107 protein-coding genes, 2 tRNA genes and 1 pseudogene (1 of these 110 running past the window's edge) are annotated in these 113,477 nt (G+C 65.3%); 69 read left to right on the top strand and 41 right to left on the bottom strand.

Going from position 1 to position 113,477, the window contains the following annotated elements; all coding sequences use genetic code 11:
- The 4 genes in view from gltB to ACIA48_RS29410 are tightly spaced (at most 27 nt apart) and all read left to right on the top strand, a layout consistent with a single transcriptional unit that may run on beyond the window.
- Nucleotides 1-82: the final stretch of a glutamate synthase large subunit gene (gene gltB, locus ACIA48_RS29425; protein ID WP_396739719.1), read on the top strand. The gene continues 4,445 nt to the left of window position 1, outside the view; the window shows 82 of its 4,527 coding nt (coding positions 4,446-4,527); its start codon lies beyond the left edge, outside the window; its stop codon occupies nt 80-82.
- Entirely contained in the window at nt 75-1,583 is a 1,509-nt protein-coding gene (locus ACIA48_RS29420; protein WP_396739717.1) for a glutamate synthase subunit beta, read from the top strand. Before gltB ends, ACIA48_RS29420 begins: the two co-directional genes overlap by 8 nt.
- A 27-nt stretch (nt 1,584-1,610) precedes the next feature.
- A complete protein-coding gene (gene pyk, locus ACIA48_RS29415) occupies nt 1,611-3,029 on the top strand; it encodes a pyruvate kinase (RefSeq protein ID WP_396739716.1) in 1,419 nt (472 codons plus the stop codon).
- Nucleotides 3,030-3,043: 14 nt separating this feature from the next.
- Nucleotides 3,044-3,901 (top strand): acyl-CoA thioesterase domain-containing protein, encoded by an 858-nt coding sequence (locus ACIA48_RS29410; RefSeq protein ID WP_396739714.1) that lies wholly within the window; start codon nt 3,044-3,046, stop codon nt 3,899-3,901.
- Here ACIA48_RS29410 and ACIA48_RS29405 read toward each other — a convergent pair.
- From ACIA48_RS29405 to ACIA48_RS29380, 6 genes are all read right to left on the bottom strand, one after another.
- Entirely contained in the window at nt 3,898-4,452 is a 555-nt protein-coding gene (locus tag ACIA48_RS29405; protein ID WP_396739712.1) for a DUF4190 domain-containing protein, read from the bottom strand. The two genes, ACIA48_RS29410 and ACIA48_RS29405, sit on opposite strands and share 4 nt — an antisense overlap.
- An 11-nt stretch (nt 4,453-4,463) precedes the next feature.
- On the bottom strand, nt 4,464-5,954 hold the full coding sequence (locus ACIA48_RS29400) for an ATP-binding cassette domain-containing protein (RefSeq protein WP_396739711.1): 1,491 nt from the start codon (nt 5,952-5,954) through the stop codon (nt 4,464-4,466).
- The gene (gene cydD, locus ACIA48_RS29395) at nt 5,947-7,506 is read right to left on the bottom strand and encodes a thiol reductant ABC exporter subunit CydD (RefSeq protein WP_396739906.1); all 1,560 of its coding nucleotides are present in this window, start codon (nt 7,504-7,506) and stop codon (nt 5,947-5,949) included. The genes ACIA48_RS29400 and cydD overlap by 8 nt, the downstream gene beginning before the upstream one ends.
- Before the next feature lie 41 nt (nt 7,507-7,547).
- Nucleotides 7,548-8,597, bottom strand: a complete 1,050-nt coding sequence (cydB, locus tag ACIA48_RS29390) for a cytochrome d ubiquinol oxidase subunit II (protein WP_396739709.1) — start codon at nt 8,595-8,597, stop codon at nt 7,548-7,550.
- A 9-nt stretch (nt 8,598-8,606) separates the two neighbouring features.
- A complete protein-coding gene (locus tag ACIA48_RS29385) occupies nt 8,607-10,067 on the bottom strand; it encodes a cytochrome ubiquinol oxidase subunit I (RefSeq protein WP_396739707.1) in 1,461 nt (486 codons plus the stop codon).
- 62 nt (nt 10,068-10,129) lie between these two features.
- A complete protein-coding gene (locus ACIA48_RS29380) occupies nt 10,130-10,726 on the bottom strand; it encodes an HdeD family acid-resistance protein (RefSeq protein ID WP_396739705.1) in 597 nt (198 codons plus the stop codon).
- A gap of 187 nt (nt 10,727-10,913) precedes the next feature.
- Here ACIA48_RS29380 and ACIA48_RS29375 point away from each other — a divergent pair, with 187 nt between their 5' ends.
- Genes ACIA48_RS29375 through ACIA48_RS29345 form a run of 7 tightly spaced genes read left to right on the top strand, consistent with a single transcriptional unit; the run spans nt 10,914 to nt 17,671 of the window.
- Nucleotides 10,914-11,831 carry an ABC transporter substrate-binding protein gene (locus ACIA48_RS29375; protein WP_396739703.1) on the top strand — a complete coding sequence of 306 codons (918 nt, stop codon included), beginning with the start codon at nt 10,914-10,916 and terminating at the stop codon, nt 11,829-11,831.
- Between the two features lie 13 nt (nt 11,832-11,844).
- Nucleotides 11,845-12,783 carry an amino acid ABC transporter permease gene (locus ACIA48_RS29370; RefSeq protein WP_396739701.1) on the top strand — a complete coding sequence of 313 codons (939 nt, stop codon included), beginning with the start codon at nt 11,845-11,847 and terminating at the stop codon, nt 12,781-12,783.
- Nucleotides 12,784-12,788: 5 nt separating this feature from the next.
- Nucleotides 12,789-13,541, top strand: a complete 753-nt coding sequence (locus ACIA48_RS29365) for an amino acid ABC transporter ATP-binding protein (RefSeq protein ID WP_396739904.1) — start codon at nt 12,789-12,791, stop codon at nt 13,539-13,541.
- 5 nt (nt 13,542-13,546) lie between these two features.
- Entirely contained in the window at nt 13,547-14,674 is a 1,128-nt protein-coding gene (gene macS / locus ACIA48_RS29360) for a MacS family sensor histidine kinase (protein WP_396739699.1), read from the top strand.
- Nucleotides 14,647-15,303, top strand: coding sequence for a response regulator (locus tag ACIA48_RS29355; RefSeq protein ID WP_396739698.1), 657 nt, complete (start codon nt 14,647-14,649; stop codon nt 15,301-15,303). Before macS ends, ACIA48_RS29355 begins: the two co-directional genes overlap by 28 nt.
- Before the next feature lie 45 nt (nt 15,304-15,348).
- Entirely contained in the window at nt 15,349-17,127 is a 1,779-nt protein-coding gene (locus tag ACIA48_RS29350; protein WP_396739696.1) for a DUF2339 domain-containing protein, read from the top strand.
- Nucleotides 17,128-17,182: 55 nt separating this feature from the next.
- A complete protein-coding gene (locus tag ACIA48_RS29345) occupies nt 17,183-17,671 on the top strand; it encodes a Dps family protein (RefSeq protein ID WP_396739694.1) in 489 nt (162 codons plus the stop codon).
- Here the strand turns inward: ACIA48_RS29345 and ACIA48_RS29340 are convergent.
- Nucleotides 17,668-18,285 (bottom strand): TetR/AcrR family transcriptional regulator, encoded by a 618-nt coding sequence (locus ACIA48_RS29340; protein ID WP_396739692.1) that lies wholly within the window; start codon nt 18,283-18,285, stop codon nt 17,668-17,670. The genes ACIA48_RS29345 and ACIA48_RS29340 overlap by 4 nt on opposite strands.
- A gap of 29 nt (nt 18,286-18,314) precedes the next feature.
- On the opposite strand from ACIA48_RS29340, the gene ACIA48_RS29335 reads away from it, so the two are divergent.
- Nucleotides 18,315-19,127, top strand: coding sequence for an alpha/beta fold hydrolase (locus ACIA48_RS29335; protein ID WP_396739690.1), 813 nt, complete (start codon nt 18,315-18,317; stop codon nt 19,125-19,127).
- Here ACIA48_RS29335 and ACIA48_RS29330 read toward each other — a convergent pair.
- Nucleotides 19,124-20,410, bottom strand: coding sequence for an adenylate/guanylate cyclase domain-containing protein (locus ACIA48_RS29330; protein ID WP_396739902.1), 1,287 nt, complete (start codon nt 20,408-20,410; stop codon nt 19,124-19,126). The genes ACIA48_RS29335 and ACIA48_RS29330 overlap by 4 nt on opposite strands.
- Before the next feature lie 714 nt (nt 20,411-21,124).
- Here ACIA48_RS29330 and ACIA48_RS29325 point away from each other — a divergent pair.
- Entirely contained in the window at nt 21,125-21,349 is a 225-nt protein-coding gene (locus tag ACIA48_RS29325; RefSeq protein WP_396739688.1) for a hypothetical protein, read from the top strand.
- A 134-nt stretch (nt 21,350-21,483) separates the two neighbouring features.
- Here the strand turns inward: ACIA48_RS29325 and ACIA48_RS29320 are convergent, their stop codons facing one another.
- Together ACIA48_RS29320 and ACIA48_RS29315 are read right to left on the bottom strand one after the other, a co-directional pair.
- Nucleotides 21,484-21,984, bottom strand: a complete 501-nt coding sequence (locus tag ACIA48_RS29320; RefSeq protein WP_396739687.1) for a nitroreductase/quinone reductase family protein — start codon at nt 21,982-21,984, stop codon at nt 21,484-21,486.
- Between the two features lie 57 nt (nt 21,985-22,041).
- Nucleotides 22,042-22,118, bottom strand: a tRNA-Leu gene (locus ACIA48_RS29315).
- A gap of 88 nt (nt 22,119-22,206) precedes the next feature.
- Between ACIA48_RS29315 and ACIA48_RS29310 the strand changes: the two genes are divergently transcribed.
- The 6 genes from ACIA48_RS29310 (at nt 22,207) to ACIA48_RS29285 (ending at nt 28,123) form a co-directional block, all read left to right on the top strand.
- Nucleotides 22,207-22,839 (top strand): ANTAR domain-containing response regulator, encoded by a 633-nt coding sequence (locus tag ACIA48_RS29310; RefSeq protein ID WP_396739686.1) that lies wholly within the window; start codon nt 22,207-22,209, stop codon nt 22,837-22,839.
- A 199-nt stretch (nt 22,840-23,038) separates the two neighbouring features.
- A complete protein-coding gene (locus tag ACIA48_RS29305; protein WP_396739684.1) occupies nt 23,039-24,256 on the top strand; it encodes a branched-chain amino acid ABC transporter substrate-binding protein in 1,218 nt (405 codons plus the stop codon).
- Nucleotides 24,257-24,338: 82 nt separating this feature from the next.
- Nucleotides 24,339-25,385 (top strand): branched-chain amino acid ABC transporter permease, encoded by a 1,047-nt coding sequence (locus ACIA48_RS29300; RefSeq protein ID WP_396739682.1) that lies wholly within the window; start codon nt 24,339-24,341, stop codon nt 25,383-25,385.
- A complete protein-coding gene (locus ACIA48_RS29295; RefSeq protein ID WP_396739680.1) occupies nt 25,382-26,572 on the top strand; it encodes a branched-chain amino acid ABC transporter permease in 1,191 nt (396 codons plus the stop codon). The genes ACIA48_RS29300 and ACIA48_RS29295 overlap by 4 nt, the downstream gene beginning before the upstream one ends.
- Complete coding sequence (locus tag ACIA48_RS29290) at nt 26,569-27,396, top strand: ABC transporter ATP-binding protein (protein ID WP_396739679.1); 828 nt, start codon at nt 26,569-26,571, stop codon at nt 27,394-27,396. Before ACIA48_RS29295 ends, ACIA48_RS29290 begins: the two co-directional genes overlap by 4 nt.
- The gene (locus ACIA48_RS29285) at nt 27,380-28,123 is read left to right on the top strand and encodes an ABC transporter ATP-binding protein (protein ID WP_396739678.1); all 744 of its coding nucleotides are present in this window, start codon (nt 27,380-27,382) and stop codon (nt 28,121-28,123) included. Before ACIA48_RS29290 ends, ACIA48_RS29285 begins: the two co-directional genes overlap by 17 nt.
- A gap of 48 nt (nt 28,124-28,171) precedes the next feature.
- On the opposite strand, the gene ACIA48_RS29280 is transcribed toward ACIA48_RS29285, so the two are convergent.
- From ACIA48_RS29280 to ACIA48_RS29270, 3 genes are all read right to left on the bottom strand, one after another.
- On the bottom strand, nt 28,172-28,480 hold the full coding sequence (locus ACIA48_RS29280; RefSeq protein WP_396739676.1) for a hypothetical protein: 309 nt from the start codon (nt 28,478-28,480) through the stop codon (nt 28,172-28,174).
- Between the two features lie 115 nt (nt 28,481-28,595).
- The gene (locus ACIA48_RS29275) at nt 28,596-29,795 is read right to left on the bottom strand and encodes a lipid-transfer protein (protein ID WP_396739674.1); all 1,200 of its coding nucleotides are present in this window, start codon (nt 29,793-29,795) and stop codon (nt 28,596-28,598) included.
- Nucleotides 29,792-30,229, bottom strand: coding sequence for a Zn-ribbon domain-containing OB-fold protein (locus tag ACIA48_RS29270; RefSeq protein ID WP_396739672.1), 438 nt, complete (start codon nt 30,227-30,229; stop codon nt 29,792-29,794). The genes ACIA48_RS29275 and ACIA48_RS29270 overlap by 4 nt, the downstream gene beginning before the upstream one ends.
- Before the next feature lie 163 nt (nt 30,230-30,392).
- Between ACIA48_RS29270 and ACIA48_RS29265 the strand changes: the two genes are divergently transcribed.
- From ACIA48_RS29265 to polA, 3 genes are all read left to right on the top strand, one after another.
- The gene (locus ACIA48_RS29265; protein WP_396739670.1) at nt 30,393-30,770 is read left to right on the top strand and encodes a hypothetical protein; all 378 of its coding nucleotides are present in this window, start codon (nt 30,393-30,395) and stop codon (nt 30,768-30,770) included.
- Between the two features lie 15 nt (nt 30,771-30,785).
- The gene (locus tag ACIA48_RS29260) at nt 30,786-31,280 is read left to right on the top strand and encodes a hypothetical protein (RefSeq protein WP_396739669.1); all 495 of its coding nucleotides are present in this window, start codon (nt 30,786-30,788) and stop codon (nt 31,278-31,280) included.
- 95 nt (nt 31,281-31,375) lie between these two features.
- Nucleotides 31,376-34,036, top strand: a complete 2,661-nt coding sequence (gene polA, locus ACIA48_RS29255; protein ID WP_396739900.1) for a DNA polymerase I — start codon at nt 31,376-31,378, stop codon at nt 34,034-34,036.
- A 169-nt stretch (nt 34,037-34,205) separates the two neighbouring features.
- Here the strand turns inward: polA and ACIA48_RS29250 are convergent, their stop codons facing one another.
- Complete coding sequence (locus ACIA48_RS29250; protein ID WP_396739667.1) at nt 34,206-35,375, bottom strand: PrsW family intramembrane metalloprotease; 1,170 nt, start codon at nt 35,373-35,375, stop codon at nt 34,206-34,208.
- A gap of 191 nt (nt 35,376-35,566) precedes the next feature.
- On the opposite strand from ACIA48_RS29250, the gene rpsA reads away from it, so the two are divergent.
- The 3 genes from rpsA (at nt 35,567) to coaE (ending at nt 39,603) form a co-directional block, all read left to right on the top strand.
- Nucleotides 35,567-37,015 (top strand): 30S ribosomal protein S1, encoded by a 1,449-nt coding sequence (rpsA, locus tag ACIA48_RS29245; protein WP_396739666.1) that lies wholly within the window; start codon nt 35,567-35,569, stop codon nt 37,013-37,015.
- Between the two features lie 117 nt (nt 37,016-37,132).
- Nucleotides 37,133-38,371, top strand: a complete 1,239-nt coding sequence (gene aztD / locus ACIA48_RS29240; protein ID WP_396739664.1) for a zinc metallochaperone AztD — start codon at nt 37,133-37,135, stop codon at nt 38,369-38,371.
- Nucleotides 38,372-38,391: 20 nt separating this feature from the next.
- Nucleotides 38,392-39,603 (top strand): dephospho-CoA kinase, encoded by a 1,212-nt coding sequence (coaE, locus tag ACIA48_RS29235; RefSeq protein ID WP_396739662.1) that lies wholly within the window; start codon nt 38,392-38,394, stop codon nt 39,601-39,603.
- Between the two features lie 3 nt (nt 39,604-39,606).
- On the opposite strand, the gene ACIA48_RS29230 is transcribed toward coaE, so the two are convergent.
- The gene (locus ACIA48_RS29230; protein ID WP_396739660.1) at nt 39,607-40,182 is read right to left on the bottom strand and encodes a hypothetical protein; all 576 of its coding nucleotides are present in this window, start codon (nt 40,180-40,182) and stop codon (nt 39,607-39,609) included.
- Nucleotides 40,183-40,280: 98 nt separating this feature from the next.
- Entirely contained in the window at nt 40,281-40,790 is a 510-nt protein-coding gene (locus ACIA48_RS29225; protein ID WP_396739899.1) for a DUF402 domain-containing protein, read from the bottom strand.
- A 202-nt stretch (nt 40,791-40,992) separates the two neighbouring features.
- On the opposite strand from ACIA48_RS29225, the gene uvrB reads away from it, so the two are divergent.
- Both uvrB and ACIA48_RS29215 read left to right on the top strand, forming a co-directional pair.
- Entirely contained in the window at nt 40,993-43,143 is a 2,151-nt protein-coding gene (gene uvrB, locus ACIA48_RS29220; protein WP_396739658.1) for an excinuclease ABC subunit UvrB, read from the top strand.
- A 39-nt stretch (nt 43,144-43,182) separates the two neighbouring features.
- Nucleotides 43,183-44,577, top strand: a complete 1,395-nt coding sequence (locus ACIA48_RS29215) for an MFS transporter (RefSeq protein ID WP_396739656.1) — start codon at nt 43,183-43,185, stop codon at nt 44,575-44,577.
- Here ACIA48_RS29215 and ACIA48_RS29210 read toward each other — a convergent pair.
- Nucleotides 44,572-45,288 carry a 5'-methylthioadenosine/adenosylhomocysteine nucleosidase gene (locus ACIA48_RS29210; protein ID WP_396739654.1) on the bottom strand — a complete coding sequence of 239 codons (717 nt, stop codon included), beginning with the start codon at nt 45,286-45,288 and terminating at the stop codon, nt 44,572-44,574. The two genes, ACIA48_RS29215 and ACIA48_RS29210, sit on opposite strands and share 6 nt — an antisense overlap.
- Before the next feature lie 18 nt (nt 45,289-45,306).
- Nucleotides 45,307-46,038 (bottom strand): MgtC/SapB family protein, encoded by a 732-nt coding sequence (locus ACIA48_RS29205; RefSeq protein WP_396739652.1) that lies wholly within the window; start codon nt 46,036-46,038, stop codon nt 45,307-45,309.
- 114 nt (nt 46,039-46,152) lie between these two features.
- Here ACIA48_RS29205 and ACIA48_RS29200 point away from each other — a divergent pair.
- The 3 genes from ACIA48_RS29200 to ACIA48_RS29190 all read left to right on the top strand — a co-directional run bounded on the left by ACIA48_RS29200 (nt 46,153) and on the right by ACIA48_RS29190 (nt 47,163).
- Nucleotides 46,153-46,223, top strand: a tRNA-Cys gene (locus ACIA48_RS29200).
- Nucleotides 46,224-46,250: 27 nt separating this feature from the next.
- The gene (locus tag ACIA48_RS29195) at nt 46,251-46,682 is read left to right on the top strand and encodes an SRPBCC family protein (protein WP_396739650.1); all 432 of its coding nucleotides are present in this window, start codon (nt 46,251-46,253) and stop codon (nt 46,680-46,682) included.
- Nucleotides 46,683-46,911: 229 nt separating this feature from the next.
- Nucleotides 46,912-47,163 (top strand): hypothetical protein, encoded by a 252-nt coding sequence (locus tag ACIA48_RS29190; protein WP_396739898.1) that lies wholly within the window; start codon nt 46,912-46,914, stop codon nt 47,161-47,163.
- On the opposite strand, the gene ACIA48_RS29185 is transcribed toward ACIA48_RS29190, so the two are convergent.
- Together ACIA48_RS29185 and ACIA48_RS29180 are read right to left on the bottom strand one after the other, a co-directional pair.
- Nucleotides 47,160-47,978 (bottom strand): alpha/beta fold hydrolase, encoded by an 819-nt coding sequence (locus ACIA48_RS29185; protein ID WP_396739897.1) that lies wholly within the window; start codon nt 47,976-47,978, stop codon nt 47,160-47,162. The two genes, ACIA48_RS29190 and ACIA48_RS29185, sit on opposite strands and share 4 nt — an antisense overlap.
- Nucleotides 47,979-48,040: 62 nt before the next feature.
- The gene (locus tag ACIA48_RS29180) at nt 48,041-48,688 is read right to left on the bottom strand and encodes a UdgX family uracil-DNA binding protein (protein ID WP_396739648.1); all 648 of its coding nucleotides are present in this window, start codon (nt 48,686-48,688) and stop codon (nt 48,041-48,043) included.
- Between the two features lie 216 nt (nt 48,689-48,904).
- Between ACIA48_RS29180 and ACIA48_RS29175 the strand changes: the two genes are divergently transcribed.
- Nucleotides 48,905-49,351, top strand: coding sequence for a universal stress protein (locus ACIA48_RS29175; RefSeq protein ID WP_396739646.1), 447 nt, complete (start codon nt 48,905-48,907; stop codon nt 49,349-49,351).
- Here ACIA48_RS29175 and lnt read toward each other — a convergent pair.
- From lnt to ACIA48_RS29160, 3 genes and pseudogenes are all read right to left on the bottom strand, one after another.
- A pseudogene (gene lnt, locus ACIA48_RS29170) lies at nt 49,317-50,768 on the bottom strand (apolipoprotein N-acyltransferase); the annotation flags it as partial. The gene ACIA48_RS29175 and the pseudogene lnt sit on opposite strands and share 35 nt — an antisense overlap.
- Entirely contained in the window at nt 50,746-51,630 is an 885-nt protein-coding gene (locus tag ACIA48_RS29165) for a fructose bisphosphate aldolase (RefSeq protein ID WP_396739644.1), read from the bottom strand. The gene ACIA48_RS29165 and the pseudogene lnt, both read right to left, overlap by 23 nt.
- Before the next feature lie 98 nt (nt 51,631-51,728).
- Nucleotides 51,729-52,400, bottom strand: a complete 672-nt coding sequence (locus ACIA48_RS29160) for an MBL fold metallo-hydrolase (RefSeq protein ID WP_396739642.1) — start codon at nt 52,398-52,400, stop codon at nt 51,729-51,731.
- Between the two features lie 114 nt (nt 52,401-52,514).
- Here ACIA48_RS29160 and uvrA point away from each other — a divergent pair, with 114 nt between their 5' ends.
- Entirely contained in the window at nt 52,515-55,418 is a 2,904-nt protein-coding gene (gene uvrA / locus ACIA48_RS29155) for an excinuclease ABC subunit UvrA (RefSeq protein WP_396739640.1), read from the top strand.
- Nucleotides 55,419-55,585: 167 nt separating this feature from the next.
- On the opposite strand, the gene ACIA48_RS29150 is transcribed toward uvrA, so the two are convergent.
- The gene (locus ACIA48_RS29150) at nt 55,586-56,749 is read right to left on the bottom strand and encodes a winged helix DNA-binding domain-containing protein (protein WP_396739638.1); all 1,164 of its coding nucleotides are present in this window, start codon (nt 56,747-56,749) and stop codon (nt 55,586-55,588) included.
- Nucleotides 56,750-56,864: 115 nt separating this feature from the next.
- Between ACIA48_RS29150 and ACIA48_RS29145 the strand changes: the two genes are divergently transcribed.
- The 3 genes from ACIA48_RS29145 to ACIA48_RS29135 all read left to right on the top strand — a co-directional run bounded on the left by ACIA48_RS29145 (nt 56,865) and on the right by ACIA48_RS29135 (nt 60,258).
- Nucleotides 56,865-57,353: a lipoprotein LpqH gene (locus tag ACIA48_RS29145; protein WP_396739636.1), complete on the top strand. Its 489-nt coding sequence runs from the start codon at nt 56,865-56,867 to the stop codon at nt 57,351-57,353.
- Between the two features lie 62 nt (nt 57,354-57,415).
- Nucleotides 57,416-59,038: a hypothetical protein gene (locus ACIA48_RS29140; protein WP_396739634.1), complete on the top strand. Its 1,623-nt coding sequence runs from the start codon at nt 57,416-57,418 to the stop codon at nt 59,036-59,038.
- Nucleotides 59,035-60,258: a CHAT domain-containing protein gene (locus ACIA48_RS29135; protein ID WP_396739895.1), complete on the top strand. Its 1,224-nt coding sequence runs from the start codon at nt 59,035-59,037 to the stop codon at nt 60,256-60,258. The genes ACIA48_RS29140 and ACIA48_RS29135 overlap by 4 nt, the downstream gene beginning before the upstream one ends.
- On the opposite strand, the gene ACIA48_RS29130 is transcribed toward ACIA48_RS29135, so the two are convergent.
- Nucleotides 60,259-60,723, bottom strand: coding sequence for a hypothetical protein (locus ACIA48_RS29130; protein WP_396739632.1), 465 nt, complete (start codon nt 60,721-60,723; stop codon nt 60,259-60,261).
- 73 nt (nt 60,724-60,796) lie between these two features.
- Here ACIA48_RS29130 and ACIA48_RS29125 point away from each other — a divergent pair, with 73 nt between their 5' ends.
- Together ACIA48_RS29125 and ACIA48_RS29120 are read left to right on the top strand one after the other, a co-directional pair.
- Nucleotides 60,797-62,107, top strand: coding sequence for a hypothetical protein (locus ACIA48_RS29125; protein ID WP_396739630.1), 1,311 nt, complete (start codon nt 60,797-60,799; stop codon nt 62,105-62,107).
- Complete coding sequence (locus tag ACIA48_RS29120; RefSeq protein WP_396739628.1) at nt 62,104-63,192, top strand: hypothetical protein; 1,089 nt, start codon at nt 62,104-62,106, stop codon at nt 63,190-63,192. The genes ACIA48_RS29125 and ACIA48_RS29120 overlap by 4 nt, the downstream gene beginning before the upstream one ends.
- Here ACIA48_RS29120 and ACIA48_RS29115 read toward each other — a convergent pair.
- On the bottom strand, nt 63,186-63,521 hold the full coding sequence (locus ACIA48_RS29115) for a hypothetical protein (protein ID WP_396739626.1): 336 nt from the start codon (nt 63,519-63,521) through the stop codon (nt 63,186-63,188). The genes ACIA48_RS29120 and ACIA48_RS29115 overlap by 7 nt on opposite strands.
- A gap of 135 nt (nt 63,522-63,656) precedes the next feature.
- On the opposite strand from ACIA48_RS29115, the gene ACIA48_RS29110 reads away from it, so the two are divergent.
- Nucleotides 63,657-64,649: a hypothetical protein gene (locus ACIA48_RS29110; RefSeq protein WP_396739624.1), complete on the top strand. Its 993-nt coding sequence runs from the start codon at nt 63,657-63,659 to the stop codon at nt 64,647-64,649.
- Between the two features lie 12 nt (nt 64,650-64,661).
- Here ACIA48_RS29110 and ACIA48_RS29105 read toward each other — a convergent pair whose 3' ends face one another.
- Nucleotides 64,662-65,309 (bottom strand): GntR family transcriptional regulator, encoded by a 648-nt coding sequence (locus ACIA48_RS29105; RefSeq protein WP_396739622.1) that lies wholly within the window; start codon nt 65,307-65,309, stop codon nt 64,662-64,664.
- Between the two features lie 137 nt (nt 65,310-65,446).
- On the opposite strand from ACIA48_RS29105, the gene ACIA48_RS29100 reads away from it, so the two are divergent.
- From ACIA48_RS29100 to ACIA48_RS29060, 9 genes are read left to right on the top strand one after another with little or no spacing between them, the layout of a single operon-like run.
- Nucleotides 65,447-66,652: an MCE family protein gene (locus ACIA48_RS29100; protein ID WP_396739620.1), complete on the top strand. Its 1,206-nt coding sequence runs from the start codon at nt 65,447-65,449 to the stop codon at nt 66,650-66,652.
- Entirely contained in the window at nt 66,649-67,677 is a 1,029-nt protein-coding gene (locus ACIA48_RS29095; protein WP_396739618.1) for an MCE family protein, read from the top strand. The genes ACIA48_RS29100 and ACIA48_RS29095 overlap by 4 nt, the downstream gene beginning before the upstream one ends.
- A complete protein-coding gene (locus ACIA48_RS29090) occupies nt 67,674-68,768 on the top strand; it encodes an MCE family protein (RefSeq protein ID WP_396739616.1) in 1,095 nt (364 codons plus the stop codon). The genes ACIA48_RS29095 and ACIA48_RS29090 overlap by 4 nt, the downstream gene beginning before the upstream one ends.
- A complete protein-coding gene (locus tag ACIA48_RS29085; RefSeq protein WP_396739614.1) occupies nt 68,765-70,105 on the top strand; it encodes an MCE family protein in 1,341 nt (446 codons plus the stop codon). The genes ACIA48_RS29090 and ACIA48_RS29085 overlap by 4 nt, the downstream gene beginning before the upstream one ends.
- A gap of 32 nt (nt 70,106-70,137) precedes the next feature.
- Nucleotides 70,138-71,250, top strand: a complete 1,113-nt coding sequence (locus ACIA48_RS29080; protein ID WP_396739612.1) for an MCE family protein — start codon at nt 70,138-70,140, stop codon at nt 71,248-71,250.
- The gene (locus ACIA48_RS29075; RefSeq protein ID WP_396739610.1) at nt 71,250-72,731 is read left to right on the top strand and encodes an MCE family protein; all 1,482 of its coding nucleotides are present in this window, start codon (nt 71,250-71,252) and stop codon (nt 72,729-72,731) included. The genes ACIA48_RS29080 and ACIA48_RS29075 overlap by 1 nt, the downstream gene beginning before the upstream one ends.
- Before the next feature lie 23 nt (nt 72,732-72,754).
- Complete coding sequence (locus tag ACIA48_RS29070) at nt 72,755-73,207, top strand: hypothetical protein (RefSeq protein WP_396739893.1); 453 nt, start codon at nt 72,755-72,757, stop codon at nt 73,205-73,207.
- Between the two features lie 25 nt (nt 73,208-73,232).
- A complete protein-coding gene (locus ACIA48_RS29065) occupies nt 73,233-74,408 on the top strand; it encodes an NDMA-dependent alcohol dehydrogenase (RefSeq protein ID WP_396739608.1) in 1,176 nt (391 codons plus the stop codon).
- Between the two features lie 2 nt (nt 74,409-74,410).
- Nucleotides 74,411-75,277 (top strand): hypothetical protein, encoded by an 867-nt coding sequence (locus tag ACIA48_RS29060; protein WP_396739606.1) that lies wholly within the window; start codon nt 74,411-74,413, stop codon nt 75,275-75,277.
- A 9-nt stretch (nt 75,278-75,286) separates the two neighbouring features.
- Here ACIA48_RS29060 and ACIA48_RS29055 read toward each other — a convergent pair whose 3' ends face one another.
- Genes ACIA48_RS29055 through ACIA48_RS29045 form a run of 3 tightly spaced genes read right to left on the bottom strand, consistent with a single transcriptional unit; the run spans nt 75,287 to nt 80,422 of the window.
- On the bottom strand, nt 75,287-76,636 hold the full coding sequence (locus tag ACIA48_RS29055; protein WP_396739604.1) for an alpha/beta hydrolase: 1,350 nt from the start codon (nt 76,634-76,636) through the stop codon (nt 75,287-75,289).
- A 48-nt stretch (nt 76,637-76,684) separates the two neighbouring features.
- On the bottom strand, nt 76,685-80,014 hold the full coding sequence (lysX, locus tag ACIA48_RS29050; protein WP_396739602.1) for a bifunctional lysylphosphatidylglycerol synthetase/lysine--tRNA ligase LysX: 3,330 nt from the start codon (nt 80,012-80,014) through the stop codon (nt 76,685-76,687).
- Nucleotides 80,015-80,059: 45 nt separating this feature from the next.
- Nucleotides 80,060-80,422: a DUF1844 domain-containing protein gene (locus ACIA48_RS29045; protein WP_396739600.1), complete on the bottom strand. Its 363-nt coding sequence runs from the start codon at nt 80,420-80,422 to the stop codon at nt 80,060-80,062.
- Nucleotides 80,423-80,636: 214 nt separating this feature from the next.
- Here ACIA48_RS29045 and infC point away from each other — a divergent pair, with 214 nt between their 5' ends.
- From infC to ACIA48_RS29025, 4 genes are read left to right on the top strand one after another with little or no spacing between them, the layout of a single operon-like run.
- Nucleotides 80,637-81,242: a translation initiation factor IF-3 gene (gene infC, locus ACIA48_RS29040; RefSeq protein ID WP_163737240.1), complete on the top strand. Its 606-nt coding sequence runs from the start codon at nt 80,637-80,639 to the stop codon at nt 81,240-81,242.
- Between the two features lie 11 nt (nt 81,243-81,253).
- Nucleotides 81,254-81,448, top strand: coding sequence for a 50S ribosomal protein L35 (gene rpmI, locus ACIA48_RS29035; RefSeq protein WP_006246154.1), 195 nt, complete (start codon nt 81,254-81,256; stop codon nt 81,446-81,448).
- Nucleotides 81,449-81,501: 53 nt separating this feature from the next.
- On the top strand, nt 81,502-81,891 hold the full coding sequence (gene rplT, locus ACIA48_RS29030) for a 50S ribosomal protein L20 (protein WP_110318797.1): 390 nt from the start codon (nt 81,502-81,504) through the stop codon (nt 81,889-81,891).
- A 23-nt stretch (nt 81,892-81,914) separates the two neighbouring features.
- On the top strand, nt 81,915-82,658 hold the full coding sequence (locus tag ACIA48_RS29025) for a TrmH family RNA methyltransferase (protein WP_396739597.1): 744 nt from the start codon (nt 81,915-81,917) through the stop codon (nt 82,656-82,658).
- A 50-nt stretch (nt 82,659-82,708) separates the two neighbouring features.
- On the opposite strand, the gene ACIA48_RS29020 is transcribed toward ACIA48_RS29025, so the two are convergent.
- Nucleotides 82,709-83,488, bottom strand: a complete 780-nt coding sequence (locus ACIA48_RS29020) for an SDR family NAD(P)-dependent oxidoreductase (RefSeq protein WP_396739595.1) — start codon at nt 83,486-83,488, stop codon at nt 82,709-82,711.
- Between the two features lie 56 nt (nt 83,489-83,544).
- On the opposite strand from ACIA48_RS29020, the gene ACIA48_RS29015 reads away from it, so the two are divergent.
- A complete protein-coding gene (locus ACIA48_RS29015; protein WP_396739594.1) occupies nt 83,545-83,889 on the top strand; it encodes a hypothetical protein in 345 nt (114 codons plus the stop codon).
- Here the strand turns inward: ACIA48_RS29015 and ACIA48_RS29010 are convergent.
- A complete protein-coding gene (locus tag ACIA48_RS29010; protein WP_396739592.1) occupies nt 83,886-85,136 on the bottom strand; it encodes an acyl-CoA dehydrogenase family protein in 1,251 nt (416 codons plus the stop codon). The two genes, ACIA48_RS29015 and ACIA48_RS29010, sit on opposite strands and share 4 nt — an antisense overlap.
- 5 nt (nt 85,137-85,141) lie before the next feature.
- Nucleotides 85,142-86,185, bottom strand: a complete 1,044-nt coding sequence (locus ACIA48_RS29005) for an oxygenase MpaB family protein (RefSeq protein ID WP_396739590.1) — start codon at nt 86,183-86,185, stop codon at nt 85,142-85,144.
- A 202-nt stretch (nt 86,186-86,387) separates the two neighbouring features.
- Here ACIA48_RS29005 and ACIA48_RS29000 point away from each other — a divergent pair, with 202 nt between their 5' ends.
- The 3 genes from ACIA48_RS29000 to pheT are packed head-to-tail and all read left to right on the top strand — an operon-like array spanning nt 86,388 to nt 90,817.
- Entirely contained in the window at nt 86,388-87,260 is an 873-nt protein-coding gene (locus tag ACIA48_RS29000) for an adenylate/guanylate cyclase domain-containing protein (RefSeq protein ID WP_396739588.1), read from the top strand.
- 27 nt (nt 87,261-87,287) lie between these two features.
- A complete protein-coding gene (gene pheS, locus ACIA48_RS28995; RefSeq protein WP_396739587.1) occupies nt 87,288-88,331 on the top strand; it encodes a phenylalanine--tRNA ligase subunit alpha in 1,044 nt (347 codons plus the stop codon).
- Nucleotides 88,331-90,817 (top strand): phenylalanine--tRNA ligase subunit beta, encoded by a 2,487-nt coding sequence (gene pheT, locus ACIA48_RS28990; protein WP_396739585.1) that lies wholly within the window; start codon nt 88,331-88,333, stop codon nt 90,815-90,817. Before pheS ends, pheT begins: the two co-directional genes overlap by 1 nt.
- A gap of 3 nt (nt 90,818-90,820) precedes the next feature.
- Here pheT and ACIA48_RS28985 read toward each other — a convergent pair whose 3' ends face one another.
- Nucleotides 90,821-92,023 carry a cytochrome P450 gene (locus ACIA48_RS28985; RefSeq protein ID WP_396739583.1) on the bottom strand — a complete coding sequence of 401 codons (1,203 nt, stop codon included), beginning with the start codon at nt 92,021-92,023 and terminating at the stop codon, nt 90,821-90,823.
- 148 nt (nt 92,024-92,171) lie between these two features.
- Here ACIA48_RS28985 and ACIA48_RS28980 point away from each other — a divergent pair, with 148 nt between their 5' ends.
- Nucleotides 92,172-92,540 carry an STAS/SEC14 domain-containing protein gene (locus ACIA48_RS28980; protein WP_396739582.1) on the top strand — a complete coding sequence of 123 codons (369 nt, stop codon included), beginning with the start codon at nt 92,172-92,174 and terminating at the stop codon, nt 92,538-92,540.
- A gap of 3 nt (nt 92,541-92,543) precedes the next feature.
- Here ACIA48_RS28980 and ACIA48_RS28975 read toward each other — a convergent pair whose 3' ends face one another.
- Nucleotides 92,544-93,086 (bottom strand): DUF6512 family protein, encoded by a 543-nt coding sequence (locus ACIA48_RS28975; RefSeq protein WP_396739580.1) that lies wholly within the window; start codon nt 93,084-93,086, stop codon nt 92,544-92,546.
- Nucleotides 93,087-93,149: 63 nt separating this feature from the next.
- Between ACIA48_RS28975 and argC the strand changes: the two genes are divergently transcribed.
- Genes argC through argH form a run of 8 tightly spaced genes read left to right on the top strand, consistent with a single transcriptional unit; the run spans nt 93,150 to nt 101,468 of the window.
- The gene (gene argC, locus ACIA48_RS28970) at nt 93,150-94,184 is read left to right on the top strand and encodes an N-acetyl-gamma-glutamyl-phosphate reductase (RefSeq protein ID WP_396739578.1); all 1,035 of its coding nucleotides are present in this window, start codon (nt 93,150-93,152) and stop codon (nt 94,182-94,184) included.
- Nucleotides 94,181-95,398 (top strand): bifunctional glutamate N-acetyltransferase/amino-acid acetyltransferase ArgJ, encoded by a 1,218-nt coding sequence (argJ, locus tag ACIA48_RS28965; RefSeq protein ID WP_396739576.1) that lies wholly within the window; start codon nt 94,181-94,183, stop codon nt 95,396-95,398. Before argC ends, argJ begins: the two co-directional genes overlap by 4 nt.
- A complete protein-coding gene (gene argB, locus ACIA48_RS28960; protein ID WP_396739574.1) occupies nt 95,395-96,267 on the top strand; it encodes an acetylglutamate kinase in 873 nt (290 codons plus the stop codon). Before argJ ends, argB begins: the two co-directional genes overlap by 4 nt.
- A complete protein-coding gene (locus tag ACIA48_RS28955; RefSeq protein ID WP_396739572.1) occupies nt 96,264-97,439 on the top strand; it encodes an acetylornithine transaminase in 1,176 nt (391 codons plus the stop codon). The genes argB and ACIA48_RS28955 overlap by 4 nt, the downstream gene beginning before the upstream one ends.
- Nucleotides 97,436-98,359, top strand: coding sequence for an ornithine carbamoyltransferase (gene argF, locus ACIA48_RS28950; RefSeq protein ID WP_396739570.1), 924 nt, complete (start codon nt 97,436-97,438; stop codon nt 98,357-98,359). The genes ACIA48_RS28955 and argF overlap by 4 nt, the downstream gene beginning before the upstream one ends.
- On the top strand, nt 98,290-98,850 hold the full coding sequence (locus tag ACIA48_RS28945) for an arginine repressor (RefSeq protein ID WP_396739569.1): 561 nt from the start codon (nt 98,290-98,292) through the stop codon (nt 98,848-98,850). The genes argF and ACIA48_RS28945 overlap by 70 nt, the downstream gene beginning before the upstream one ends.
- The gene (locus ACIA48_RS28940) at nt 98,851-100,053 is read left to right on the top strand and encodes an argininosuccinate synthase (protein ID WP_396739567.1); all 1,203 of its coding nucleotides are present in this window, start codon (nt 98,851-98,853) and stop codon (nt 100,051-100,053) included.
- Between the two features lie 2 nt (nt 100,054-100,055).
- On the top strand, nt 100,056-101,468 hold the full coding sequence (gene argH / locus ACIA48_RS28935) for an argininosuccinate lyase (protein ID WP_396739565.1): 1,413 nt from the start codon (nt 100,056-100,058) through the stop codon (nt 101,466-101,468).
- Here argH and ACIA48_RS28930 read toward each other — a convergent pair.
- Nucleotides 101,465-102,250, bottom strand: coding sequence for an alpha/beta hydrolase (locus ACIA48_RS28930; RefSeq protein WP_396739563.1), 786 nt, complete (start codon nt 102,248-102,250; stop codon nt 101,465-101,467). The genes argH and ACIA48_RS28930 overlap by 4 nt on opposite strands.
- 62 nt (nt 102,251-102,312) lie before the next feature.
- Nucleotides 102,313-104,061 carry an ABC-F family ATP-binding cassette domain-containing protein gene (locus ACIA48_RS28925; protein WP_396739561.1) on the bottom strand — a complete coding sequence of 583 codons (1,749 nt, stop codon included), beginning with the start codon at nt 104,059-104,061 and terminating at the stop codon, nt 102,313-102,315.
- A 139-nt stretch (nt 104,062-104,200) separates the two neighbouring features.
- Between ACIA48_RS28925 and ACIA48_RS28920 the strand changes: the two genes are divergently transcribed.
- The 3 genes from ACIA48_RS28920 to ACIA48_RS28910 all read left to right on the top strand — a co-directional run bounded on the left by ACIA48_RS28920 (nt 104,201) and on the right by ACIA48_RS28910 (nt 108,069).
- Entirely contained in the window at nt 104,201-107,161 is a 2,961-nt protein-coding gene (locus ACIA48_RS28920; protein WP_396739559.1) for an acyl-CoA synthetase, read from the top strand.
- 102 nt (nt 107,162-107,263) lie between these two features.
- Nucleotides 107,264-107,848, top strand: a complete 585-nt coding sequence (locus ACIA48_RS28915; protein ID WP_396739558.1) for a hypothetical protein — start codon at nt 107,264-107,266, stop codon at nt 107,846-107,848.
- 8 nt (nt 107,849-107,856) lie between these two features.
- Nucleotides 107,857-108,069 carry a Trm112 family protein gene (locus ACIA48_RS28910; RefSeq protein WP_396739557.1) on the top strand — a complete coding sequence of 71 codons (213 nt, stop codon included), beginning with the start codon at nt 107,857-107,859 and terminating at the stop codon, nt 108,067-108,069.
- Here the strand turns inward: ACIA48_RS28910 and ACIA48_RS28905 are convergent.
- From ACIA48_RS28905 to ACIA48_RS28895, 3 genes are read right to left on the bottom strand one after another with little or no spacing between them, the layout of a single operon-like run.
- Complete coding sequence (locus ACIA48_RS28905) at nt 108,052-108,666, bottom strand: TetR family transcriptional regulator (RefSeq protein ID WP_396739556.1); 615 nt, start codon at nt 108,664-108,666, stop codon at nt 108,052-108,054. The two genes, ACIA48_RS28910 and ACIA48_RS28905, sit on opposite strands and share 18 nt — an antisense overlap.
- Before the next feature lie 5 nt (nt 108,667-108,671).
- Nucleotides 108,672-109,499 (bottom strand): ABC transporter permease, encoded by an 828-nt coding sequence (locus ACIA48_RS28900; RefSeq protein ID WP_396739554.1) that lies wholly within the window; start codon nt 109,497-109,499, stop codon nt 108,672-108,674.
- Nucleotides 109,442-110,197 carry an ABC transporter ATP-binding protein gene (locus ACIA48_RS28895; protein WP_396739552.1) on the bottom strand — a complete coding sequence of 252 codons (756 nt, stop codon included), beginning with the start codon at nt 110,195-110,197 and terminating at the stop codon, nt 109,442-109,444. The genes ACIA48_RS28900 and ACIA48_RS28895 overlap by 58 nt, the downstream gene beginning before the upstream one ends.
- Before the next feature lie 60 nt (nt 110,198-110,257).
- Here ACIA48_RS28895 and ACIA48_RS28890 point away from each other — a divergent pair, with 60 nt between their 5' ends.
- Nucleotides 110,258-110,869 (top strand): DNA-3-methyladenine glycosylase, encoded by a 612-nt coding sequence (locus ACIA48_RS28890; RefSeq protein ID WP_396739550.1) that lies wholly within the window; start codon nt 110,258-110,260, stop codon nt 110,867-110,869.
- An 11-nt stretch (nt 110,870-110,880) separates the two neighbouring features.
- Here the strand turns inward: ACIA48_RS28890 and ACIA48_RS28885 are convergent, their stop codons facing one another.
- On the bottom strand, nt 110,881-111,582 hold the full coding sequence (locus ACIA48_RS28885) for a class I SAM-dependent methyltransferase (RefSeq protein WP_396739549.1): 702 nt from the start codon (nt 111,580-111,582) through the stop codon (nt 110,881-110,883).
- A gap of 98 nt (nt 111,583-111,680) precedes the next feature.
- On the opposite strand from ACIA48_RS28885, the gene tyrS reads away from it, so the two are divergent.
- On the top strand, nt 111,681-112,967 hold the full coding sequence (gene tyrS / locus ACIA48_RS28880; protein WP_396739548.1) for a tyrosine--tRNA ligase: 1,287 nt from the start codon (nt 111,681-111,683) through the stop codon (nt 112,965-112,967).
- Nucleotides 112,968-113,477 lie beyond the last annotated feature (510 nt).

The raw sequence follows: 113,477 nt of genomic DNA, 5'->3' as shown, positions 1-113,477 counted from the left end.
GCGTGTGCTGGAGGCCACGTTGGTCGCCAAGCGCGAGGGCCGCGACGTCGACACCGCGATAATGGAGGCAAGCCGTGGCTGACCCGACCGGATTTCTCAAGGTTCCCAAAGTCGAAGCCACCAAGCGGGCGGTCGACGAACGCGTCGGCGACTGGCGTGAGGTCTACGAACAACAGGATCCGCACCAGCGTGCGGGCGAGGTCTCGCAGCAGGCCCGCCGATGTATGGACTGCGGGATCCCGTTCTGCCACTCCGGAAGTGCGGGCTGTCCGTTGGGCAATCTGATCCCGGAGTGGAACGATCTGGTGCGCCGCGGCCGCTGGGACGCGGCGAGCGACCGCTTGCACGCAACCAACAATTTCCCCGAGTTCACCGGCCGGTTGTGTCCGGCACCGTGCGAAGCCGCGTGTGTGCTTTCCATCGGAGAGGAGCAGACTGGCGGCAGCGTCACTATCAAGCGGATCGAGCAGACGATCGCCGATCAGGCCTGGATGGACGGAATCGTCGAACCCCAGCCCGCCGCCATCGCGACGGGTAGGCGGGTTGCCGTCGTTGGATCGGGTCCCGCGGGACTTGCTGCGGCACAACAGCTCACGCGGGCTGGCCACGACGTCACTGTGTACGAGCGCGACGACCGCATCGGCGGGCTGATGCGCTACGGGATCCCGGAATACAAGCTCGAGAAGGCGACGCTGAACCAGCGCCTGGCCCAGATGCGCGCCGAGGGAACACGATTCGTCACCGAATGTGAAGTGGGCGTGGACCTGCCCGTCGAACGGCTCAGGGCGCAGTACGACGCCGTCGTGCTCGCGGTCGGCGCGCTGCGGGCGCGGGACAGTGACGCAGTAGGCCGCAATCTCAACGGTGTGCACCTCGCGATGGACCATCTGGTGCCCGCGAACAAGGAGTGCGAGGGCGACGGCCCGAGTGCGATCTCCGCGCAGGGCAAGAACGTCGTGATCATCGGCGGCGGTGACACCGGTGCGGACTGTCTGGGCACCGCGCACAGGCAGGGCGCGAAGTCCGTCACACAACTGGACTACAACCCGGAACCGCCGGAGTCCCGCGACGACACCCGCTCGCCGTGGCCGATGTGGCCGGTCGTGCTGCGAACCCGCCTTTCGCCGGCGCACGCCGAAGGTGGTCACCGCCGCTACGAGGTGGCCGTCCAACGGTTCCTCGGCGACGACCAGGGGAACCTGCGCGCCATCGAGATCGCGGAGGTGAAGGTCGAACGGGACGCCGAGGGGCGTCGCGTGATCACGCCGGTCGGGGAGTCACTGGAACTGCCCTGTGAGTTGGCGCTGCTGGCGATCGGGTTCGACGGCGTCGAGCACATGCCGCTACTGGACGAACTGGGTCTCGAACTCAACCGTCGCGGCGCTTTATCGTGCGGATCGGACTGGCAGACCGACGCATCGGGGGTGTTTGTCTGTGGCGATGCTCACCGTGGCGCGTCGCTGATCGTCTGGGCCATCGCCGAGGGCCGCAGCGCCGCGCACGCCGTGGACAAATACCTGATGGGAGAGTCCGACCTGCCCGCACCGGTGATTCCGGGCGCGCTACCACTGGCCGTCGTCTGAATCGATTAACGACTATGCTCAGGACTCGTGAATAGACGCGGAAAGATCGTCTGCACCCTGGGTCCGGCCACCGCGACTGACGAGGCTGTCAGGGCACTGGTCGAGGCCGGAATGGACGTCGCGCGGCTCAATTTCAGCCACGGCGACTACTCCGATCACGAAGCCAACTACAAGCGCGTTCGCGCCGCATCCGACGCCACGGGACGTGCCGTCGGCATCCTCGCCGACCTGCAAGGTCCCAAGATCCGTCTTGGCCGGTTCGCCGATGGCCCCACATATTGGGCCGACGGTGAGACGGTGCGGATCACCGTCGACGACTGCGAGGGCACCCACGATCGGGTGTCGACGACCTATAAGCGGCTCGCGGAGGACGCGACGGAGGGCGACCGGGTGCTCGTCGACGACGGCAACGTCGGTCTCGTCGTCAACCACATCGAAGGCAATGACGTGGTGTGCACCGTCACCGAGGGTGGCGCGGTCAGCAACAACAAGGGCATGTCGCTGCCCGGCATGAACGTGTCGGCGCCCGCGATGTCGGAGAAGGACATCGAGGACCTCGAGTTCGCGTTGCAGATCGGCGTCGACCTGGTCGCACTGTCGTTCGTCCGCTCGCCGGCCGACATCGAACTCGTGCACGAGGTGATGGACCGCGTCGGCAGGCGGGTGCCCGTCATCGCCAAGCTCGAGAAGCCCGAAGCCATCGACAATCTCGAGGCTGTCGTGCTGGCCTTCGACGCGATCATGGTTGCCCGCGGCGATCTGGGCGTAGAGCTGCCGCTCGAAGAGGTGCCGCTGGTGCAGAAGCGGGCCATCCAAATGGCAAGGGAGAACGCCAAACCCGTCATCGTGGCTACCCAGATGCTGGAGTCGATGATCGACAACTCCCGGCCGACCCGCGCCGAGGCGTCCGACGTGGCGAACGCGGTACTCGACGGCGCGGACGCCGTGATGCTCTCCGGCGAGACGTCGGTGGGTAAGTATCCGCTGGAGGCCGTCAAGACGATGGCCAGGATCATCGCGGCGGTCGAGGAGAACTCGGTCGTGGTTCCGCCGCTGACTCACGTACCCCGCACCAAACGTGGTGTCATCTCGTATGCGGCGCGTGACATCGGCGAGCGGCTCGACGCCAAAGCGCTGGTGGCATACACGCAGTCCGGTGACACCGTCCGGCGGCTCGCGCGGCTGCACACGCCGCTGCCGCTGCTGGCCTTCACGTCGCTGCCCGAGGTCCGCAGTCAGCTCGCACTGAGTTGGGGCACCGAGACGTTCATCGTTCCGCACATCCAGACGACCGACGGAATGATCAAGCAGGTCGACAAGTCGCTGCTCGAACTCGGACGCTACAAGCGTGGCGATCTGGTGGTCATCATCGCGGGCGCTCCGCCGGGCACAGTAGGCTCCACCAATCTGATCCAGGTGCATCGGATCGGGGAGGACGACGTCTAGTTAGAGGGGGCTCAGTGTCGGCAGACTTGGATGAGCTGCTGGCGATACTGGACCTCCGCCAGACCGACGACGACACCTACGTCGGCTCGCACCCGAGCAAGAACCCGGTGCGCACCTTCGGCGGCCAGATGATGGCGCAGTCGCTGGTCGCAGCGACGCGCAGCCTCAAGTACGACCTACCGCCGAGCGCGCTGTCGGTGCACTTCATCGCCGGCGGTGATCCGGAGAGGGACCTAGAGTTCCACGTCGCGCGGCTGCGCGACGAGCGTCGCTTCGCCAACCGCAGAGTCGACGTCATGCAGGACGGCGTGTTGCTGACCAGCGCGATGGTGTCGTACTTGGCCGGTGGCCGCAGTCTGGAGCACGGCATCGAGCCGCCTGAGTTGCCGGAGCCGCTGTCGGTTCCACCGGTCGACGATCTGCTGCGCGGATACGAAGACGTCGTTCCGCATTTCGTCAACGCCTTGCGGCCGATCGACTGGCGCTACACCAACGACCCGACCTGGGTGATGCGCTCCAAGGGGGAGAAGCTCACCTTCAACCGGGTCTGGATGAAGGCCCAGGGACAGATGCCCGACGATCCCGCACTGCACGCCGCGGCGCTGGCGTACGCGTCGGACACCACGGTGCTGGACTCGATCATCACTACCCACGGTCTGTCCTGGGGGTTCGACCGCATTTTCGCCGTGACCACCAATCACTCGGTGTGGTTTCACCGCCCGGTGCGGTTCGACGAGTGGGTGTTGTACTCGACGACCTCGCCGGTCGCCGCCGATTCACGGGGCCTCGGCACCGGGCATTTCTTCGACCGGTCGGGTCAGTTGCTGGCGACCGTGGTGCAGGAGGGCATCGTCAAGCACTTCCCGCGCTAAGGCGTCGGAGTGGTGATGGTCATCGAGAACTCGTCCTCGAGGTTCTGGGTGAACTGATCCTGGCACTGCTGTTGGGCCGCCAGGTCGTTGCCGGCCCGGGAGAGGCAGTCGACGAGGTCGGTGCCGCCGACTTCGCCGAATCCCCATATGAACAGCCCGATTACGGCGATGGCCTCGATGATGCTGAGGAATCCGAGCACGATTCCGGCGATGGCGACGCCACCGTTGGTCGCCTGCCCGCGCTTGGCCTTGCCCCACCCGAGGAAACCGAGAATCACTGCGACAACGCCGAGTACGACGCCGCCGACGACCGTCAGCAGCGAGATGATGGCGGTCACCAACGCCGCGATCCCCAAACCGTTTTGGGGTGTGGACGGCGGCGGTCCGTACCCGCCGTACGGCGCCTGCTGTGGTGGCGGCGGATAACTTCCGGGATACACCCCGTACGACGGCGGCGGCCCAGCCGGCGGGGGCGGCGCCGCGGGCGGCGGCGCCGGTGGCGTATCGGGTGGCGGCGGGGGTGGCGTCTCGGGTTTGTCCGGCTCGCTCATGGTGTGTGAGGTTACTCGCAGGCTCGGAGGTTCACGGTCGGACACACAAAGTCGGCCGGCAGGTGATGGGTGGCGACGACGACGGTGCGCTTGGCCGGGAAGAGGCCGCCGGGCGTGAGGAGTTCGACGAGAAAGCGTTCGCCGTCGACGGCGTCGAGGTGTTCGGTCGGCTCGTCGAGCAGCACGGTAGGCACGGTCGAGATCAGCGCGCGGGCCAGCAGCAGTCTCCTGCGTTGTCCGGCCGACACGGCTGCGGCGCCGCCGACGAGGACGGTCGACAGCCCGTCGGGTAGCGCGTCGAGCCAGTCGCGCAGACCGACCCGATAGAGGACATCGCGCAGCTCGTCGTCGGCGGCGTCGCCCCGGGCGACGAGGAGGTTGTCGCGAACGGTCGTCGCGAACACGTGCGCGTCCTCGGCAAAGAACGCGCTCTCCGTTGGAGTTTCTTCGAGCAGCAGGCCCGCGAGGTTCATCAATAGCGTCGTCTTACCTGAGCCGCTCGCCCCGGTCACCGCGAGCCTGGAACCGGGTTCGAGGTCGATCGCCGGGACCGTGGGTCGACGCGCGTCATCGCTGGCCGGGTCGGTCAGCAAGCGGAGCCGCCGTGCGGCGACCTTCGAACGCGCCAGCTGGACACCGGCACCGGGCAGCGCTGTCGTCGCCTCAAAAGCGGACAGCGGCAACAGCATCAGTATCGCGAGGGTCGTCGGCGCGACGGTGGGCGCCAGCGCGATGCCGCATATGACGGCACCCAATACGCTGGCGCCGATTGCCGCGATCGGTGCCGCGGACGCGATTGCTGCAGGTGCCGCGGCCCGATCGATCGCGTGGCCCCAATCTCGTTGCTGCCGGTCGGCGTCGGCGAGTAGCTCGTCGAGGCGTCCGCTGACGCGAAGCTCAGGTGCATGTTCGAGCGCGATCATCGCAGCCGTATCGCGCTGTGAACGGTGTTGTGCGGCAAGCTGTTCAGCAGCCACCGCAGCCCGGGCGGCCAGCGCGGGTGCGACGACACCCGCGATCAGCAGGCACAACACCAGCACCAGGGCGGCCGCGGGAGAGATGACCGCGATGGCGACGGTGGCGGCGGTCCCGAGGACGACCGCCACCGAAATCGGGACCACCGCGCGCACGAGCACATCGGACAACTCGTCGACCGACGTGCCGATGTCACTGACCAACTGACCGGTGTGTCGCCGCATCACCGCGTCGGCAGGGCCGGCCGCGAGCCGCGCGTACAGCCGTTCCCGTACGTCGGCGGCGGCCCGAAGGGCGGTGTCGTGCGAGGCCAGCCGTTCGCAGTAGCCCAGCACGCCCCGCGAGATGCCGAGTGCGCGGACCGCGACGACCGCCACCGTCAGGTGTAGCACCGGGGGCATCTGCCAGGCCCTGGTGATCAGCCAGGCCGCGACACCGGCCAGGGCCAGCGCACTGCCGAGCGACAGCACTCCGAACAGGATGGCCAACAGCAGCCGGGGCAGGCGCGGGCGCAGCAGGTCAAACATCGACGAGGCTCCCGACGTGCAGGACGCGATCGCCGATGGCCAGCACCGGTGTCCGGTGGCCGACGACGATCACTGTCGCACCGGAGGCCGCGCGCGCGGTGATGGCATCCAGTACCCGGAGTTCGGTCGCGGCGTCGAGGTGAGCGGTCGGTTCGTCGAGAAGCAGGATGGGAGCAGACGATCCGAGTACGCGAGCCAGTCCGAGCCGCTGTCGCTGACCGAGCGAAAGGCCGACCCCGCCGCTGCCCAGCGTGGTGTCCAGGCCGTCGGGCAGCGCGACGAGGACCTCGTCAAAACATGCCGTACGACAGGCGGTCTCGATATCGTCGAGCGGCCCGAAGAGTTCCAGATTCTGCCGCACCGTGCCGGGAATGATGGCGGGACGATGCGCCAGCCAGGCGACCTGTGCCCACCACGCGGGCAGGTCCAGGTCGGCCACGTCGATGCCGCCGACGCGTATCCGGCCTGACGTCGGTTCGTTGAGACCCAGGATGGCCTGCAGCAGCGTGGTCTTGCCAGCCCCGTTGAGCCCGGCGATGACGGTCACTTGACCGGGCTCGACGGCGGCATCGAGTGCCGTGATGTCGATGCTGGCGCCTGTAGCCGTCACGTGGCGGGACCCGTTCTCGGGCGACCGCAGCACGTTTACCAGACGGAAGGTGTTGTCGGCGGCTGTCTTTCCGTCCTGTGCGGCGTGATACGCCGCGCCCACGCGGCGCAGTGGCCAGAACACCTCTGGCGCCAGCAGCAGTGCCGTGAGACCCGCGGTCAAGGTCATATCGCCGTAAACCAGCCGCAGGCCGACACTCACCGCGACGAGTGCGACGCCGAGTGTGGCCAGCAATTCAAGTACGAGGGAGGAAAGGAACGCCATGCGTAACGTCGCCATCGTCGAACGCCGATGAGCGGCACCCAGTTCGGCAATCCGCGTCGCGGAATCACCCACCCGGCGAAGGGCGCGCAGCGTTGGCAGGCCGGCTACCAGATCCAGCAGGCGCGACTGTAACGTGGCCATCGCCCGAAGCGCCGCGGCCGAGCGCTCGGAGGTGGTGAGGCCGATCAACACCATGAAGATCGGAATGAGCGGTAGCGCGATCGCGACGATAACCGCGGATCGCCAGTCGTAGAAAGCGATCACGGCGACGGTGGCAGGGGTCAGGATCACGGCGACGAGCAATGCCGGCAGGTACGCCGTGAAGTACAGCCGCACGCCGTCCAGACCGCGGGTGACGAGAATCGCGGCGTCGTCGCGACGCTGCGCGAGTTGCCGGGGCGGCAAGGACGTCGTCGCCGTCAACACCGAACGGCTGAGGTCGGCGATCACCTCGCTTGCCCCGCGCTGGGCGAGCCGACCTTGCTGCCAGGTGACAAGCGTCCGGAATGCCCACAGCAGCACCAGAATCGACAGTGGCGCCGCCAGCCGGCTGAGGCTGCGCGCCTCCGGGTCGGTGATCACCCGGGACACGATGTCGGCCAGCACCACTGCGGAGGCGATCGTGGCCCCGGCGATCAGCACGCCGCATGTGGCCGACGACACGAGGAAGCGGCGCATCGCTGTTGATGCGCGCCACAGGCGCGGGTCGACGGGGCCCTTCACGCGCGTTGCCGTGACAATCCAATCGAGGCCGGAATGCCATCGGCGGTGATCCTGCGACGGAAGACCCAGTACGTCCACCCCTGGTATCCGAGCACCAGCGGCAGCAGCGTCAGCGATGCCCACGACATGATTGCCAGCGTGTAGGGGGTCGACGAGCCGTTGTAGATCGTCACGTTCCAGTCGGGATTCAGCGTGGACGGCAACAGGTTCGGATACATGGAGCCGAACAGCAGCACCACGACGGAGGCGACGACCACCATCGTCGATGCGAAGGCCCAGCCTTCACGGCGGCGGGTCAGCATCAGCGCCACCGCCGTCAGCAGCGCGACCACGGCGATGCCCAACGGCAGCCACGTCCAGGTTCGTCCATGCGCCAGTTGCGTCCACAACCCGAACCCGCCTGCGAACACGATGGCGGGCAAGGACAACGCGCGGGCGAAGCGGAATGCGTCGTCGCGCACCGGCCCTGCGGTCTTCAGTGCCACGAACACCGCACCGTAGAACGCGAACAGTGACGCCGTCGCGAGACCGCCGAGAATCGTGTAGGCGTTGAGCACATCGCCGATGGCCAGATGCGCCTGGCCGTCGGCATCGATCGGCAGACCCCGCACCAGAATCGCGAATGCAACACCCCACAGGATGGCGGGCAGAAAGGATCCGGCCGCGATACCGGCGTCCGCCCACGAGCGCCAACGCGGATCGTCGATCTTGCCGCGCCATTCGATGCCGACGACCCGCACGATCATCCCGACCAGGATGGCCAGCAAGGGGAGATAGAGCGCGGAGAACATCGTGGCGTACCAGTTGGGGAACGCTGCGAACATGGCTGCGCCCGCGGTGATCAGCCAGACCTCATTGGCATCCCACACCGGGCCGATGGTGTTCAGCGCGGCACGCCTGCGTTGTTCCGGATCCGCGCCGCTGGCCTTACCTGCTCTTCCGAACGGCGCCATCAGCATGCCGACCCCGAAGTCGAATCCTTCGAGGAGAACGAAGCCTCCGAAAAGCACGGCGATGATGAAGAACCACATCTCTTGCAGGCCCATCACAACCTCCTAGTACGCAAAGGACAGGGGAGCGACGTCCTCGTCGTCCGGTGCGGGTGGCGGTACGGGCTCGGAGTCGTGCTCCAGCGGACCCTCGATCACATACCGGCGGATCAACCAGAACCAGATCACGCCGAGCACGCCGTACAGCAACGTGAACACGGTGAGTGAGAGCATTACCATGCCCGCCGCGTGGCCGGATACGCCTTCCTGCACGGTCATTCGCACCAACTGATCGCCCGTCGGATTAGGCACCACCACCCAGGGCTGCCTGCCCATCTCGGTGAAGATCCATCCCGCCGAGTTGGCCAGAAACGGCGTGGGCAGCGTGATCAAGGCGAACCAGCTGAACCATCGTTGGTCAGGTATGCGGCCGCGACGTGTCAACCACAGTGCGGCGAGCGCAAAGGCGACCGGCACGAGCAGGAGCCCGATCATGGCCCGGAACGCCCAGTAGGTCACGAACAGGTTCGGCCGGTAGTCGCCGGGGCCGAACTTCTGCTCGTAGGACCGCTGCAGATCGTTGACGCCCTGCAGGGTGACACCGCTGAACGTGGATTCCGCGAGGAAGGGCAGCACGTAGGGCACCTCGATGAGGTGCGTGACGCTATCGCAGTTGTTGTGGGTTCCGACCGTCAGGATCGAGAAGTCCGGGTCGGTTTCGGTGTGACACAACGATTCTGCCGACGCCATCTTCATGGGTTGCTGGACGAACATCAGCTTGCCCTGGAAGTCGCCGGTGAAGAACAAGCCGCCGGCAGCCACGAGCGCGACCAGGCTGCCTGCGATCGTCGCGGGGCGGTACATGGTGCGTGCCTCTTCGGTTTCTTCCGCACGCTTGTGGGAGCGCACCATGAGCCAGGCGCTCACCGCCGCGACGAAAACGGCCGCGGTGAGGAACGCTCCGGCTACCGCGTGCAGGAACGCCCAGATCGCCGTGTTGTTGGTCAGCAGTGCGCCGAAGTCGACGAGTTCTGCGCGTCCGGTCTCCGGATTGTATTTGGCGCCAACGGGATGCTGCATGAACGAGTTGGCCGCAATGATGAAGTAGGCCGACGCATTGACCGCGAACGCGACGATCCAGATGCACGCGAGGTGGACGAGACGCGGCAGTCGGGTCCAGCCGAAGATCCACAGCCCGATGAACGTCGATTCGAAGAAGAACGCGATCAGACCTTCGAACGCCAGCGGTGCGCCGAAGATGTCGCCGACGAAGCGGGAGTATTCACTCCAGTTCATCCCGAATTGGAATTCCTGCACTATGCCGGTGGCGACGCCGAGCGCGAAATTGATCAGGAACAGCTTGCCGAAGAACCGGGTCAGCCGGTACCACGCGGGGTTGCCGGTGACGACCCACGCCGTCTGCATGGCGGCGATGAGCGGAGCCAGTCCAATGGTGAGGGGGACGAGGATGAAGTGGTACACGGTGGTCGTTCCGAACTGCCACCGCGACACGTCGAGTGCGTCCATATGAACCTCTCCCGTGGCTGTTCCCCAAGCCTACGACAGAGCGTAGTAGAAATCAGTGTGCGTTAGCTCACCGGCGCTTCTGTCGTAGGTGTAGGCGCCGCGCCGCCAAGCCCCTTGGAGGCTTTGCGGATGGCGAACGCGGTGCCAATCTCGGCCGCGCCGAGGAAAATCAGGATGATGCCGGTGACCTGGGTGACGGCGACCAAACCCTCCATCGGCCACGCGAACATGATGATGCCGGCGATCAAGCCCAGCACGCCGACGAAGATTTCCCAGACGCGTCCGGGCAGGGTCGGGTCGGAGACTGCCGACATCAACGTCGCGACGCCGCGGAAGATGAAGCCGATGCCGATCCAGATGGCGAGCAACTCGATCGAGTTCGAGAAATTGATCAGGCAGAGCACGGCCAACACCAGAGCCGCCGCGCCGCCGATGAACAACAGGAGTCTGCCGCCGAGCGACGACTTGAGACTGAACGCCATGACAACTTGCGAGATGCCGGTGACAAGAAGATAGGCGGCGAAGAAAATGGCGGTGACGAAGATCGCCGCGGCGGGACGCCAGAGGACCAGCACGCCGAGGATGAGCACCAGGATTCCGGTGGCCAGTGCCGACTTCCAAAGGTGCGGCAACATGCTTGGTTGAGCAGGACTTTCCATGCGCGAAGTTTCCCACAACGGCAATACCAAAGCGCGAATATTCCCCTTTCCGTGTGCAAAACGTGTCATTCCAGCACTTCGGAATTCGTTGGCCGTTCGTGTTCCCCTGCCGCCTGCGTACGTCTCTACTACTGTTCCCCTACCGGCGCTTCCCGCTGGATCAACGAGGCAGAAAGTAGAGGGAACCGTGCTACGTGAATGTCAAGACCGCCGAGGGAAACTCCTGCGCATCGCAGGTGTGTTTGCTGCGACGGGCGCGCTGCTCCTCTCGGGGTGCGCGAGCGGTACCAATACGAGCGAAAATACGACCGGCAGCCCCACGGCCACGGCCGACAAGGTCGATGAGATCGCGAATACCGTGCCAGAGGCGATCAAAGAGTCCGGAAAGCTGATCGTCGGCGTCAACATTCCCTACGCGCCGAACGAATTCAAGGATCCCAGCGGCAAGATTGTCGGCTTCGACGTCGACCTGATGAATGCGATCGCGGGCACGCTGGGCCTGACGGCGGAGTACCGCGAATCCGACTTCGCCAAGATCATCCCGTCGATTCAGGGCGGCACGTACAACGTCGGCATGTCGTCCTTCACCGACACCAAGGAGCGCGAGCAATCGGTCGACTTCGTGACCTATTTCAGCGCGGGCATTCTCTGGGCCCAGCGGCCCGGATCGCCGATCGATCCAAACAACGCGTGCGGCAAGAAGGTTGCGGTGCAAGCTACTACGACCGAGGAGACCGAGGAGTTGCCCGCCAAGAGCAAGGCCTGCGTCGACGCGGGCAAGCCGCCCATCGAGATCGTGTCTTTCGATGGCCAGGACGCCGCGACGAACGCCGTGGTGTTAGGACAGGTGGACGCGATGTCCGCCGACTCGCCGGTGACGTCGTACGCGATCAAGCAGAGCAACGGCAAGCTAGAGGCCGCCGGCGAGATCTTCGACTCCGCGCCCTACGGCTGGCCGGTTCAGAAGGGTTCGCCGCTGGCGCAGTCCCTGCAGAAGGCGCTCGAGCATCTGATCGAGTCGGGTAAGTACGAGGAGATCGCGAAGAACTGGGGCGTTGAGAACGGGATGATCGACAAGCCGGTGATCAACGGCGCAATCAACTAGTGGGGCATTCGAAATGACTGATGTCGACACGTCGCCACCTGCCGCTCCGGCCGCCATCGATGCTGTCCCGCTGCGTCATCCGTGGCGGTGGGTGGCGGCGGTCGTCATCATCGTTCTCGTCGCACTGTTCCTCTACGGCGCGGCCACGAATCCCGCATATCGCTGGCACATATTCGCCAAGTACGTTTTCAACGAGCGGGTGCTGACGGTCGGCCTGGTCAACACCTTGCAGCTGACTGTCTATTCGATGGTGCTGGGAATCATCCTCGGGGTCGTCATCGCGGTGATGCGGCTGTCGGACAACCCGATCTTCAAAGCGGTGTCCTGGGTATATCTGTGGATCTTCCGCGGCACACCGATCTACGTGCAGCTCGTCTTCTGGGGCTTGATCCCGGTGATCTATCAGAAGATTCAGCTCGGTGTCCCGTTCGGGCCGACCTTCTTCGAGCTGAACGTGCAGGCGTTGTCGATTCCGTTCATGCTGGCGATTCTCGGTTTGGCGATCAACGAGGGCGCCTACATGGCCGAAATCATCCGCGCGGGAATCACTTCCGTGCCCGAAGGGCAATTCGAAGCTTCCACGGCGCTGGGCATGTCGTGGGGCATGGCGATGTGGCGGACAGTACTGCCGCAGGCCATGCGGGTGATCATTCCGCCGACCGGCAACCAGGTCATCAGCATGCTGAAAACCACGTCGCTGGTGACCGCCGTACCGTTCACCCTCGACCTGTACGGCATCACATCGCGCGAGATCGCGGCGCGCGAGTTCGAACCGGTGCCGCTGCTTCTGGTCGCCGCGTTCTGGTATCTGATCGCTACGAGCGTGCTGATGGTCGGGCAGTACTACCTGGAGCGGTACTTCGCCCGCGGCGCGTCGCGCAAGTTGACCACCAGACAACTCGAAGCGCTGGCCAAGGCGCAGGGAGTCGGCGACGTAGGAGCTGCCCCGTGACACCCATGGTCAAGGCCGAATCGGTCTGCAAAAGCTTTGGCGCGCTGGATGTTCTGAAGGGCATCACGCTCGAGATCGGCAAAGGCGAGGTGCTGTGCATGGTCGGCCCGTCGGGGTCGGGCAAGTCGACCTTCCTTCGTTGTATCAACCATCTCGAGCAGGTCAATGCCGGGCGACTGTACGTCGACGGTGAACTGATCGGCTACAAGGAACGCGGCGGGAAGCTGCACGAGATGTCGCCCCGCGACGCCGCCAAACAGCGCCGCGAGATCGGAATGGTGTTCCAGCACTTCAACCTTTTCCCGCACCGCACCGCGCTGGAGAACATCATCGAGGCGCCCATCCACGTCAAGGGCGTCAAGAAGGACGCCGCCGTGGCCAGGGCGAAAGACCTGCTGGACCAAGTCGGATTGTCGGCGAAGGCCGAGGCGTACCCGGCTCAGCTGTCGGGTGGTCAGCAGCAGCGGGTGGCGATTGCCCGCGCCTTGGCGATGAGCCCCAAGTTGATGTTGTTCGATGAGCCGACCTCAGCGCTGGATCCGGAATTGGTGGGCGAGGTCCTCGAGGTGATGAAAAAGCTTGCCGCCGAGGGCATGACGATGGTGGTGGTGACCCACGAGATGGGATTCGCCCGTGAGGTGGCGAATCACTTGGTGTTCATGGACGGCGGTGTGGTGGTGGAAAGCGGACCGCCGCGTGAGGTGCTGAGCAACCCGCAACACGAACGGACGAAGGCGTTCCTGTCAAAGGTGCTGTAGGGCCGATGACGGCGAGCCAACCGGATCCGGCCACGCCGCTGTGGCGGGCGGCTCAAGTGTTCCGTCTGCTGAGTTGCATCTACGCACTCGGCTTTCAGATCGCCGTCAATGGCGAACTCGAGCGTCCGGCAATTGGGTGGACGCTGTTCGCGGTGCTGCTCGCGTGGAGCGCATTGTGCGCGTTCGCCTATCTCCGCGGGTTCGGCAGACGCGCGACATGGGTGGCCGCGGAGATCGTCGTCGTCGTCACGCTGATCCTGACCACCGAGTTCATCGCCTCCGACCAGTGGGCGTTCGACAACCAGTCGTGGCCGACGACCTTGTGGGCGACGAACGCCACGATCTCGGCCGCCATCCTGTCCGGGCCGATCGCCGGCATGTTGGCCGGGGTGGCGGTGATGATCGCGAGCACCATTGTGAAGGGCTTCATCAACTACGACCTCGGCCGCAACGCAACGATCGTCATCGAACTCGCCGTCGGACTGGCGGTCGGCATGGCAGCACAGACCGCGCGGCGCGCGCACGCCGAACTCGAACAGGCGGCGCGACTGGCCGCCTCGCACCAGGAGCGGGAGAGGTTGTCGCGCCAGGTACACGACGGCGCCATCCAGGTGCTGGCGCTGGTGTCCCGGAGGGGCCGCGAAATCGGCGGAGCGACTGCCGAATTGGCGGAGTTGGCGGGGGAGCAGGAGCGCGCCCTGCGGCGGCTCGTCAGCTCGGCGGACACCGGCATCCCGGCGGGAGAGAAGACCGACGTTGGCGCGCTGTTGCGTGAACGGGCCTCGGACCTGGTGTCGGTGAGTGTGCCAGCCGACCCGGTGTTGCTAGATACGGCCACGGCGGGCGAGCTGTACGCAGCGGCCGTGAACGCGCTGGAAAACGTCGCGGCCCACGCCGGCGCGGAGGCGCGCGCCTACGTTTTGCTTGAGGACTTGGGTGACACGGTAACGGTTAGCATCCGCGACGACGGCGTCGGGATTGCTGAGGGCAGACTGGACGAGGCGGTTGGTGAAGGCCGCGTCGGGGTAGCTAAATCGATTGTCGGACGGATGGATTGGCTCGGTGGAAGTGCGAAGCTCACCACTGCGCCGGGATGTGGGACGGAATGGGAGCTGACAGTACCCCGACGGTGATGGTGGTCGACGACCATCCGATCTGGCGGGACGCGGTGGCCCGCGATCTCGCCGAGGACGGATTCACCGTGGTCGCCACCGCGGATGGTGTGGCGGCGGCGAGGCGGCGGGCGGCTGTGGTCGTACCGAATGTCGTCGTAATGGACATGCGACTCTCCGACGGTGACGGGGCGCAGGCGACCGCGGAGGTGCTCGCGGTCTCGCCGTCGTCGCGGATCCTGGTGCTCTCGGCGTCCGACGAACGCGAAGACGTACTGGAGGCGGTAAAGGCCGGCGCGACAGGCTATCTCGTGAAGAGTGCGTCGAAGCAGGAACTCGGCGACGCGGTGCGGGCCACCGCCGAAGGACGAGCGGTCTTCACGCCGGGATTGGCGGGCCTGGTTCTCGGCGAGTACCGGCGCATCGCGGCGAGCCCGGAAGCCGGTCCTGCCACCCCCAGCCTCACTGAGCGCGAGACCGAGATTCTGCGGCACGTCGCGAAGGGGCTGACCGCGAAACAGATCGCCACTCGCCTGTCGTTGAGCCACCGGACCGTCGAGAACCATGTGCAGGCCACGTTCCGCAAGCTCCAGGTGGCGAACCGAGTCGAATTGGCCCGATACGCGATCGAACACGGGCTCGACGAGTAGTCCTACTCATCCGGAAACGGTGATCCGCCTGCCACGATGGCAGCCATGACCGAACAACGCGCCCTCCTGGCCCGGGTTTCCGCCGATTTCTCGGCGATATCGCAGTACATGGCACGGGTCTCGGCGGACCTCAGCGCACTGGACCGCCTGCTGGCCGAACAGCCGGACCCGTCCGCGGTCGCCTACCCCGTCGCGCAACCCCAGCCGTACCCGGTGCCGCACTGGCCGCAGTACCAGCCGCCGGTCGCTGCGCCGTCCGTCGCTGCACCGCAGTCGCCTGTCGTGCAGAAGCCGCAGCGCGACGAGGGCTGGATCGGCAAGCTCCTCGCCGTCGCCGGTGTGGCCGTCACGCTGATCGGCGTCGTGTTGCTCGTCGTGCTGGCCGCGCAAGCAGGCATCTTGCGTCCCGAGATCCGGGTGGCGGGAGGTGCCCTGCTCGCGGCTGCGCTGGTCGGGGTTGCGGCCTGGCTGTACCGCCGGCCCGGTGGCCGCGTCGGCGCCATCGCTCTGGCCGCGACCGGCATCGCCGCGGCCTACATAGACGTCATCGCGGTCACGACCATCTATGGCTGGGTGTCCGCCCCCGTCGGCCTCATCGCAGCGGCGATCATCGGCGGTGGCGGGCTGACCTTGGCCCGGCGCTGGGACTCACAGCAGCTCGGCGTGTTGGTGCTGGTTCCGCTGATCGTGCTGGCGCCGATAGTCACAGACGGCATCACGCTGCTCCTCGTCGGCTTCATGCTGGCGCTCGCCGCAGTATCGCTGCCGGCGCAGCTGGGCAAGGACTGGATCTGGCTGCATTGCGCTCGCATCGCGGCCAGCACATTTCCACTGCTCATCGCCCTGCTGGCACTGAGCTTCGACGACCGTCGCGACCCCTGGCTGGTCGCGGCATGCGCTATCGGGGCGGGACTGGCGATCGTCGCCGCGCTGATCCTGCTGCCGCGCACTTCGAATCGTGTGTTGATGGCGCTGGTGACCGGCGCGGGGGTGCTGCCCGTGCTGTGCGTGGCACTCGTCGCCGACCGGGTGGTCGCCGCGCTGATGGCGGTGGTCCTCGCGGCGGTGCTGCTGGCGATCGTGCTCATCGGTGGCCGCGTGGCCGGTGTCGACGGCGCGGTGCGTCCGATCTGGGCGGCTCTGTCGGCAATCTCCGCGACGATCGCGGTGCTGGTCGCGTTCGACGGTTACGTCGCGGGACCGATACTGCTGGCCATGGCGATCGTCGTGGCCGTCGCGGCGCGTCGCGAGGCGATGGCGCGCTGGGTGGCGCTGGGGGTGGCCGTCGTCGGCGCCGCGTTCTATCTCAGCTACGCGCCACCCCGACTGCTGATCTATGCAAGCGAAACCTCCACTGCGACAGCGGTATCCACGCTGATCGCCAGTTTGTTGTTGATCGCGTTCGTCGTGGTGATCGTTTGGAGCTTGGACGGTCCCGATTCGGCGATGTGGGCCGGCGCTGCCGTGGTGGCCGCGTATGCGATCACCACCTTCACCGTCACCGCGGGCGTACTCATTGGCGGCGAGGAACGCGGCTTCTTCGCCGGGCACATGGCCGCGACGATCTGCTGGATCGTGATGGCGGCGGCGCTGTTCATATACGCGGCGCGGTTGCCGCGAGCCACTCGGTCCCTGCCGATCGGCGGGGGACTAGCGCTGGTCGCGGCCGCGATGGCCAAGCTGTTCCTCTTCGATCTCGGCACACTGGACGGGATCTTCCGGGTCGCGGTCTTCATCGTCGTCGGGTTGATCCTGCTCGGCATGGGAGCCGGGTACGCCCGCCTGCTCGACAAGCAGGACCAGCAACTAGACAGCAAGTTGTGAGCACAGTCACAGGCTAATCTGGAGTCATTCCAGTTTGGCGGGCGTTGACCGGTACATGGGTACAAATCGACGCACTGATACAGACGTACACGGATTCCAGGCATCGCCCGAGCTGAGCAGTAACCTCCAACGGGTTCTGGTCGACCTGATCGAGTTGCACCTGCAGGGCAAGCAGGCGCATTGGAACGTCGTCGGCACCAACTTCCGCGACCTCCACCTGCAGCTCGATGAGCTCGTCGACTTCGCGCGCGAAGCCAGCGACACCGTCGCCGAGCGGATGCGCGCGCTATGGGCTGTTCCGGATGGGCGGTCGGACACCGTTACTGCCGGCACGACGCTGCCGCAGTTCCCGCCGTACGAACACAGCACCGGCGAGGTCGTCGACCTGATCGCCGATCGCATCTATGCGACCGTCGAGACCCTGCGCACCGTGCATGACGCCGTGGACGCTGAGGATCCCAGCACCGCTGACATCCTGCACCAGCTCATCGACGGTCTCGAGAAGCTGGCGTGGCTGATCAAGTCGGAGAACCGCAAGGTCTAGGCGCGAGGTCGGCAGATCAGGCCGACGGCGGCTTCGATCAGCTCATCGAGTACCTCGCGTTGTGCGCCTGTGCGGGCACGCATGGCGAGAGTGTTCAACGTCGCGGTCGCGATCTGTGCGAGCGCGTCGGGCGCGAACGGCGAGAGCTCCCCGTCGCGCTCGGCGCGCTCGAACCGTTTTGTGAACATGGCCGTGAAGCCGCACATCGTCGCTTCGACGATGTCTCCCACGTCACCGTCTGTTCTCGACTCGGTGACCGCGGTGCCGATGAGAAAGCAGCCCCGAGGGCCATCATCACCCGCGAGGTAGAAGTCGCGGGCGTCTCGGTAAATCGAAGTGAGCTCGTCGCGCAACGCCCGCTCCCTCGTCAGTGCGGATTCCAGCCAGGCTCGGCTCGACGTGGCGTAGTCAGTTGCGGCAGCTCGGTACAGGCCGCGCTTGTCCCCGAAGGCCGCATAGATGCTGGGGCGATTCATCCCCATCCCTGACGCGAGGTCGTCCATCGATGTGGCGGCGAACCCGTTGCGCCAGAAGGTGTCTCGGGCCTGCTGCAGCGCGACTTCGGGGTCGTAAGCGCGCGGCCGGCCGCGGCGCCGGGGGACAGCTCTAGTCACAAGTCGAATTTTATACTAGTTTGAACAAAATGAATGGCATCGTCGTCGACGTGGGCAAAGGCGAGCCCGTCTTGCTGCTGCACGGCTACCCGCAGAGCGCATCGTGCTGGCGCCATCAGATTCCGGCGTTGGCCGAGAATCATCGAGTCATCGCCGTCGACTGGCCGGGCTTCGGTCGCGCTGACGCACCGACGCTCCCGCCGACGTACGACAACGAGGTTGAACACATCGGCAGGCTCGCCGACTCGTTTGGGCTGGACCGCTTCAATCTCATCGCGCACGATTACGGTGGCTTTCTCGGTCTCGGTTACGTGCTCCGCAACCCCAACCGTGTCATGCGGCTCGCACTTCTTAATACGCGTGCGCACAACGTGTTTCGTCCGTGGTTCTATCGCTTCAGTCAGGGCCAGAGCTGGGCCGCCGTGCATGCGCCTGCAGTTCTCCGCAGACTGCCACTGCGGCGGATCCACCACGTCGCTCTCAGCCCGTATCGCGGGCTGGGTTGTTTCGACGACGTACTGGAAGACGAATACCTCGGTTGGCTGGACACCGCGCGAGGCCGGCGGACATTCGTCGAGTTCTTCGTCAACTACCACCTGCCTGCGGTGCCGGAACTCGCTGACGGCCTTGGCCGGATCGACTGTCCGACTGCGGTGATCTGGGGTGATCGTGATCGCTACATTCCGTTTGCGACGGCGCGCCAGCTGGCGGAACGCATTCCCGGGGCGACCCTCACCCGCCTCGCCGGCGGCGATCACTACATCATGGAGGAGCGGCCCGGCGAGGTCACGGACGCACTGCTCGAGTTGCTGGCGCGGGCGCCCGTTGCAGCGCTCGGCTAAAGCGTTGCGGCGGCGCCCCGTTCGACCGCGCTTCGAACGGCGTCGTCGTCGCGACGCGCGACCAGGTACCAGGTCTGCATGACGCCCTTGCCTTTGATGTCGACCTCGCCACGCTCTTCGAGCACGAATGCGTGGTTCAGGCGCTCGTAAACGTCCTGAGGTACCTGAATCCGGCCCTCGACATCGGTGGTTTCCATCCGAGACGCAACGTTCACGGCGTCGCCCCAGACGTCGTAGAAGAACTTTCGTGCTCCGACGACACCGGCCACCACTGGCCCGGCTGCCAGGCCGATTCGCAGCGGCACCGCGCGTCCCTTGGGGTCCTTGAGGTCTGCGACGGCGTCGGCCATGTCCAGCGCCAGGCATGCCAATGCCTCGATGTGGTCGGACCGGGGCTCTGGCACCCCGCTGACCACCATGTATGAGTCGCCGCTGGTCTTGACCTTTTCCAGACCGTGTTTGTCGACGAGCAGATCCAGGTCGGTGTAGAGCCGGTCCAGGAATCGCACGAGGTCGCTCGGCGTGGTGTCACTCGCGCGTTTGGTGTAGTCGGCGATATCAGCGAACAGGATCGAGGCGTCGTCGTATTTGTCGGCGATGATATTGCGCGACGGGTCCTTGAGCCGCTCGGCGATCGTCGCAGGCAGGATGTTGGCCAACAGCTGCTCGGACCGTTCGTACTCCGCCTCCATCGCCTCTCGGGTACGGCGGATCTCGCGTAACGCGAACCAGATTGTCGCGACGACAAGGATCCAGGCGGTGATGACGGTTAGCGCGAACGAGGTCTTGAACGCCCACGGCGGTTGAGTGCCTGTGTCATTCGGCACGAAGTATTCGAGCGCGATCACCGTCGCGGCTCCGATCGCGGCCAATATCGAGGCCAAGACGATATGGTCCGGGCCGAGGACGACCAGCACGATCGCGGCGGCCACCACGAAATAGAACTGCAACCCCGAGCCCGTGCCCAGATAGACGCAGAGCACCGTGATGGTGAGGTAGGAGACGACGAAAAACACCAGGGGAGCGACGAGTTCCCCCATGCCGCACAGTCGCGGAATCATCATGTAGGCAACCGCGCTCGCGAGGTTGATGGCAGTGACCCACCAGTCCTGACCGATGAGGATTCCCTGGATGCCAAAGAACGCGGTGATGGCGGCGCTGATCATGGCGGTCACGTTCAGCACGCGCCGGTGCCGGGCGGCTCTCTCGGAGAGGAGGCGGGTGCGGCCGGGGCCGCGCCGCTCCACCGCCACGTCTGGCACGCACACCGGCCGGGCTTTCATTGCCACGACAGCAAGACTAGTCGCGAAATGGCAGCTACCTGCGGTTTTTGCGTGCGGCGAAGGCGTCGCTGGGGCTTCGTTATTTGGACTTTTTCTTTTGCTTCGCGGATGGGCCACAGCAATGCGTTCCCGGTAGAGCGTTTGCTTGGAACACGCCGACCGCCAGAGGCGTCTTCTCGGCGCATATCACAACATCACGCCGAGGGACGCCTCCGAGATCCGTCGCGGCGTGCCGGCCCGACGCCGTCATAAAGAGCCGAAGTCTGCGTGATTACCGAGACTTGAATTCACACCTGTTAGGCGTCTTATCGTTACACCGCGTATTGAAAAGGTGACCCGCGGATATTGTAGATACGCGCCGGTGTTGCCGGATTTAATCAAGATCGCGATTGTGTGCGTAGCGACGCACGCATCAGACAGACGGGATCTCATAAGAGGCGCCTCTAGCTGCGTATTTGAGGAGGCGCAGTGTTCTCTCGTCCCGCTTGACAGCTCCTTTGATAGCCCGTCAATACTTTGCTAAATTTGCACATGAATGCACGAATGGATGAAGAGACAACCGAGTCGGCGTTAGGCCGAGAGTTCGCATATCTGGGTTATGGCAAGCGATTATGAACTTCTCTGTCAGTAATCTGTACGGGATTCGTGGCGGTGCGATAAATTCAATCGCAGATCCCGTGAAGTGCTCGAGGCGGGACAGAACGAGGAGTGGCCATGAGGCCCGTCGGGGACCATCCGCTGATGCGATATCAGGCCAAACGGATGGTTGCCGCAGAGCCGACTGGCATCAGTCACTCGTACGTCGGCAATTTGCTGGTACTTGCGGACGACGACAGCCGCGTGATCATCCTGTCCAGCTGGGACAGGTCGGCCGGCGGCGGTGTATACGGGGGAAGCCGTCGCGTGTCGCTCGTTCCAGCCCCCTTCATCGCAGCATAAAACGAGGGGTACCTGCTGCGGATCACCGTCCTGGTGATCCGCAGCAGGATTGCGCAAAGCAGCGGTGAAGTTCAGGGCCTCCTCAGTGGGGCCAAACCGGTGCGCGCGATGGATTTCCGCTGCGGAGTCTGTCGTTATCGCCGCCTCTGCCGAAGAACGGGAATATGACGGCCAATCGCCACCGTCTTGACGCGATAGTCCGTGTAGCCCGAATAGACCTTCTCGGCAAGCGCGTATAGGTGCGCGTACTCGTCCGGATCTGTGACTTCTGTCGCCAAGAAGTTCTCGTCACCGAGTTGACACTCGGGGTGTGCCTTCAAGTTGTAATACCACTGTGGGTTCTTAGGCCCTCCGCCGTACGACGCGATCAGGATCGCATCGGGTCCATCGTTGAAGTAAGTGACTTGCACCTCGCGCGGCTGACCCGATTTCGCACCTGTAGTCATCAACGGGGCGGTGGCAGCGCCGCCCAGGATCCATGGATAACGGCCGCCGGTTGCGCGAAACAACCACGGGTCGATGCGGGGCCAAAAGTGGCGTGCTAAGAACATTCCGGCGCGCGAACGGCCAAAGTTGTTCGTAGCTATATACCAGCGACTGCGCTTCTCGTTCGGATCAACGTGATGCAGGGGCATACCGGGACCATAGCGAGCATCACGCTGGCGATGTAGCGGTGCGACAATCGCACGTTCTGGTGCCCTCGGTGAGACTCGAACTCACACTGGACGGGTTTTGAATCCGTTTCCTCTGCCAATTGGGATACGAGGGCGTTCGCGCGTCGGCAACGCAGCGGCCTTCAACCATAGAGGATGCCCCCGAGGTCGCTGACCGCGGCCGCTACCGCCACAATGTCTTCCATGGCAGCCCCTCCCGAGTCACCGACCGGCAACGAGAAACCACGCCGCGTACTCGTCGCTGAAGACGAAGCCCTCATTCGGATGGACTTGGCCGAGATGCTGCGCGAGGAAGGCTACGAAATCGTCGGTGAGGCCGGCGACGGGCAGGAGGCTGTCGACCTGGCAGAAAGCCTGAAGCCCGACCTGGTGATCATGGACGTGAAGATGCCTCGTCGCGACGGCATCGATGCGGCGTCGGAGATTGCGGGCAAGCGGATTGCCCCGATCGTGATCCTCACCGCGTTCAGCCAGCGCGAACTCGTCGAGCGTGCTCGCGACGCCGGCGCCATGGCATATCTGGTCAAGCCGTTCAACATCAACGATCTCATCCCCGCCATCGAGGTGGCGGTGAGCCGATTCGGTGAAATCGCCGCGCTCGAGCAGGAAGTCGCCGAATTGTCGGACCGGCTGGAGACCCGGAAACTCGTCGAGCGTGCCAAGGGTTTGCTGCAGGCCAACCAGGGGATGACGGAGCCTGAGGCGTTCAAGTGGATCCAGCGCGCCGCCATGGATCGCCGGACCACCATGAAGCGCGTCGCCGAGGTCGTGCTGGAAACGCTCGACACGTCCGGGGACGCATCCCCGCCGAACTAGCGATTGACCCCGCCAACCGTTAATTGTTCGTTTCCGACACCGCAGTTTGCGCCGATCGCACACCAGATCAACACGGTCCCTTTGTCAACATCACGCACCGCAGCCATGTGTTGGCTATGGTCGTCCCGAAGCATCGCCGACGCCGCCGACCTGGGAAGGGCCGCCGATGCCGACGAAAAAATTGACCCGGAGGTGAAGCGTGCGCGGTCGCGTGGCACGGAAAGCATTTGCTATCGGTAGCGCAAGTTTGGTGGTGCTCGGCATAGCCGGCTGCCAACAACAATCCGAGCCGAGCGAGGACGGCGCGGCACCCACTGACCTGAAGATCGTCGAGCAGGTCCAGATTGACGAAAACGGCACTGAGGTCAAGCCCGCCGAAGGTGTGACACCTCTTAACCCGGCGGGTGACGGCAACGCTCAATGCCCACCGGTTTCCATCGCCATGGCGGGCGCACTCAACGGCCCGGACGCGGCGCTGGGCATCAACATCAAGAATGGCATTCAGCTCGCTGTTGACCAGCACAACGACAACAACCCCGGCTGCCAGGTGCAGCTGAAGACGTTCGACACCGAAGGCGATCCGCAGAAGGCCACGCAGGTCGCACCGCAGATCATCAACGACGCTTTCACCATCGGCCTGATCGGACCTGCCTTCTCTGGCGAGACCAACGCCACCGGTGACGTGTTCAACCAGGCCGGCCTGGTGGCTGCCACCGCATCGGCCACCAACGTCACGCTTTCCGAAAAGGGATGGAAGACCTTCTTCCGCGGGCTGGCCAATGACGGCGTGCAGGGGCCGTCGGTCGCCAACTACCTGAAGAACACGCTGGGCCACAAGAAGGTATGTGTGGTCGACGACAGCACCGACTACGGTCTGGGCCTCGCCCAGGCGGTGCGTGAAACACTCGGCCCGGTAGCCGATTCGGCGTGCAACATCTCGGTGAAGAAGGGCGACAAGGACTTCTCCGCCGCGGTGACGCAAATCAAGGGGGCCAGTCCGGACTCGGTGTTCTTCGCCGGGTACTACGCCGAGGCGGCTCCGCTCGTCCAGCAGCTCAAGGACGGTGGTTTCGAGGGCACCTTCGTGAGCGCCGACGGCACCAAGGATCCCGAGTTCGTCAAGCAGGCCGGTGAGGCGTCCAAGGACGCGATCCTGGCCTGCCCCTGCGGTCCGGCCACCGGCGCCTTCGCCGAGGAATACACGAAGGCTTTCAACCAGGAGCCAGGGACGTACAGCGTCGAGGGTTACGATCTGGGCGCGATCTTGCTGAAAGGCATCGACTCCGGCAAGATCACGCGGCCAGACCTGCTGGAGTTCGTGCGTACTTACGACGGCCAGGGGGTTGGCCGCAAGTACCAGTGGACCCCGACGGGCGAGCTGACCACGACGTTGATCTGGATCTACAAGGTCCAGTAGGAGCTGACCGAGACGCGTCCGAGACCATACGGCTCGGACGCGTTCTCGTTCGCACAGTGATTTTGCGAGGAGCCGCCGCCCGATGATTTCCCAGTGCGTGGATCACGGAGCGCAGTACGCCTGCCTGGCCGCCAACATCAACTTCAATCTCGACGGCCTGCGAAACGGCTTCTGGCAGTTGACGATCGATGGCCTGTCGTGGGGCGCGATCTATGCATTGGTGGCTGTCGGCTACACGCTGGTGTTCGGCGTGCTGCGGCTGATCAACTTCGCGCACTCCGAGATCTTCATGCTCGGCATGTTCGGTGCGTACTTCTGCCTCGACATCATCCTGGGCTTCACCCCTAGCGGCAACGACTACGAGAAGGGTGTCGCGCTCACGGTGCTTTACCTGGGCACCGCAATGCTTTTCGCGATGCTGGTGTCAGGTTCGGCGGCCGTCGGGTTGGAGTTCATCGCCTACCGGCCGCTGCGAAAACGCGGGGCACGGTCCCTGACATTCCTGATCACGGCCATCGGTATGTCGTTCGTGCTGCAGGAGTTCGTCCACTTCGTGCTGCCGAAGTTGCTCAAAGGCTACGGCGGCAGCAACGCCCAGCAACCGATCATCTTGATGCAGCCCAAGACTCAGTTCACGATCTTCGGTGCGACGGTCTCCAACGTCACGCTCGTGATCGTGGCCTCCGCGTTGGCCTTCGCGCTGCTGACCGACATGGCGATCAACCGGACCAAGTTCGGCCGCGGAATCCGCGCTGTCGCGCAGGATCCCACCACCGCCACCTTGATGGGTGTCTCGCGCGAACGCATCATCATGACGACGTTCCTGCTCGGCGGTCTGCTCGCCGGGGCGGCGGCGCTGCTGTACACGCTCAAAGTGCCTCAGGGCATCATCTACTCCGGAGGATTCCTGCTCGGCATCAAGGCGTTCTCGGCTGCGGTCCTCGGTGGTATCGGCAACCTGCGTGGCGCACTGCTCGGTGGCCTGCTACTCGGCATCATGGAGAACTACGGGCAGGCGGTGTTCGGTACGCAGTGGCGTGACGTGGTGGCGTTCGTTCTCCTCGTTCTGGTGCTGCTGATCCGGCCGACCGGAATACTCGGTGAAAGCCTCGGGAAGGCAAGAGCATGAGCGCCAGCGAGAAGCGGATGAGTCTGTCCGACAAGCTGATGGCGCCGGGCGACGGTCTTCGTCAGTGGTGGGATCGGCTGTCCCGCGTGCAGAAGTGGGGATTCGGTGTCATCGGGTTTGGGCTGTTGGCCCTGCTGCCGTTGTTCCCGCCGCCGTTCCTGAACACGCCCAACATCAGTTTCGGCGGCACGATGGCGCAGTTCGCGATGGTCGCGATCATCGCCATCGGCCTGAACGTCGTGGTCGGCCAGACCGGTCTGCTGGACCTCGGATATGTCGGGTTCTACGCCGTCGGCGCCTACACCGTCGCCCTGCTCACCAGCCCGAACAGCCCGTGGAACAGGCTCGGTCCGACGGGATGGTTCGACGAGGCCTGGGCATGGCTGGCGTGTGTCCCGTTGGCGATGGCCATCACGGCGCTGAGCGGCCTGATCCTCGGCACGCCAACGCTGCGGCTCCGTGGCGACTATCTGGCCATCGTCACGCTCGGGTTCGGCGAGATCATCCGGCTGCTGGCCGACAACCTCGCCGACATCACCAACGGCCCCCGCGGCCTCAACGAGGTGGCCTATCCGCGCGTGGGGCAGACCGAACGATTGCCCGATGGGGTGTTCTCCAGCGGGAACTCGATGGGCGACGCCAACTACGGCACGTGGTGGTTCTGGCTGGGCATCGTGATGATCGTCATCATCCTGCTGTTGGTCGGCAACTTGGAGCGCAGCCGGGTCGGGCGCGCATGGGTGGCCATCCGTGAGGACGAGGACGCCGCGGAAGTGATGGGTGTCAACACATTCAAGTTCAAACTATGGGCGTTCGTGATCGGCGCCGCGATCGGCGGGTTGTCCGGTGCGCTGTATGCCGGCCAAGTGCAGTTCGTCGCGCCGCCGACGTTCAACATCATCAACTCGATGCTGTTCCTGTGCGCGGTGGTGCTCGGCGGGCAGGGCAACAAACTAGGCGTGGTGTTCGGCGCGTTCATCATCGTCTACCTGCCGAACCGTCTTCTCGGCGTTGAATTGCTCGGGATCAACCTCGGTGACCTGAAATACCTGTTCTTCGGGATGGCACTCGTGGCGCTGATGATCTTCCGGCCCCAGGGCTTGTTCCCGGCCCGTCAGCAGCTGCTCGCGTACGGCAAAGCCGCACGCGAGTTCCTGCGGTCGCCGGAGAAGGAGTCGGCGAAGTGAGCATCGAGGAGCTGGCAGGGGTCCACCGCGAGATCGAGGCGGCCGAGGGCGAAACACTCCTGCAGACAAAGGATTTGACGGTCAAATTCGGCGGCCTCACCGCGCTCGATTCGGTGACGTTCGACATCCGTCGCGGCGAGATCCTCGGCATGATCGGCCCGAACGGCGCGGGCAAGACCACCTGCTTCAACGCCATCACCGGGGTGTACCGGCCGACCTCCGGCACGGTCACGTTCGATGGTGCTCCATTGGGCCGCATCAAGCGCCACCAGATCACCCGCCGCGGGATCGCGCGCACGTTCCAGAACATCCGGTTGTGGGGCGAGATGACCGCGCTGGAGAACGTCATGGTCGGCACGGACGCACGGCACTTCACCTCGGTGCCGGGCGCGCTGGTGCGCACGCCGCGCCATCGACGTGAGGAGCGCTCGGCGATCGAACGTTCGGCGGCCCTGCTGCATTTCGTGGGTATCGCCCATCGCGGCGAGGAGAAGGCCAAGAACCTGCCCTACGGTGATCAGCGGCGGCTGGAGATCGCGCGAGCGCTGGCCACCGAGCCGAAGCTGCTCTGCCTCGACGAGCCCGCCGCTGGCTTCAACCCCCGCGAGAAGGCTGCGCTGATCGAGTTGATCCAGAAGATCCGTGACGACGGCTACACGGTGCTGCTGATCGAGCACGACATGCGGCTGGTCATGGGGGTGACCGACCGGATCGTCGTGCTGGAGTTCGGGCGCAAGATCGCCGACGGTCTGCCCGCCGAGATCCGCGAGGACCCCAAGGTCATTGCGGCGTATTTGGGAGTTCCCGATGACGACAGCGAATGACGAACGGCCGGTGCTGCTCGAGGTGCGCGACCTCGTCGTGCAGTACGGGCGGATCCGTGCGCTGCACGGCATCTCGTTGCAGGTGCGCGAGGGCGAGCTGGTGACACTGCTCGGCTCCAACGGCGCGGGCAAGACGACGACGATGCGGGCCATCTCGGGCCTGCTGCCGCTGACGTCGGGTTCGGTGTGGTTCGACGGACAGGACATCTCCAGGGTCAAGGCGCACCAGCGGGCCATCAAAGGCTTGGTGCAGGCCCCGGAGGGTCGCGGTGTTTTCCCAGGTATGACGGTCGTTGAGAACCTTGAAATGGGTTGCTATGGAAGGAAGTTTGCTTCCAAGGCCGAACACCGGGAGCGACTCGACTGGATTCTGGAGACGTTCCCCCGGCTGGCGGAACGCCGCAGTCAGGTCGGCGGGACGTTGTCCGGAGGTGAGCAGCAGATGCTGGCGATCGGTCGGGCGCTGATGGCGCGACCGAAGGTCCTGCTGCTCGACGAGCCGTCGATGGGCTTGGCGCCGATGGTGATATCGCAGATCTTCAAGATCATCGCCGAGATCAACTCCGGGGGCACCACGGTCCTTCTGGTGGAACAGAATGCGCAGCAGGCGCTGAGCCGGTCCGACCGCGCCTACATTCTGGAGACCGGCGAAGTCACCCGCACCGGTGATGCGCGGGAACTGTTGGCGGACGACAGTATTCGTGCCGCCTATCTCGGCGTCGCCTGAGGTCCAGCGCCGCGAGCGTGCGTGTCTGCGGCCGACACGCCGCGTTGATTACTGACTTATCGCACGCTCGATGGCGTCGAGAACCTCCATCTGGCTCGACGGCACACCAATGTGCATCACCACGTCGTCGCCAGTTGCTTCGAAATCGAAGGTGAAGAACGAGCAGCACTCGGACTCGCGACGGGCCAGATCGCGCGCGGCTGACTCGACGCTCGACGGAATCGTCAGATCCAACCGAAGACCGCTCACTCGCTCGGATCGCGTGACCCAGGTAAACAAGTCATCGAATTCCGCGACTCGCAGAGGACGCTCCGGCGTTGGCAGCGTGCAGGCGTCGGGTGCCCAGTCTTCCGGCATATTCGCAGGGTAACCCTCGCCACTCGTCCGTCGACGTCCGAGCGTGCGCGAACTTCGGCTAAGGGACGGCGTGTGGGCCTCAGACACGCACGCTCGCGCGAACGAGACACGGACGCTAGCGCGCGACGACCACCGAGGAGCCGTGTCCGAACAATCCCTGGTTCGCGGTGACGCCGACCTTGGCACCCTCGACCTGACGGCCGGTGGCTTGACCCTTGAGCTGCCAGGTGAGCTCGCAGACCTGCGCGATCGCCTGGGCCGGGATGGCCTCACCGAAGCAGGCAAGGCCGCCGGACGCGTTGACGGGGATCTTGCCGCCGATCGTCGTTGCACCGCTGCGCAGCAACTTCTCCGCCTCACCCTTGGGGCACAGTCCGAGGTGCTCGTACCAGTCCAACTCCAGCGCGGTCGACAGGTCGTAAACCTCTGCGAGGCTGAGGTCCTCAGGTCCGATGCCGGCTTCGGCGTAGGCCGCGTCGAGGATCTGATCCTTGAACACGCGATCGGGCGCGGGCACCGCCGCGGTGGAATCCGTGGCGATGTCCGGCAATTCGGGCAGATGCTGCGGATACTGCGGGGTCTGAAGGCTTACTGCGCGCACCGAGGGCACACCCTCGAGCGACCCGAGATGCTTCTCGGCGAACGATTTGCTGGCCACGATCAGCGCGGCCGCGCCGTCGGACGTCGCGCAGATGTCAAGCAGCCGAAGCGGATCCGAGACAACCGGGCTGGCCAGCACGTCGTCGACCGAGCTCTCCTTGCGGTAGCGCGCGTTCGGATTGTCCAGTCCGTGCTTGGCGTTCTTGACCTTCACCTGGGCGAAATCCTCGAGCGTCGCGCCGTAGAGGTCCATACGCCGCCGCGCCAGCAGCGCGAAATACACCGTGTTCGTAGCGCCGATCAAATGGAAGCGCTGCCAGTCGGGATCGTTCTTGCGTTCGCCGCCGACCGGGGCGAAGAAGCCCTTGGGTGTGGTGTCCGCGCCGATCACCAATGCGACGTCACAGAACCCGGCGAGGATCTGGGCGCGCGCGCTCTGCAGCGCTTGCGAACCGCTCGCACATGCCGCGTAGCTCGAGGTGACGGGAACGCCGTTCCATCCCAGCTTCTGCGCGAACGTCGCGCCCGCGACGAATCCCGGATAGCCGTTGCGGATGGTATCGGCACCCGCGACGAGCTGAATCTGGCGCCAGTCCAGGCCCGCTTCTGCGAGTGCGGCGCGGGCGGCGACGACGCCGTACTCGGTGAAATCGCGACCCCACTTACCCCACGGGTGCATTCCCGCACCCAGGATGTACACCGGATCCGGACTCATGACGCGATCCTCCAGGCGTGCACGACGCGTTCGATGCCGTCGTCGTCGACGAACAGCGGCATGGTGGTCAGTTCCATCTCGATGCCGACCTTCAGATCGGCCGCCAGGGTGCCCTCCACGACCTTGCCCAGCACGATCAGGCCCTCGTCGGCCAACTGAACGGCGGCCACGGCGAACGGCTCGAACGGATCCGGTGACGGATACGGGGGCGGTGGGGCGTAACGATTTTCGGTGTAGCTCCACAGTGTTCCGCGACGGGACAGCGGTACCTGAGCCAACTCGTCGCCTTCACAGGCGGGATTGGGGCAGTTGTTGGCACGTGGGGGGAACACGAACGTCCCGCACAGGTGGCACTTGCTGCCGATCAAATAGGCGCCGCCTGATTCGTCGGTGGCGAACCACCCGTCGACCGCGGGCTGAGTAGATGCTGACACGCGGTCAGCCTAACGAAACCGGCCGCGGAACTGAAACGTGTTCCAGTTTGGTCGGCCTTGTCTGCGGCGGATCGCTACTTGGGATCGGTAGCCGCGGCCACGGTCTGTACTGAATGCATCGGCGCTGCCAATGAGGCGGAGCCCACGAAATTGGAGGCCATCAATGGGATTCTTCGACAAGGCAAAGCAGGCCGCACAGCAGGCAAGTCAGGCATTCGCACCGCCGCAGAACGACGGACAGGTCCACGTCAAAGGCGCTGGACTGATCGACCCCGCCATACTCGGCGGCCCGTCGACCCGCTCGGTGTCGACCGACGATCCGATCTGGCAGCCCATCAACGGCATCTCGCTGCAGGACTACGCCGAGCTGGCCCGTGACGCCCAGGCCCGCGGCATCAACGACGAGGCCGGAATGATCACCCTGTCGCAGGAGCGCGGCTGGGATCCGGCGGACACGAAGGCCGCGCTCGACGGCTGGGTGCAGCGGATGGGCCAGTCGATGGCCGTCGGTCAGCAGTTTCGCAAGTTCCTCGGCTACTGATCGAGGTTGGTCTGTATGCCAAACCCGTTCAAGGACTGGGCCCGAATGTACGGCGCCAACAAGCAGTACCTGGCGTCGCAGGGCCGCCCGTCGTCGTTCTTCGGCCAGATCGGGGACATCCCGAACCGCAGTCATGAGGCCGCCGATGCCAGTGAGATCGGCGTGAAGATGCTGCGCCATTCGCAGCTGACGAACGGCGGCGGCGTCCCCGCCACCGTCACCGTCGAAGGCGTCTGGCAGGTCGGGTCCTATATGAACATGTCGCCGGTCCTGCGGATTCAGGTGCAAGTGCAGCGCGAGGACCGCACTCCGCCCTACGGCGCTGTCTTCGATGAGGTCGTCGCCCAGATGCACATCGCACGGGTTCAACCGGAGATGACGCTCGCGGTGTTCGTCGACCCGCAAAATCCGACGGACATGGCGATCGATTGGATCCGGACCGGACAGCTGGGGCCACCGCCGCCCGGTTCGACGCCCGGACCTGGGGCACCGGGGGCTCGACAGATTTAGCGCGTCGGCGGCTACAGCGTGTCGGCGGCGGTGCATAGAGTAGGGCCGTGACCGCGAGCGCAACGACTGAGAAGGCAACCGAAAAGCCGACATTGATGCTGCTGGACGGCAATTCGTTGGCGTTCCGGGCGTTCTACGCGCTGCCCGCCGAGAACTTCAAGACCCAGGGTGGTCTGACCACCAATGCGGTCTACGGCTTCACCGCGATGCTGATCAACCTGCTGCGCGACGAGCAGCCCACGCACATCGCGGCAGCGTTCGACGTATCCCGACAGACGTTCCGCAAGGAGAAATACCCGGAGTACAAGGAGGGGCGATCGTCGACGCCCGACGAGTTCCGCGGCCAGATCGACATCACCAAAGAGGTCCTGGGCGCGCTCGGCATCACGGTGCTGGCGGAGGCCGGGTTCGAGGCCGACGACATCATCGCGACGCTTGCGACGCAGGCCGAGGACGAGGGTCACCGGGTTCTGGTGGTGACCGGTGACCGGGATGCGCTGCAGCTTGTCAGTGACGACGTCACCGTGCTGTATCCGCGCAAGGGGGTCAGCGAGCTGACCCGGTTCACCCCGGAGGCCGTGCTGGAGAAGTACGGGCTCACCCCGCAGCAGTACCCGGACTTCGCGGCACTGCGCGGCGACCCGAGCGACAACCTGCCCGGCATCCCGGGTGTGGGGGAGAAGACGGCCACCAAATGGATCGCCGAATACGGGTCGCTGCAGACGCTGGTCGACCAGGTGGACACCGTCAAGGGCAAGGTCGGTGACGCGCTGCGGGCGCACCTGTCGGGTGTGGTCCTCAACCGTGAGCTGACCGAGCTGGTCAAGGACGTGCCGCTGGCCCAGACGCCCGACACGCTGCGGATGCAGCCGTGGGATCGCGACCACATCCACCGGCTGTTCGACGATCTCGAATTCCGGGTCTTACGCGACCGGCTGTTCGACACGCTGGCCTCCGCGGACCCCGAGGTCGACCAAGGCTTCGACGTGCGCGGCGGCGCGCTCGAAGCCGGCGAGCTGACGGGCTGGCTGGCCGAACACGGATCCGGCAAGCGATTTGGGATGGCCGTCGTCGGTACCCATTTGGCGTTCGACGCCGACGCGACCGCGCTGGCGATCGTCGCGTCCGACGGTGACGGCCGCTATCTCGACACCGCGACCCTGCAGGCCGACGACGAGGCGGCGCTCGCGTCGTGGCTGGCCGATCCGAGCCAGCCGAAGGCGCTGCATGAGGCCAAGCTGGCGATGCACGACCTCGAAGGTCGCGGCTGGAAGCTGGCCGGGGTCACCTCCGACACCGCACTGGCCGCGTACCTGGTGCGGCCGGGTCAGCGGAGTTTCGCGCTCGACGATCTTTCGCTGCGGTATCTGAAACGCGAACTCCGCGCGGATACCCCTGAGCAGCAACAGCTTTCGCTGCTAGACGACAGCGATGGCGTCGACGAGCAGGCCGTGCAGACGGTGATCCTCCGCGCGAGTGCCGTGATGGACCTCGCCGACGCACTGGATGAAGAGCTGGCGCGGATCGACTCGTCGTCGCTACTGGGCAACATGGAGCTGCCGGTGCAGCGGGCGCTCGCCGAGATGGAGTCGGCGGGTATCGCCGTCGACCTGAAGCAGCTCTCCGAACTGCAGAGCGAGTTCGCCGACCAGATCCGCGACGCCGCGGAGGCGGCCTACGGGGTCATCGGCAAGCAGATCAACCTCGGCTCACCGAAACAGCTGCAGGTCGTGCTGTTCGACGAGTTGGAGATGCCGAAGACCAAGCGCACCAAGACCGGCTACACCACCGACGCGGACGCGCTGCAGGGTCTCTTCGACAAGACCGGGCATCCGTTCCTGCAGCACCTGCTTACCCACCGCGATGCGACGCGGCTCAAGGTCACCGTCGACGGGCTGCTCAACGCGGTGGCATCGGACGGCCGCATCCATACAACGTTCAATCAGACCATCGCCGCGACGGGCCGCCTGTCGTCGACCGAGCCGAACCTGCAGAACATCCCCATCCGCACCGAAGCGGGCCGGCGGATCCGCGACGCATTCGTCGTCGGCAAGGGTTACGCCGAGCTGATGACGGCTGACTACAGCCAGATCGAAATGCGGATCATGGCGCACCTCTCCAAGGACGAAGGCCTCATCGAGGCGTTCAACACCGGCGAGGACCTGCACTCGTTCGTGGCGTCGCGTGCGTTCGGCGTGCCGATCGACGAGGTCACCGCGGAGTTGCGGCGCCGGGTGAAGGCGATGTCGTACGGCCTGGCCTACGGGCTGAGCGCCTACGGTCTGGCCGCCCAGCTGAAGATCAGCACCGAAGAAGCCAAAGAACAGATGGAGCAGTACTTCGACCGGTTCGGCGGCATCCGCGACTACCTGCGCGACGTCGTCGACCAGGCGCGCAAGGACGGCTACACGTCGACGGTGTTCGGTAGGCGCCGCTACCTGCCGGAGCTGGACAGCAGCAACCGAAACGTGCGTGAGGCAGCCGAGCGCGCCGCGCTCAACGCACCGATCCAGGGCAGCGCGGCCGACATCATCAAGGTCGCGATGATCCACGTCGACGACGCGCTCAAGGACGCGAAGCTGAAGTCGCGGATGTTGCTACAGGTGCACGATGAGCTGCTGTTCGAGATCGCCGATGGTGAGCGCGACGTGGTCGAGAAGCTGGTCCGCGAGCAGATGGGCAACGCCTATCCGCTCGACGTCCCGCTGGAGGTCTCCGTCGGCTACGGCCGAAGCTGGGACGCCGCAGCGCACTAGCGCGAAAGAGCGGATCGAGCGGTGCAGGAACAGCGCCGTCGCGGGCCGATCGCAATGTCACCCTGACAGCCGGTTCGTGCATATATATCCATGCCGGCGCCGTCAGGCTGACATTGCGTAGCCGCCTGGAGTCGAAAAAGCCCGGCCTGCAAGCAACGCGGCAAACGGTTTACCTCACCGGCGGAGCGTTGAACCCTACAAGTCCGGCCAGCGCGGGCGTTTCCAGGCGCGCGGCGTGGACCCGGTGCGCCTCTTCGGTCTGCATCGCGTAGATGCGCTCGTCGCCGAAACCGCGGTCGATGCGGTCGCGCACGAAGGCCAGTTCCACGACCTGGGCGGCGAACGCCTTGACCGCTTTGCCTGCCGGTTTACCGCCGGTTCGACTCGCGTGCGCGATCGCCAGCTTGCGATTCTTGATCGAGTTCAGCCACGTCGCCTCACTGGGCGTGACGAGTTGGGCGGCCACCATGCCGGGGAGTTTCTCGGCGACGATTCGCTGCTCTTTCTTGCGGCTGCGTACCCCAAGCGCGATCGCGAATACGAAGACCGGCACCATCCAGAAGACGTAGACCGCCAGGTAGGTCTCGGGCCCGATCACCGACGAGCCGTTCCACAGACCGTGCATGATGACCGCCCCGGCGTACCCGAGCAGGATGAAGAAGAACTTTGCGACCGGATTGCGGTTCTGCAGGGCGAACCAGACGCCGATCGCGAACATGGTGGTGAACAGCGAGTGCGCGAACGGGCCCATGATCAGCCGGACGCCCGCTGTCAGCAGGGAGTCGCCCAGTGTCTCGCCGCCTGCGATGTAGAGGATGTCCTCCAGCCAGGCGAAACCGGCGCCGACGAAGCCCGCGTACACCAGGCAGTCGGTCAGGGAATTGAGCTCGTTGCGTCGCCGGCCAGTCATCATGAGCAGCAGAAAAGCGCCCTTGGCGGCCTCTTCGATGACGGGCGCGCCGATCGCGATCGACACCCACGCGTTGTCCTCCGACCCGGGCTGTTGGATCAGCGCGTCCAGGAAGAGGCCGATGATCACCGACAGGATCACGGCGACCGACGCTCCCCAGAGAAACGCGAAAATCAGCAGGCGGGGCGGTTCCGGTTCCCACCGGTCAAGCCAGATGTAGGCGAAGACGACGACGCCGATCGCCACCCCGGACAGCACGAATCCGACCGATGCCCCCACCGGATTCAGGGCGGTCAGCCCGATGACGATCAGCCCCGCGAGGATGCCGAGCAGGATTAGCACGCCCAGCGGTGCTCCGACTTGTCGAATCTTGCGCTCGAAGGGTGGTCGAATCGACCAGGGCTGCTGCGGAGGACCGGCGTATGCCACGTAGGCAGGGTAATCAAGGATGGGGCCGCGCGAGGGCTTCCTGGACCGGGTTTGTCCAGCATGTACCCAGTCGAGTAACCTCTACGGGTACCTGTTTGTGGTTTTTCGTGGGCTTACTGCCCGTCCACGCCGGGAACACCCAATAACAATCACTGTCCCTACGACCAAACCTGTCCGGAGCAACCCACCACATGCCAAGTCCCTCCGTCACCTCGCCGCAAGTAGCCGTCAACGACATCGGCTCGGCCGAGGACTTTCTTGCCGCCATCGACAAAACCATCAAATACTTCAACGATGGCGACATCGTCGAGGGGACCATCGTCAAGGTTGACCGTGACGAAGTCCTGCTCGACATCGGTTACAAGACCGAAGGCGTCATTCCTTCCCGTGAGCTCTCCATCAAGCACGACGTCGACCCCAACGAGGTCGTCTCCGTCGGCGATGAGGTCGAAGCCCTGGTCCTCACCAAGGAGGACAAGGAAGGCCGCCTGATCCTGTCCAAGAAGCGCGCTCAGTACGAGCGGGCCTGGGGCACCATCGAAGAGCTCAAGGAGAAGGACGAGGCCGTCAAGGGCACCGTCATCGAGGTCGTCAAGGGCGGCCTGATCCTCGACATCGGCCTGCGCGGCTTCCTGCCCGCGTCGCTTGTCGAGATGCGTCGTGTCCGCGATCTGCAGCCGTATATCGGCAAGGAGATCGAGGCCAAGATCATCGAGCTCGACAAGAACCGCAACAACGTGGTGCTGAGCCGCCGCGCCTGGCTGGAGCAGACGCAGTCCGAGGTGCGCAGCGAGTTCCTCAACCAGCTGCAGAAGGGCGCCATCCGCAAGGGTGTCGTCTCGTCGATCGTCAACTTCGGCGCGTTCGTCGATCTCGGCGGTGTCGACGGCCTGGTGCACGTTTCCGAGCTGTCCTGGAAGCACATCGACCATCCGTCCGAGGTCGTCCAGGTGGGCGACGAGGTCACCGTCGAGGTGCTCGACGTCGACATGGATCGCGAGCGGGTTTCGCTGTCGCTCAAGGCGACGCAGGAAGATCCGTGGCGTCACTTCGCCCGCACGCATGCGATCGGTCAGATCGTTCCGGGCAAGGTCACCAAGCTGGTGCCGTTCGGTGCGTTCGTCCGCGTCGAGGAGGGCATCGAGGGTCTGGTGCACATCTCGGAGCTGTCCGAGCGTCACGTCGAGGTCCCGGACCAGGTGGTTCAGGTCGGCGACGACGCGATGGTCAAGGTCATCGACATCGACCTGGAGCGTCGCCGCATCTCGCTGAGCCTCAAGCAGGCCAACGAGGACTACACCGAGGAGTTCGACCCGTCGAAGTACGGCATGGCCGACAGCTACGACGAGGCGGGCAACTACATCTTCCCCGAGGGCTTCGACTCCGAGACCAACGAATGGCTCGAGGGTTTCGAGAAGCAGCGTGAGGAGTGGGAGTCGCGCTACGCCGAGGCGGAGCGTCGCCACAAGATGCACACCGCGCAGATGGAGAAATTCGCCGCGGCCGAGGCAGCAGCTGCCGCGGAGGCTCCGCGGTCGTCCAACGGATCGTCGAGTTCGGGCGAGCCCGCCGCCGGCGGTTCGCTCGCCAGCGATGCCCAGTTGGCGGCTCTGCGCGAGAAGCTCGCAGGCAACGCCTAACGGTTCAGCTCAAAGGAGCGCCCCGACTCGCAAGGGTTGGGGCGTTTCTTTTTGCCTGCATAAGATGCACATATTGCTTTTTGACAATCATTTTCATTAACGCGTTGGATCGTCGGTATGACGACGACGCGAGCATTGGCGATCCTGTCCCTGACGATCCTCGCAGCGGGCTGCGGCACGCCCACCGAAACCGAGGCCGAATCTTCGACCACGCCCGCGCCGACGACGGCGGCGCCCACCGAACAGTCCTCGGCCACCCCGCGACTGGCGCTGAGCTACGACGGCGGCGTGCTGGTCGTTGATGCCGAGACGCTCGACCGGGTCGCCGACATTCCCGTCGAGGGGTTCGTGCGGCTGAACTCGGCCGCCAACGGCCGCCACGTCCTCGTATCGCAGTCCGACGGCTTCGCGGTGTTGGACATGGGCACCTGGTCCGACGGGCACGGCGATCACCATCACTACTACACTGCCGCTCCTGAATTGACCGACATCCGGTTCGGCGGCGCGGAACCCGGCCACGTCGTGGCCCATGACGATCGACTCACCCTCTTCAGCGACGGCACGGGCGCCGTTGATGTGGTTGATCCCAACGATTTACTGGTCGGGGAGGACGACGTGTGGCATGCGGCTACGCGGCCGCCCCACCACGGCGTTGCGGTCGCGCGGGCCGATCGCAGCATCGTCGTCAGCGTCGGCGATGAGGAAACACGTTCCGGCATCGAGATTCTCGACTCGGCCGGACAGCCGACCGTGAGCAACAACGAGTGTCCCGGGCTGCACGGTGAGGCCGCGGCGGCGGACGGTGTGCTGACCTTCGGATGTGAGGACGGCATCGTCATGGTGCGGGGCAGCGAGATTCGCAAGGTCGACAGCCCCGACCCCTACGGCCGGATCGGCAATCAGTCCGGGAGCGAAGCCTCGCACATCGTGCTCGGCGACTACAAGACTGATCCAGAGGCGGAACTCGAACGACCACAACAGTTCTCGCTGACCGACACGAGGACGGGTACCATCCGGATCGTGCCGATGGGCGCGAGCTACAGCTTCCGCTCGTTGGAGCGAGGGCCCGCCGGCGAAGCCGTGATTCTCGGCACCGACGGCGCACTGCATGTGTTCGATCCGGTCACCGCCGAGCGCGTCGGCCACTTCAAGGTGATCGACGCATGGACCGAACCCGACGAGTGGCAGTCGCCGATGCCGAATCTGCACGTGCAGGAGGGCACCGCCTACATCAGCGATCCGAACGCTCGCCGCTTGCTCGCCGTGAACCTCGGGGACGGCGCTCCCGTCGGTTCGGTCGTGGCCGAGAAGACTCTGGACCAGTCCACTATCGAGCTCACCGGCGTCGAGGGATGAGGGCCTGACAGACTGGTGCCGTGCTGCGCATAGGCCTGTCCGGCGGTATCGGCGCCGGAAAGTCGACGGTGTCGTCGACGTTCAGTGAGCTCGGAGGGATCGTCGTCGACGGCGACGTGATCGCCCGCGAGGTGGTGGAACCGGGGACCGAGGGGCTGGGCAAACTCGTCGATGCCTTCGGCAAGGGCATTTTGCAAGACGACGGCTCGTTGAACCGGCCCGCGCTGGCCTCGATCGCCTTCAGCGACGACGAGAAGCGCAAGACGCTGAACGGGATCGTGCACCCGCTGGTGGCGCACCGTCGTTCGGAGTTGATCGCCGCAGCAGCGGAGGATGCCGTGATCGTCGAGGACATTCCGCTGCTTGTGGAGTCCGGGATGGCCCCGATGTTTCCGTTGGTGGTGATCGTGCACGCCGACGAGGATCTCCGTGTGAAGCGGTTGATCGAGTACCGCGGCTTCTCCGAGGAGGACGCCCGCGCCCGTATCGCAGCGCAGGCCACCGAGGAACAGCGGCGCGCCGTGGCCGATGTGTGGCTCGACAATTCAGGCAGCGCAGGGGAGTTGGTGGAGCAGGCGCGGGCGCTGTGGCATGAGCGGATCCTGCCGTTCGCGCACAACCTGGACCACGGCCAACCGGCCCGCTCGAAACCCGTTCTGGTGCCCAGCGATCCGTCGTGGTCCGATCAGGGACGTCGTATCGCGGCTCGGCTCAACACCGCATGCGGCCACCGCGCGGTGCGCATCGACCACATCGGGTCGACGGCCGTTGCCGGGGTGGACGCCAAGGATGTGATCGACATGCAGGTGACCGTCGCCTCGCTCGAGGTGGCCGATGAACTGGCCGACGCGTTGACGACGACGGGCTACGTACGTAGGCCGGTCACGGCCGACGTCGGCAAGCCCGACGCGCGCAGCACCGTCGCGGAGTTCGATCACACCAACGATGAAGCGTTGTGGCACAAGCGACTTCACTGCTCAGCGGATCCGGGCAGGCCGACGAATGTCCACATCAGGGTCGACGGTTGGCCGGGTCAACAGTTTGCCCTGCTGTTCGTGGACTGGTTGGGAAAGAACCCGTCCGTGCAGGCCGACTACGTCGCACTCAAGCGCAAGGTGGCGGCAACGGCGCACGCCGATACCGGCGCATACGCCGATGCGAAGGAGCCGTGGTTTCTCGACGCCTACCGGCGGGCCTGGGAGTGGGCGGACACGACGGACTGGCGTCCGTAGCGATCAGGCCGGAGGCGGCGCGGCGGGTGGTGCCGCGTTCGGATCAGGCGGTACGGCGTTCGGATCCTCGGGGCCGGCGTCCACGTTCGGGATACCGGCGACCGGGATGTCCAGCGGGGCACCGCATTGCAGCGTTCCATACAGCGGATCGTCCTTGACGCGGAAGAACCTCGGTGCGATGAACTGGTCGGCCTGCGCGACGATCTGGTCGTCGACCAGGATCTCGCAGTGCAGGTTGGATCCGTACGGCCATCCGATGGACAGCGTCATGCCGGCCTTCTTGGGATCGTCGAGGACCGTGTTCACCTCGAAGGTCTGGCCGGGCAGCATCGTCGGCGTAGCGCTGTTGACGTTCGCATCGTCCTGCTTGTACGCGACCACCGCGTCACGGGACGTTCCGTCGGCTCGCGCCCGATAGATGACGTTGTGGAGCACCTCGGGGACGGCGGCGGGCGCCGGCTGCGGCTCAGCAGGTTCGGTGCCGGGTTGGGCGAGCGCAGCCGCCGGAGACCACAGCACGCCGGTACCGATGACGGCGACAACGGCGACTGCCTGCCATCGGCGCTTGGTGGAACTCATGACAGCCGACCTTACCGGCTCGGCCCGCGTGGCAGCCGCGTCGTTGACCTGCGCTGTTGTGGTCATCACAACAGAAATCGATCAAGATCGACCAGGTGTTACGTCGGATCGCGCCAGGTCAGGACAATATTGTGGCCGAGAAGCCAACGGTCGAGGTCGTAATCGTTTCTGGACAGCCCATCCATTGTCGAAACTGCCGTCTGAACTGCGCGTTCAGCCGCTTCCGGCGACAGCAGGCGGTGCCTGACCGCGGTGAGCAACTCGTCGACGTCCGCTAGCTCCACCCCGATGCCGGTGCGCACCACCAGATCGAGGTAATGATCCTCGGTCTGCCACACTGCCTCGCCCGGCGTGAATCGTCCGATATCGAGGTAATAGTCCTGGTCGCGCTCGTAGCCGGGGTTGAAGTGGAAGATGGTGGTACGCAACCCCAGCTCAGGAAGCAACCACGATTCGAGGTAGTGGAACTGTGCGCGGCCGGGAGCGGGGCGGGCCATGTACAGCCCCCACGGCTCGACGGAGTAGACGTCGACGGCGCGCACAATGCCCTTCGGATCGGTATTGGTGCGAGCCTGCAGGTCGAAAGTCTCGTGCTTGGGAGGATGGATGATCTGAGAATAGTCGTGCGGCGGCTGCTGACTAGCCGCTCGGTGTTCTCCACATGGCGTATGTCGCCGGACAATCCGCGACGCCGCTGTTCACCGTCCGGGACCAACCATCGGTAGATCCGGTCGTCGAAGAAGGCCCGGCACAATGTGCCGAGTATCCCGGGAATTACAGATGTCGGTGGCGGGTTCTACCCTGGTGAATATGGCTTTCGCGACCGAACATCCCGTGCTGGCGCACTCGGAGTACCGTCCTGTCGACGCCGTTGTGCGCGCTGGTGGTCGGTTCGACGTCGTCAGTGAGTACGACCCCGCCGGGGATCAGCCCGCCGCAATCGACGAGCTCGAGCGGCGGGTCCAGGCAGGGGAGCGCGACATCGTGCTGCTCGGAGCCACCGGCACCGGCAAGTCCGCGACGACGGCCTGGCTCATCGAGCGTTTGCAGCGGCCGACCCTGGTGATGGCACCCAACAAGACGCTGGCTGCCCAGCTTGCGAACGAGCTGCGGGAGATGTTGCCGCACAACGCTGTCGAATACTTCGTCTCGTACTACGACTACTACCAGCCCGAGGCGTACATCGCGCAGACCGACACCTACATCGAGAAGGACAGCTCGATCAACGACGACGTGGAGCGGCTGCGGCACTCGGCGACGTCGAGCCTGCTCTCCCGCCGTGACGTCGTCGTGGTCGCCTCGGTGTCGTGCATCTACGGTCTCGGTACGCCGCAGTCCTACCTGGACCGGTCGGTGGAACTGCAGGTCGGGCAAGAAGTTCCGCGTGACGCGCTGCTGCGGCTGCTGGTCGACGTGCAGTACACCCGCAATGACATGTCGTTCACCCGCGGCTCGTTCCGCGTCAGAGGCGACACCGTCGAGATCATTCCGTCGTATGAAGAATTGGCGGTGCGCATCGAGTTCTTCGGCGACGAGGTCGAGGAGCTGTATTACCTGCACCCGCTGACCGGTGACGTGGTCCGAAAGGTCGACTCGTTGCGGATCTTCCCAGCCACCCACTACGTCGCGGGACCGGAGCGGATGGCGCATGCCATCTCGACCATCGAGCAGGAGCTCGAGGAGCGGCTGGCCGAACTGGAAGGTCAGGGCAAGCTGCTCGAGGCGCAGCGGCTGCGAATGCGCACCAACTACGACGTCGAGATGATGCGCCAGGTCGGGTTCTGCTCGGGTATCGAGAACTACTCACGCCATATCGACGCCCGGCCGGCGGGTTCGGCGCCGGCGACACTGCTCGACTACTTCCCCGAAGACTTCCTGCTGGTCATCGACGAGTCACACGTGACCGTCCCACAGATCGGTGGCATGTACGAAGGCGACATGTCCCGCAAGCGCAACCTGGTCGACTTCGGATTCAGGCTGCCGTCGGCCGTCGACAACCGACCGTTGACGTGGGAGGAGTTCGCCGACCGGATCGGGCAGACGGTGTATCTGTCGGCCACGCCCGGTCCCTACGAGCTGAGCCAGTCCGCCGGCGAGTTCGTCGAGCAGGTCATCCGGCCGACAGGGCTTGTCGACCCGCAGGTGATCGTGAAGCCCACGAAGGGCCAGATCGACGATCTGATCGGCGAGATCCGCAAGCGCACCGAACGCGACGAGCGCGTGCTGGTCACCACGCTGACCAAGAAGATGGCCGAGGATCTGACCGACTATCTGCTCGAGATGGGTATCCGGGTGCGCTACCTGCACTCCGAGGTGGACACGCTGCGCCGCGTCGAGCTGTTGCGGCAGTTGCGACTCGGCGACTACGACGTGCTCGTGGGCATCAACTTGCTGCGAGAGGGGCTCGACCTCCCCGAGGTGTCGTTGGTCGCGATCCTCGACGCCGACAAGGAAGGATTCTTGCGGTCACCGCGAAGCCTGATCCAGACCATCGGCCGTGCGGCGCGCAACGTGTCCGGCGAGGTACACATGTACGCCGACAAGATCACCGACTCGATGAAGGAAGCCATCGACGAGACGGATCGGCGCCGGGCCAAGCAGATCGCCTACAACGAAGAGCACGGCATCGATCCAAAGCCGTTGCGTAAGAAGATCGCCGACATCCTCGATCAGGTCTACCGCGAGGCCGACGACGTCGAGATCGGTGGTTCGGGCCGCAACGCGTCACGCGGCCGTCGCGCACAGGGCGAGCCGGGCCGCGCGGTCAGCGCCGGGATCATCGAGGGCCGTGACACCACCAACATGCCGCGTGCCGAGTTGGCCGATCTGATCCGGGATCTGACCGAGCAGATGATGGCCGCGGCGCGCGATCTGCAGTTCGAGTTGGCTGCGCGGATCCGCGACGAGATCCACGATCTGAAGAAGGAATTGCGCGGCATGGACGCCGCGGGTTTGAAATAACTTGACCTCAAGCGCGGTTGAGCTCTTAGCGTGAGCGGCGTGACCGTAACTGCGACGACTGCCTCCGGCGGCTGGCGTGATCTGTTGGGCCCGAAACATCTGGGGGCTTCGACGGTGTTGGCCGGTGGCGTCTTGCTCTACGCCACCAACGAGTTCCTGACGATCAGCCTGCTGCCGAGCACGGTCGCCGATATCGGCGGGCAGCGCCTCTACGTCTGGGTCACCACGGTGTACCTCGTCGCCTCGGTCGTGTCGGCGACGACGGTGAGCGCTGTGCTGGCGCGGGTCGGTCCCCGGTGGGCGTATCTGTCGGGTCTCGGAGTGTTCGGAGTCGGTAGCTTGTCGTGCGCGCTGGCGCCGACGATGGAGCTGCTGCTGGTCGGCCGCGTGGTTCAGGGCGCAGCAGGCGGGCTGCTTGCCGGGCTTGGCTACGCGGTGATCAATTCGACGCTGCCGCAATCGCTGTGGACCAAGGCCTCGGCCCTCGTATCGGCGATGTGGGGTGTCGGCACGCTGATCGGTCCCGCGGCCGGCGGTCTGTTCGCGCAATACGGTTCGTGGCGTTGGGCTTTCGGGGTGCTCGTGGGACTGGCCGCGGCGATCGCGGTGTTGGTCCCGTTTGCGCTGCCCGAACGGCCCGGTGTACCGCCGGTGCGCGACCGAATCCCGGTGTGGTCGCTGCTGCTGCTCGGTTCGGCGGCGTTGTCGATCAGTGTCGCCGGTGTCCCGAGGAATGTGGTCTGGACCATCGCTCTGGTCGCGTTCGGCGCGGTTCTGGTAGCGGTTTTCCTGGTTGTCGATCGTCGTGCGGCAGCGGCCGTATTGCCGCCCACGGCATTTCGGCCTGGCCCGCTCAAGTGGATGTATCTCACCCTCGGCATGCTGATGGCCGCGACGATGGTCGACCTGTACGTACCGTTCTTCGGTCAGCGGCTGGCGCATCTGGCGCCGGTGGCGGCGGGCTTCCTCGGAGTGGCACTCGCGATCGGATGGACGTTCAGCGAGATCGTGAGCGCATCGGTGTCGAGGACAAAGACCGTCGTGCGCATCGTCGCAGTCGCACCTCTGGTGATGGCCGCCGGACTTGGGCTGGCTGCGGTGAGTCAGTTCGAGGACGCGTCGGGCTGGCTGATCGCGGTGTGGGTGGCCGCGCTGGCACTGACGGGCGTGGGGGTCGGTATGGCGTGGCCGCACTTGTCGGCGTGGGCGATGGGCTCGGTTGACGACGAGAGCGAAGGCGGCCGTGCTGCGGCGGCGATCAACACTGTGCAGCTGATCTTCGGAGCATTTGGTGCCGGCCTGGCGGGCATCGTGGTCAACGCGACCGATCACGGGGATGCGACGGCGGCGCGCTGGATGTTCGCCACGTTCGCGGTGCTCGCCCTGGTCGGTGTCGTCGCCTCTACGCGAAGCGGTCGCCGGACAACGTCATAGGACCGGCAGCAGCCGTCGCAGGATCGCGGCCGACGTCGCCGATGACTGCTCGACGAAGGCGGTGAAGTCGAACAGGGCATTGCCGCCGGCGAGGTCGGACAGGGCGCGGATGACCAGCCATGGCAGCTCGAATGCCTCGCAGACCTGCGCGACCGCGCCGCCCTCCATCTCGATCGCCTTGCCGTTCAGCTCTGACAGCAGCCGGTCCCGGGTGGAATCACAGTTCAGGTACTGATCGCCGGTAAGGACTGTGCCGTAGACGATTTGGCCGGGAACCGGCATGCCGTCCAACTGGTCCTTGACCCGGGCGAGCAGTTCGGGATCGACCGGATAGCCGAGTCGCTCGGTGGGATTGATGATCGGCGCGTGCCCCGGCTGATACGTCCGGACCATTCCGTTCTCGAGGACGCCGGCGTCGTGCTGAACGATCATGTCGGCCACGACGACGTCGCCGATCGACAGCGCCGGGTCCAGGCCACCCGCGACGCCCGAGAAAACGATTGTGCGGCAACCGAACCGATCCGCCAGCAGCGTGGTGACGATCGCCGCGTTGACCTTGCCCATCCCGGACCCGGCCAGCACCACGTCGTGGCCGTCGAGGACGCCGGTGACGAAGGTCGTATGCGCCGCCGCTTCGGTGCGCGTCTGCGCGAGGTCACGCTGCAGAGCGGCGAGTTCCTGCGGGATGGCACAGATCAATCCGATGGTCACACCGCATTATTGCGCGGTCTAGTCGGGGTCGTCGTCAAGCTGGTGGATCCCGATGACCCCGTCGATTCCCGCCAACACCATGGGTGCGTTGACAATGCCTCTGCCTCCGAGCGTCAACAAGACACCGGCCTGTCCGGCGCCTGTCGCCTGTTCTGCAGTGTCATTCGCGAGGTCGGTGAGTTGCCACTGGCGCCGCTCGCACGCTTGCAGAATGCGCGTCATCACGCCCCGGCCTTCGCTGTAGCTGATGTGCATGGTGACAGATCCGCTCAGCCGGGAGGTGAGCCAGCGCGCGAGTGGGAGGAAGCCGATGACGACGAGGAAGTGCATCGCCGTCACAGTGATCGCCAACAGCAGCAGACCTGACCCGGCGGCCATACCGATGGCTGCGGATTCCCACACCGCCGCCGCGGTGGTCAGGCCGTGTACTGAACCGCGCCGGAAGATGATGATGCCGGCGCCGAGAAAGCCGATGCCTGAGACGATCTGGGCGGCGACACGGGACGGGTCGACGACGACGAGCCCGTCCTGCAGCACGTCCTGGAAGCCGTACTTGCTGACCAGCAGGATCAGCGCCGCGGCCGTGCCGACAATTGTCTGGGTCCGCACGCCGGCACTCTTGCCCTGGAGCTCGCGTTCGAGGCCGATCAGCGCCGTGAGACCGAACGCGACGAACAACTCGACGATCTGGCGGGTGCCCTGCCCGGGGCCGCCGAAGAACGGCGGGTCTGCGGCCAGCAAGACGTCCATGCCGACAAGTTAGCGCTGGGGCCCGCACGCTCACGGTTGGCGCGCCGTCGGTTCGCATCATGGCGATTGCAACCGTGGGCTGATGGCCGTCACCGTGGCAACGTCAATCGGAACGCGGGTGTGGCTGAGTGGTTAGGTACCGGCCTGCAAAGCCGTTTACACGGGTTCGAATCCCGTCACTCGCTCCGACGGTTGGCGCTTAGTATCGTGGCGTGGCCAAGCTCGAGCTGTCCCGTGACCTGTCGTTGAGCCCCGAGGATGCGTGGGAACACGTATCCGACCTGTCCACGCTGGGGGACTGGCTGTCGATGCACGAGGGCTGGCGCAGCGATTTGCCGTCCGAACTCGAAGTGGGTACGACCATCGTCGGCGTGGCCGGCGCCAAGGGGATGCGCAACCGCGTCAAGTGGACCATCAAAGAACTCGATCCGCCGCGGCTGATCGCCATCACCGGTGACGGCGTGGGCGGAACAAAGTACGCACTCAGGATGACGGTCGCGCCGAAGAAGCAGGGATGTTCGTTCACGATGAAGATGGAACTGGGCGGCGCACCGCTGTTCGGGCCTATCGGGATGGCGGCGGTGCGGGCCGTGAAGGGCGACATCGAACGCTCGATTCGCACGTTCGAATCGCTGTACGGCTGAACTGTTCGCAACTTTGCAGTAGGAGTTGACCGCTACGCCGGTCGCAAACCACGTTAGCGAAAAATCCTGCAGTAGAACCGGGTTCAGCGCACTCGACATGGTCGCGTGATGCTCTTTGCTGAAAGTTTTGGTACGCGTAGACCCACGGGGTTGCGCATGCGGGGATCTGTAGATCGGCTAAGGTTGAGTCGGGTCGGATATCTGATTTTGCAGAGGTTTGATTGTGAAGATGAAGAATATCGGCGCCAGTATGGCGTTCGTCGGGGTAATGGGTTTCACGGCCGTCGGGCTGAGCACGGCCGTCGCCAATGCTGAACCGGCGGTACCGAATTCAGCCGGGGTGCCGTTCAAGCTCGACAAGCCCCGCTGGCATGACAGGCGCGACGATTACCGCGAATGGCGTGACGATTACCGCTACTACGGCCCCTGCGCGTGGGTACCGCCGAACGTGTCGGGGTGGGTGCCGCCAGCCGTCTGCTAGCTGCCGGCGACCAACGCGTCGAATATCTCCCGGTAGTGCAGATGCGCGACGAAGTGTCCGCCGTCGCGAATGTATAAGTTGGCGTTCGGGATTCGTGACGCAAGACGTTGCGGCCAGCTCGAATCGACCAGCCGGTCGTCCCTGCCTGCCCAGATGTCGACCGGAATGTCGAGGTCCTCGGGCTTGAAGCCCCAGGGCCGCATCCACGCTCGGTATTCCTCGACGGCACCGGCCGGTTGACGCATCGCTTCGCGTGTCATCCGCGCGAACAAGGCGGATGCGTCGCTACGGATGACCGCGCCGTCATCCGGTCCCAGTTCGCGTGCGGCAAGGCGGCCGTACACCTTTGGGGCGACACGCGCCGCGAGTCCGATCGTCCGGAACGGTTGCTGCGCCAGGCGCGGTGTGCGCTGCGACATGCGGGTGAGGTACCGATCCATCGCAGGAAGTTGGTCGAACACCCCGAATTCGGTTAGCGGCAACGCCCCGGCGACAATCGCTACCCTGGTCACCCTGTGAGGCAGCGCGTGCCCGACCGCCGCGGCGTACTGGCCGCCCATCGACCAGCCCATGACGGCGAATCGCTCGACGCCGATCTGGTCGACCAGTTCTTCGACGTCGCGCGTCCAGCTGTAGGTCGTGCGGCCGGGATCGGGATCTGACAGTCCGACGCCGGGCCGGTCCGGTGAGATCAGCCGCACTCCCGCTTTGACGGCAACGTCATTCGCGGCTTCCACATCGAGGCGACAGGCGAGGCCACCGTGAGCGTTGACGACGACATGCCCGTCGGGGGCACCGTATTCGACGTAGGCCATCGATCGTCCGTCTCGCAGCCGGACGAGGCGGACGACTGTCGCCTCCACATGTCGATGATGGCTCACCTGGCCAGTAGGTCCGCGGCAAATCGCAGATCCGAGACCAAAGCCTCGAAAGCCATGTCGCGGTCTTCCGGACGGCCGCGCAACACGGACGACGGGTGAGCGGTCACCACAATCTGCGGATCGGCCGGGAAGTCGTCGGTGTCGGGCAGGTGCAATACCTCGCCACGATGCGCCGTGAGCCGAAATGTGCTGCCCAGCAGCGACTGTGCGGCTGTCGCGCCGAGCAACATCACGACGTCGGGTTGCACCGATGTCAATTCGGCCAGCAGCCATGGTCGGCACGACACGACCTCGGTCCGGTTCGGTGTCTTGTGGATACGGCGCTTGCCGCGCTCCGGACGGGTGAACTTGAAATGTTTCACCGCGTTTGTGACGTATAGCCGGTCCCGGTCCACACCTGCGGCCGCGAGGGCCTTGTCGAGCAGCCTGCCTGCCGGCCCGACGAATGGTTCGCCGACCTTGTCTTCCTGATCGCCGGGCTGTTCGCCGACCAGCATGAAGTCGGCTTTTGCTGACCCCGCACCGAAGACCGTCTGGGTCGCGTCGAGGTACAGGTCGCAGCCCTTACAGCTCTGCGCGGCCTCCGCGAGTTCGGCCACGTCGCGGCTGTCCGGCACGTATTCGGCCGCGGTATGCGCTGCCATGGCAAGCGATTACCCGTCCATCGGTGGGGTAATCCGGTCCGACGTCCACACGGTATGTAGGCGGGGTCACGTCGGGATGACATCAGTGATGTTGCTAGCGCCTAAACGGCGAAAGACCAGGCTGATGCCACTCAGGTGTGGTGATTCGCACCCATGTTCGCCGAACAACGGGTTACTGTCTCGGGTGGCGCTGCAACCTACATTGGGAGGGCACGAATGAGCGGCTACACGACCATCGTGGTCGGCACGGACGGATCGGATTCGTCGCTGCGCGCGGTGGAGAAAGCCGGCCAGATCGCCGCCGGGTCAGGCGCGACAGTCATCGTCGCGACGGCGTACTTCCCCCAGAGCGAAGATCAGCGCGCGGCCGACGTGCTCAAGGACGAGGGCTACAAGATGGCGGGCAATGCCCCCATCTACGCGATTCTCCGCGAGGCGAAGGAACGCGCTCAGCAGGCGGGCGCTCCGACCGTCGAGGAAAAGGCCGTCGTCGGCGCACCCGTCGACGCATTGGTCGAACTCGCCGAAGAGGTCAAGGCTGATCTGCTGGTCGTCGGTAACGTCGGCCTATCCACGATCGCGGGCCGGCTGCTCGGCTCGGTGCCTGCGAACGTCGCACGCCGGTCCAAGACCGACGTGTTGATCGTGCACACCACGCCGTAAGCATCAGCACCGCCACTACGATCGGCCAGTCACCGAGCCGGTCGTAGACGGTGACGCGCGCCGCCAACGGTACGTCCGCCACCAGCACGCCCCGGTCGGACGCGGACAGGCGCCCCAATTCGCGGCCCCGAGCGTCGAATGCCGTACTGACACCGGATGTTCCGGCGTGCACGCCGGGATGACCGGTCTCGGCCGCGTGGACGGCTGCCATGCTCGCCAATTGTGGTTGCGCCCAACTGCCTTGGTAACTCGACGTCGAACTCTGGTACGCCAGCAGCTCGGCGCCGAGGCGCACCAGCTGCCGCGGTAGATCCGAGAACGTGGTCTCGAAACTGATCAAAGGTCCGACGGCCAACGACTCCGTGCGCAGTACGACCGGTCCGTCACCGCGTCGACGATCCTCGCCGGCCGCCTTCGTGTGGCGGGTCGCCCAGCCGAGTAGCGGTCGCAGCGGTACGTATTCACCGAACGGCACGAGCCGCGTTTTCGCATACGAACCGCGCGGCCCGTCGGAACCGATGAGCACCGACGACTTGTAGATGCCGCCGTCGGTCGCTCGGGCGTCGACGTTGACCAAGAGATCCGCCCCGACCTGGCGGCGCAGTTCGGTCAATCGCGCCATGGCGTCCGGGTGGGTCGTCAGGTCGACGCCCACACTGCTCTCGCCCCAGACGACCAGATCGAGCTGCTGGCCGACCAGCTCTTCGGTCAGCCGCTCGCTCGCCGCCTGACGCGCCGTCGCGTCCTCGATGTGGCCGGGCTGGACGAGCGCGACTCGCACCGTCGCCCCCGGGGCGGGTGCCGGACCCCACCAGAACCACGCCGGGCCTAGCGCGACGAGGACGACCGGCAGCGCCGCCGCACGCCAGGAACGCAGCAGGATCGCTGCCACGATGGCGGTGTTGACGGCGACCACCAGAAAGCTGACGAGCCATACCCCGCCGACCGAGGCGGACGCGAGCGTCGCCGGCTGATTCCACTGCGACGCGCCCAGCGGCGCCCACGGTCCGCCGAGGCGATGCCACGACCGCACCGCCTCGGCGAGCACCCAGGCCGAGGGAAGGACGACGACGGCGGCGAGAACCCGTCGGGTCTCACCGGAGAGCAGGCGTTGCGCCGCCCACCCCCACGGAAACCACAGCACGCCGACAGCGAGTGCGAGCACGACCAGCAGCGGGCCCGCACTCGGAAACAGCCAATATTGGTTCGTCAGCACGAAACCGGCCATGCCGAACCAGGCACGTCCGCCGCCCTGGACCGCGGTCGGCGCGGCGCGGACGATGAACAGCAACGGAACGAGTCCGATCCACGCCAACCACCACCACGACACCGCGGGGAAGGCAAGAGCGGGGATCGCGCCGGCTACCAGCGCCGCCGCGAGCCCGCGAATCAGGTCAGCTGGCGGAAGCCTTGGCAATGCTCGCGATCGCCTGATCCAACGTCGCGTTGAATTCCTCGTCGCTCTGCTGCGCGGTCAGACCCTCGGTCAGCGCGCGCGAGAAGCTCGCGATGACGCCTGTGTTGCGGGCCAGCTTCTCGCAGGCCTCGTCGCGCGCGTAGCCACCGGACAGCGCCACCACACGCAGCACCTTCGGGTGGTCGACGAGCTCCTTGTAGAGGTTGTCGGTGTCGGGCAGCGTCAGCTTGAGCATGACCTTCTGGTCGTCACCGAGCGCGTTGACGCCCGCGAGCAGGGCGGCGTTGAGTTGATCCTCGGCCTCGGCCTTCTTGGGGCTCTTGATGTCGACCTCGGGCTCGATGATCGGGACCAAGCCCTTGGCGAGGACCTGTTGGCCCACCTCGAACTGCTGGGCGACGACGGCGTCCAGACCCGCGCCCGGCAGCTTGATGACCGAGCGCTCCTTGGTCCCGAATACGCCGTTGGCGACCGCGCGATCCAGCAGATCGTCGAGGCCGGGCATCGGCTTCATGGTTTGCGCGCCGTCCTGCTCGTCGTTCAGACCCTTGTCGATCTTGAGGAACGGGACGATGTTCTTGACGTTCCACAGGTAGTCGGCGGTCGGACGGCCTTCGACCTGGCGGTCCATGGTCATCTCGAACAGGATGGCGCCCATCACGCGGTCGCCGTTGAAGGCCGGGCTGGTGATGATGCGAGTCCGCATCTCGTGCACCAGGTCGAACATCTGCTCGTCGCCGGAGTAGGCGTCCTCACTGATGCCGTAGAGCTTCAGCGCCTTCGGCGTGCTGCCGCCGCTTTGATCAAGTGCGGCGATGAAACCGGCACCGCTTTGAGCCTTCTTCAACTGATCCTGATTCACCTAGTTCTCCTGGATCTCCTGCAGCTGCCTCGACGAGTTCTGCGCATCAGACTAGGCCAGCGGGTTCACAGCCTCGCGGGGCCCTGACTTTGCGCTCCTCACCAACCCCGTTCTTTCCACTCCGCTAGATGAGGGCGCTCGGTACCGAGGGTGGTGTCGTCGCCGTGGCCCGGATAGACGACGGTCGAATCGTCGTACACGTCGAAGACCTTGCTGGTCACGTCGCCCAGCAGCTTGTCGAAGTCGCCTTCCTGCCAGGTCTTGCCGACGCCGCCAGGGAACAGGCAGTCGCCGGTGAACAGGTGCGTCCTGTCGTCGGCGCCGACGAGGGCCAACGCCACCGACCCGGGGGTGTGCCCCTGCAGATGGATGACGTCGAAGGTCAGATCGCCGACCTTGACGGTGTCGCCCTGGCCGAGGATCCGGTCGGGCTTGACCGGCAGCGCCTCGGCGTCGAGTTGATGAGCCGCGGTGGGTGCCCCGGTGCTCTTGGTCACCTGCTCGAGCGCCTGCACGTGGTCGAAGTGCTGGTGGCTGGTGACGATCAGGGACAGCTTGGGCGCGAAGCGCTCGATGAGTTCCAGGAGGATTTCGGGATCGTTGGCCGCGTCGATGAGTAGCGTCTCGCCAGTCTGGGAACACGTCACCAGGTACGCGTTGTTGTCCATCGGGCCCACCGAAACCTTGACGATCGATGCACTTGGAAGGGTGCGCCGGGCTGCGGTCTGCGCTTCGACATGGCCGGTGTAGTTGTCGTCGACGACGGTCATGTCATCACGGTATCTGGCTTGGCTGAGGCTCGACCCAGGACTTGTCGGTGGGGGGACCTAGCATGGGTTTCAACTATGTCTTCGGGAGGATTTCGTCGTTGAAAGAGAACGGCTGTGTCTGATCGCCTGATTGTCAAAGGTGCACGCGAACACAACTTACAGAGCGTTGATCTCGACCTGCCCCGCGATGCGCTGATCGTCTTCACCGGCCTGTCCGGTTCGGGGAAGTCGTCGCTGGCATTCGACACGATTTTCGCGGAGGGCCAGCGTCGATACGTCGAGTCGCTGTCCGCCTACGCGCGCCAGTTCCTCGGCCAGATGGACAAGCCCGACGTCGACTTCATCGAGGGCCTGTCACCCGCGGTGTCCATCGACCAGAAGTCGACCAACCGCAACCCACGGTCGACCGTCGGCACGATCACCGAGGTGTACGACTACCTGCGTCTGCTCTACGCCCGGGCCGGCACCCCGCATTGCCCGGTGTGCGGTGAGCGCATCGCCCGCCAGACGCCGCAGCAGATCGTCGACCAGGTCCTCGCAATGGACGAGGGCCTGCGCTTCCAGGTGCTCGCCCCGGTGGTGCGCACCCGCAAGGGCGAGTTCGTCGACCTGTTCGACAAGCTGAACACCCAGGGCTACAGCCGGGTGCGCGTCGACGGGGTGGTGTATCCGCTGACCGAGCCGCCCACGCTGAAGAAGCAGGAAAAGCACGACATCGAGGTCGTCGTCGACCGGTTGACAGTCAAGGCGAGCGCCAAGCAACGCCTGACCGACTCGGTGGAGACGGCCCTGAACCTGGCCGACGGCATCGTCGTCCTGGAATTCGTCGACCGCGAGGACGACCATCCGCACCGCGAGCAGCGGTTCTCCGAGAAGCTCGCATGTCCGAACGGGCACCCGCTCGCCGTCGACGACCTCGAACCGCGGTCCTTCTCCTTCAACTCGCCGTACGGCGCCTGCCCGGAGTGCGTGGGTCTGGGCATTCGCAAGGAGGTCGACCCGGAACTGGTCGTCCCCGACCCGGACCTGACACTCGCCGAGGGTGCGATCGCTCCGTGGTCCATGGGGCAGACGGCCGAGTACTTCACCCGCATGCTGAAGGGGCTCGGCGATCAGATCGGGTTCGACGTCGACACCCCGTGGAAGAAGCTGCCCGCCAGGGCGCGCAAGTCGATCCTCGAAGGTTGCGACGAGCAGGTGCACGTGCGGTACAAGAACCGCTACGGCCGAACCCGTTCGTACTACGCCGATTTCGAAGGCGTGATGGCGTTTCTGCACCGTCGCATGGAGCAGACCGACTCCGAGCAGATGAAGGAGCGCTACGAGGGCTTCATGCGCGACGTGCCGTGCCCGGAGTGCGAGGGCACGAGGCTGAAGCCGGAGATCCTCGCGGTGACGATGACGGCGGGGGAGCACGGCCCCAAATCGATCGCCGAGGTCGCCGAACTGTCGATCGCCGACTGCTCTGCATTCCTCAACGCGTTGACGCTCGGATCGCGCGAGGCGGCTATCGCGGGTCAGGTGCTCAAGGAGATCCAGTCGCGGCTCGGGTTCCTGCTCGACGTGGGACTCGACTATCTGTCGCTGTCCCGGGCGGCGGGCACGCTGTCCGGCGGTGAGGCGCAACGCATTCGGTTGGCCACACAGATTGGCTCGGGGCTCGTCGGGGTGCTCTACGTCCTCGACGAACCGTCGATCGGACTGCATCAGCGCGACAACCGGCGGCTGATCGAGACGCTGATCCGGTTGCGCGACCTCGGCAACACACTGATCGTCGTCGAGCACGACCTCGACACCATCGCCCATGCGGACTGGGTCGTCGACATCGGTCCCGCAGCGGGTGAACACGGCGGTCAGATCGTGCACAGCGGTACGTACGAAGATCTGCTGACGAACTCGAATTCGATTACCGGCGCCTATCTTTCGGGCAAGGAAGAGATCGAGGTGCCGGCGATGCGCCGGCCCGCCGACCGCAAGCGGCAGCTCACCGTCGTCGGTGCGCGCGAGCACAATTTGCAAGAGATCGACGTGGCGTTCCCGCTCGGCGTGCTGACGTCGGTCACAGGCGTCTCCGGTTCGGGTAAGTCGACTCTGGTGAACGACATCCTGGCGTCGGTGCTCGCCAACAAGCTCAACGGCGCCCGGCAGGTGCCGGGGCGGCACACCCGCGTGACGGGTCTGGACAAGCTGGACAAACTCGTTCGCGTCGACCAGTCACCGATCGGCCGCACACCTCGGTCCAATCCCGCCACCTACACCGGTGTGTTCGACAAGATTCGCACGCTATTCGCGGCCACCACCGAGGCGAAAGTCCGCGGCTACCAGCCGGGCCGGTTCTCGTTCAACGTCAAAGGTGGCCGCTGCGAAGCGTGTTCGGGTGACGGCACCATCAAGATCGAGATGAACTTCCTGCCGGACGTGTATGTGCCGTGCGAGGTGTGCCAGGGCGCGCGCTACAACCGCGAAACCCTCGAGGTGCATTACAAGGGCAAGACCATCGCCGAGGTGCTCGACATGTCGATCGAGGATGCGGCCGAGTTCTTCAAGCCCATCACGTCGATCCATCGGTATCTGGCGACGCTGGTCGACGTCGGTCTCGGTTACGTCCGGTTGGGGCAGCCGGCGCCGACGCTGTCGGGTGGTGAGGCGCAGCGCGTCAAGCTGGCGTCCGAACTGCAGAAGCGGTCCACCGGCCGCACCATCTACATTCTCGACGAGCCGACCACCGGCCTGCACTTCGAGGACATCCGCAAATTGCTCGCCGTCATCAACGGCCTTGTGGACAAAGGCAATACGGTCATCGTCATCGAGCACAACCTCGACGTGATCAAGACCTCTGACTGGATCGTCGACATGGGTCCTGAGGGTGGGGCAGGTGGCGGATCGGTGGTCGCATCGGGCACCCCGGAGGACGTCGCGGCCAACCCCGACAGCTATACAGGTCACTTCCTGGCTGAGGCGCTGGGTGTGGCGCGGCCGGCCCCCAAGAAGCGCAAGCGGAGCAAGGTCAGCGCCTAGGCTCGTTGCGATGAGACTGCGCACAGATCGCGTTGTTGTCCCACTTTGCGATCTCTCCGCAGTTTCGATGCGAGCACAATGCCAATTGCTCGTTGACACTGCGCTGAGGGCGGTGTGCACTCGTATTTCGCTGCCATGGATGCAGAGTCAACGGGCCGCCGTTCGGCTCAACGGGCCTTCGACAGCGGGGACGGGAAGCGCGGGCTGACCCGCACGCCGGCGAGCCACTCGGTCAGCTCATCGGCCCGGCGCTGCAGCGCCTTCTGTGCCGCCCGGCCGACATCCTCGAGCAACCGCACCTCGACGCGGCCCTCGGCGTCCTGGCCCCACGCCCCGACGATCCGACCGTCGCACCACGCGGTCGGGCCACCGTTTCCGTTCGAGTCGAACACCTGACTGCGGTGCCCGCCGAGGTACCAGTCGCGGTCGAACCACCCCATCGTCGTGACGTCGAGGCCGGGCAGCAGCGCGCACCACGGTTGGGCGACCGGTTCGACATCCAGATCGTCGGGCAGCACGAAACCCGGTGTGCCCTCGAGATCCACCTCGACGGCCTCGAGATCGGTCAAGGCCTGGCGTGCCCACGTGAGCGTGTTGCCGAACCACCACTTGATGTCGGTGACCGTGGCCGGACCGAATGCGCGCAGCCACCGCCGCACCAATTCGGTGCGCGCCACCTCGGCCGACACGGCGTCCGGCATCGACGGCAGCCAGCCGGACATCGGTGCCCATCGTGGCCGTGACACCGTCCACGATCCGTCGTTCGGCCCCCGGACGATGTCACCGCGTACCGAAAGCACAGTCAGAATTCTTGGTGCCAAAGGTGTTTCGCCGCCCCACCGCTTACCCGGCGCCGGGTCGTGGTGGCCCGCCAACTCTGGCAGCGCGACACGCAGATCCTTGGCGCTGGTCGGGCCGTGCTTGCCGAGATGTTTCAGCACCGCGCTCGACGCACTGTGCAGCCATGCTTCGCCGTCACCACACACGCCGGCCTTCTGCGCATCAGCGACCACCTTTCGGCGTTCGTTGTCGGCGACCCGGTCGCTCGCGCCGGACTGGATGGCCGGCAGGTCGTCGGTCCGAACGACCCACAGAGTCCGCCGCATGGCCAAGTGCTTCACCAGGCTCCGGCGGTCGTAGAGCTCGGCGTCCAGATCGCCGAGCGTGAAGCCGGGCACCCGCGCCCAGAGCGAGAGATACGGCGTGGCCGGATCGGTGGCGTGCAGACCTACGAGATCGCCTGCGACGTGCGCCGGGGCCTGCGCGGGCGCGTTGAGAAAGTGCCTGCGCGCGAGCCTGGCCCGCCGCTCGCCAACTGTAAATGACCGCATCGCTTGCGAACGCTACCTGCGGATACCGACAAAATTTGGGATCGGTAGCCGCGTGCGCCGCCTTGACTGACCTCACGACGACGCCAGTGGGGCGGCGTATGACGAAGGGAAGATCATGAATCGAGTTGTCGCGGGTGTTGTCGCACTGGGTCTGGGCGCGGCCGTGCTGGTGGGCTGTTCGGACGATAAGAAGCCAGAAGCCGCACCCAGCAGCCCGGCATCCGGAAACACGCAGGTGAGCACGAGCGGCTCGACCGAGGTCAAGGTCGGTGGCAGCGACCTGTCCGGTCTGGATCTGAACTCGGTGACCTGCATCAAGCAGGGTGGAAAGATCAACGTCGCCAGCGCGGCGATCAACGGCCAGGCCGGCCTCGCCGTCGTCATGACCGACGAGGCGACCCCGACGGTCGAGTCGCTGGCCATGTCGGTGGACGGCAACGCACTCGGTGTCACCAACATGATGGGCGCGAAGACCGGTTCGGCCGAGGTCAAGGTCGACGGCAGCACCTACACCATCACCGGTGAAGCCACCGGCGCCGACATGGCGAATCCGATGGCCGGCATGATCAACAAGCCCTTCACCATCAAGGTGACCTGCAGCTGATCGGGCACATACCGGACGCGGCGGACGTACCTTCTACGTCCGCCGCTTCCTATGATTCAGGAATGACGATCGTGGCCGACCTCGAGCGGGCGCGCCAGTTGTCGTTGGCCGCCAACGAGGAGGCGGCCAAGGACCTGCTGCTGTCATTGGTTCCCGCCATCGAGGCCGCCGACCGCGACGACTGGCTTCTCGAGGTGTACGCACAGCTCGGCCAGCTCTATCTCGTTCGCACCGCATACGACGGGACCGACGAATCCGTTCGCCGAATCCGCGAATGCCTGGCGACCTATCAGGAGATCCGAGCCGGCAAACGGCCCGATCTTGCGGCGCAGGTGACGATGTCGGACGCCGAGGTCGATCACATGATCTGCCGGTACTCGCGACGCGCGCAGTTTCTCCAAATCGGTCTGGCCGCGGCCCACGGCGACCATGAAGCCGCCGAGGCCGCACTGTTGGTACTGACTGACGACACGGCCGAGTTCCCCGATCTCGCGGACGAGCACCGACGCCTGATCACCTTCGCGCGCGTCCTCTGCGCCAACGCGCTCTGCGACGACGATTTACATGTGCAGTCGGTTCATCTGTGGGACAAAGTGATCGACGCGATCGACGACACCGACGGCACCGACGAATTCGACGACTACCTGCTCGTCAACGGCGCGACGTCGTACGGCAGGTTCTGCATCGAGACCGGCCGGCTGCCGCAGGCCGAACCGTGGTTGCGGCGCGCGGGCGCCCGCGCCGAAGCGCGCAACTGGGCATTGGGTACGGCGAGAACGCAATTCGAACGCGCGACGGCGGCGTGGGCTCTGGGCGACAGGCGCAAGGCACAGGACTTGGCGCACCAGTCGTATCCGGCGATCGCAGAGGGCCTGCGGGCGCACGATGTGTCGCGGTGCTGGCTGTACTTCGGCCTGATCGCACTGTCCATCCAGGAGCTCGACGACGCCGAGGAGCGCTTCGGTCACGCCGAGCGGCACTGGCGCGAGATCGAGAAGCCGTTACACATCCATCGCATTCTGTTGCAGCGCAGCTGGGTTGACATTTTCCGTGGCGACTTCGACGCCGCGCGTCAGCGCACCGAAGAGGCGCGCGAACTCCTCGATTCATGGCCCCGCCACAGCTGGCTGCAGTACGCCCGTCTGCACGACCACATCGGCAGCATCTGGCGCGCCGATGCAATGGCCGACCCGGAGAACGCCGCAACCAAGCTCGAAAAGGCTGCTGAACTGAAGGTGCCCGCTGCCCTTGCGGTCGACTCGGTACGACACCTCATCACCGATGCCGACGCCCGAATGCGCTGGGCCACGCACGTGTCGGCCCGAATGCTTGCCGGGGCATTCGCCGTCGCCTGGCAGTGGGGCAACACCGACCTAGTCAGCCAGTTGGTCGAGTACCACAGTGCCCGAGGAACATTCAGTGCTGAGCCCGATCAGGAGACCGCCGAATGGACGGGCACCGCGACCGCTGCGGTGCCATTGGAGACCATCGACGAGTACGCGTTGGTCGCGGCGGGTGAGTCGCTGTCTACCGCAGGTGCAGGGCTGACGCGACTGGGTCCGCTGCCTGCGCTGCAGATGGACCCGAACTCGGGTCAGATACTCACGCGTTACCGCAACCTGGCGCGCGAAAGGTACGGCCGCGACGTGACCGCCCATGGCGCGACGTGGGCGACCTGGCCATGACGGGAGCCGTGACGGAACCTGAATCCACCACCCTGGTCTTGCGATTCGCGGACGTCGGAATCGCCACCTACGTCAGCCTGCGCGTCGTCGGGGAACCGTCGAGGACCGTGACATGGGTGATCGAGGAGGCGACCCTACAGGCGGCACTCGACGAGTTGACCGCCGCGTTGCCGGACCCGATCGACGCCGAGACCCGGCGCGACGCCCTCGAACGTGCGATCACCAAAGGCGCGTTCGCAGCGCCCGCAACCGAATTGGCGATCGCCCGCACGCTGGGCGCCAATCTGATCGCATCCGAGGCTTGGCAGTTGCTGCTCGACTGCGTGTCGTCGCCTCGGGCCGCGTTGTTCGTGTCGCCCAGCGCGCGGCTGGCCCGAGTCCCCTGGGGTCTCGTCGCGATGCCCGGCGACGACGGCCACCGGCTCATCGAGCTGGCTGACGTCCTCATGGCGGCACCGCCGAACATCGTCCACTCACCCCGTGAGCCCGCTGGCTGGGGCGGCAGGCGCGGCAGACCGCCGCTGCTGGTTCTCGATCCGCGGGTGCCCGGTCAGCGGCCGGACTCGGCGTTGGGGTCCGTACTCGGGCGTCCGTCGCCAGATACGCCGTTGGCCAAGCACTTCGGTGAGCTGATGAAGGGCCGGGAGGTTCTTCCCGACGTCGCGGCATCGGTCGACCTGTTCCGGCGCGCCGACGCGGGGCGTGCCTGGCTCGAGGACCTGCTCGCGCGGGCGCCCAGTCGGATGCTGTACGTCGGCCACGCGACCGCCGCGGATGGCGACGTCGGTCACGCCGACCGGGCCGCGCTACATCTCGCCGATGAACGACCGCTCACCGCATCGGATCTCATGGCGCTGAAGCTGCCGGTTCCGCCGCGTGTCGGCTTGCTGGCCTGCGCATCCGGCGGTGACTACCGCTTCGACGAGGCGACCGGGCTGGTGGCCGCGATGATTCTCGGTGGTGCCGAGTTGGTGACCGCCACGTTGTGGTCGCTGCCGACCGCTGCGGGTTATCGTTTGTTCGCGCCGACAGTCGAGGACACCGATCCGATGTCCGAGGCGATCCTCGCCGTCGACTGCGCGCACGAAACCGACGACGCCGGACGTGCGGTGAATGGCTGGCAGCGGGAACGGATGCGCCGGTGGTGCGATGGCGATGTGACCGCGAGCCCGCTGTACTGGGCCGCGTTGGCGACGTTCGCCGTCGACGGAGCCCGGTGATCAGCGACCCGGCGACACACAGACTGCGACCGCGGACTCGTCGTCGGATCGGTAGTACGTGTCGACGAAGCTGCCGGGCGAGACCTTCGTGATCGCCGATTCGGGAATCAGTGCCTTCTCGTGAGCCGCGAACTGCCCGCCGCCGGGACGATGCACCATCACGTCGAGCTCGACCTCGCGGAAATCCTCCCGCGCATGCCCGGTGGTCCGCATGCCCGTGACGACCGCGCGGGACTTGGTGCCGTGCCGGATCAGGTCGATTTGACCATTGGTGACCAGGCCTTTCGCGACCAGCATCCGGTCGAACTCGGCGCGAATGCCAGCCATGTCGTCGGCGGTGGCGAGGCGCTCGTCGGCTTCGCCCCCCGCATGGGCATCGGTGCCGTCGCGGTCGGGAATCAGGTACGCCAAGGACGTGGCGACGAGCAGAAACATGATCAAAGCGATCGAGTACGCGCTGGACATGCCTCAAGGCTCTGACACCCCGTCGGCTACCGAACCCAACTTTTGCCGGGTACCCGACTCTTATCCTGTCTCTATGAGCACCGCTGAGACGGCCATCGCCGTCACCCATCCGCGCCGAGCGGTGATCGACCGCGCGTGGCGCGCGATCGGTCCCGGTGTGGAGGTACTCAGCGGCGACGACGGTGGACCGTTGCGGCGCACCGTGAAGCGGATCATCGACCCCTTGGTGCTGCGGTTGCGCTCCAACACGCAGTTCTCGGCGCCGTTCGTGCCCGCCGACGTCGCCGAGGCGATGCATGACGTGATCGTCGGCCAGGCCGCCCAGATGCGCGCGGCGGCAGCCTGGTTCGAGCTACTCAAGCGTGAGCGCCGTCGGCTCCGGATCACCAGCGGGAACGCCCAGGAGCTGTATTTTCCGGTCTGCTTCGAGCTAGCTGTCACGAAAGGTGCACCTGCTCAACCTGATTCGGGGGAGGCCGAATCGGTGCTGCGAGAGATCCATGACGACCGGGACCGCACCGCGATCGAGGTGCTGAACACCTATTCTTCGGACCATCTGGTCATCTCGGAGCTGTCGGATCAATTGCGCTCCAGCTGGCGTGACGTGCGGGCCGGGACCGAGATCACCGGTCCGTTCCTGTCAGGGCTGACGACAGTGCTCGGGCCGGCAGATTCGCACGGCGCCGCGGCGGCGCGGCAGCGGGTCTGGCAGGCGCTGATCGCCGATGTCACGCCGTACAACCTCGGAGCCGCCGCTCATGAGAACACGTCACAGCTGCCGTGGTCGATCGTGGCCCTGGGCCTCAGTTCCGCTGAACCGCAGGGTCCGCCGGCGGTCGTCGGCGGGTCCGACAGCGAACGGCCGCTCAATAGGCCCGTGATCGACCGGGTGCGCGCGACATTGCGCCGCGCGATGGATCGCGAAGAGCTGCCTGATGTTCCGATGCTGTGCGAGGAAGAGGTCGACCGGTGCTGCGCACCCTGGGGGCTGATGGCCGAGGACAAGCAGGCGACGCTGGTGGCCGGAATCGAGATCGCCGTCGACCTGGCGCCGCTGTCCGAAACCGCGACGACCCGCTATGACCTCGCCCGTCAGATCCAGGCGCGGCTGCGCAAGGAGGCATACGTGCTGCACGCGCGCCGCTACCTTGCCGACGGCGGGCCGGTCCACCCTCGCCAGCAGCAAGTGATCGACGATCTCGCGGCGTTCGCTCGCCCGTATCTGAGCCGGCTGTGGGCGCGCCTGCACGGCCGCGACGTGTGGCAGGAACCGTGTTCCGATGTCGATGACGTCCGCGCGCTGCTGGAGGGTGTCGCACGTTCGGTGAGCCTCGACCACCGCCAGCGCATCAAGACGATGCTGGAATTGCAGGTGGCCGGATGAAGCTGATGTCAGATTCAGGACTGTGGAGCACCGGCCCCTCGGTGGCACCCTCTCCGTTGCATGCCGTGCTCGAGGTCAGCGGTGCGGTGCTGTCGTGGACGGTCGATGATCCGTCTGTCGATCCTCAGATCACGTTCACCGATCCCGCCAGCGCGGACTGGCTGTGGCGCGTGTTGGGGGAGGACGGGCACCGCGCAGTCGCGTCGACGGTGGATCAAGCTCCACCCGATGAGGCCCACGCCGTCGACCTGTCCGGGGTTGATGTGCTGCCCGGATCGCTGGACCCGCTGCGCCGGTTGGCATTCGGCCATTGGCTGCGGCGGTGGTGGCCGGCCAGTCAGCGTGACGGGATCGCAACGCTCGACGCCGCGCTACTGGACGCGGAGATTGCGATCCTCACCGCGGCCGCCGAGGGCTTCTTCTCCGACGACACCTTCGACTCGGACGTGGCCGAGGTGTTGCGGCCGCACGTCGCCGCGCTGAACGCCCATGTGCAAGAGGGTGATCCGCGTGTCGTCGAGCTGGTGGAGAAGTGCACCGATCTCGCCGATGAGGTGGGCATCGTCTTCGACACGCCTGCGCGCTCCAGCCGCCGGGACGACTACGCGCTCGCCGCGGGTGGCGATACCGGCCGGACCACGTCGACGACCGTTGCCACGGGTGTCGATTCGGTGCACTGGTCCGCCGTGCCCGCCGGCATCTTTGATGCGGCCGAGAACACCGTCAACTGGAGCGTCGAGGCTATCGAGGACGGAGTGACGGCGATTGTGCGAGTGGATTTGTCGGGACTGGGTTCGCCCAACGGCATCGCCGCACGGTTGCGTTCCGGAACCTACGGTGGCGACGGGGTCCTCGGCGCCGACGGGCGCGCGGCGTTCCCCGTCGTCGACTCCGATGAGCAGTCGATATCTGAATCTGCAGCGTGGGACCATGATTGGCGCGCAACCGAGTTGACGATCGGCGCAGTCGGTGGGGAATCGGCGCAGACACGTGACCGAATCCGGAGCTTCGCGCGCTCGCGGCTGGCTTCACCCGGCGACGACGCCTACCTGGCCGAGATCCTGGCCTCCGAATCCGACTACTGAGACTCGGGTTTGCGCATCGATTCGCGAATCTGTGCCAACCGCTCGGCGGCGGCACGCTGTCGCGCGTCGTACTGCTCCTCGACGGAGCGGCCCTCCGGGGTCTCGGCATCGAGTTCGGCGGCGCCGATCGCGGTGCCGTAGCGGGTCTCGATCTTCTCGCGCACTGAATCGAACGTCGGGACGCCGCCCGCGGTGTAGCCGGTGTCGACGGGTTCGGTCGGCGCCGTAGGGGGTGCCGGGGTCGGCGTGGGCGTCGGATCGACATCCGGATCCGGCTCGACGATGGGATCGACCACGTCTTCCGGCTCCTGGGCGGGTTCATCCGGCATGCCGCCCACGCTACCCGGCAGTGCAGAGGGCAGGCCCACCTCATATTCAGATCGATTCCAGGCACCGCCGAACTCCCGGCAGGCTATGCTTTGCAGATTGTCTGCAATCTACAAAATGACGGAAGTGGAGAACGCGTGTCCGACCACGTCGGTTTCGAAGTCATCCGCCAGCCATCGGAGCTGAACCACTACCGGCGCGACTGGGTGCCCAGTGCTGGTTTGGGACTGTCCGGAATCTGGATTGGCGCAGTGGTCAGCGACGCTTCCGGCCAGAGGTATTGGGGAGTGCGCGGATGCGATGACTTTCTCACGGGCATGACGCACGTGGTGTCGCCGATCTGTGGCTTCCGCTCACTTCCCAACAGGCTCGACGCCGACGCCGCGCATCTGTTCGCCGAGTACTCCACGCTGGACTGGTTCGAGCCCATGCAGTATCTCGACACCGGCGAGCAGATCCAGCTGATGTTCCCGAGCGGACGAATCGAACGCGACGCCAACGGGTTTCACTGGTATGACGCGGGCGGCCGATGGGAACTGCACGGCACCACCGTCAGCGACATCGTCCTCACGCATGTGCCGGTGCAGGACGGCATCGACGACGACGTCTACTACCGCCATGAACTGATGTATGTCACCGGCACGATCAACGGCGCCGAAGTGTCCGGCTACGGCCATCAAGACTTCGCGTACGGGCCGCAGGGGAAGATCTACACCGAGCTGCCGATCGCACGTCAGCTGCAGGGCATGTGGGTGTCCTGGTTGCACGAGTTCGCCGACGGTGAGCTGGGTGGTGGCAGCTTCTGGCAGGGCAAAGAAGGCGTGACATTCGGCCCGGGGTATCAACTCAAGAACGGTGTCACCACGGTGCACGACGACATTGTCGCGAAACCGACCTTTACCGAAACCGGCAAGATGGCGACCCTCGACACGGCAATCGGATCTGACTCGTACACATTCACTTTCGACTCGAGCGGCAGCCCGCTGCACTTCTTCGGACCGCTGACCGACAACTCGTCGGGTAAGCAGCCACTACGAAGCTGGTGCTGGGTGGAGTATGCGGGGGGACTGCTCACTCCCGAACTCCTGGACGCCGCGACGGGAGTGTTCGCGCTGGCGCGGGGGCGCTGACCGATGATCGCCTCAGCGGTCGCTGAGCACCTTCATGAGTCGGTCGAGGCATTCTTTCTGCGTGACGGCGTGCTCGGCGATGGCACGTTCGCCATCGCGAGCCCTGATCGCCTCGATGACACCAAGCGCTCCTCGCCGGCTGATCTCGATGGTGTCGGGGACGACTCCGACGATGGTGTCGATCGCGGTCGCGCGGGCCTTACGCACCTTGCGCGCGATCGCAGGCGCACTGGCCGCGTCGAACAGCACATCGAGATAGTGCTCGCAAAGGGCGGAGATTTTCGCAGGATCTTCTGTACCAGTGAGGTTCTCGGCCACCTCCGCAAGCGCGGCGTCGAATTCTGGCGTCATGCGTACGGCTGCCCGGCGCGCGACCAGACCGAAAATCAGATCCCAGACTTCGGCATTGTCGGCCACCGATGTCTCGACCGGCAGGACGAAACCGCCGCGGTGCATCTCCATCCTGACCCAGCCCTCTTGCTCGAGGATCACCAGCGCCTCGCGCACCGGAACCCGGCTGGTGCCGAGTTCCGCGGCGATGTCTTCCTGGGTCAGACGCTCACCCGGACCCAACTCGCCGCTGAGTATCTGCCGACGAAGGTGGTCGGCGATGAGCTCGCCGCTACTGCGACGAGCAAGCGGGCCAGCGGGTTGGGTCATATGGCGTCGACGGCACCTTCCGAATCGGGGCCCTGCCCGGGCCGTGCAGCAGATCGTAAGCCCGCGCGGTCAGCGGACGAGGACCAAATTGTCACGATTGTAGATAATCTGCAAAATCCCGGACGTCATACGAGTTGATGAGCAACTGGGGGGCAGGCCGCGCGTATGTCCGGCCACTAGCTGGAGTGCTGGCCATCGCTGCGGCCGCGGCAACGGTCGCCTTCGCCGTCGGCATGTTTCGCGGGGGATTCGCCGGAACCGTTCCCGTAACAGTGATTTCGGAACGCGCAGGCCTGGTGATGAATCCCGACGCCAAGGTCAAGATGAACGACATCCAGGTCGGCACCGTGTCAACCATCCAGCAGCGGCCCGACGGGACAGCCGAACTGCACTTGGCCCTTGATCGCTCCACACTGCATCTGATTCCGTCGAACGCGACCGTCGACGTCGCATCGTCAACGGTGTTCGGTGCGAAGTTCGTCGAGTTCATGCCGCCGCCGGACCCCTCTTCGGTGCCCATGCGTGCCGGTCAAGTCATAGAGGGCCGGCACGTCACGGTCGAGATCAACACTGTCTTCGAACAACTCACGTCGATGCTGTCGACGATCGAACCGGAGAACCTCAATCAGACCCTGAGTGCGCTGGCAACCGGGTTCGGCGGACGCGGACTCGCGATGGGCCAAATCATCACCGATGCGGATGCCACGCTGGCCGAACTGGATCCCAGTCTGGACGACCTCAGTCACGACATCGCCGTCGCACCGGCAGTGCTCAACACCTACGCCGACGTCGCACCGGATCTATTGAAGACCGCCGCGAATGCGAGTTCGATCAGCCGGACGATCGTCGAGAAGCAGCGCGACCTGGATGCACTCCTGGTCAGTGTCATCGGTCTCGGGGCTACGGGCAACGACGTTCTGACGAGCAACCACCGACCGCTGGCCGATGTCGTGCACCTCCTCGCGCCGGTCACCGCGCTCACCAGCGAATACAACCAAGCCCTCTATTGCGCACTCGCCGCGGCGATTCCGCTGGCGAAAGTGCCGCCGCCGCGGGTCCCCGGAGGCGAAGTGTTGGCGAGTTTCGTGTGGGGCGCTGATCCCTATCGCTATCCCTCAGACCTGCCCAAGGTTGCGGCGACGGGGGGACCGCAATGCTTGGGACTGCCTGACTTCGCGTACGAAACCCGGCCGCCTTACGTCCTCGCCGATGTCGGCACCAACCCGTTCGAGTTCGGTAACCGGGGCGTCGAGCTGAATGCGGCAGGCATCAAGGAAATTCTGTTGGGCCGTCCTTTGGACGGTCCGCCGCGCAACGCCACGCAGGTGGGGATGCCCGGATGACTCGCACATGGTCGACGGGCTTGAAGTTCGGCGTGTTCGGCGCCGTGATGGTGCTCCTGACGGCTGCGCTATTCGCCGTTTTCGGCGAGTACCGCGGCAATTCCGCCACGGCGTATTCGGCTGTCTTCAAGGATGTATCCGACCTGCAGACGGGAGACTCGGTCCGGGTCGCCGGAATTCGGATCGGCACCGTCACCGGGGTATCGCTTCGATCGGACAAGACGGTGGTCGTCGATTTCGAGGTTGAGCGCAAGGTCGTGCTGACTGCCGGCAGCCGGGCTGCCGTTCGCTATCTCAACCTCGTCGGCGATCGCTACCTCGAACTGATCGACGGCCCGGGCGAAAGCCGAATCATGCCCGGCGGCTCGCAGATCCCGGCCGACCGCACGATGCCCGCCCTGGATCTCGACGTTCTACTCAACGGTCTCAAACCCGTTGTCCAAGGCCTCGACCCGCAGGACATCAACCAGTTGACGACCTCGCTGATCCAAATCATGCAGGGACAGGGCGGGACGATCGAATCGCTGCTGTCCCGGACATCGTCGTTCACCAATGCGCTGGCCGACAACGGCCAGCTGGTCGAGCATCTGATCGACAATCTCAACGCTGCAATGGCCACCCTGTCTGAAGACGGCGAAAAGTTCTCCGGCGCAATCGAAAAACTGCGTCAACTGGTCAGCGAGCTGTCGGCCGAGCGTGAACCGATCGGCGCTGCGATCGACTCGCTCAGCAATGGCACGACATCTTTGGCCGGTCTCCTCGGTCACGCGCGTGAACCGCTGACAGCCACGGTCGACCAACTCCATCGCCTCGCGCCTGCGGTCGACGACAAAAAGGGCCTCCTCGACGCGGTGCTGCAAAAATCCCCGGAAAACTACCGCAAGCTCGCCCGGATGGGCTCCTACGGGAGCTTTTTCAACTACTACCTCTGCGGCGCGACCATTCGAGTGTCTGATCTGCAAGGCCGCACAGCAGTGTTCCCGTGGATCAAACAAGACACCGGGCGATGCGCGGAGAACCCATGAACAAATACCGCGGAACCAGGCTTATCCGCGCCGGCTTCATCGGCGTCGTTCTCATCATCTTGATCATCGCCGTTGGGCTGCAACCCGAGCGACTGGTGACATGGGCGACCTCGGTTCGCTACCAGGCGGTGTTCACCGAAGCCGGTGGACTGATCGCCGGCAACGAGGTGCGGATAGCGGGATTCACCGTCGGCAGCGTCTCCAACGTATCGTTGGACCGCGGCCGCGCACTTGTCACGTTCACGGTGGACAGCGGCGTCAGCCTTGGTTCGCAGACGACAGCCCACATCCGAACCGGAACCCTGCTCGGCGAGCGGATATTGACCCTGGACTCCGACGGCCCTTCGACCATGGCGCCACTCGACCGTATTCCGGTGTCGAGGACGTCCTCGCCGTACTCGTTGGCCGACGCGGTCAGCGACCTCACCACCAACCTCGCCGGCACCGACACGCGGTCGATCAATCATTCCCTCGACGTGCTCGCCGCCACCATCGATCAGATCGCACCGCAATTGGGTCCGACGTTCGACGGTCTGACCAGGCTGTCGAGATCGGTCAACGGCCGCAACGAAACGGTGGCCAAACTTTTGGAACACACCGCAGATGTGACGGGCATCTTGTCTGAGCGCACCGACGAGGTCAACGCGCTGATCCTCAATGCCAACGACCTCACCGGAGTCCTGGTGGAGCGTCGTCAGGCGATCGTGAACCTGCTGACGGCTACATCGTCACTGGCTCAGGTGGTTTCGGGAATCATCGCCGACAACGAACAGGAGCTGGCACCGACCCTGGAGAGGATCAACTCGGTGACGGCGATGCTGGAGAAGAACAGGGACAACATCGCCAAGGCAATCCCCGGTCTGGCGAAGTACGAAAGCGGCTTGAGCGAACTGGTGGCGACGGGCCCGTACTACATCGGCTACATCCCCAACCTCACCCAGGGCTCGATCCTCCAACCCTTTCTGGACTATGCGTTCGGGTTCCGTAGGGGCACGGATGCCGGACAACCACCGGACAACGTCGGCCCGCGTGCCGAGATTCCGTTCCCGCTGACCGGCATTCGACAGCCATGGGAGCAGTGGCCCCGATGACCCGTAGCAGGATGCTGACTGCGGCGGCAGCCGGACTGCTGGCTGTGGTCCTACTTGCGTCAACCGCCTATCTGGTCCGCGAACACTTCTTCGCTCCGAGGATGATCACCGCGGACTTCACCACCGCCACCGCGATCTACCCGGGTGACGAGGTGCGCGTAGCCGGTGTGGAGGTCGGCACGATCACGGCGATCCGACCGCAGGCCACGTTCACGAGACTCGAATTGGCTGTCGATCGCGACGTACCCATCCCCGTTGATGCCAAGGCTGTGATCGTCGCCCAGAACCTCATCTCCGCGCGCTACGTACAGCTGACACCGCCCTACGAGTACAGCGGCCCGCAACTCGCCGACGGCGCCACCATCCCGCTCACCAACACCGCTGTGCCGGTCGAGTGGGACGAGGTCAAAACACAGCTGACTCGTTTGGCGACAGAGCTCGGACCACGCAACGGTGTATCCGACACCGCGACAGGCAGGTTCATCAACAGCGCCGCGGACGCCATGGCAGGCAACGGAGACAAGTTGCGCCAGACATTGGCTCAGCTCTCAGGGGTTGGGCGCATCCTCGCGGACGGCAGCGGAAACATCGTCGACATCATCAAAAACCTGCAGACTTTCATCACGGCGCTGCGTGACAGCAGCACACAGATAGTGCAGTTTCAAGGCCGGCTGGCCACCCTCACTAGTGTGCTGGACGGCAGCAGGTCCGATCTCGGCGATGCCTTGACCAACGTTTCCCACGTGGTCGGGGAGGTTGAGCGGTTTGTCCGCGGGAGCCGAAGCCAAACGGTCGAACAGGTACAGCGGCTCGCGAACGTGACTCAGAACCTCGTCGAGCGTCAAAAGGACCTCGAACAGATCCTTCACGTCGCACCGACGGCCGTCGCCAACACACTCAACATGTTCGATCCGCGTGACGGGGGAGTCACCGGTCTCTTCACGTTCTCCAACATCAGCAATCCGGTCCAATTCATCTGCGGCGCAATCGGTGCGATCCAGAATGTCACCGCGCCGGAGACGGCCAAACTCTGTGCGCAGTACTTGGGGCCCGCACTGCGGTTGACAAACTTCAACTACATTCCACTGCCCATCAACCCACTATTGGCCCCCGCCCCGGCGCCGGATCGCATCGTCTACACCGACCCGTCGCTCGCCCCCGGTGGCGCGGGTTACCCTCCGGGACCGCCCGAGACACCGCCGGCTGTTTCCGCCTTCACCGGCGCCGGAGACGTGGCCCCACCACCTGGGTATGGGCCGCCCCCCGGTCCGCTCCCGGTTGCGCCGGCCACACTTCCGGGCCTGCTGCTGCCTGCGGAAGGGACACCGCCGCAATGAACTTCACACGTACCGTTCGACACAGTACGGCCATGCTGTGTTGTGCTGCGCTGACATCCGCTGGATGCGGATTCCAGGGAGTGAATTCTCTGGCGTTGCCGGGCGCGGCCGGCCGCGGCCCCGATGCCGCCGTCTATCACGTCGAGGTGGCCAACGTCGGCACCCTGGAGCCCAACTCGCCTGTCATGGTCGACGACGTTGTCGTCGGCAGCGTCGCGGCGATGGACATCGATGGCTGGCACGCGGACGTGGAGGTGTCGCTGCGCCCCGACGTGGTCGTACCGGCCAACGTGGTTGCACGGGTGGGGCAGACGAGCCTGCTCGGCTCGATGCACATCGCGTTCGATACACCGCTCGGCGAAGCACCAGACGGCCGACTGCTCCCGGGGGCCACCATCCCGATGTCTCAGTCCGCGACATTTCCGTCGACAGAGCGAACCCTGTCGACGTTGTCAACTGTCGTGAACTCCGGTGGCCTCGGGCAGATCGGTGACATCATCCACAGCTTCAACGCCGCGCTCAGCGGCAAGGAGTCGCAAGCCCGCGACCTCCTGGTTAGGCTCGACAAGTTCGTTGGCGTCTTCGACGGCCAGCGCGACGACGTCATCGCCTCCCTCGAAGCGCTCAACCGGTTGTCGGGAACGCTCGTCGACCAGCGTGCCGTCATTCGGCAGGCACTCGACGAAATCCCTCCTGCGATCGATGTATTGATCGCACAACGAACGCAGTTCACCACCGCGCTGGAGCGGATGCGCGCGTTCAGCGACACCACCGTCGCGGTGGTCGACGATACGCAGACCGACCTGGTCGCCAACCTTGCCAACCTCGACCCGACGGTGCGCGCACTCGCCGATGTGGGCCCCGAGATCGACGTGGCGCTCGCCTACCTCCCGGTCATGCCGTTCGGGCAGAACGTCATCGACCGCGCCATCCGCGGCGACTACATGAATCTGTTCGCCGTCATGGATCTCACCGTTCCGCGGCTGAAACGCACGATGTTCGCCGGAACGCGCTGGGGTGACGAACACGCGCTCCTGGTGCCCGCCCCGGGCGATCCTGGCTACGACGCCTACTACAACCCGCTGATCGACCCGCTCGGCGCGCCGCCTATCGAACCCGCCGCTCCTGCTTCGGGAGGGGGCTGATGCTCTCACGAATCGTCCGTACACAATTGGTGATCTTCACAATCGCATCGATCATCGGTGTCTCGGCGATGGTGGTGAACTACCTCCAGGCGCCCACTCTGCTCGGCATCGGCCGCATCACGGTCACCGTCGAATTACCGCGTGGCGGAGGGTTGTATCCACTCGCCAACGTCACGTATCGAGGCGCACAGATCGGCAAGGTCACCGACATCGAGCTCACCGCGAAGGGTGCGCAGGCCACCTTGTCGCTAGAGACGTCGCCGAGAATCCCCGCCGACCTCGTGGCGCACGTAAAGAGCATTTCGGCGATCGGCGAGCAGTACGTCGACTTGCGGCCCCGAAGTGAATCGCCGCCGTATCTGACGGACGGTTCGGTGATCGCGATGAGTGACACCGAAATGCCGCAACCGGTCGGTCCGATGCTCGATCAGACGAGCGCTCTGCTGGCGAGTATCCCGAAGGACAAGCTCGCTGAGCTGCTGGATGAGTCCGCGAAAGGTCTAGACGACGCCGGGTTCGACCTCGGCTCGCTGGTGGATTCCTCGGCGGTGGTGGTCCGAGACAGCCGCAGCGTTGTCGGCGAGTTGCGTGCCATGCTCACCGACAGCCGGCCGTTGCTCGACGGCCAGATCGAATCGACCCAGGACACCAGAACGTGGACGCACAGTCTAGCCAACGTCACCGACCAACTGGTCGTCAGCGACCCGCAGGTGCGGACGATCCTCCAGTCGACACCTGCTGCGTTGGACCAGGTCTCGCAGTTGCTGAACGAAGCCAAGCCCACCCTGCCGGTGCTGCTGGCCAACCTCACCAGCCTGGGCCAGGTTGCCGTGACGTATCTGCCCTCGCTGGAGCAAATCCTCGTCCTGTTGCCGTCGTTCTTCGCCGACTTCCACGGCGTCTCGCCGTGGAACAACCCAACGGGTCTGCCGCTGGGCAACTTTCGGATCCAGCTGAACGATCCGCCCGCCTGCACGGTGGGATTCCTGCCGCCGCCACAGTGGCGGTCACCGGCCGACACCACCACGATGGACACTCCGGACGGCCTCTACTGCAAGCTGCCGCAGGATTCGCCCCTCCTAGTCCGCGGTGCGCGGAATCTACCGTGCATGGCGCATCCGGGCAAGCGCGCGCCGACCGTGGCGATCTGTGACAGCGACCAGCCGTACCAGCCGCTGGCCATGCGGCAACATGCGCTCGGGCCAAGTCCCTTCGACCCCAATCTGATATCGCAGGGCATTCCGCCCGACGATCGAATCGACTTCGAGGAGCGCATCTACGCCCCCATCGAGGGCACGCCGCTCCCCGAGGGTGCTCCGCCGCCGACGGGCCCGCCTCCGGTCGCCGTCACAACCTACGACCCACGCACCGGGCGTTACATGGCGCCCGACGGATCGATGCACGAGCAGCCCAGTCTGGTCGCGGACAAACCGTCGAACTGGCAGGACCTTGTGATACCTCCGGGATTCGTGTCGCCATGATTTCCTTGAGAATCCGAGCCTTGATGGTCGCGGTAGTCGTGGCCGCGTTCGCGACACCGCCGGTGCACGCTGCCGTCGACCCCGCGTTGAACGGTCAGTTCACCGCGACGTCGGATGGCCAGTGGGCCAAGAACAAGGAGATCTTCCACCCCGAGGCAACCGTGATCAGCACGTGGACCATCTCGTCGAGATGCACCAACGCCTACTCGTGCACGGGCACGGTGGTCAGCGACCACGGCTGGACTGCCGAAGCGAAATACACCTCCCAGATGTGGTTCGTCACGCGAAGTCTCGAAGACTGGGAGCCGTGCGCGGACGGCACGTCCGCGCCTGGCAAGCAGATCATCAAGTTCTACGAAAGCCGCTACCAGCCCGGCAAGTACGAGGGGTGGGACACCACAGCCGGGCCAAGCGGTGCATGCGGGATCAACAGGCCATTGTTCATCGAACTCCCGTTCACGTTGGTTCCGAAGTGACGGTACGCACTCCGAAAGGACACAGATGAAATCACGGGCGGCGGTATTGCGCGGGGTTGGTATGGACTGGGAAGTCACCGACGTGGAACTCGATCCACCCCGAGCGGGTGAGGTTCTCGTGAAGATGGCGTACGCCGGAGTCTGCCACTCCGATGAGCACTTCTATACCGGAGACAGTGTTCCCGGACCGGATATGGAGGTCATGATGCAGGCCGCCGGTGTCGAGGTTCCCGAGTGGTTCCCCATGCTCGGCGGGCACGAGGGCGCAGGCATCGTGGAGGCAGCTGGCCCAGAGGTCAAGACGCTGAAACCCGGTGACCACGTGGCGGTCTCATTCATCCCCGCTTGTGGGAGCTGCCGTTGGTGCGCGCGGGGATACACCTACCTCTGCGATGTCGGCGCCGACATCTACAGCAAGGTGATGGTGACCGACGGAACTGCCCGTCGCCACCTGCCCGGTCCGGACGGCGGCGAAGACCTGATGGCGATGATGCAGGTCGGCACCTTTTCGGAGTACGTCGTGGCCTCTGAGCGATCGCTCGTCAAGGTCCACGACTGGATCCCACTCGAAGCGGCGTCGCTGGTCTCCTGCGGCGCGACCACCGGATTCGGGTCGGGGTCGACCGCGGCGGGAACAGAGATCGGTGACACCGTCGTGGTGATCGGCGTTGGTGGAGTCGGAATGAACGCTGTCCAGGGCGCGAAAATCGCTGGTGCCAAGTACATCGTCGCGGTCGACCCTAACGAGTTCAAGCGGCAGATCGCCCCAAGCTTCGGTGCGACACACACCGCTGTCGACGCTGGAGCCGCGCTCGAACTGGTCAAGGAGATCACCTGGGGCGCAATGGCGGATCGCGTCGTACTGTCACCCGGGGTGGTTCCCGTCGATCTGGTCATGCTCGCAATGATGCTGGTGCGCAAGGGCGGTACGTGTGTCGTGACGGGTATGGCCAAGCTGACCGACCTCATGGTGCCGTTGATCCTTCCCGACTTGGTCAGCTCGTGTAAAACCCTCAAAGGCGCTCTCTACGGAGAGTTGAACCCCCGCGACGCGATACCAAACCTGTTGTCGATGTACGAAGCCGGCACGTTCAAGCTGGACCAGCTCGTCACCCAGAAGTACAAGCTCGACGACATCAACGAGGCGATGAAAGACCTCCGCGCAGGCAAGAACATCCGCGGCGTGATCGCGTTCGAGTAGTCATGACGTCGACGTCCACCGTGACCTGGCACTGGCTGTCGCTGAACCCGGGGAAGCGCCGGACCGAGATCATCTATGTCGTCTGGTTTTTGATCTCGGTGCCGATTCAAGGATTGGTCGTCCTGAATCTCAGCTACGAGTCGCCCAACGACATCCCACTGGTGGGGCAGGCGCTCGTCATGGGGTTGGGCACGTTGATTTGGCCGCTGGTGTTACGCGTGCCGGAGGACGGGGGCCGCCCACTTTCAGAGCTCTACGGCTTTCGGATGGGCGTATTCCTCACGGTGTGGGCGGTGTTGGGCGGGTTCATCGGCACCGACCCCTGGTACGAGGTGCTGCACGGCCACTTCGCCTTCAACACCGAACTCAACCCAAACGGTGTGCCCCTGTTCATGCTGCCGATGACGATCTGCGTCTTCGGGTTCTATTCGGTCATCCTGGGCACGTTGTATCGCATCGCTACCCAGCTGCTGGATAGAACGTCGTCGATTCTCGCCCGAGACAGTTGGCTGCGCCATGGAATTCTCTGTGCAGTATTGGCCGTTCCGATGCCGTTGATCGAGACCTTCGCCTACTCAGGTTCCAACTATTGCTTCGACAACGGCGTCGGCATGTGGGGACTGAATGTGCTCATCTATGGAGCTTGGCACTTTTCCGCCATGTTGTTCTATACGAAATTCGACAGATTGCCGGTCGACCGAACGCCGCTGAAACTTGTTGCGCTGTCGGCATTCGCGACGGTCGGCATTCTGATGGTCTTGATGGCGATCACGAAGACGTTCATCGCCCCGCACTTTGTGGACGTACAACACGGGGAGCGGCAGATCAACGACTGGAGTGTCAGCAATTGCCTTGGGCCCAAACCCTGATGCTACCCGCTACTTGCTGGACACCTGAACGATCGGTGGGGGCGGTGGCGGTGTCGGCAAGGGTACGGGCGGAGCCCCCGGTGTGAGCAGTTGACCGGCCATCCAGGGCAGTGCGGCCGCAAAAGCCTGCGATGCGAAGGTCCAGTCGTGCTTACCGGATTGCATGACGACGGCGCAGTTGATCCCGTTGACGTTGCCCAGCGAGCACAGCGAATTCGCGGCCGAGCTCTGCGCGGGGGCCGCCTCGCTGTTGAGGGCGAACCAACCGGCGACTCCGTTGTAGTGGCCGTGCCGGTTGATGACGGTGGTGGGGTCGAACGATGCATACGCCGCTGCGTTGCCGCCGAACAGCCGTGCAATCGTTTCGTCCTTCGTGCCCGAGTTGGGGGCGATATCGCCGGCGATGTCCTCGAATGCGCTGAACATCTCGGGATGCATGACAGCCAGGTCGACGGCACACGTGCCACCCATCGACCAGCCGACCACACCCCAGTTCTCCCGGTGTGCGCTGACGCCGAACTTCGAAACCATGTATGGCACAACATCTTTAGTAAGATGATCGGCGACGTTGCCGCGACTGCCATTGACGCATTCGGTGTCGTTGTTGAATGTGCCGCCCGCGTCGACGAAGACTAGCACCGGCGCATTGCCGCCGTGCGCGGCCGCGAAGCTGTCCGCGACGGCCACCGCGTTGCCGATCCGGACCCAATCGGCGGGCGTGTTGAACTCCCCGCCGATCATCATGATCGTCGGCATGGGCGGCGGAGGGTCGGTCGCATACCAGGCGGGCGGCAGGTAAACGAGCTCGTCGCGATGCTTGAAGCCCGACGCGCCGTCGCCAATCTGCACCGGCACCACAGTGCCTTTCGCGGGAATCTGGTGGCGGTGCTGCAGTGCTAGCACGGTCACCTGATCCGTTTGATCTGGCAGCGGGCCTGCGGTCAGTTGGTTCCACGCGGTCTGCACGGTGGGGAAGTAGCCCGTCCACAGATTCAGCGCAAACGCGGCACTCAAAAGGCACAGCGGTACCGCCGAGGCCGCCACGGCGCGCCGCCACCACGTCGAACCGCGCCAGCCCGCCACGAGCACACCCGCCGCGGTGCCCGTCAGCCCGATCCACACCCAGAGCCCGTCGGGCGCGGGATTGTCGGCCAGGCCTTCCGATTCGACGTACCAGTACGCGCCCGCCGTCAGTGCGATCCCGCACAGCGCGGCCCACGGCACCCACACATATCGCCAGCGCCGGATGCCCCAGTAGATGGCCGCCACCATCGCTATACCGGCCAGAACCTGGACCGTGGTCGGAATCCAGCCGTGCAGCAGCGACCCGTGGTGGCGCAGCAGCTCGCGAAGCGTCACGGCCACAAGAGTGACCGACGATCCTTGTGCCCCGCTGTGAATCAGCTGCTAACGCGGTTTGGCTAAGGGGAAGGGCAGCGTCTCGCGGATGCTGCGACCGGTGATCAGCATCACGACACGGTCCACACCCATGCCGAGGCCACCGGTCGGCGGCATCGCGTACTCCATCGCCTGCAGGAAGTCCTCGTCGAGCTCCATCGCTTCCGGATCGCCGCCCGAGGCCAGCAGCGATTGTTCCTGCAGACGGCGACGTTGCTCGACGGGATCGGTCAACTCGCTGTAGGCGGTGCCCAATTCGACCCCCCACGCCACCAGGTCCCACCGTTCGGCGACGCCGGGGATGCTGCGGTGCGGCCTGGTCAGCGGAGACACCGACGTGGGGAAGTCCTTGTAAAACGTGGGTGCTTCGGTGCGGTCCTCCACCAGGTGCTCATAGAGTTCGAGTACCACGGCCCCGGTGTCCCAATGGGTCAGATAGGGAATCTTCGCGCCGTCGCACAGCCTGCGCAGCGTCGTCAGGTCCGTCTCGGGCCCGATCTGTTCGCCCAGCGCCTCCGACACCGCGTCGTGCACGGTCTTGACGGTCCAGTCGCCCGATATGTCAACGGGTTCCAGCGCACCGTCCTCGCGGGGACGCATGAACACATGCGCCCCGTTGGCGGCCTGTGCGGCGTTTTGGATCAACTCGCGGCAGCCGTCGATCCACACGTTGTAGTCCGCGTGTGCCTGATAGGCCTCCAGCAGCGTGAACTCGGGGTTGTGGCTGAAGTCGACGCCTTCGTTGCGAAACGCTCGGCCCAACTCGAAGACACGCTCGACGCCACCGACGCATAGGCGCTTGAGATAGAGCTCAGGCGCGATGCGCAGATACAGGTCGAGGTCGTAGGCGTTGATGTGCGTGAGGAACGGCCTGGCGTTGGCGCCGCCGTGGATCTGCTGCAGTATCGGCGTCTCGACCTCCAAAAACCCTTTCTCGAAAAGGGTTTCGCGGATTGCGTGCAGGACTCCGCTGCGCGCACGGATGAGATCGCGAGCCTCGGAGTTGATCGCCAGGTCGACGTACCGGGCGCGAACTCGCGCCTCCTGGTCGGTCAGCCCTTTCCATTTGTCGGGCAGCGGGCGCAGGCACTTGCCGATCATCCGCCAGCTGAGCACGATCAGCGAACGGGTGCCCTTCTTGCTGAAGCCCATCGTGCCGGTCACCTGGATCAGATCGCCCAGGTCGATGGCGTGTGTGAAATCTACCGTCGTACCGTCTTCAAGCTGCGAATTGTCAAGCAGCAGCTGGACTTCCCCGGACCAGTCGCGCAGTTGAGCAAACAGCACGCCGCCGTAGTCGCGGATGCGCAGGACCCGCCCGGCGACGGACAGCGTGCCGGCACCCTCGGATTCGAGCGCGGCGAGGACCGCGTGGCTGGGTTCTTCTCCGACGGGATAGGCGTCGATTCCGTTGTCCTGCAACGCCTTGAGCTTGGCCATCCGTACTCGGACCTGTTCGGGCAGCCGGGACTGTTCCTCCTCGTCCAGATCGGCCTGGAGCTGGTCGACGTCGGGGGCGGTGCCGTCATGGTGCAGCAGGCCACGGTCGACGATGCTTTGCGGGACTGCGGTGTGGTGGCCGGTGTGCGGCTGCTTGTGACGCCGAGAGAAAGGCAACACCAGGAAGCCTTCCGCGATCACCGACGCGACGCCGACGCGGGGGACCAGTCGCGCGTCCTCGTAGCACGCATAGCGCGGTACCCACTCAGGCTGGTACTTCATGTTCGAGCGGTACAGCGTCTCCAATTGCCACCAGCGGGAGAAGAACACCAGCAGTGCCCGCCACAGCCGGGCGATCGGGCCTGCGCCCAGCTGAGCGCCCTGTTCGAACGCCGAGCGGAACATCGCGAAGTTCAGCGAAACACGCGTCACTCCAATGCCTTCGGCCTGCATACACAGCTCGCTGACCATCAGTTCGATGGTGCCGTTGGGGGATTGCGGCGACCTGCGCATGAGGTCCAGTGACGCTCCGTTGGCCCCCCACGGCACCAGGGACAACATCGCGACGACTTGATCACCGCCGGCCCCTGGCTGAACGGCCTCGACGAGCAGACAGTCGCCGTCGGCCGGGTCGCCCAGCCGGCCCAGCGCCATGGAGAAGCCGCGCTCGTCGTCGGTATCGCGCCAGGTGTCGGCCCGCTCGACGACCGTGGCCATCTCTTCGGCGTCGAGATCGCGATGCCTTCGAATCCGCACCGAGGCGCCGGCGCGCCGTGCGCGCGTCACGGCCTGCCGCACTGCGCGCATGTCCGGGCCAGACAAGCGGAAGCTGTCCGGATAGAGGATTGCCTCGTCACCGAGTTGCAACGCGTTGAGCCCGGCCGCGCGAAACGCTTCGGCTCCAGTCGAACTCGCGCCCATCACCCCCGGTGCCCAGCCGTAGGCCTGGCACAGCGACAGCCACGCCTCGATCGCCTGGGGCCACGCTTTCGGATCGCCGACGGGATCGCCACTGGCCAGGCATACGCCGACCTCGACGCGATAGGTGATGGCGGCGCGGCCGTTGGGTGCGAACACGACGGACTTGTCCCGACGTGTCGCGAAGTAGCCCAATGAGTCGTTCTTGCCGTACAACTCGAGCAGTCCTCGGATCGCCGACTCGTCTTCACCGGTGAGGGCGTTCTCCGCGCGCTGGGACTGAAACAGCACGATTGCCGCGACCATCAGCGCCAGTGCACCGAACAGACCGAGCAGGGCATTGGCCACGACGTGGGGGTGACCGGTGAACGAGTCGGAGCTGGCGCCTGCGAAGGCGCCCACCCGGTTCAGCGCGTACCAGAAGCGGTCCTCGCGGGCCAGAGTCCCGGGCCGAACTTCGAGCAGGCCCCAACCGATCAGGGTGCCGACGACCAACCCGGCGACAAGTGTTGCCGCCGCTTTGATCAGTGCGCCGCGGCGCACCTTGGCCCAGAACTCCTTGCGTGCCAGCACGAGAAACGCGATGGCCGCGACGTGGAACGCGAGCCCGATGATCTCGCCGGTTTCCTCCAGCCACGATTCGTCGCCGGAGAGAAGGTCGCCGACATTCCAGCCGACCGCCGCGATCATGTATCCGACGAGGATCCACCAGGCGATGCTCTTGCGGGCCGCCAATGCCGCCGCCAGCAGCGCCAGCACGAAAGCCCACGCGAAGCTGGTGTCCGGGAAGTTGAAGATGTAGTCGTTGACGAACTCGCGGGGCACCTTGATCAGCGACCGGACGGTTGGCGACACACTCGCGACCAGCGACAGCGTGGCGATGATGCCGACGATCCAGCCGGCTGCGGCGGGCACCCACCTGAACGCGGAGGTCCGACGCGGTTTCGCCGTCGCTGAGCCGGCCGGACTTGTGACGGTCATAAGGCGCGAGGATATTCGCTCTTCCTCGCAAATTGGTGCTACTGGCTACCAGACCGGGCCGGTGTATTTTTCCCCGGGACCGTGGCCCGGTTCCTCCGGTGCGGCACTCGCCTCACGGAACGCCAACTGCAGGCTCTTCAGGCCGTCGCGCACCGGGCCGGCGTGCGGGCCGAGGTACTCAGCGGAGGCCGTCACCAACCCTGCCAGCGCGGTGATGAGCCGACGCGCCTCGTCGAGGTCGCGGTGCGGGCTCTCGTCGGGGTCCTGGGCCGACAGCCCGAGCTTTTCCGCCGCCGCGCTCATCAACATGACGGCCGACCGGGTGATCACCTCGACGGCAGGAATATCAGCCAGCTCGCGGGTCGGCAGGTCAGCGGCCGGTTCGGGCGATGCGGGATCCTGAGTCATGCCTGGTAGACTCCCACGTGCGACCGTCCCGGCGTACGCCAGGGACAGCAAGTGGAGTCCCACTCCCACCGCTGACCATACCGGTACAGCGGTCCGGTCACAGGCATCCGATGCCTGTCCTGGTCGGCTATGGGCCCTGCTTTGAGCAGGGCTTTTCTGTTCAGTGAACAGATGCTGATGGGTGGGGTTCCTAGACGACAACATAGGAGGCCCCATCAGCACTGAGACCCGCGTCAACGAGCGCATCCGCGTACCTGAAGTCCGTTTGATCGGACCAGGCGGCGAGCAGGTAGGCATTGTGCGCATCGAAGACGCTCTCCGCGTCGCCGCGGATGCCGATCTCGACCTTGTCGAAGTGGCCCCAGACGCCAAACCACCGGTTTGCAAGATCATGGACTACGGCAAGTTCAAATACGAGACGGCTCAGAAGGCGCGCGAGTCTCGCAAGAACCAGCAGCAGACCGTCGTCAAGGAACAGAAGCTGCGTCCCAAGATCGACCCGCACGACTACGAGACCAAAAAGGGCCACGTGGTCCGCTTCCTGCAAGCGGGATCCAAGGTCAAGGTGACGATCATGTTCCGCGGACGTGAGCAGTCGAGGCCCGAGCTGGGCTACCGACTCCTACAGCGGTTGGGCGCCGACGTCGCCGATTACGGCTTCGTCGAGACGTCAGCCAAGCAGGACGGCCGCAACATGACGATGGTGCTGGCACCGCACCGCGGCGCGAAGACTCGCGCCAAGGCGGCGCACGATGCCGACGCTCCCGCCGCGCAACGCGCGCAGCCCGAGAGCGCACCGACCGAAACACCACAGAACTGAACTGAGGACACATGCCAAAGGCGAAGACCCATAGCGGCGCTTCCAAGCGGTTCCGGGCCACCGGAACCGGAAAGATCGTGCGCCAGAAGGCGAATAAGCGGCACTTGCTCGAGCACAAGTCGAGCAAGCGCACTCGCCGGCTGGACGGCCGCACCGAGGTGGCGGCAAACGACGTCAAGCGCGTCAAGAAGCTGCTCAACGGCTGAGCGCCCCAACTCCTGTCCCTACCGGACGAACCTGAACGAAGAGGAATACCCCCATGGCACGCGTAAAGCGCGCAGTGAACGCGCAGAAGAAGCGCCGCACAGTACTCAAGGCATCCAAGGGCTACCGCGGTCAGCGGTCGCGGCTGTATCGCAAAGCCAAAGAGCAGCAGCTGCATTCGTTGACCTACGCCTACCGTGACCGGCGTGCCCGCAAGGGCGAGTTCCGCAAGCTGTGGATCTCCCGGATCAACGCGGCGGCCCGCGCCAACGACATCACCTACAACCGGTTGATCCAGGGCCTGAAGGCCGCCGGTGTCGAGGTGGACCGCAAGAACCTTGCCGAGATCGCCGTCAGCGATCCCGCCGCCTTCACCGCGCTGGTCGAGGTTGCCAAGGGTGCGCTGCCCGAGGATGTCAACGCACCGTCCGGAGAGGCAGCCTGACACTTACCGAGCGCTCCGCTCGGGTGGCGGCAGCAATCAAGCTGCACCGTCACGTCGGACGACGCCGCGCCGCACGCTTTCTCGCAGAGGGATCGAACCTCGTCGAGGCTGCGATGCGGCGCGGACTCGTTTCCGAGGTCTTTGTCACCGAGGCCGCGCAGGCCCGATTTGCGTCGTTGCTGACCGACGCACAGGTGCACGTGGTAACCGAGCGTGCCGCAAAGGCGTTGTCGGACACGGTGACTCCGGTTGGCATGGTGGCGGTGTGCTCGGTGCCCGAGACGTCGCTTGGCGACGTGCTGGCCGCTTCGCCACGGCTACTGGCCGTTGCGGCGGAGATCTCCGAGCCTGGTAACGCGGGCACATTGATTCGCGTCGCCGATGCTATGGGTGCGGACGCTGTCGTGCTCGCGGGTCATAGCGTCGATCCGTACAACGGCAAGTGTCTGCGCGCCTCGGCTGGAAGCATCTTCTCGATTCCGGTCGTCTCCGAGCCGGACGCCACCGCGGCGGTGTCGGCGATCAGCGCAGCGGGTCTCGCGGTGCTGGCTACCACCGTCGACGGCGAAATATTGCTTGACGACGCGGATCTCGCGAGCCCCACGGCGTGGCTGTTCGGGCCCGAGGCGCACGGCCTGTCGGCCGAGCTGGCGGGAATGGCCACCCATCAGGTGCAGATCCCGATGCCGGGCAACGCCGAAAGTCTCAACGTCGCGTCGGCTGCGGCGATCTGTCTGTATCAGAGCGCGCGGGCGCTGCGCTTGTAACGGCATGGCGAAAAGCACGCCAAAATCTCGCCGTCCGGTTACATCCGGCGCTAGTTGGACTTGAGAAGCTGCTCGGAGATCTGCACCATCAGCCGGCGCGGCGTGATTCGGTAACCGCTGGCGAGCAGCGAGTTTCGCCATCCTGAGACCACGGTCGGAGTGGACTTGCCCAGCGCGGCCATCGCGGTGTCGACGACCTGCTTGGCGGTCTGCCTGCCGTCGGTAAGGAATTCTTCTCCGGTACGGGCGAAGAACTCCGTCTCCGTGGCGCCGGGGCAGAGCGCAAAAACGCGTACCCCGGTTCCCTTGCACTCCTGCCATAGCGCCTCGGAGAACGACAGTACGAACGCTTTCGTGGCGCCGTAGACCGCCATGCCCGGCGTCGGCTGGAAGGCCGCGGTCGACGCGACGTTGATGACGATGCCGTGGCCTGCTGCCGTCATCGCGGGCAGATACGCCGCCGTCAGGTCGACCAGCGTGCCGCAGTTGAGCTGAATCTGCGCTGCGTTCGCGGCCGCCTCCTGGCCGACGAACTTGCCGTGCAGCCCGACACCGGCGTTGTTCACCAGAATGTCGATGGTCCGGCCCAGTTCACTGACCTTTGCCGCCAGGTCGGGGCCGGAGCCCGGCACGGCGAGATCGGCGGGGATCACGTCCACCGTGAGCTCGGGATGCCGTTCCGTCAGAGTCGCGCGCAGCCCCGCGAGCTTCTCGGCGCGGCGCGCGACCAGCACCAGGTTGACGCCGCGCTTGGCGAACTGGACGGCGAACTCCTCGCCGATTCCTCCGCTTGATCCGGTGATCAACGCTGTTCTGCTTTTCAGGTCCACGGATTCAGGCTAGCGGCGCCGGCGGATATGTCGTACCCCCGTGCGATCGTCTGCGCATGAGCGACTCGCTAGAGGTGAGGGGTACCGATCTTCGATATCTGCTCACGGCGTACTTGTTCGATTATGGTCCCGCGACGGTCGACGAGTTGGTGGAAGCGCTGACTTATCACGGCTTCCGCCCAGCCGGGCGTGCGTCGAAGGCGGTGTCGGAGGCACTGCGCTGGGAGATATTTCAAGGCAGGGCAGTGCGGGTCCGACGCGGCCAATACCGACCCGGGACGATGCCGCCAGCTACCGCAGACCGAATCTACAAACGAGTGCGCGCATTGCATGACGACGTCGCTGAACTGTCGCTGCGAAGCAGGCGGCTCCGGACCCCGCCGATCCCGCCGGCGGCCTAGCGATCGCTGAGCAGACCCCTCGCGACGTGGGTGATCTGGACCTCGTTGCTGCCTGCGTAGATCATCAGCGACTTGGCATCACGCGCGAGCTGTTCGACGCGGTACTCAGTCATGTAGCCGTTGCCGCCGAACACCTGCACTGCCTCCATCGCGACGTCGGTGGCGGCCTGAGAGCAGTACCACTTGATCGCCGACGCCTCAGGCAGCGAGATCGGCTGACCCTTCTCCGCTGACTCGATCACCCGGAAAAGGATGTTGCGCACGTTCATTCGGGCGACTTCCATATTCGCGAGCTTGAGCTGGATCAGCTGGAACTGCCCGATTTCCTGACCCCACAGCTTTCGTGTCTTCGCGTAGTCGATGCACAGCCGGAGGCATTCCTCGATGACGCCCAGCGACATCGCCGCGACGCCGATCCGTTCGGCGGAGAAGTTCGACCGCGCACTGGCGCGGCCGTCGCCCGCCGAACTGTCCTCGGTTTCACCGAGCAACCTGTCACGGCCCAGCCGCACATTGTTGAAGAACAGCTCGCCGGTACGGGAGCTGTGAATGCCCATCTTGCTGAACGGCTTTGACTGGACGAATCCCTCCATGCCGCGGTCGAGCACGAACGTCAGCACCTTACGGTCGCGCTTGTCCTGGGCACTCTTACTGCCGTCGCCCTCGTCGAGTTTCGCGTACACCACGACCACGTCGGCGTCCGGACCGTTGGTGATGAACGTCTTCTGGCCGTTGAGGATGTAGTCGTCGCCGTCACGCACGACGTAGGACTTCATGCCGCCGAACGCATCCGAGCCCGAGTCGGGTTCGGTGATCGCCCATGCGCCGATCTTGTCGTAGGTGACCAGGTCGGGCAGCCAGCGCTCTTGCTGGGCGAGCGTGCCGCGGCCCTGGATGGTCGGCACCGTCAGTCCGAGGCTGACTCCCATTCCGGTGACGATGCCCATCGACACCTTGCAGAGCTCGCTGACGACGACGAACCCCATGCCACCCGAGCCGCCGCCGAACATGCCGCCGCCGCCTGAGGACTTGTCCGACGAGCCGCCGTCACGAAGCTTCGCAAGCCGCTTGTTCAGCGAGTCGCGAGCCATGTCGGCGATCCCGAACGTCGCGAACAGCTTTCGGATGATCGGGTAGGGCTCCATGTCGCCGCTTTCGAGGTCGTCGACATGTGGGCGAATCTCTTTGTCAACGAACTCGCGCACGGCATCGCGCACGGCAAGATCTACGTCAGTCCATTCGAGCATGCGCTCTAGGCTGCCTTACCGCGCCCGCGCGCCGGACGCAGCCCCGCCAATGAGAACGTGGTGTGCACCAAAGACCCTGCTCGGTCGAGCAGCGACTTGCGCGGCGGCACGTAGTGCATGGGCAGACCGTGGCGATCGCGTGGCGGTGCCATGAACGCGGGCGCCTCGACCAACGGCGCGTCTTCGGGCAGCTTGCCCTCGGCGCGGCGGTAGGCCGCCAGCGCGCGCGGGTGCAGCCGGATCTCGTCGGGCACCGCGACAAACGCCAACTCGACGAGCTTCCCGAAAACCCGCAACAACACCTCGTCGCCCGGCGTCCACCGCATGCCGGCCTTCTCGCGCACCGCCGGGTCGAACAAGCCCGCCGCGATCCACCGCTGCGCGCCGACCATCGGCTTGAAGAGTTGATCCCAGACGGGTGTCGGCATCAGCACGAACCACGGCTTGGGGATGCGGATCGTGAAGATGTCGAGCGTTGCGCGGTTGATCTCCAACTCGTCGCGGCACTTGGCGTCCCAGTACTCGCAGAACTCGTCCCAGGTGTCGGGTACCGGCCGCATGCTCATGCCGTACATCCGGTACCACTGCACGTGTTCGTCGAACAGCTGGCGCTTCTCGGCCTCGGTGAGTCCTCCGCAGAAGTACTCAGCGGTCTTGATGATCAACATGAAGAACGTGGCGTGCGCCCAGTAGAACGTCTCGGGGTTCAGCGCGTGATAGCGGCGGCCTTCACCGTCGACGCCCTTGATTGTGTTGTGGTAGCTCTTGATCTGCTGGCCGGTTTGTGCGGCGCGGTCACCGTCGTAGACGACCCCCATGATCGGGTACACCGAACGCGCGACGCGCTGCAGCGGCTCGCGTAGCAGGATCGAATGGTCCTCGACGCCGGCGCCGAGTTCGGGATACATGTTCTGAATCGCTCCGATCCAGACGCCGAGCATGCCGGTCCGCAGATCGCCGAAGTACTTCCACGTCAACGAGTCGGGGCCGAGCGGATCAGCGCGGTCGATGGGACGTCTCGCATCGTGCGAAGTCGATCTCAGGGTCATCGGTTCTCACCCCTGTCTGCTCCTCGCGTGCGCGGCGCGAATCCAAGCCAACTGTTAGACCATCACGATAATGTTGACAACGCGCGTTGTCTACGATTTGCCAGGCGTGGCGAAACAGCGTTATCCAGCCTCCACATGGGCTCCACTCGGCCGTGACCAGCCGGTTTATCCGCATATCGGCGGTCAAACTAGGCTGGCGCGTGTGGATGAGGTCGAGTCGATCGACGAACGATCTGGCAGACAGTCATCTGGCCCCGTCGCGTGGCTGAAAAGCACGAATCACAGCCCGTCCGTCATCGCCTTCCTGCGCCGCGCACGACGCGCACTTCCCGGTGATCCCGAGTTCGGCGATCCGCTGTCGGCGTCCGGTGAAGGAGGCCCGAGTGCGGCAGCCCGCGCGGCCGATCGGCTGCTGCATCGTGAGGCCGCCTCCCGTGAAGTCAGCCTGGGTGCGCTGCAGGTGTGGCAGGCGCTGACCGAGCGCGTATCCGGCAAGCCCGCCTACAGCGAGGCAACGATCGTCTTCACCGACCTGGTGGGCTTCTCGGCATGGTCGCTCAGTGCCGGAGACGACGCCACCCTCAAGCTTCTGCGCCGCGTTTCGCAGGTCGTCGAGCCGCCGCTGCTGGAGGCGGGCGGCCAGATCGTCAAACGCATGGGCGACGGCATCATGGCCGTCTTCCTACGGCCGACGACGGCGGTTGCCGCCGCGGTCAAGGCGCGGGAAGCGGTGAAATCCCTTGACGTGGACGGCTATACCCCGCGAATGCGTGTCGGGATCCACACCGGCAGGCCGCAGCGGATCGGCTCGGACTGGTTGGGCGTCGACGTGAACATCGCCGCGCGGGTGATGGCTCGGGCCACCAGGGGCGAGTTGGTGATATCGCAGGCGACGCTGGATGGCCTCTCCGCCGAAGATCTCGACGTCTTGGGGGTTGACGCCAAACGACTGCGCAAGCAGGTATTCGCGGCCAAACAGGACGGGGTGCCCGCCGATTTCGTCATGTATCGGCTGAAATCGCGTCCGCTGGTGCCGGGCGATCCTGAGCAGGACGGCGACCCGTTGGGGGAGTAGGCCCGAGCGACGCCTTATGATCGCCGGGTGGCTGATCAGCCAATAGACCTGTCTGACGAAGCGTTGACGAAGGCTGTCAGCGCGGCTCGGCATGCCTTCGACGCGTCGGATGACCTCGACGCTCTTGCCCGCGCCAAGACCGAGCAACTGGGCGACCGCTCGCCGATCGCGCTCGCGCGCCAGGCGCTCGGATCGTTGCCCAAGATCGACCGTGCCGACGCGGGCAAGCGGGTCAACGTGGCGCGCACCGAGGTGCAGCAGGCATACGACGAGCGGCTCACGGTCCTGCGCGCCGAGCGTGACGCGGCCGTGCTGATCGCCGAGCGCATCGACGTGACGCTGCCGTCGACCCGTCAGCCAGTCGGTGCCCGCCACCCGATCACGATCCTCGCCGAGCATGTCGCCGACACGTTCGTCGCGATGGGTTGGGAACTCGCCGAGGGCCCCGAGGTGGAAACCGAGCAATTCAACTTCGACGCGCTCAACTTCCCGCCAGACCATCCGGCGCGCAGTGAGCAGGACACCTTCCACATCGCCCCCGACGGGTCCCGGCAGGTGCTGCGCACACACACTTCGCCGGTGCAGATCCGGGCACTGCTGGAGCGCGACCTACCGGTCTACATCATCTCGATCGGGCGCACCTTCCGCACCGATGAACTGGACTCCACACACACCCCCGTCTTCCATCAAGTGGAGGGACTGGCCGTCGACAAGGGGCTGACGATGGCCCACCTGCGCGGAACACTCGATGCTTTCGCCCGCTCCGAATTCGGACCCGAGGGCCGGACCCGATTCCGTCCGCACTTCTTCCCGTTCACCGAACCGTCCGCCGAGGTCGATATCTGGTTCCCGAACAAGAAGGGCGGCCCCGGCTGGGTGGAGTGGGGTGGATGCGGCATGGTCAATCCGAATGTGTTGCGCGCCTGCGGTATTGACCCGGAGGTCTACAGCGGGTTCGCGTTCGGCATGGGGTTGGAGCGCACCCTGCAGTTCCGCAATGGCATTCCCGATATGCGCGACATGGTCGAGGGCGACGTGCGCTTTTCGCTGCCGTTCGGGGTTGGAGCCTGATGCGCCTGCCCTACAGCTGGCTGCGCGAAGTCGTCCAAGCCGGCGCTCTCGGCTGGGACGTGTCAGCCGAGGAACTGGAACAGACCCTGATCCGCATCGGTCACGAGGTCGAGGAGATCATTCCCGTCGGACCCGTCACCGGACCGTTGACCGTCGGCCGGGTTGCCGAGATCGAGGAGCTCACCGAGTTCAAGAAGCCCATTCGCGCGGTCAAGGTCGATGTCGGCGAAGCCGAACCACGTGACATCGTCTGCGGGGCAACCAACTTCGCGGTCGGTGACCTCGTCGTGGTCGCGCTGCCCGGCTCGGTACTGCCGGGCGACTTCGCCATCGCCACCCGCAAGACTTACGGTCGCACCAGCGACGGCATGATCTGCTCGACCGCAGAGCTCAATCTCGGCACGGACCATTCCGGCATTCTCGTGCTGCCGAAGGGCACCGCGGAGCCGGGAACACCTGCCGCTGAGTTGCTCGGCCTCGACGACGTCGTGTTCAACCTGGCGATCACCCCCGACCGCGGCTACTGCCTGTCGGTGCGCGGTATGGCCCGCGAGATCGCCAATGCCTACGATCTCGACTACGTCGACCCAGCCGACATCGCGCCGCTGCCTGTCGAGGGTGAGGCGCTGCCGCTGACGATCGACGCTGGCACCGGAGTGCTGCGCTTCGGCCTGCGTCCGGTCACCGGCATCGATCCAGAAGCGGTGTCACCGTGGTGGATGCAGCGACGGCTGTTGTTGTCGGGCATCCGCTCCATCTCACCGGCCGTCGACGTCACCAACTACGTGATGCTCGAGATCGGGCACCCGATGCACGCACATGATCGCAGCCTGATCACCGGCGGCTTCCGGGTCCGCTTCGCCGAACCGGGGGAGACGGTCATCACGCTCGACGACATCGAACGACGCCTCGATCCGGCGGACGTGCTCATCGTCGACGACGTCGCCACGGCTGCGATCGGCGGCGTGATGGGCGCAGGCACCACGGAGGTTCGCGACAGCACCGTCGATGTGCTGCTCGAGGCTGCGGTTTGGGATCCCGCCGCGGTATCGCGAACGCAGCGGCGCCTGCACCTCAACAGCGAGGCGGGCCGTCGCTACGAACGCACCGTCGATCCGGCGATCTCCGTCGCCGCGCTGGATCGCTGCAGTGCCCTGCTGGCCGAAATCGCCGGGGGCACAGTAGAGCCCACGCTGACCGACTGGCGCGGCGATCCGCCTCGCGAGGACTGGTCGCTCGCGCCGGTCAGCATGCCCGTCGATCTACCCGACCGCATGGCGGGCGTGGACTACGCGGCGGGCACGACGGAAAGGCGCCTCACCCAGATCGGCGCCGAGGTCGTGGTGAAGGACGGTCAGGTGACCGCGACGCCGCCGAGCTGGCGTCCCGATCTTCGTCAGCCCGCGGACCTCGTCGAGGAGGTATTGCGGCTGGAGGGCCTCGAAATCATTCCATCGGTGCTGCCGCTCGCGCCGCCCGGACGCGGTCTGAGCCCGGCGCAGAAGCGGCGGCGGGCGATCGGAAAGTCGCTGGCGCTCAACGGCTACGTCGAGATCCTGCCGACCCCGTTCCTGCCCGCGGGGATCTTCGATCAGTGGGGCCTGCCCGGGGACGACGCGCGCCGGTCCACGACCCACGTGATGAATCCCTTGGAGGCCGATCGACCTCAACTGGCGACGACGCTGCTGCCAGGATTGTTGGAGGCGTTGGGGCGCAACGTGTCCCGCGGCGCCGTCGACACCGCGTTGTTCGCGATCGCCCAGGTGGTCGAGCCGACGACGGAAACCGGAGCGGTGGACCGCATTCCGACCGACCGGCGGCCCACGTCGGACGAGATCGCGACGCTCGATGCCTCGCTGCCGCATCAGCCGCAGCACGTCGGTGCCGTGCTGACCGGCCTGCGGGAGCCGGCGGGTCCGTGGGGGCGGGGGCGGCCCGTTAACGCCAGCGATGCGTTCGAGGCGGTTCGCGTCATCGGCCGAGCTGCGGGCGTGGAACTCGCGCTGCGGCCCGCCCAGCACCTGCCGTGGCACCCGGGCCGTTGCGCCGAGGTTGTCATCGGCGACGTCGTCGTCGGATACGCGGGCCAACTGCACCCCGCCGTCATCGAGCGGTCCGGTCTGCCCGCAGGGACGTGCGCCGTCGAACTGAACCTGGACGCGATCCCGCTCACCGAAGCGCTGCCTGCACCGGCCGTGTCGCCGTTCCCCGCAGTGTTCCAGGACGTCGCCCTGATCGTCGGCGAGGACGTCGCCGCGCAGAGCGTGATCGATGCTGTCCGCGAGGGTGCGGGTGAACTTCTGGAGGATGTCCGGTTGTTCGACGTCTACACCGGGCCGCAGATCGGCGACGGCCGCAAGTCCCTGGCGCTGGCGTTGCGGTTCCGCGCCGGCGACCGCACCCTCACCGAGGACGAGGCCAGTGCCGCCCGCGACGACGCGGTTCAGGCGGCGGCCGATCGTGTCGGAGCCGAGCAGCGCCGCTGACCGTCAGGCCGCCGCGGTGCTGCTGACGAGTAGCCGTGTCGGGCTCCGTCCGAGCACCTGCCGCCATGGGATCTCTGCAGGATCTTCGATGAGGTGTAGCGGCGGATCCGCGGCAAGCAGAGCGCGCAGGGATTCTTCAACGGCAAGCTTGGCCAGCGCGGTGCCAAGGCAGTAATGCGTGCCCGCACCGAAATTCAGCAGCTTCGGTGTGTCGGGCTTGGTGAAACGATCGGGGTCGAAGTGATCGGGTTCGTGCCATGCTGACTCGTCCCGGCACGCGGAGGCGACGCACAAGAAGACCATCGATCCAGCCGCAATCGTATTGCCGTGCAGGTCAATAGGCGCCACGGCAGTTCGCGGAATGATCGGAATGCTCGGTTCCATCCGGATGGTTTCCGATGCGACGCTGGCCAGCCGAACATCGTCCTCGTGAACCCCACCGAGTTGACCGAGGTGCTGCAGCGCGACGAGGGCGCTGCATGGAATCTGGCTACCGGCCGTATCGTGTCCGGCGACTAGCAGATTGGCGATCATGGTCACGGTTTCGTCGTGGGTCAGCCGCTCACCGTCGGCCTCCGCCGCCCGCAATGAGGTGATCAAATCGTCGTGCGGTTCCGCGGCGCGACGGGTGGTCAAGCCGTCGACATAGCTTTGCAATTCGGTGACCGCTTGTGTCGCTGCCGCGATCTGTTCAGCCGTCATCACACCGAAGACCGGACTCAATGCGTCGGCCCATTCGGTGAACACCGCGACATCGCTGTCCGGCACGCCGAGGAGGCGGCAGATCAGCCGCGTTCCGAGAGAGGAGGCCGCTGACAGATCGCCGCCGTCTCGGACGGCCACGATCGCCTCCGTCGTCATCTGTTGAGCAGTCGCGCGCAGAGCGTCAACGGATCTCGGCGTGAAAGCCCGCGAGACAAGCGACCGTATCCGTCGGTGATAGTCGCCTTCGGTGGTGAACATGAGGTTGCGATACCAGTCGCGCAGTGGCCCGTCGGTGATACCCATTAAGTCGAACAGGGAGAGTCCGACGCCGATGAGCCGGTGGTCGTGCGCCAGCGCCTCGACGTCCGCCTGGCGGAGTGCGATGACTGCGCCAGTTGCGCCATCAGTGGCGAGCGGGCCCTGCGCCGCCGCTTCGCGCAACATCCCGTGCAGGTCCCCGGCAAATGTGGTCGAAAGATCGATCGCTGAAAATGCCCCCATTGGATGAGTATCGACCCGCAGGTCGACACCCGTCTCTCAAAAGGCGCTCACAGAACGCGGCCGCTTCCGTTGGCAAAGAATCTCCACCTGCGTACGCGCACTAGAAAAATCCTGGAAGAGTCGCCTTATTCGGAGTAGGACGGTAGGCATGATCGAGGTACTGCAGGACATGCCGCCGGGAGTCTCGGGTCTTCGTGTATCGGGCAAGGTGACCGGCGACGAAATCAGCCAGTTCATGCCTGAAATGGAGAAGCTGCTCGGATCCGGGGAAGTCAGGATCGTCGAGGTCATCGAATCGGACTACGAGGGTTTCGGCCGTGGCGGTTTGGTCGAGGACCTCAAACAGGGGTTCGGCACGCTCATCCATCATCATTCGGCCTTCAAGCGCATCGCGATCGTCACCGACAAGGAGTGGGTGGGGCACACGGTGCACTTGGTGGGTTGGATGGTGCCGGGTGAGCTGGAAGTATTCGGCCTCGACGACCTCGAGCGCGCTAAGGAATGGGCTGCCGCCTGATCGTCAGGCGCGGCTGATCCCGTACCCACCGGTGATCTGATCTCTGAAAAGCTCCAGACGCGGTGGTGCGAAAGTGGTCAACATGAACACGAAGACGGGCACGAGCAGCGCGACCAAGCCGCGCCATGCCGATTCTGGGGTATCGGTCGTGCTTGTGACGGCATACGACGCCAGCTGGCCGACGACCACCGCGACGATGAATATGGATCCGTCGACAATCAGCCGGACACGCATGTCTGTGATCGACAATAACGCGGTCGTCAGAAAATACAGACCGAGCATGACGACGCACATGGCATAAAAGCCAACCGCACGCGCGCCAGGCAGCGAGGACGAGCCGGCGCCGACGGCTGACTGCGTTGCGGTGAGGAACAGAAGTGGCCAGTACGCCATCTTCAGGTGTTCCCACACGCTCTCATTGATCGGGCACAGCACCGCGAAGGCTCGTCGGCGACCGCTCCAGTCGAAACAGAAATGCAGAAGGGTCCCTGCCACGATGACCACCGGGATGCCCGCCAGATCCCAGGTCAGCGCGTGATCCTGCATGGCGCTGACGCTACCCGAATAATGGATTTGCATAGCGCTGCATAACCATGCAGAATCGTTTGCATGACTTCCGTCGCAGTGGCCGGTGCCAGCGGATATGCAGGTGGAGAGATTCTGCGACTGCTCCTGGGACACCCTGCGTATGCAGACGGACGGCTGACGATCGGAGCGCTCACCGCCGCTGCCAGCGCCGGCACCATGCTCGGTGAGCACCACCCGCATCTACTGCCGCTGGCCAACCGGACACTGGACGCTACCGACGCCGACACCCTCAAGGGTCACGACGTCGTCTTCCTCGGGCTGCCGCACGGTCATTCCGCGGCCCTCGCCGATCAACTCGGCAGCGACACCGTCATCGTCGACTGCGGTGCGGATTTCCGGCTCACCGATGCCGGCGCATGGGAACGCTTCTACGGGTCGTCACACGCGGGCAGCTGGCCGTACGGGCTCCCGGAACTGCCGGGTGCCCGCGACCGGTTGCGCGGTGCCAACCGCATCGCGGTCCCGGGCTGCTATCCGACTGCGGCACTACTCGCGCTCTGGCCCGCGATCGCCGAGGATCTCATCGAGTCCGCGGTCACCGTCGTCGCCGTCAGCGGTACCTCGGGCGCGGGACGAGCCGCCAAGGTTGACTTGCTGGGTTCGGAGGTCATCGGGTCGGCGCGGGCCTACAACGTCGGCGGCAAACACCGGCACACCCCCGAGATTGCGCAGGGCCTGAAAGCCGTCACCGACAAAGACGTCACCGTGTCGTTCACCCCGGTGCTCATTCCGACGTCGCGCGGCATCCTGGCCACCTGCACCGCGAGGACCACCGCACCGCTGTCGCAGATCCGCGCTGCCTACGAGAAGGCTTATGACGCCGAGCCTTTCATTCACCTGCTGCCCGAGGACCAGCTGCCCAAGACCGGCGCGGTGATCGGGAGCAACGCCGCTCAACTCGCGGTCGCCGTCGACGAGGACGCGTCGACGTTCATCGGTATCGCCGCGATCGACAACCTTGTGAAGGGCACCGGCGGGGCGGCTGTGCAATCGATGAACCTCGCGCTGGGTTGGCCGGAAACGGAAGGACTTTCGATCGTGGGTGTGGCGCCATGACATCCGACACGACGGATACTGCGCGGCTGGTCCGCAACCAGGGTGTCACCGCGCCCGCCGGCTTCCGGGCGACCGGAATCGCCGCGGGCATCAAGGCTTCTGGCGCACTGGACCTCGCGCTGGTGTTCAACGAGGGGCCCGACCACACGGCAGCGGCAGTGTTCACCCGCAACAAGGTGAAGGCCGCGCCGGTGCTGTGGTCGCAGCAGGTGCTCACCACCGGGCGGCTGCGGGCGGTCGTGCTCAACTCCGGTGGCGCCAATGCCTGTACCGGGCCGGGTGGCTTTCAGGACACCCATGCCACCGCAGAGGCCGTGGCCACCGCGCTGTCCGACTGGGGCACCGAGACCGGGGCCATCGAGGTCGCCGTGTGTTCCACCGGGCTCATCGGCGACCGGCTGCCAATGGACAAGATGCTGGCCGGCGTGACCGAGATCGTCCACGAGATGGCGGGCGGGCTGACCGGGGGCGAGGAGGCCGCCCGGGCCATCATGACCACCGACACCGTGCCGAAACAGGTTGCGCTGCACCACAGTGGCAACTGGACGGTCGGCGGTATGGCCAAGGGTGCGGGCATGCTCGCGCCATCGCTGGCGACGATGTTGTGTGTCATCACCACCGACGCCGTCGCTGATGGCGCAGCTCTCGATCAGGCACTGCGCAAGGCGGCCGCGATGACGTTCGACCGGCTCGACGTCGACGGCAGCTGCTCGACCAACGACACCGTATTGCTGCTGGCCTCCGGCGCCAGCGAGATCGCGCCGAGTCAAAGCGATCTCGAAGAGGCGGTGCTGCGGGTCTGTGACGATCTGTGCGCACAGCTGCAGGCTGACGCCGAGGGGGTGACCAAGCGCGTCGTTGTCACCGTGACTGGTGCGGCGTCCGATGAGGACGCACTGACCGCGGCCCGGGTCGTGGCCCGCGACAGCCTCGTGAAGACCGCGCTGTTCGGGTCCGACCCCAACTGGGGCCGTGTGCTCGCCGCGGTCGGTATGGCGCCGGTGGCACTGGAACCCGATCGGATCACCGTGTCGTTCAACGGTTCTGCGGTATGCGTCGACGGTGTCGGCGCGCCGGGCGCCCGGGAGGTCGATCTGTCCGGCGAAGAGATCAACGTCGTCATCGATCTGGGCGTTGGCAACGGCACGGCGTCGATCCGCACGACCGACCTGTCGCACGCCTACGTCGAAGAGAACTCGGCGTACAGCTCATGACGCTCGCGACGCCGGTCAAGGCGCAGGTGCTCGCCGCGGCCCTGCCGTGGCTCAAGCAGCTGCACGACAAGATCGTGGTCGTGAAGTACGGCGGCAACGCAATGACCGACGACACCCTCAAGGCCGCGTTCGCGGCGGACATGGTGTTCTTGCGTAACTGCGGCATCCGGCCCGTTGTCGTCCACGGCGGCGGCCCGCAGATCAGCGCGATGCTCAAAAAGCTCGGTATCGCAGGGGATTTCAAAGGCGGCTTCCGCGTCACCACACCGGAGGTGCTCGACGTCGCCCGGATGGTGCTGTTCGGACAGGTCGGGCGTGAGCTGGTCAACCTGATCAATGCGCACGGTCCGTACGCTGTCGGCGTCACGGGCGAGGACGCGCACCTGTTCACCGCCGTGCGCCGTCAGGTGACGGTTGACGGGGTGGCTACCGATATCGGCCTGGTCGGCGACGTCGAAAAGGTGGATGCGGGCTCATTGCTTGATCTCATTGGAGCGGGCCGTATTCCGGTGGTCTCGACGATCGCTCCAGACGCCGACGGCGTGGTGCACAACATCAACGCCGACACCGCAGCAGCGGCGCTCGCCGAGGCACTCGGCGCCGAGAAGCTGGTGATGCTCACCGACGTGGAAGGTCTTTACACCAACTGGCCGGACCGCGGGTCGCTGGTCAGTGAGATCGACACTGCCGCACTGGCTCAGCTGCTGCCGAGGTTGGAGTCGGGCATGGTGCCCAAGATCGAGGCCTGCCTCCGCGCGGTATCGGGTGGGGTGCCCAGCGCGCACGTCATCGACGGCCGCGTCGAACACTGTGTACTTGTCGAACTGTTCACCGACGAGGGGACGGGAACGAAGGTGGTGAGCGCATGACTCTCGCGCAGCGGTGGGAAGCCGTGATGATGGACAACTACGGCACGCCGCCCCTGGCGTTGTTCAGCGGCGACGGTGCCGTGGTCACGGATGTCGACGGCAAGTCGTATATCGACCTGCTCGGCGGTATCGCGGTCAACATCCTGGGCCATCGCCACCCCGCCGTCATCGAGGCCGTCACTCGGCAGATGAACACGCTGGGGCATACGTCGAACCTGTACGCCACCGAACCGGGCATCGCGCTCGCCGAGGCGCTGGTCGACCTGCTCGGTGTCGACGGCGCGCGGGTCTTCTTCTGCAATTCGGGCGCGGAGGCCAACGAGGTCGCGTTCAAAATCAGTCGGCTCACAGGCCGCACGAAACTCGTTGCTGCGCAGGGAGCGTTTCACGGCCGCACAATGGGGTCGCTGGCGCTGACCGGTCAGCCGTCGAAGCAGGAACCGTTCGCCCCGCTGCCCGGCGATGTCACCCATGTTCCGTACGGCGATGTCGAGGCGCTCAAGGCCGCGGTCGACGACCAGACCGCCGCGGTGTTCCTCGAACCGATCATGGGCGAGGGTGGCGTCGTGACGCCGCCCGCCGGATACCTGGTGGCGGCGCGTGAGATCACCGCAGCGCACGGCGTGCTGTTGGTGCTCGACGAGGTGCAGACCGGAATGGGCCGCACCGGAGCGTTTTTCGCGCATCAACACGACGGCATCACGCCCGATGTCGTCACGCTGGCCAAAGGCCTCGGTGGTGGGCTGCCGATCGGTGCCTGCATTGCGACCGGCGACGCAGCCGGGATGCTGACTCCCGGGTTGCATGGCAGCACGTTCGGCGGCAATCCCGTCTGCACGGCCGCCGCGCTCGCCGTGCTGCAGGTGCTGGCCGACGACGACCTGGTGGGCCGCGCCGGAGTCCTCGGCAAGACGCTGCACCACGGTATCGAGTCGCTCGGCCATCCGCTGGTCGACCACGTTCGCGGTCGCGGGCTCATGCTCGGAGTCGTTCTCACGTCCGATGCGGCCAAACCGGTCGAGGTCGCGGCGAGGGAGGCGGGATTCCTTGTGAATGCACCGGCCCCGAACGTGATTCGCCTGGTCCCGCCGCTGATCATCACCGAAGCGCAGATCGAGAATTTTCTCGGCGCGCTTCCCGGCGTACTCGACACGGGAGCAGCAGCGTCATGACACGGCATTTCTTACGTGACGACGATCTCACGCCCGATGAGCAGGCCGAGGTACTGGCGCTCGCCGCGGAACTGAAGAGCGCACCGTTCAGCCGTCGCCCGCTGGACGGTCCGCGCGGTGTTGCCGTCATCTTCGACAAGAACTCCACGCGAACCCGGTTCTCGTTCGAGATCGGCATCGCCCAACTCGGCGGTCACGCGGTGGTCGTCGACGGCCGCAGCACCCAGCTCGGCCGCGAGGAAACGCTCGAGGACACCGGCCAGGTGTTGTCCCGCTACGTGGATGCCATTGTGTGGCGGACATTCGCCCAAGAACGGTTGACCGCCATGGCTTCCGGCGCGACCGTCCCGGTCGTCAATGCGCTGTCCGACGAGTTCCATCCCTGCCAGATACTGGCCGACCTGCAGACCCTGGCCGAACGCAAAGGTCAACTCAACGGGCTGCGGATGACGTATCTCGGCGACGGCGCCAACAACATGGCGCACTCACTGATGCTCGGTGGCGTCACCGCGGGCATCAGTGTCACCATCGCGGCGCCGTCCGGTTTCGAGCCGAACCCGGAATTCGTTGCCGCCGCGAGGAAGCGGGCCGCCCAGACGGGGGCGACCGTCACGTTGACGGCCGACGCTTCGGCTGCCGCCGATGGCGCCGACGTGCTCGTTACCGACACGTGGACGTCGATGGGGCAGGAAGACGACGGGCTGGACCGGGTCGGCCCGTTCAAGCCGTTCCAGATCAACACGGATCTGCTGGGCCGAGCTGACTCGGACGCCGTTGTGCTGCACTGTCTTCCAGCGCACCGGGGATACGAAATCACCGATGAGGTGATCGACGGACCGCAGAGCGCAGTATGGGACGAAGCCGAGAACCGGTTACATGCGCAGAAGGCGCTACTGGTGTGGTTGCTGGAGCGATCGTGACGTCAGCTGCCACTCGCGCCGGTCGTCAGGCTCGCATCGTGTCGATCCTGTCGTCGCAAGCGATTCACAGCCAGGGTGAGCTGGCGACGATGCTTGCCGACGAGGGCATCGAGGTCACCCAGGCGACGTTGTCCCGGGATCTCGAGGAACTCGGCGCGGTCAAACTGCGGGGCGCCGACGGCGGGGTCGGCGTGTACGTCGTCCCCGAGGACGGCAGCCCAGTGCGCGGCGTTTCCGGTGGCACCGAACGAATGTCGCGGCTGCTCGCCGACCTTCTCGTTTCCACCGACGCCAGCGGCAACCTCGCCGTGCTGCGGACCCCGCCGGGCGCCGCTCACTACCTTGCCAGCTCGATGGACCGCGCTGCGCTGCCGTATGTGGTCGGCACCGTCGCCGGCGACGACACCATCCTGGTGATCGCCCGTGAGCCGATGACCGGCTCCGAGCTGGCGGCGAAACTCGAAAGCATCCAACAAAAGGAGATCAGTTAAATGTCCGAGCGCGTCGTCTTGGCGTATTCCGGTGGTTTGGACACCTCGGTCGCTATCAGCTGGATCGGAAAGGAGACCGGCCAAGAGGTGGTCGCGGTCGCCATCGATCTCGGCCAGGGCGGCGAGGACATGGAGGTCGTCCGGCAGCGGGCCCTCGACTGTGGTGCGGTCGAGGCGGTGGTCGTCGACGCCAGGGACGAATTCGCCGAGCAGTACTGCCTTCCTGCGATCCAGTCCAATGCGCTGTACATGGACCGATATCCGCTGGTGTCGGCGCTGAGCCGGCCTCTGATCGTCAAGCACCTCGTGGCGGCCGCGCGCGAGCACGGTGGCGGCATCGTCGCGCACGGTTGCACCGGCAAGGGCAACGACCAGGTGCGATTTGAGGTCGGGTTCGCCTCGCTGGCACCGGATCTCGAGGTGCTCGCACCGGTCCGCGACTACGCCTGGACCCGCGAGAAGGCCATCGCGTTCGCTGAGGAGAATGCGATCCCGATCAACGTCACCAAGCGCTCGCCATTCTCCATCGACCAGAATGTCTGGGGCCGCGCCGTGGAAACCGGGTTCCTCGAACACCTGTGGAACGCGCCGACGAAGGATGTCTACGACTACACCGAGGATCCAACGGTCAACTGGAACACGCCCGACGAGGTCATCGTCGGATTCGAACGCGGCGTTCCTGTTTCGATCGACGGCCGCGACGTGAGCGTGTTGCAAGCGATCGAGGAACTCAACCGCCGCGCGGGCGAACAGGGTGTCGGCAGACTCGACGTCGTCGAGGACCGCTTGGTCGGCATCAAGAGCCGGGAGATCTACGAAGCCCCCGGTGCCATGGTGCTGATCACCGCGCACACCGAACTCGAGCACGTCACGCTGGAGCGCGAACTCGGCCGGTTCAAGCGCGGCACCGACCGCAAGTGGGGCGAGTTGGTGTACGACGGCCTCTGGTACTCGCCGTTGAAGGCTGCCTTGGAGTCGTTTGTCGCCAAGACCCAAGAGCACGTGTCCGGTGAGATCCGGATGGTGTTGCACGGCGGGCATATCGCCGTCAACGGCCGGCGCAGCGCCGAGTCACTGTACGACTTCAACCTCGCGACCTACGACGAGGGCGACACGTTCGATCAGTCGTCGGCCAAGGGCTTCGTGCACGTGCATGGTCTGTCGTCGAAGATCTCCGCCCAGCGGGACCTGGCAGGCCAGTAAGCATGAGCACCAACGAGGGCTCGCTGTGGGGCGGCCGGTTCGCCGACGGCCCGTCGGACGCCCTTGCGGCGCTGAGCAAGTCGACGCACTTCGACTGGGTGCTGGCGCCGTATGACATTGCCGCGTCGAAGGCGCATACACGGGTACTGTTCCGTGCCGGTCTGCTCACCGAGGAACAGCGCGACGGCCTGCTCGTCGGTCTGGACAACCTGGCCTCCGATGTCGCCGACGGCAGCTTCGGGCCTCTGGTCACAGATGAGGACGTGCACGGTGCGCTGGAGCGCGGGCTGATCGACCGGGTAGGCGAGGACCTGGGCGGACGACTGCGCGCCGGCCGGTCGCGGAACGATCAGGTGGCGACGCAGTTTCGGATGTGGCTGCGTGACGCCGTCCGGCGGGTCGCCGATGGCGCGCTCGGGGTTGTGTCCGCGCTGGCGACCCAGGCCGCGGCGCACCCGACCGCGATCATGCCCGGCAAGACGCATCTACAGTCCGCCCAGCCGATCCTGTTGGCGCATCATCTGCTTGCGCACGCGCATCCGCTGCTGCGCGACGTCGACCGGCTGGTCGACTTCGACAAGCGAGCCGCAGTGTCGCCGTACGGATCCGGGGCGCTGGCGGGGTCGTCGCTGGGGCTCGATCCCGATGCGATCGCCGAGGAACTCGGCTTCGATGCGGCGGCCGACAACTCGGTTGACGCCACGGCATCGCGAGACTTCGCCGCCGAGGCTGCCTTCGTGTTCTCGATGATCGGTGTCGATTTGTCTAGGCTCGCCGAGGACATCATCCTCTGGAGTACAACCGAATTCGGATATGTCACCCTGCACGACTCCTGGTCGACCGGTAGCTCGATCATGCCGCAGAAGAAGAACCCCGACATCGCCGAGCTGGCGCGCGGCAAGTCGGGCCGGCTGATCGGCAACCTCACCGGCCTACTCGCGACATTGAAGGCGCAGCCGCTGGCGTACAACCGGGACCTGCAGGAGGATAAGGAGCCGGTGTTCGACTCCGTTCTCCAACTCGAACTGCTGCTGCCCGCGATGGCCGGCCTGGTCGCAACTCTGCGATTCGACGTCGACCGGATGGCTGAATTGGCTCCGCTGGGCTACACCCTGGCGACCGACGTCGCCGAATGGCTTGTGCAGCGGGGAGTTCCGTTCCGCGTGGCACACGAGGCCGCGGGAGCCGCGGTGCGGGCGGCCGAAGCCCGCGGCGTCGGCCTCGAAGAGCTCGAGGACACCGAGCTCGCCGGTATTCATCCGGAGCTGACGTCGCAGGTCCGTGAGGTTCTCACCATCGACGGGTCGGTGAACTCACGCGACGCCAGGGGAGGCACCGCCCCGATCCAGGTCGCGAAACAGCTCGGCGTCGTGCGCGAGACAGCCGACAGGCTGCGGCTCAGGTTACGCCGCTAAAGGCCTTGTTCCCCAAGCCAGGACAGGATCCGTTGCGCAACGGCCTGCCAGTCGGGTTCGAGCATCATGTTGTGTCCCATGCCGGGAAAAAACTCGGCGTTGGTTCGATACGCCCGGGCGGTCGCAGCCACCTCTTCGGGAATGAACGCACCGTCCTCGGACGCACCGAGAACCAGCAGCGGGGCGGACACTGCATCCGCGCGTACGCGATCCCTGGTGAGCATCTGCCTCATCGCGAGCGCACTTTCCGGTTGCAGCCGCGCCATGCATTTGTCGACGATATTCTGCGGAGTCTGCCTACAGAACAGGTGTCCGCGCACCAATCGGGGCGTACGCACGACATCGTGGGTGCTGCCAAAAGTGTTCGACTTGAACACCGCCCACGGATGGCGGCGCATCATGCGGATCGATGCTTCGCGTACGCCGTGTGGTGGAGCTGAAGCCATCAGAACGCCCGCCGGCGCATCGCATGTCGAAAGATATTGCTGCACTACATAGCCGCCCATTGAGTGACCTATGACCACCGGCGGCCCGTCGAGGAGGTCTGCGGCGGCCCGCACGTCATCGACGTAGTCCGAGATGGTGCAGGTGTTCAAGTGCTGCTCGGTCACGCTATTGCCGTGTCCGCGCAGACTGACGGCGACCGCACGAAACCCATTCTCGGCGAAGAAATCCAGGAAGTGATCGTTCCAGCACCAGGCGGCGTGCCAGCCACCGTGCACAAACAGCAGCGGCACCGGATGCTCGGTGCTGCCGCGACCCTTGTCGATCAGCTCGAGCACGGGTGTCGACGCTACGCGGTCGCCGCTGGACGCGGGCGATTTCTCGCTCGACGGTTTTTCACTCAGTCCTCGGCGGCGGCCAGCCAGGCCTCTTCGAGAGATTCCTTGCGCGTCAGCATGTCTTGCAGCTCGGCGTTGAGTTCACCGGCCCGCACGTGATCGGCGGCCGCCTCGGCCATCGATTCGTGCACCGCCGCGATCCGCTCGTCGAGCTTGGTGAGTTGACCTTCGATGCGCGCCATTTCCTTGCCCGCCCGCCGTTCCCGCGCCGACGCCGACTCGCTGCGCTGCGGTTCGGCTCGCGCCGGCTCTGGGGGTGCGGCGGCCGCGCGCTCCGACAGGTACTGCTCGATACCGCCGGGCAGCAGGTCGCACCGTCCGCCGCCGGTGAGCGCGTACGTGACGTCGGAGACTCGCTCGAGAAAGTACCTGTCGTGCGTGACGACGATGAGCGTGCCCGGCCAGCCGTCGAGGTAGTCCTCGAGCACGGTCAGGGTGTCGATATCCAGATCGTTGGTCGGCTCGTCGAGCAGCAGCACATTCGGTTCGTCGAGCAGCAACCGCAGGAACTGGAACCGACGCCGCTCGCCGCCCGACAGGTCCGCCAGCCGCGTCGTCAACCTGTCGCCGGTGAACCCGAAGTCCTCGAGCAGCGTCGACGCGCTGACCTCCCGGCCACCCGCCAGTTCGGTTGTGCGGCGGGATCTTTCGACTGCGTCGAGTACGCGGTCGCTTGGGTCCAACTCCGTCAGCGCCTGGCTCAGGTGGCCGATCTTGAGCGTCTTGCCCTGTTTGAAGGTTCCGGCGGAGGGAGTGAGCTCGCCGGCCAACAGCTTCAGCACGGTCGTCTTTCCGGTGCCGTTCACGCCGACGAGCCCGATGCGGGCGCCAGGTCCGATCGACCAGTCCAGCTTGTCGAGGACCACCTTGTCGCCGGCCTCGAGGCGCACGCGGTGCAAGTCGAAGACGTCCTTGCCCAACCTGGCCGTCGCGAAGCGTTGCAGCGCAAGCGAATCCCGCGGCTCCGGTTCGTTGGCGATCAAGTCGTTGGCAGCCTGGATGCGGAACTTCGGCTTCGACGTCCGCGCCGGCGGCCCGCGCCGCAGCCAGGCCAGTTCCTTGCGCATCAGATTCTGCCGACGTGCTTCGACCCCGGCGGCCAGGCGCGCACGTTCGGCGCGGGCCAGCACATAGGCGGCGTATCCGCCCTCGTACGCGTCGACGGTGCCGTCGTGCACCTCCCACGTCTTGGTGCACACCGCGTCGAGGAACCAGCGGTCGTGGCTCACCACCACCAGCGCCTTGGCGCGCCGCGTATTCAGGTGCTGCGCCAGCCAGCCGATCACCTCGACGTCCAGATGGTTGGTGGGCTCGTCGAGCACGAGCACGTCGTGACCCGCGATCAGCTCGGTCGCCAGCGCCACCCGTCGTCGCTCACCGCCGGACAGCCGGCCGACCTCGCTGTCGAGGTCGACGCCGGACAGAAGATGCGAGACGACGTCGCGGGTGCCGGGTTCGGCCGCCCAGACGTGGTCGGGCCGGCCCCCGACGATCACGTCCCGCACGGTCGCACCGCCGAAGTCGTCGCTTTGGCGCACATAGCCCACCGACAGTCCCGAGGTATGGGTCACCCGCCCGGAGTCGGGCTTTTGGGTGCCCGTCAGCACCTGCAGCAGCGTCGTCTTGCCGTCGCCGTTTCGACCCACGACCCCGATCGCGTCGCCCTCATCGACCCCGAGGCTGACGGCGTTGAGCAGTGTGCGGGTGGCGTACGCGACGCTCGCGCGCTCCACGTTGATCAGATTCGCCATCGCGCCCGATGATAGGTGGCCCGTTGGGGGCCAAGTGCTGGCGCAAGTGCACCCTGCCGATCTTGACGGCCGCCCAGCAGCGCTATGCCATGATTGCGGCAGCAGTCGGGGGATTGGCGAGCTAGGGGAGCGTGCGTTGGTGGACCTGTCCGGATTGACCCGACCAGTGGGACGACTGGTCGCCACCGCGCAAAACGGGCTGGAAGTCCTGCGCTACGGAGGCCTGGAGACCGGCGCCGTGCCGTCTCCGTTCCAGCTCATCCAGAGCGTGCCGATGTACCGGTTGCGGCGGTACTTCCCGCCCGATGCCAGACCCGGAGCAAAGCAACCCGGGCCGCCGGTGCTGATGGTGCACCCCATGATGATGTCGGCCGACATGTGGGACGTCACCCGCGAGGACGGCGCCGTCGGCATCCTGTACCGGGCGGGCATCGACCCATGGGTCATCGATTTCGGGTCGCCCGACAAGGTCGAGGGCGGCATGGACCGCAACCTGGCCGACCACGTCGTCGCGCTGAGCGAAGCCATCGACACCGTCAAAGAGGTGACCGGCCGCGACGTCCACTTGGCCGGGTACTCCCAGGGCGGCATGTTCGCCTATCAGACCGCCGCCTACCGACGGTCCAAGGACCTCGCCAGCATCGTGGCGTTCGGATCACCGGTCGACACCCTGGCGGCGCTGCCGATGAACCTGCCGGCCAGTCTCGCGCCCGCCGCCGCGGACTTCATGGCCGACCACGTTTTCAGCCGCATGGACATCCCGGGCTGGCTCGCGCGCACCGGGTTCCAGATGCTCGACCCCATCAAGACCGCGCAATCCCGTATCGATTTCCTGCGCCAGCTGCACGACCGCGAAGCGTTGCTGCCCCGCGAACAACAACGGCGATTCCTGCAATCCGAAGGCTGGATCGCATGGTCGGGACCCGCGATCGCCGAACTACTCAAGCAGTTCATCGCCCACAACCGCATGATGAGCGGCGGCTTCTCTATCCACGGCGACCTGGTGACCCTGTCGGACGTCGACTGCCCGGTGCTGGCCGTCATCGGCGAGGTGGACGACATCGGTCAGCCGGCCTCGGTCCGTGGGATCAAACGGGCGGCCCCGAAGGCGGATGTCTACGAATTTCTCATTCGTGCAGGACATTTCGGGTTGGTAGTCGGCTCCAAAGCGTCGACGCAAACGTGGCCTGCAGTGGCTCAGTGGGTCAAGTGGATCGACAGCACCGGCGATATGCCCGAGGGCGTCACACCGATGCCACTGCAGCCCGAGGAGCCCAACGAGACCGGCGTTTCGCTCAGCTCGCGAGTGGCCCACGGCGCGAACGCCGCGACCGAAATGGCGTTCAGCCTGGCCCGGTCGGCCGCCGACGCGGTTGTCGCCGCCAACAAGTCCGCGCGTGCAATCGTCGTCGAGACGTACCGCACCCTGCCGCGCCTCGCGCGGCTGGGCCAGATCAACGACCACACTCGGATGTCGCTGGGCCGGATCATGTCAGAACAGGCCCGCGATCTACCCAACGGCGAGGCGTTGCTGTTCGACGGCCGGGTCCACACCTACGAGGCGGTCGATCGCCGCATCAACAACGTTGTCCGCGGCTTGATCGAAGTCGGAGTGCGGCAGGGCGCGCACGTCGGAGTGCTGATGGAGACCCGCCCAAGCGCACTGGTCGCGATCGCCGCACTGTCCCGCCTCGGCGCCGTCGCGGTGCTGATGCCGCCCGACGCTGACCTGGTGACCGCCGCCCGATTGGGCGCGGTATCCGAGATCATCACCGACCCCTCCAACATGGAGGCCGCGCGCCAACTCGACATGCGGGTGCTGGTCCTCGGCGGTGGTGAAGCGCGCGACCTGCACCTGCCCCAAGACGCCGACGTCATCGATATGGAGAAGATCGATCCAGACGCCGTCGATCTGCCAGGCTGGTACCGCCCGAATCCAGGACTGGCGCGGGATCTCGCGTTCATCGGATTCAGCTCGATCGGTGGGGAATTCGTCGCGCGGCAGATCACCAACTATCGCTGGGCGCTGTCGGCCTTCGGTACCGCATCGGCCGCGAACCTCGGACGTGGCGACACGGTCTACTGCCTGACCCCGCTTCATCACCAATCCGGGCTGCTGGTCGCGCTCGGTGGCGCCGTCGTGGGCGGATCCCGTATCGCGCTGTCGCGCGGTCTGCGTCCGGACCGGTTCCTCCAGGAGCTTCGGCAATACGGCGTCACCGTCGTCTCCTATACCTGGGCGATGCTGCGCGACGTCATCGACGACCCGTCCTTCTCCCTCACTGGCAGTCACCCCGTCCGGTTGTTCATCGGCTCCGGCATGCCGACCGGACTGTGGAAGCGCGTGACCGACGTCTTCGAACCCGCGCAAATCGTCGAATTCTTCGCGACCTCGGACGGGCAGGCGGTGCTGGCCAACGTCTCGGGCGCCAAGGTCGGTAGTAAGGGCAGGCCGCTGCCGGGCAGTGGTGAGATCGCGCTGGCTGCCTACGACCCCGAGGACGACTTGATCCTCGAAGACGAGCGCGGATTCGTGCGGCGGGCAGAGGTCAACGAGGTGGGTGTCCTGCTCGCGCATCCGCGGGGGCCCGTCGACCCGACGGCGTCGGTCAAGCGCGGCGTTTTCGCGCCCGCGGACACGTGGGTGTCCACCGAATACCTGTTCCGGCGCGACGACGACGGCGACTATTGGCTGGTCGACAGCCGCGGCGTGGTGATCCACACGCCGCGCGGTGTCGTGTTCGCCGCGACCGTGAACGACGCGGTGAGCCGTCTGGATGCGGTCGACCTGGCAGTCACCTACGGGGTCGAGGGTGACGGCCACTGCTTCGCCGTGACCGCGATCGCCCTGCGACCAGGCGGCACCGTCGCGTCGGCCGATCTGTCGGAAGCGCTCGCGGATCTGCCGGTCGGCAATTCGCCCGATTTCGTCTACGTGGTGCCCGAGATGGCCCTCAGCGCGTCGTTCCGTCCGATCGTCACCCCGCTCCGGGACGCCGGGATCCCCAAAGCGGCTCGTAACGCCTGGTATTTGGACGCCGATACGAATCGGTACAAGCGTTTGACCGTCGCGATGCGCGCCGAGATCGCTGGTGGGTGACGGTGACGACCGTGCCGTGCGGTCGTCGCGCTGTTAGGCTCCCGCTGGCGGCAAGTCGCCACCGGGCCGGGGAGATCCGTGGTCTATCGCGCTGGAGGGTTGATGACATCGGAGAACGGTAAAGCCCACGTTGACTGGCGTCGCGCCATCGTTGGCGGGGTGCTCGCCGTAGGCCTGATGTCCGGATTCGGTGTTACGACGGCCTACGCCCAGCCTGATTCGGATGCCTCGAACACGGCATCTGACACCCGGGCGCCGGGGGAGAACTGCACCGGCGACGACTGCAAGAAGCCGATCGAGGGTCAGCCCCAAGCGGCGGGCGACGAGCAGGTCACGATGACCGCCGACCAGGCGCTCATGATCATCCACAACGAGTACAACCTCGGCGATGGCGGCGGCCAACTGTCGACGCTGATCGACGACGTCATGAAGATGCGCGCCCAGGGCTTCAAGCCGTCGAATGCGAACAAGCTGGCAATCCAGGACGCGCTGGACGACCGGCCGAACCAGACCCCGCTCGTCGAGGCGCTGAAGGCGACCCTTGCGTATCAGCGCAAATTGCAGGCACAGCAGCAGATGGCCGCTCAACAACAGGGGCCGGTCGCCGGTCCCGTACCAGTCCTCCCCGGTGGGTCGTCCGTGCAGGCGCCGGCCGGACCCGGCACCATGACCATCCCGCTGGGCTGACGCGACCCGTGCTCGACGACAAGCTGCTGAGCATCCTCGTCTGCCCCGAAGACCGCGGTCCACTGCTCTTGGTGGGCGACGAATTTCTCTACAACCCTCGGCTTCGGCGTGCGTATCGGATCGAGGACGGTGTGCCGGTCCTGCTGATCGGCGAGGCCGTCACGGTGACCGACGACGCCGAACACACCCGGCTGATCGAGCGGTCAGGTGAAGCCGGGTAGCTCCCCGGTGAGGTAGCGCTGCAGGTTCGGGCCGATGGTCTCGGCGATCTGCTCGACCGGCAGCGATTTGAACGGATCCAACTCCAGGATGTAGCGCGCCATCACGACGCCGACCAATTGCGAGGCGACGAACTGGACCCGGACCGGTCCGGTGCCCGGGGGATTATCCACGCGCGAGCCGACTTCCTTGGCGATGACCTCTTGCAGGAACGAGCGGACGAGTGAGGGGTCATTGCCGGCCAGGATCGATCGCAGGGTGGCGATGAACCCCTTACCCATCTCGGAGTCCCACAGCGGCAACAGAAGCCGTGGAAGCGTGTGGCCGATCTCCTCAACCGGAATCTGCTGTAGTGGCCCGATGATCTGCATCGGATCGATGGGAATGTGGATGGCCGCGGCGAACAGCTGTGTCTTGGTTCCGTAGTAGTGGTGGACGAGCGCAGGGTCCACGTCGGCATCCGCGGCGATCGCGCGGATCGATGTCTTGTCAATTCCATTGCGGGCAAACAACTCCCGCGCGCTGGTGAGGATGCGCTCACGGGTGTCGGACGCCCCGGGCGGTCGCCCGGGACGCTTGCGCTCTGCGTTGGTGGTCAAGGCCGTTACGGTGTCCTTCGTCGTAGCGTCGCCGCGGCCAGGCACAACGCCACGACGGCGAAGCCGATGACCACGGCGATGTCCCGCACCGCGATGAAGGTCGGCTCGGCGTACGCACCGACCTGTTGCAGCGCTTCCAGAGCGTAACTGGCCGGCAACACGTTGCTGATCCATTGCAGCCAATCGGGCAGCACGTGGCGGGGCACGATGATGCCGCACAGCAGCAGCTGTGGCGCGATCACCAGCGGCATGAACTGCACGGCCTGAAACTCGGTGCGGGCGAATGCACTACACAGCAGGCCCAGTCCGACACCGAGGACCGCGTTGATGATCGCGATGAGGAACACCAAGATCGGGCTGCCCGCGGTGTCCAGGCCGAGGAACCAGAAGGACACGATGCACGCCAGTGTCGCCTGCGCGGCGGCGGCGATCGAGAACGCGGTGCCGTAGGCGGCCAGCAGGTCCAGGCGGCGCAGGGGAGTCGTCAGAATTCGTTCCAATGTGCCCGAAACCCGTTCGCGCTGCATGGTGATCGACGTGATCAGGAACATCACGATGAGTGGAAAGACACCGAGCATGATGAGGCAGGCGTTGTTGAACGGCGACGGTGCGCCGGGCGGATGCGGCGCGTTCTGGAACATGAAGTACATCAGCGTGATGATGAGGCTCGGGACGACGAGGATCATCGCCACGCTGCGGTGATCGGCGGCGAGCTGGCGCAGAATTCGCGTGGTGGTCGCAATATACGCCTGCGGGCTCAGCCGGTTCGGACTCTTCAGGCTGCGGTGCTGTGCCGGATGACGGACAGGAACGCTTCCTCCAGTGACTGACATCCTGTGTCCTCTCGTAGCTTGGTGGGTGTGGTGTGTGCGAGGAGGTGACCCTCGCGCATCAGCAGCAGGTCGCCGCAGTGATCGGCTTCGTCCATGACGTGGCTGGACACGAGCAATGTCGTGCCTTGTCGGGCGAGCCGGTGGAACTGTTCCCACAGGTCGACTCGCAACACGGGATCCAGGCCGACGGTGGGTTCGTCGAGCACCAGGAGGTCGGGGTGCGAAACCAGCGCGCAGGCAAGTGAGGCGCGGGTGCGTTGGCCACCGGAAAGGTTGCCGCACAACGCGGTTCGGTGATCATCTAGGCCGACGGCGGCGACCGCCTCGTCGGCAGCGGTGGCGTCTACTCCTATCAACGCTGCGAAGTACCGGACGTTGTCGATGACCCTCAGATCGTCGTAGATCGTCGGATTCTGGGTGACGTAGCCGACCCGGTGCCGCAGCTCCGCCGAACCGGCCGGATGGCCCAGCACGGTGACGGTTCCCTTATCGATGATCTGTGTGCCGACGACGCTGCGCATGAGCGTGGTCTTGCCGCATCCGGACGGGCCGAGCAGTCCGGTGATCGTGCCCCGCGCTATCTGGACCGAGATGTCGTCCAGCGCGACGCGCTTACCCCGGATGACCCGCAGGTTCTCGATGTCTATCGCGACGTCAGCGCCGGGATTTCGTAATTCACCATTTGATGAACTCATCATGCGATGAATAATCCTCCCCGCTGGTAGTCGTGTCAAGGGCGCCGGGCAGAATCGCTTCCGATGAGTGCCCGACGGTTATCCGTGGATCCGCTGACGGCGGCTCGGCGATTGCTCGGCGCGACCCTGGTCGGCCGCGGTGTCAGCGCGATGATCGTGGAGGTCGAGGCGTACGGCGGCCCCGAGGATCAACCCTGGCCCGATGCCGCGGCGCATTCGTATCGGGGTGTTGGAGGGCGCAACACCATCATGTTCGGTCCCGCTGGACGGCTGTACACCTACCGCAGCCACGGCATTCACGTCTGCGCGAACGTCGTGTGCGCGACCGATGAGGTGGCGGGTGCGGTACTGCTGCGGGCGGCCGCCATCGAGTCGGGACCCGATGTGGCGCAGGGGCGCCGCGGCGAATTGGTCCGCCCGGCAGCACTGGCGCGCGGCCCTGGAAACCTCTGTTCCGCCATGGGAATCACCATGGAGGACAACGGGATTGACCTCTTCGACTCGAAAAGTCCGATCCAGCTGATGCTGGGGGAGAAGCGCGACGGCGTCGCCGGCCCGCGTGTCGGTGTCAGCAAGGCCGCCGATCGTCCCTGGCGCTTGTGGCTGGCCGGGCGTCCCGAAGTGTCGCTCTATCGCCGCAGCCCGCGGGCACCGACTCCCGGCGAAAGTGACTAGTGCGAGCGGGCTTACACCACCGTACGAGGCTGTGTGGCGCTGAACAGCGCGACTTTGCCAACCATCGTCGTGGTGAATTGCTCGAAATTTGTGTCTAGCGCCTTCTGCAGACCGGCAAGGTCGTCTGTGTCGTTGTGGAAGGTGCCGGATGCGTTGAACCGGGCCATCGTTCGCCTACCCAACCAGTTGTGGCGGACACCCCGGCCCAGGATCGTGGACCCGAAAAACACACCATCTTCTGAGAGGGCTGCGGCAATGTGACGTATCGCCAATGACTTGGTTTCCCAGTCGCCAGGGATGCAGTGGAACACGTAATTGGCGGCAATGGAGGCGTACTTCTCGGCTGAGGGAATCGGCGAAAAGATGTCGGAGTTGATCAACACCGGTGACAACTTGCGCAGGCGCCGACTCGCGGTCGCAAGGCTGTCAGGGCTGAGGTCGAGGAGGGTGACTTTCGGGTTCTGGCAGGGAAACGCAGCGTGCTGCAGGTACCAACCTGTGCCCGGCCCGACGTCGAGGTGATTGCAGCGGATGTGCTGGTCGTAATGACGAAGAAGACGACGCCGGGGACAGCGCCACAGAAACCGGTTGTTGAACCTCAAGACGTAGAGGTTGTAGATAAACAGCCCCCGCGCGTTGTAAAAGGCCGCTCCTTTGCGAATCTCCCCTTGATTGGGCAGCGGCGGCGTCATGCGGTGCTGGCTCTCTTCCATCGGCGAAGTAGCTCATCCGCGATGCTAGCGGCAGCTTTGCGAATTAGGTCCGAGCACCGGCTATGGCGATGCCGCCCCGGTACGGGAAGATCGTTCGCGTGACGTCTAAGGACACGCCGAACATTCTCGATGAGCTTGAGTGGCGCGGGCTGATTGCGCAGTCCACCGATCGGGACGCGTTGGCCACTGAACTTGCCGCAGGGCCCGTCACCGTCTATTCCGGTTTCGATCCGACCGCGCCGAGCCTGCATGCCGGACACCTCATCCCGCTGCTGACTCTGACCCGGTTCCAGCGGGCAGGGCATCGTCCGATCGTGCTGGCAGGCGGCGCCACCGGCATGATCGGCGACCCGCGTGACGTCGGCGAACGCACGCTCAACACTGCCGACACGGTCGCCGAGTGGGCCGAACGGATACGTGGTCAGCTCGAGCGCTTCGTCGAGTTCGACGATTCGCCCACCGGTGCGGTGGTGGAGAACAACCTGACCTGGACCTCCGAGATGCCTGCCATCGAATTCCTCCGCGATGTCGGGAAGTACTTCTCCGTGAACGTGATGCTCGACCGGGACACTGTGCGGCGCCGGCTCGAGGGCGATGGCATCTCCTACACGGAGTTCAGCTACATGCTGTTGCAGGCCAACGACTTCGTGGAGCTTCACCAGCGCTACGGCTGTGGACTGCAGATCGGCGGATCCGATCAGTGGGGGAACATCATCGCCGGTGTTCGGCTAGTCCGTCAGAAGACGGGTGCGACGGTGCACGCGCTGACCACACCGCTGGTCACCGACTCGGAGGGTCAGAAATTCGGTAAGTCGACCGGGGGCGGCAGCCTCTGGCTCGACCCGGAGATGACCAGTCCGTACGCCTGGTACCAGTACTTCGTGAACACCGCCGATGCGGACGTCATCCGCTACCTGCGATGGTTCACGTTCCTTTCGCCCGAGGAGTTGGCCGAGCTGGAGGAGGCGACGGCCGAACGTCCGCATGAACGTGCTGGGCAGCGACGGTTGGCGCGGGAACTGACGAATCTCGTTCACGGACAGGCAGCGACGGAGTCGGTCGAGCACGCCAGCCAGGCCTTGTTCGGCCGGGGCGAGCTCACCCAGCTGGATGAGGCGACCCTGGCCGCTGCGCTGCGGGAGGCCTCGGTCACCGACCTGACTCCCGGTGGACCAGATGCGATCACCGATCTGCTGGTGGCCAGCGGTTTGTCGGCGAGCAAGGGCGCGGCACGTCGCACCATCGGTGAGGGCGGGGCGTACGTCAACAATGTCCGCATCGAGAGTGAGGAGTGGGTGGCGCAGCCGTCGGACTTCCTCCACGGTCGCTGGTTGGTGCTGCGCCGCGGCAAGCGGAATATCGCCGGCGTCCAACGCGTTGGATAGTTCGTCGGGCTTAGAGGCCCGGCCAAATATCGATGTCGACATCCGGGAACAAAGTCCTCGGATGGCGCGTTGAACCCCATGAACTACGAGTCGACGCACAGCCGTGCGCACGGTGGTACGGAAGTCCAAAAACCCGCCCCATCAGCCCATTTGACTCTGAGTTTTCCCTCTTGTAACTTATTGCTTCGTCGCTGCGACACGGGCTAGGGCCCGGCGAGCGCGGCGACTCCCAGAGGGAAGTCCCAATTTCGGTTGGGTTCCTGAACGTCCGCACTACGAGTACGCGGCTTTTAGCCGCGGGCTAGTTGCGCGGCCGTGCGGGTGTGTTGTTTGAGAACTCAATAGTGTGTTTGGTGGTTTTTGTTTGTTGTTTTTTGGCCTGCCTCTTTTTCCCGTTTGGGGTGGGTTTTTTTTCGATGCCAGTTTTTGGTGTCTTGTTTGGTTTCAGATTTTTCTGATTCGAATTCCACCTGTCTGTTGATGGGTTGTTTTTGTTTGGAGAGTTTGATT

The sequence above is a fragment of the Mycobacterium sp. NPDC051804 genome (assembly GCF_044452905.1).
Taxonomy (GTDB): Bacteria; Actinomycetota; Actinomycetes; order Mycobacteriales; family Mycobacteriaceae; genus Mycobacterium.
This window is presented reverse-complemented; position numbering and strand designations above follow the sequence as displayed.

Excerpts from the sequence above, each read along its gene's own strand:
- ACIA48_RS29260 (WP_396739669.1), top strand. The coding sequence starts at position 30,786 with ATGCCAAACCCGTTCAAGGACTGGGCCCGAATGTACGGCGCCAACAAG.
- ACIA48_RS29125 (WP_396739630.1), top strand. The coding sequence starts at position 60,797 with ATGAGCACCGCTGAGACGGCCATCGCCGTCACCCATCCGCGCCGAGCG.
- ACIA48_RS29345 (WP_396739694.1), top strand. The coding sequence starts at position 17,183 with ATGGGTACAAATCGACGCACTGATACAGACGTACACGGATTCCAGGCA.
- ACIA48_RS29285 (WP_396739678.1), top strand. The coding sequence starts at position 27,380 with ATGACGACAGCGAATGACGAACGGCCGGTGCTGCTCGAGGTGCGCGAC.
- ACIA48_RS28985 (WP_396739583.1), bottom strand. The coding sequence starts at position 92,023 with ATGGGGGCATTTTCAGCGATCGATCTTTCGACCACATTTGCCGGGGAC.
- polA (WP_396739900.1), top strand. The coding sequence starts at position 31,376 with ATGCTGCTGGACGGCAATTCGTTGGCGTTCCGGGCGTTCTACGCGCTG.
- ACIA48_RS28925 (WP_396739561.1), bottom strand. The coding sequence starts at position 104,061 with ATGGCGAATCTGATCAACGTGGAGCGCGCGAGCGTCGCGTACGCCACC.
- ACIA48_RS29190 (WP_396739898.1), top strand. The coding sequence starts at position 46,912 with ATGAAGAATATCGGCGCCAGTATGGCGTTCGTCGGGGTAATGGGTTTC.
- ACIA48_RS29205 (WP_396739652.1), bottom strand. The coding sequence starts at position 46,038 with ATGGACGTCTTGCTGGCCGCAGACCCGCCGTTCTTCGGCGGCCCCGGG.
- ACIA48_RS29370 (WP_396739701.1), top strand. The coding sequence starts at position 11,845 with ATGACTGATGTCGACACGTCGCCACCTGCCGCTCCGGCCGCCATCGAT.
- ACIA48_RS29135 (WP_396739895.1), top strand. The coding sequence starts at position 59,035 with ATGACGGGAGCCGTGACGGAACCTGAATCCACCACCCTGGTCTTGCGA.
- ACIA48_RS29175 (WP_396739646.1), top strand. The coding sequence starts at position 48,905 with ATGAGCGGCTACACGACCATCGTGGTCGGCACGGACGGATCGGATTCG.
- argB (WP_396739574.1), top strand. The coding sequence starts at position 95,395 with ATGACGCTCGCGACGCCGGTCAAGGCGCAGGTGCTCGCCGCGGCCCTG.
- argC (WP_396739578.1), top strand. The coding sequence starts at position 93,150 with ATGACTTCCGTCGCAGTGGCCGGTGCCAGCGGATATGCAGGTGGAGAG.
- ACIA48_RS28955 (WP_396739572.1), top strand. The coding sequence starts at position 96,264 with ATGACTCTCGCGCAGCGGTGGGAAGCCGTGATGATGGACAACTACGGC.
- ACIA48_RS29070 (WP_396739893.1), top strand. The coding sequence starts at position 72,755 with ATGGTCGCGGTAGTCGTGGCCGCGTTCGCGACACCGCCGGTGCACGCT.
- ACIA48_RS29090 (WP_396739616.1), top strand. The coding sequence starts at position 67,674 with ATGAACAAATACCGCGGAACCAGGCTTATCCGCGCCGGCTTCATCGGC.
- cydB (WP_396739709.1), bottom strand. The coding sequence starts at position 8,597 with ATGGGCCTGCAAGAGATGTGGTTCTTCATCATCGCCGTGCTTTTCGGA.
- argH (WP_396739565.1), top strand. The coding sequence starts at position 100,056 with ATGAGCACCAACGAGGGCTCGCTGTGGGGCGGCCGGTTCGCCGACGGC.
- ACIA48_RS29185 (WP_396739897.1), bottom strand. The coding sequence starts at position 47,978 with ATGGCCTACGTCGAATACGGTGCCCCCGACGGGCATGTCGTCGTCAAC.
- ACIA48_RS29095 (WP_396739618.1), top strand. The coding sequence starts at position 66,649 with ATGACTCGCACATGGTCGACGGGCTTGAAGTTCGGCGTGTTCGGCGCC.
- ACIA48_RS29380 (WP_396739705.1), bottom strand. The coding sequence starts at position 10,726 with ATGGAAAGTCCTGCTCAACCAAGCATGTTGCCGCACCTTTGGAAGTCG.
- ACIA48_RS29115 (WP_396739626.1), bottom strand. The coding sequence starts at position 63,521 with ATGCCGGATGAACCCGCCCAGGAGCCGGAAGACGTGGTCGATCCCATC.
- ACIA48_RS29105 (WP_396739622.1), bottom strand. The coding sequence starts at position 65,309 with ATGACCCAACCCGCTGGCCCGCTTGCTCGTCGCAGTAGCGGCGAGCTC.
- rplT (WP_110318797.1), top strand. The coding sequence starts at position 81,502 with ATGGCACGCGTAAAGCGCGCAGTGAACGCGCAGAAGAAGCGCCGCACA.
- ACIA48_RS29335 (WP_396739690.1), top strand. The coding sequence starts at position 18,315 with ATGAATGGCATCGTCGTCGACGTGGGCAAAGGCGAGCCCGTCTTGCTG.
- uvrB (WP_396739658.1), top strand. The coding sequence starts at position 40,993 with ATGGCTTTCGCGACCGAACATCCCGTGCTGGCGCACTCGGAGTACCGT.
- macS (WP_396739699.1), top strand. The coding sequence starts at position 13,547 with ATGACGGCGAGCCAACCGGATCCGGCCACGCCGCTGTGGCGGGCGGCT.
- ACIA48_RS29140 (WP_396739634.1), top strand. The coding sequence starts at position 57,416 with ATGACGATCGTGGCCGACCTCGAGCGGGCGCGCCAGTTGTCGTTGGCC.
- ACIA48_RS28885 (WP_396739549.1), bottom strand. The coding sequence starts at position 111,582 with ATGGAAGAGAGCCAGCACCGCATGACGCCGCCGCTGCCCAATCAAGGG.
- ACIA48_RS29295 (WP_396739680.1), top strand. The coding sequence starts at position 25,382 with ATGAGCGCCAGCGAGAAGCGGATGAGTCTGTCCGACAAGCTGATGGCG.
- ACIA48_RS29005 (WP_396739590.1), bottom strand. The coding sequence starts at position 86,185 with ATGACCCTGAGATCGACTTCGCACGATGCGAGACGTCCCATCGACCGC.
- ACIA48_RS29265 (WP_396739670.1), top strand. The coding sequence starts at position 30,393 with ATGGGATTCTTCGACAAGGCAAAGCAGGCCGCACAGCAGGCAAGTCAG.
- ACIA48_RS29120 (WP_396739628.1), top strand. The coding sequence starts at position 62,104 with ATGAAGCTGATGTCAGATTCAGGACTGTGGAGCACCGGCCCCTCGGTG.
- ACIA48_RS29085 (WP_396739614.1), top strand. The coding sequence starts at position 68,765 with ATGACCCGTAGCAGGATGCTGACTGCGGCGGCAGCCGGACTGCTGGCT.
- argJ (WP_396739576.1), top strand. The coding sequence starts at position 94,181 with ATGACATCCGACACGACGGATACTGCGCGGCTGGTCCGCAACCAGGGT.
- ACIA48_RS29400 (WP_396739711.1), bottom strand. The coding sequence starts at position 5,954 with ATGTTTGACCTGCTGCGCCCGCGCCTGCCCCGGCTGCTGTTGGCCATC.
- cydD (WP_396739906.1), bottom strand. The coding sequence starts at position 7,506 with ATGCGCCGCTTCCTCGTGTCGTCGGCCACATGCGGCGTGCTGATCGCC.
- ACIA48_RS29145 (WP_396739636.1), top strand. The coding sequence starts at position 56,865 with ATGAATCGAGTTGTCGCGGGTGTTGTCGCACTGGGTCTGGGCGCGGCC.
- ACIA48_RS29100 (WP_396739620.1), top strand. The coding sequence starts at position 65,447 with ATGAGCAACTGGGGGGCAGGCCGCGCGTATGTCCGGCCACTAGCTGGA.
- ACIA48_RS28975 (WP_396739580.1), bottom strand. The coding sequence starts at position 93,086 with ATGCAGGATCACGCGCTGACCTGGGATCTGGCGGGCATCCCGGTGGTC.
- ACIA48_RS28900 (WP_396739554.1), bottom strand. The coding sequence starts at position 109,499 with ATGTCAGTCACTGGAGGAAGCGTTCCTGTCCGTCATCCGGCACAGCAC.
- ACIA48_RS29075 (WP_396739610.1), top strand. The coding sequence starts at position 71,250 with ATGCTCTCACGAATCGTCCGTACACAATTGGTGATCTTCACAATCGCA.
- ACIA48_RS29325 (WP_396739688.1), top strand. The coding sequence starts at position 21,125 with ATGAGGCCCGTCGGGGACCATCCGCTGATGCGATATCAGGCCAAACGG.
- ACIA48_RS29015 (WP_396739594.1), top strand. The coding sequence starts at position 83,545 with ATGAGCGACTCGCTAGAGGTGAGGGGTACCGATCTTCGATATCTGCTC.
- pheT (WP_396739585.1), top strand. The coding sequence starts at position 88,331 with ATGCGCCTGCCCTACAGCTGGCTGCGCGAAGTCGTCCAAGCCGGCGCT.
- ACIA48_RS29045 (WP_396739600.1), bottom strand. The coding sequence starts at position 80,422 with ATGACTCAGGATCCCGCATCGCCCGAACCGGCCGCTGACCTGCCGACC.
- ACIA48_RS28890 (WP_396739550.1), top strand. The coding sequence starts at position 110,258 with ATGAGTGCCCGACGGTTATCCGTGGATCCGCTGACGGCGGCTCGGCGA.
- ACIA48_RS29180 (WP_396739648.1), bottom strand. The coding sequence starts at position 48,688 with ATGGCAGCGCATACCGCGGCCGAATACGTGCCGGACAGCCGCGACGTG.
- lysX (WP_396739602.1), bottom strand. The coding sequence starts at position 80,014 with ATGACCGTCACAAGTCCGGCCGGCTCAGCGACGGCGAAACCGCGTCGG.
- ACIA48_RS29350 (WP_396739696.1), top strand. The coding sequence starts at position 15,349 with ATGACCGAACAACGCGCCCTCCTGGCCCGGGTTTCCGCCGATTTCTCG.
- ACIA48_RS28940 (WP_396739567.1), top strand. The coding sequence starts at position 98,851 with ATGTCCGAGCGCGTCGTCTTGGCGTATTCCGGTGGTTTGGACACCTCG.
- ACIA48_RS29355 (WP_396739698.1), top strand. The coding sequence starts at position 14,647 with ATGGGAGCTGACAGTACCCCGACGGTGATGGTGGTCGACGACCATCCG.
- ACIA48_RS29150 (WP_396739638.1), bottom strand. The coding sequence starts at position 56,749 with ATGCGGTCATTTACAGTTGGCGAGCGGCGGGCCAGGCTCGCGCGCAGG.
- ACIA48_RS29300 (WP_396739682.1), top strand. The coding sequence starts at position 24,339 with ATGATTTCCCAGTGCGTGGATCACGGAGCGCAGTACGCCTGCCTGGCC.
- rpsA (WP_396739666.1), top strand. The coding sequence starts at position 35,567 with ATGCCAAGTCCCTCCGTCACCTCGCCGCAAGTAGCCGTCAACGACATC.
- ACIA48_RS28980 (WP_396739582.1), top strand. The coding sequence starts at position 92,172 with ATGATCGAGGTACTGCAGGACATGCCGCCGGGAGTCTCGGGTCTTCGT.
- ACIA48_RS29060 (WP_396739606.1), top strand. The coding sequence starts at position 74,411 with ATGACGTCGACGTCCACCGTGACCTGGCACTGGCTGTCGCTGAACCCG.
- ACIA48_RS28895 (WP_396739552.1), bottom strand. The coding sequence starts at position 110,197 with ATGATGAGTTCATCAAATGGTGAATTACGAAATCCCGGCGCTGACGTC.
- ACIA48_RS29080 (WP_396739612.1), top strand. The coding sequence starts at position 70,138 with ATGCTGTGTTGTGCTGCGCTGACATCCGCTGGATGCGGATTCCAGGGA.
- argF (WP_396739570.1), top strand. The coding sequence starts at position 97,436 with ATGACACGGCATTTCTTACGTGACGACGATCTCACGCCCGATGAGCAG.
- rpmI (WP_006246154.1), top strand. The coding sequence starts at position 81,254 with ATGCCAAAGGCGAAGACCCATAGCGGCGCTTCCAAGCGGTTCCGGGCC.
- ACIA48_RS29275 (WP_396739674.1), bottom strand. The coding sequence starts at position 29,795 with ATGAGTCCGGATCCGGTGTACATCCTGGGTGCGGGAATGCACCCGTGG.
- ACIA48_RS29320 (WP_396739687.1), bottom strand. The coding sequence starts at position 21,984 with ATGCCCCTGCATCACGTTGATCCGAACGAGAAGCGCAGTCGCTGGTAT.
- ACIA48_RS29160 (WP_396739642.1), bottom strand. The coding sequence starts at position 52,400 with ATGACCGTCGTCGACGACAACTACACCGGCCATGTCGAAGCGCAGACC.
- ACIA48_RS29385 (WP_396739707.1), bottom strand. The coding sequence starts at position 10,067 with ATGGACGCACTCGACGTGTCGCGGTGGCAGTTCGGAACGACCACCGTG.
- ACIA48_RS28945 (WP_396739569.1), top strand. The coding sequence starts at position 98,290 with ATGGGACGAAGCCGAGAACCGGTTACATGCGCAGAAGGCGCTACTGGT.
- ACIA48_RS29405 (WP_396739712.1), bottom strand. The coding sequence starts at position 4,452 with ATGAGCGAGCCGGACAAACCCGAGACGCCACCCCCGCCGCCACCCGAT.
- aztD (WP_396739664.1), top strand. The coding sequence starts at position 37,133 with ATGACGACGACGCGAGCATTGGCGATCCTGTCCCTGACGATCCTCGCA.
- ACIA48_RS29230 (WP_396739660.1), bottom strand. The coding sequence starts at position 40,182 with ATGAGTTCCACCAAGCGCCGATGGCAGGCAGTCGCCGTTGTCGCCGTC.
- ACIA48_RS29130 (WP_396739632.1), bottom strand. The coding sequence starts at position 60,723 with ATGTCCAGCGCGTACTCGATCGCTTTGATCATGTTTCTGCTCGTCGCC.
- ACIA48_RS29280 (WP_396739676.1), bottom strand. The coding sequence starts at position 28,480 with ATGCCGGAAGACTGGGCACCCGACGCCTGCACGCTGCCAACGCCGGAG.
- ACIA48_RS29330 (WP_396739902.1), bottom strand. The coding sequence starts at position 20,410 with ATGAAAGCCCGGCCGGTGTGCGTGCCAGACGTGGCGGTGGAGCGGCGC.
- ACIA48_RS29065 (WP_396739608.1), top strand. The coding sequence starts at position 73,233 with ATGAAATCACGGGCGGCGGTATTGCGCGGGGTTGGTATGGACTGGGAA.
- ACIA48_RS28915 (WP_396739558.1), top strand. The coding sequence starts at position 107,264 with ATGACATCGGAGAACGGTAAAGCCCACGTTGACTGGCGTCGCGCCATC.
- ACIA48_RS29010 (WP_396739592.1), bottom strand. The coding sequence starts at position 85,136 with ATGCTCGAATGGACTGACGTAGATCTTGCCGTGCGCGATGCCGTGCGC.
- ACIA48_RS29310 (WP_396739686.1), top strand. The coding sequence starts at position 22,207 with ATGGCAGCCCCTCCCGAGTCACCGACCGGCAACGAGAAACCACGCCGC.
- ACIA48_RS29365 (WP_396739904.1), top strand. The coding sequence starts at position 12,789 with ATGGTCAAGGCCGAATCGGTCTGCAAAAGCTTTGGCGCGCTGGATGTT.